Raw genomic sequence first — 115343 nt, forward strand, 5'->3', positions numbered from 1 at the left:
GGCTTGCGGCGGCGCGGGGGGCACCGCGGGGGCCGGCGGAGGCGCAGGCGCGGCTTGCGGCGCAGGCGGAGGCGCAGGCGCGGCTTGCGGCGCAGGCGGAGGCGCAGGCGCGGCTTGCGGCGCAGGCGCGGGCGCAGCGGCAAGCAAGGGCGCGATGTCCGCGGCCGCCTTGAAAAGCTCGAGCGAGCGCATGTCCTTGTCGGCGTCCGAGGCCTGCTCCGCGGCGCGCTTCAGCCAGCGCAGCGCTTCGGCTCGCTCCCCGCGGCCCCACAGCGCGGAGGCCGTCGACAGCGCCCAGTGGACATCCTCGTCGTCGTCGTCTTTCGGGGGCGGGATCGGGCTATCAACCATGGTCGTCGCGCTCGTTTGCCTCGCAGTTTGCCCAATACCACGACTCTCCTCGCGCCGTCTCCCGCCGCGCACGGGCCCGCCCCGGCGCGCGCCGCGGCCCTGCCGGAAACCGCTCGAATTTTCCTCACGGGCACGCCTCACCGTGCGCGCAATTGCCTTCCCATGCGATTCCGCTGCTTCCTCTTGAGCCGCGAGCGGCGATCGTGACACCCTCCCCTGCGCGGTAGCATTCGCTCCCCTTGTCCCTCGCGGTCCCGCTGCCGAGGACGACGCATCCCAGAGGATCCTCGTTGTTGCTTCATAACCGAGATCTCAAGCCCGGCGTCACGCTAGGACGCTACGAGATCCTCATGCCCGTGGCGCAGGGCGGGATGGCCGCCGTGTGGGCCGCTCGCATGGTCGGCTCGCGCGGCTTCCAGAAGATCGTCGCCATCAAGACGATGCTGCCGGGCCTCTCGGAAGATCCCGAGTTCGAGGCGATGTTCCTCGACGAGGCGCGGCTCGCAGCGCGCATCCGGCACCCGCACGTCGCCGAGATCCTCGACCTCGGCGACGAGAACGGCGTGCTCTACATCGTGATGGAGTGGATCAACGGAGAGTCGCTCTTCGTGATCAACCGCAACGCCAAGGACCAAGGCGGCTTCCCCCTGCCCTTGCTGCTGCGCATGCTCTCGAGCGCCTGCGCAGGCCTGCACGCCGCGCACGAGATGCGCGACGACGACGGCCGCCCGCTCGGCCTCGTGCACCGCGACGTGAACCCCGCGAACGTCATGGTCTCGTACGACGGGATCGTGAAGATCGTCGACTTCGGCGTCGCGAAGGCCACGGCGAGCGTCACCATCACGCGCGTGCCCGGCATGCTGAAGGGCAAAGCGCACTACATGTCGCCCGAGCAGGTCCGCGGCGAGCGGCTCGATCGACGCTCCGACATCTTCTCGCTCGGTATCCTCATGTACGTGATGATCACCGGGCGGCACCCGTTCAAGGCGAGCACGGACAAGCAGACGATGGACAACATCGTCGGCACCGAGCCCGTGCCGCTCCACGAGCTCGTGCCCTCGGTGCGCCAGGATCTCGAAGCCGTGGTGATGCGCGCGCTCGCGAAACGCGTCGACGATCGCTGGCCCGACTGCGCCGAGATGCAACGCGCGCTCGATCAGATCACGAACGCCATCGGCGCCGCCGTGACCGACGGCGACGTGGCTTCGTTCGTGCGTCAATTGATGGGTGAGCGCTCGTCGCAACGCCGCGCCGAGATCTCCGCCGCGATCCAGGCCGCAGACGCCCGCGGATCCGAAGCCGCGGAGGCGCCCGTGTCGCGGCGGACCGAAGGGCCTATGTCGCGAAGGCGCGGCGGCACGCCGTCGTCGCGCGGCGCTTCGCTCGAAGGCATCATCCCGATCTCGCTCGAAGTTGGCGAGTCCGCGCCGCCTCCACCACCGGCGATCGTCGTCCCGAGCGTGCCCCCTCCCCCGCCGTCCGCAGCGCCGGCGCTCGTCACGACGAAGCGCAAGCGGTCGGTCTGGCCATGGCTCGGCCTCACACTCGTCGCAGCGCTCGGCGGCGCAGGCGCGGCCCTTCACCTCGGCCATTTGCCCTGGGCCGAGCCGCTCGTCCCGCCGGCGCTGCGCTGGCTCTTGCCTCCGCCGAAAGCCGAAGCCACGCCCGCACCACCTCCGCCGCCCGCGAGCGTCGCGCCCGCGCCAAGCGCCGCGCCTCCCGCGACCGCAGTCCCTTCCGCTTCCGCGAGCGCGCCAAGCGACGAAGCGCTGGCCCTCGATGCAGGCGCGCCGAGTGACGCAGGCTCCGACGCAGGCGACGCAGGCGACGCGGGCACAGACGCAAGCGACGCCGGCTCCGACGCCCTCGACGGCGGCTTGCCCGACGGCGGCGGCTACAGGTTTCTCCCGCCGAACCCCGGCGGCGGCTGGAAGCGCATCGACGGTCTCTGGTACCCGCCCCCATGGTGGCGGCCGCCGTCACGCCTGCCCGGCGGATCCACGACGGCCGCGCCGACGGGCGCCGCGCCCAAGGTCGATCCGAGCGATCCGTACGGCGAGTAGGTAGCGTCGCGCCGGGGTTTCACCCCGGACCCGACCAGGGGCTCTTCGCCCCTGGACCCGAACCAGGGCGCAGCCCTGGACCAAGGGTGCATCGACCGCGATGCGGTCGATGCAAAGCCGTATCAGTAGAGGCCCGTTTGCTCGGGCAAGCAGACGCCCATCGCGCAGAGCAGAAGGTCGATGTCCGCGCCCGCGCAGCTCACCTGACGCGCGCAGTAGTCATCGTATGCACACAAACGATGGCAGGACTGATCCGATCCGAGCGCGCGCACGTTCATGAGGCAAGCCCAGCCCGCCGTGAGCCACAAGCCCTCGGCCTTGTCGAAGAGGCAAACCTCCTTGCGCTCCTCCGGATCGAAGACCTCGGCCGTGCAAGCGTCGCGCTCGATCTTCTCGCGCGACTTCCCCATCGTGTTGAGCATGTACGTGAAGTCGCAAGCGCCCGCCGAGGTCGAATCGCGCGCGACGCGGTAGCGCAGCGTGGGGATGTCGAGCGAGCGTTGACGCACGCCCCGCAACATCGCGACGAACTGGTTGTTGCCGCCGTCTTCCTTCGGCCCCTCGCGCAGCGCCGCGAGGATCTGCTCGTTCTGCTGCTCGACGCCGGGATCCTCTTTGTCGGAGTAGCCGAGCCGGATGTACTTCTCGGGCGTCTTCGTCGTGCACGGCTTGGCGTGCTCCCAGAGCTTCTCGCTCACGACGGGCGGGCGCTTCGTCCCCTCACGCTTGCACACGCCGATCGCGCCCGCGGGCACGGCGCCCGAAGCGCGATCCGTCGGTTGACCCGGCGGCTCCTGGATGAACTCCGTCGACGTGCAGCTCACCGCTCCCACAGTCACCACGAGCCCCGTCACGGCGAGGGCGGCGATCCGATGCAACGCGCTCTTCGTACCCACGAACGCACGGTATCACCGCGGAGGGCCCGGACAGAAATCCTCGGTGACGAAAGGCGCCTGACCGAAGGCCAAGTGGCCGGATCTTTTGGATATTTGGGCCGAGAACGGGAAGCCGTGGGGGCTCAGGCGCCCATCGCGGTCTGCTCGATCAGGTGATCGACGATCGCCTGCACACTTTGCGTCTTCTGGAAGACGGCGAGCTGTTTGTCGGCGCTCGTGCCTTCCCTGAGGATGCCGCGGACGCGGTCGAGCTCGGCCTGGGACTTGAAGATCACCGCCGCCTCCTCGACGAAATCGAGCAACTCGCCGATGAGCACGCGCACGGGCACCTGCTCCTGCTTGCCGAAATCGATGAGCTGACCGTCGATGCCGTAGCGCAGCGCGCGCCACTTGTTCTCCTCGATGAGCTCGCGCGCGTACTCGCGGAAGCCCATGTTCTTCCGGTAGAGCAGGTAGAGCTTGCCCATGAGCGCCTGGATGAGCGCCGTCAGCGCGACGGTGTCGTCGATGCGCGTGGTCATGTCGCAGATGCGCACCTCGACCGTGTCGAAGAACGGATGGGCGCGGACGTCCCACCAGATCTTCTTCGCGTTGTCGATACAGCCCGTCTTCACGAGCAGATCCACGTACGACTGGAACTGCGCGTACGAGTCGAAGTGGCCCGGGATGCCCGTGCGCGGGAAGCGCTTGAAGATCTCGCTGCGAATGCTCTTCAGGCCCGACGAGCGGCCGAGCCAGAACGGCGAGCTCGTCGAGAGCGCGAGGATGTGCGGCAGGAAGTAACGGACCTGGTTCGCGAGCGCCATCGCGACCTCCTTGTCCTTGATGCCGACGTGCACGTGGAGGCCGAAGATCAGGTTCGCGCGCGCGACGTCCTGCAGGTCCTCGACGATCACCTTATAGCGCTCGCCGTCGGTGATCTCCTGCTTCTTCCAGTCGCTGAAGGGGTGCGTGCCGGCCGCGACGATCCGAAGGCCGTGCTTGCCCGCGAGCGCGCTGAGCTCGCCGCGCAGCTCGCAGATCTCCTGGCGCGCTTGTCGGATGTCGCGGCAGATGCCCGTGCCCGTCTCGACGACCGACTGATGCATCTCGGGCCGCACGCGCTCGCGCAGGATCGAGTGCTTCCCGCCCTCGAGGAGCTGACTCACGTAGGAGCGGAGCTCGCGCGTGTCGGGGTGGACGATCTGGAACTCTTCCTCGATACCGAGCGTGAATTGACCGTCGAGCAGACCCTGGACCGTGGTGCTCATGAATCTCCCTCGATGATGAACGTGGGGACCGTTCCCGCCCCCGCATGAACGTTGCACATGTTCGTCGCGGATAACCTGCCCAGCATACCGCCGAGCTCGCCGCGGAACAGGATCGGATCGAGCTCGATGTGACGCCGAGAGAAGTAGAGCTCGCCCGCCGCCCCGACCTCCGGGAACATCGACGTCGGTAACGAAACGCGGAGCTGCAAAACGGACGGATCGACGAGCGCGAGCTTCAGCGCTCGCTCCCAGACGCTGCTCTCGACGTTCGCGCCGATCACCACGCCGCGACCGCCGACCTCGTCGTTCGGCTTGAGCACGAGGCGCGCGCGGTTGTCGCGCGCCCACGGAACGAGGTCGATCTCCGCGCCGTCCGGCCCTTCGGTCTTCATCTCCTCGACGCGCCTCGTCCACGGGATGAACTGGCGCACGGCGGCGCTCTCGTCCTTCGTGTAGAGCGCCGTCACGCGTGGATCGAAGAGCAAGGCGAAGAGGACCTTCTTGTCGAGCAGCTTCGCGCGGAAGCTGTTCACGACGCACACGACACGCGCCTTGTACGCCTCGATGAGCGGGCGCACCTCGTCCTCGCGGCCGAGCAGCTCGCTCGTGAGCACGCGGCGGTAGACGAGATCGATCTCCTCGCCCTTCGCCGAGAGCTTGCCGTCGCGGTAGTCGAGCTCGCGCGGATCGACGAAACGCGCCGGGATGCCGTGCAGCCGGAAGCGCTCGCAGATCATGTCGAACTCGGTCCGCGTCGCGACCTCCTGCCAGTCGACGACAGCGACCTTGGGGACGTGCGTCCCGCCGAACTCGTGCCACGCGTCGAGGATCGAGCCGACGAGGCTGTTGCCCGCGTAGACCGGCGTGACCGGCGAGACGCGGGCGAACTCGCGCATCGGCTGGAAGGCCTCGAAGAGCTCGGTGAGCCTGTCGGCGTAGCTCGGGCCGAAGGCACCCTCGGCGTTGAGCTCGACGAACGAGAGCTCGGGTCCCGCGAGGATCGCGTCGAGGCGCGTGACGACGCCGACGGACTCGAAGGCCGGGTTGTAGGAGAAGAGCCGCCGCTCGCCGTCCGTCAGGCCCATGAGCTCGAGGAGCGCCGGGTCTGCGAGGACGAGGTCCTTCGCCTTGATGACGGCGCTGCGGAAGTGCCGGAGCGCTCCGAGGAGCAGGTTGTACTGGGCGCGGAGGACGAAGTTCGGGCGAAGGAACGTGCAGAGAGGTCGACCGGCGAAGACGGCGCCTCGCGCCACCATGCGCTCGAGAAGGGCGAGGTGATCCTCGCCCCCTCGATCCACGTAAGCCGTGAGCGCGTCGTGGTAGCGGTCGACGGCTGCGTCGAGCGCGGCGGTGAAGGGGTGCTTCGACGGCCGCTCGCGGGTGGTCACGTGCCTCTATCCCACCGGATGGGTTCGACCTCGGCGGCCATCTTGCTCCAGGCGTAGCGGTCGCGGATCGTGCGTCCCTCCTTCGCGGCTTTGACGCAGAACTCGACCATCCAGTCGGTGACCGTATCGAAGAAGCGCTCGCCGAGGTGCTCGATGTGCATGTCGGGCGCGGGGTTCGTGAAGTCGATGGCGTACGGGACGCCGTCCTTGATGGCGAACTCGACCGAGTTCATGTCGTAGCCGAGCGCGTGGTTCAGGCGCAGCGCGTCGTTGACGATCCGGTCGTGCAGGTCCTGCGGGAGCCAGCGCTCCTGGTCGCGGAAGATGTAACGACCGCGCAGGCCCGTCGGGCCGATCTGCTTCGGGTCGTACTGGATCGTGAGGACGCGCTCGCGACCGATGCAGATGCAGCGCGCGTAGTCGTCGAAGTCGATGAACTCCTGCAGCGTCATCACGTTGAGGTTCGAGGCGTCGTAGGCGCGCAGCAGATCCATCGGGGTGCGCACGACCGTCACGTCCTTCCAGCCGCCGCCGTCGGCGGGCTTCAGGATCGCGGGGAACCCCACGTATTCGACGATCGCGTCCCAGTTGAGCGGGAACTCGAGGTTGCGCAGCGACCGGTTCTTGTCGATCGCGGGGATGTAGTCCTTCTGCGGGAGCATCACCGTGCGCGGCGTGGCGACGCCGAGGCGCGAGGCGAGCGAGTAGCCGAAGAACTTGTCGTCGGCGCTCCACCAGAAGGGGTCGTTGATGACGTACGCGCCGCCGAGGGCCGCGGCCTTGAGGTAGAAGCGGTAGTGCTTGACCTCCTGGCTGATGCGGTCGACGAGGACGCGGTACGGGGAGACGAAGCGCTCCGGCGTCCCTCCGATCTTCGCGAACTCCGCCTGGATGCCCGGGACTCGGTTGCAGCGCTCGATGAACGCCTGGGGGAAGGACTGCTCCCAGCCCGCGAGAATGCCGATCCGCTCCGTCATGCGACTCTCCGTTCCTCCTCGGGCCGCCCGTCGCGGCCAGGGCGCGCGCATTGATCGTGCGCCCGCGCCTCGACTCTAGCCCGATTGTCCGGCCAGGCGGAAGTTTGGCGTGGCGTGATCCGCCCCAGAAAAAAACCTCTTGACGGAAAAGGTCCCCCGAGTAGACTCCGCGGCCTCTCCGTCGGGGCGGGTAGCTCAGCGGTAGAGCGTTGGCCTTACAAGCCGATGGTCGCAGGTTCGAACCCTGTCCCGCCCACCCGGCTCCCCATCGAAGTTGATGAGAGTCGGAGGCGGAAAAAAAAAAGAAAACAGGGGCTTGCAAACGGAGAACAAGGCTGGTAAACACCGGCCCCGTCAGCGAGAACGAAACAGCGACGACGCAGTTCGCCACATTGGGGTGGTAGTTAAGTCGGTTATAACGCCGGCCTGTCACGCCGGAGGCCGCGGGTTCGAGTCCCGTCCACCCCGCTCGATCGTATGCAGTACGAAACAGCCGATCCCGAAAGGGTTCGGCTGTTTTGCTTTTGTCCGCCCGCTCGGCGCTCGGTGGTCTTGCCCAGGCCCCTCGTAGAAACCGCGCATCGCGCGGTTTCTGCGCCTTCGGTCCAGGCCGTGCCTGGTCCGGGGTGCAGGGGGCGGACAGCCCCCTGCTGGGGTCCGGGGCAAAGCCCCGCGCGCATCCCATCCCTCAGGATTCCGAGACGGCGCCTGCCTTCGAGACGTTGAACGAGAACGACTTCGCGCCGCTCGTCAACGTGACCTTGATCGTGTCCTCGTCGACGCGCGCGAAGCTCATCGCGATCGAGCGCTCCTTGGGATCTGCGAGCCTGTACGTCCCTGCCTGCGGCACGGGATCGACCCAGCGGAACTCGACGCCTTCGATCGAGAGGTCCCACGTCCCGCCTTGCCCTGTCCATGCGCGCGAGCCGTCGACCTGAAAGCCCTCGGCGAGCCCGCCTTCGAGTGCGCGTTGCGTGCGGTCGCCCGTGCCCTTGCCGGTCTTGCCGTCGGACAGGCGCGTCCAGTCGAGCTCGTGCACGACGTGGCGCGTCTCGTCGGCTGCGCTCCACGTGACCTCGGCTGTGCCGCTCACCTCGACGCGACCGTTCGAAAGCTTTGTCCACGTATGATTCACGACGACGTCGCTCATGTCGTTCTTCGTCACCGTGATCTCGTGCGTGCCGCTGTACGTGTTGCCCTTGTAGGTGCAGCTCCCGGGGTTCTTGCCGTACTCGACTTTGAGCGTCGCGCCCGTGAGCGTGACGGCGGCGCACGGGAGCTGCGACGTGACGAAGTCGCGGATCTCCTGTGCCGCGGTCTCTGCGGCCTGGCCGATGGTGAAGTCGGTGGTGATCTCGATGCTGCCCGAGGTGACGTTCTCGGCGTCGCCCGAGATGCTGGCCTCTTGCACGGCTTGCAGCGCCTCGGCCGTCGTCATCTCTTCTTGCTTGCGACAGGACGTGGTGGCGAGCGTGGCGGGGATCAACAGGGCGATGGCAAAAGCGCGCGTGTGCATGCGAGTCCCTCCTCGATGGGATGTCTGGGTGCTTTGGACACGCGACCTCCTGCGCGGGTAAAAAACGGGCGAGCGTCCGACGGCGGCGGCGAGAGATCGGATTCGCTTGACATGGCCCGGCCAAACCCTAGAGAGCTGTCTTCGACGCATGAAGATCGTGAGCTGGAACGTGAACGGGCTGCGGTCGGTCCTGGGGAAAGGCTTCTGCACGTGGCTCGCGAACGAGCGGGCCGACATCGTGGGCATCCAGGAGGTGCGCGCGCAGGAGGCGCAGCTCGGGCCGTGCCTCGAGTCGATCGGCGGCGCGTGGCTGCGCGCGTTCTCGGCGGCCGAGCGGCCGGGCTACAGCGGCGTGGGGCTGCTGTCGCGTTTGCCCGCGGATCGGATCTCGACGTCGCTGAAGGACGAGGCGTTCGACGCCGAAGGGCGCGTGCAGATCGCGCGTTACGGGCGGCTCACGCTGGCGAACGTGTACTTCCCGAACGGCAGCGGGCCGAACCGCGACAACAGCCGCATCCCGTTCAAGCTCGCGTTCTACCGCCGCCTCTTCGATGTGCTGGAGGCGCGGCGGCGTCGCGGCGAGCCGATCCTCGTGATGGGTGATTTCAACACGGCACACCGGGAGATCGATCTCGCGCGGCCCAAGGAGAACGTGAAGACGAGCGGCTTCACGCCCGAGGAGCGCGAGGAGCTCGACCGCTGGATCCGCGCCGGCTACGTGGACACGTTCCGCGTCTTCGAGCCGGGTCCCGGGCACTACTCGTGGTGGAGCCAGAGGTTCGGCGTGCGCGCGAAGAACGTGGGGTGGCGCATCGACTACGTGCTCGCATCGGAAGGCGCGGCGAAGCACCTCAAGGGCGCGTTCCTTTCGCCGCACGTGACGGGCAGTGATCACTGCCCCGTGGGCGTCGAGGTGGACGACGCGATCGTGAGTTAGCAGCCTGTGGAATTATCGTCGCGAGCGCCCCGAAGCTAGGGCGACGGAGCGAGGAATCCTGAAGGATTTCGAGCGATGTCGACCGACGATTCGGGGCGCGCAGCAGATAAGTCCACAGGCTGTTAGCCGCGCGCAGCGAGCGAGAACCAGCACGCCGCCGCGAAGAGGGGCAAGGCCGCGCGCGGCGGCGTGCGCGTGCGGCGCGTGGCGTCCTCGACCCAAGGCGCGATCGAGGCCATCGGCGCAGGGACACGTGGCAAAAGCTCCGGGCCTTCGGAGAGCCAATCTTCGAGGTCGCGTTCGTCCGCGAGCGTCGTGAGCACACCGTCCGCGAGGACGCCGCTCGCGTCCACGCGCACACGCGCGAGCGTGAGAGAGGCATCGAGCGGGCTCTCGACGGAGAGCACGGCCGTGCGCGCGCCGTCCTCGCCCGGATCGGAGGCGAACGCGAGGGCGCGCAGGCCCTCGACGTTCGTGCGTCCCGACGAACGAAAGACACGGGCGAGGACGTCGGCCCAGCGGGAACGCGGCGCCTTGCTCGGCGCCTCGTGCCAGAGCGACTCGCAGAGCCACACGGCCGAAGCTCCGCCCTCCTCGACGATGCGATCGACGGCGACGTCGCCGATGCCGAGGTCGTCGCGACGAACGAGGTCCTCGTACAGGAACGCCGCGGGGACGCGGGCGCGCTTGCGCAGGCGATCGATCTGCTCGAAGCGCGCGAGGCGAGACTCGAGCGGCTGGCGGACGATCTTCTCCGTGATCTCGGGCAAACGCGCGGGCGTGGCCGCGAGGCCCGCGATCACCACGAGGAGCTGCGCGTCGTTCATCGCGAGGAGCTCGGCCTGGGTGACCTGTCGCGCGAGCTCCTGCGCGCGCGCCGGATCGACCGAGCGCACGAGCGCGAGCGCGACGGCGCGCCCCTCGATCGGCGCCCGCACGTCGAGCAGCACGCTCGTGAGCGCGGGCAGGTCCGACGTCGTGAGGCCGAGGAACGAGAAGGCCCGCACGTAGAGCGGGACTTCGCGCGGGAGCGCGCCCTGCGCGGCGAGGCGCGCGACGAGGTCCCTGCGGAGCTCGTCCTTCGTGATCTCCGCGAGCCGCTCGTAGAGCTCCTCGTCGGAGCGAGGTCGCTGTCGGAACAGGCGCTCCGTGTCGTTCATGCCGCGCTCCCCTCCCCCAGGAAATGACGAGCGGCCGAACGAGCGGCCCACGTCACGATTCGAGAATCTTCTGCAACGTAGCTTCGAGCTGGCGTGGATCGAAGCGCTTCGGCAGGACGGCTTGCACGCCGATGACGCGCGCCTCCGCTTCGAGCTCCGGCGTGATGTCGGAGGCGAGCAGGATGAACGGGACGTCGGCGAGGCGCGGGTTCTCGCGCATCGAAAGGCAGAGCTCGAGCCCCGACATGCCCTGCAACGTCCGCTGACAGACGACCGCGTCGGGGACGGCGCCCCGCATCGCGGAGCGCGCCTCGTCGCCCGTGGATGCCTCGATGACGTTGTACCGCTGGCCGAGGCTCGCGCGCACGAGCGCGCGCAGCGTGCGCGACTCGTCGACGACGATCACACGCGGTTTCGCCGGACGAACCGTGGCGCGATCGCGGGCCTCGTGGCGATGGATCGGGAAGAGGCGCGTGATCGTCTCCATGAGCAGCTCGCTCGGCGGCGGCGAGGTGTGGAGGCGGAGCTTGCCGATCGCGTCGACGATCTCGAGCCCGCGTGAAGGCCGGTTGTCCGGGTCGCGATCGAGCAGTCGATGGACGATCTCGTCGAACTCGGGCGGGACCGCGCGGTTCTGGCTCGACGCGGGAGGCAAGTCCTCGGTCGTGACGCGCTGGATGGTGTGCGCCTCGGTCTCGCCGGTGAACGCGCTCCGACCCGTGAGCATCTCGAAGAGGACCACGCCGAACGAGAAGAGATCCGAGCGCGCATCGAGGCGGCCGCGCAGGATGGTCTCGGGCGCCATGTACGCGAATTTGCCCTTGAGCGTGCCGGCGCCGCCCTGCGTGGGCGAGAGGCGCTCGCGAGCGCGCGCGATACCGAAGTCCGCGAGCTTCACGACGCCCTCACGCGAGAGGAGGATGTTCGACGGGCTCACGTCGCGATGGACGATGAGCAAGGGTCGACCGTCCTCGCCGAGCTTGTGGTGCGCGTAGTCGAGGCCGCGCGCGGTCTCGACCGCGATGTGCGCGACCTCGGGGATGCTGAGGCGTTCGCCGCGCTTGCGAAGCTCGTAGAGCGCGGCGCCGAGGCTCGGGCCGTCGACGTACTCGAGCACGAGGTAGTACTGGCCGCCCTCCTCCGCGAACTCGACGACCTGCACGATGTTGCCGTGATGAAGGCGCGACGTGATGCGCGCTTCGTCGCGGAACATCGCGATGAACTCATTGTTCGAGGCGTACTGCGGAAGCACCCGCTTGACGACGACCTCTTTCATGAAGCCGTCGGTCCCCGTGAGGCGGCCGAGGAGCACCTCGGCCATGCCGCCATAGGCGAGCCTGCGGATGATTTGATACTTCCCCAGCCGCTCCGGGAGCTCCGGCTCCTGCATCGGAGGAACCATATCAGCTCCTTTGCTCCTTCAATGACGCGAGCGCGCCGGGGCACGGACGCGCTCGACGATTTCGGGGCCGAGTTCGTCGAGGGACAGAACGGCATCCGCGTAACCGCGGGAAATCGCTGCTCCTGGCATGCCGCTCACCACGCAGGAATCCGGCGACTGGACGAGCACACTTCCGCCGGCTGCTTTGATTGCGCGTAGTCCCTCGACGCCATCGTTGCCCATCCCCGTGAGCATCACACCGAGAGCGCCGTCGCCGAAATGCCGCGCGAGCGACTCGAAGAGCGGCGTGCCCGAAGGCCGATGATTGCCGACGGGCGGGCCCTCGATGACGCCGATGGTGAGCGGCGACTGCGCGACGAGGTGCTTGCCCTCGGGGGCCAGCGCGATGACGCCGGCACGCAAGGGCATGCCGTGCGTCGCGAGGCGAACGGGGAGCTGCGTGACCTCGGCGAGCCACTCGGCGAGCGCCTCGTCGAAGCCCGCGAGGACGTGTTGCACGATCAGGACCGGGACGGACGAGGTGGCAGCCGCGAGTCCCGGCAACATCGCGGCGATGGCCGCGGGGCCGCCGGTCGAGGCGCAGATCCCGACGACGGTGGCGCGGTTCTGCGCGCGGAGGCTACCGCCGCGGCGTGATCGCACCGATCGTGGTCCATCGGCCCAGCGACGAACCACGGGGATCTCGGCGAGCATCTTGATCTTGTCGCGCAAGGCGACGGCCTGCGGGCCCATCGGATCACCCCAGCTCGGCCGCGCGATCACGTCGAGCGCGCCGGCCTCGGTCGCGGCGAAGATCTGCGCGGCGGGTCGGCTCCCCTGCTGATCGGAGACGATCACGACACGCGTCGGCGCGAGGGCCATGATGCGACGGGTGGCAGCGACGCCGTCGAGGCCCGGCATCATCGCGTCGAGCAGGATGATCTGCGGATTTTCGCGCACGGCGAGATCAACGGCGCCCTGACCGTCGCGCGCCATGCCGACGACGTCGATCTCGGGATCGGCCTTGAGGACACGCGCGAGCAGCGTGCGGCCGACCTCGGTGTCGTCCGCGATGACCACGCGGATCACGGGGCGAACCCTGCGGCTCGAAGGGACGACCGGCGCGCTCGGGATGGTGAGCGCGAGGACCGTGGAGACACGCGCGGCGAGCTGCGAGCCATCGACGGGCTTCGGGAAGAAGGCGTCGACGTACCCCGTCGCGAGCAGATCCCGCTCGCGGAGCTCCTTGTTCGCGCTGATGAGGATGATCTTCGGCGCGAGCGTGCCTCCCCTCTCCTTCACGCGACGCGCGAGCTCGAGCCCGTTCATGTTGGGCATCGCGTAGTCGGTGATGACGAGGTCGAAGGGCTGGCTCGACGTGCCGATGCGCGCGAGCGCGTCTTCACCATTGCTCGCGACCTCGAGATCGAGCGCGAGTCCGGCGAGGTGGGCGCGCACGATGTCGCGCATCACGACCGAGTCGTCGACGATGAGAACGCGTGCCATCAAGCCCTCCCCACGAGCTCGTTCACGGTCTTCACGAACACCTCGTGATCGAACTCGCTCTTGACGATGTAGGCGTCTGCGCCGACCGCGAGGCCCGCGCGACGATCGTCGTCGGACCCGAGCGACGTGACCAGAACGACCGGGAGCCTCCGGAGACGCTCGTTTTGCCGGATCTGCGCGCAAAGCTCGAGTCCGGACATTTCGGGCATCGAGACGTCGCTCACGACGATGTCGAACGTCTCGAGCTCCAGCGCCGAGAGCGCCTCGTTGCCGTCGGCGACCGCGACGACGTCGAAGCCGGCGACCTCGAGCACCGATCGCTCCAGCGCGCGGGTGGTGAATGAATCGTCGACCAAAAGGAGCCTCGGCTTGGGGCGGTTTTCGACCCTCGGCAAAAGCGCCCGGAAGCGGTCGGCATCGCGTCCGGAGGCCGAGCGGAGGAGATCGATGGGATTTAACATCAACACGACGCGGCCGTCCCCCAGGATGGTCGCTCCTGCGATGTTGCGTACACGAACCAGCGGCGGTTCGAGGTTTTTCGCCAGGACCGTCTGATCACTGACGATCTCCCGGACCGCGAGCGCACACCGGGTCTCGCCGATGCCGATGACCAGCACCGGGATGCGCTCGGGCGGCGGCGGCAGCTCGACCGGAAGGCCGAGGAGCGTGGCCAGCGGCACGAGCGCGATCGGACGGCCCTCGACGACGATCGCGTGCGTGCGCTCGACCTCCAGCACGTCCGAGGCGCTGATGCGCAGGATGCGCTGGATCGAGGAGATCGGCATCGCGAACTGCTCCTCGCCGACACGCAGGAGGAGCGAGTGGACGACGTAGATCGTGAGCGGCAGGACGATGACGAAGGACGTCCCGACGCCTTGCCGGGACTCGACCGTGACGGTGCCGTGGAGCCGCTCGATGTTGGTGCGGACCGCGTCGAGGCCGACGCCGCGGCCCGAGAGCTCGCCGACCTCGGAGCGCGTCGTGAGGCCCGGCGCGAAGAGCAGTTCGAGGACGCGGTGCTCGGGCATCTCCCCCGCTTCGAGCGCACTCGCGAGGCCCGACGCGACGGCCGCGCGTCGCACGCCGCCGATGTCCACGCCGGGCCCGTCGTCGCTCACCGTGATGGTGACGACGTCGCCGCGATGCTCGGCGCGGATGCGGATCGTGCCGCGCGAGGGTTTGCCCGCGGCGGCGCGAACGCTCGGGTGCTCGCAGCCGTGATCGATCGCGTTGCGGAGGAGGTGGTAGAGCGGATCGCGCAGCTCTTCGAGGACCTTCTTGTCGAGCTCGAGCTCGGCGCCCGTGATGACGAGGTCGACCATCTTGCCGGCCTCGCGCGCCATGTTACGCACCGCGCGCGGGAGCGGTTCGAGCACGCTCGCGAGCGGGAAGGTCTGGATGCGGCGGATGTCCTCCTGGAGCTGGCCCGAGAGGATCGTCGACTGGAGCGCGTCGGCCTCGAAGGCGCGGACGATCTCGCGGAGCCTGCGCACGAGGAGCCGCTCGTGCTCGAGGTCCTCGTTCTGGACCTCGACGAGCCGCTCGGACCAGCCTTCGAGCTTCGCCGGGGCCTCGTCGCGCACCATCGCGCGGATCGCGGTCTGCGCCTTGAGTCGCTCTTCTTCCGCGGAGAGGACGGCGCGGAGCTCGGCGAGGCGCTGATCGGTGCGCACGCGCGCGGCGAGGAGCTCGCCGACCTGCGCCATGAGCGCCGAGAGTTTTTTCATGGAGACGCGTAACGTCTCTTCGGTGCTCGATCGAAGCGGCGCCGCCGCGGGGTTCGGGATCTTCGGGAGCTGCCCCGTCGGGTTCGGGCCGCGATCGCTGCCTTGTGCGACCGAGCGGGCCGCGGCCACCGCAGCGCCGGCCGAGGTGCCGGGCGAGCCCGCAGACGTGCCGGGCGAGTTGGCCCCGCCCGAGGTTCCGGGCGTGACGACGGGCGCCGGCGGAGGCGTGACGCCGCCCGGGATCGCGATGTCCGCGCGCGAGACGTATCCCGTCGGTGATCCATACGGGCCGATCGCGGGCGGGCTGAACGCGGCCGGCGGAGGACCAAAGCCCGCGGGGATCGGCACGGCGTCGTAATGCGAGGACACGAGGGGCCCGCTCGCGTGCGGGTTCGGCGGCGGCTCGCTGTGCTTCGTCTTCGGCTCGGCGTACCCCGCGCTCGCGTTGGGCGGCGCCGCAGCAGCTTCGGCGGCGGCGATCCGGTGCTGCCGCAGGATCGACTGAGGGCTTCTGGATCGCGTCGCGACCGTGATCCCATCGACAGGCCGCACGACGGGCGGAGGCGGCGGCGCCGGCAAAGGCAGGCCCGGCGAGGGTTTCGACGCGAGGAGCACGGCTTCGAGCCCCTCGATCGCCTCCACGATGACCGGATCCGGATCGGGGTTCGGATCCACGCGCAGGGCGTGATGCACGGTCGACAGGCCCGCGTTCAGCGTGTCGAAGACCTCGGGCGTGCGCTCGTAGTCCATCGCGCGGAGCGAGGCGAGGACCGACTCGATCGCATGCGCGAGGCGCGCCGTGTGCGTGAACCCGAGCGAGCTCGCGGCGCCCTTCATGTTGTGCGCCTGCCGGAACGCCTCGTCGATGAGCTGCTCGCGCGCGCTGCCCTCGGCGCCCCGCTCCACGAGGAGAAGCGCTGTCCCGATACGCTCGACCTGCTCGACGGCCTCGTTGCGAAGGGTCTCGCAGAGGGCCTCGAACGCCGCGTCGTCGAGGGCCATCAGCCGCGCTCCTCGACGCGCAACGAGCGGTCGGACAGGAGCGATCCGAGATCGAGGACGACGGTGCGATCCTCGAGCACGCCCAGCGTGTGACGCTGGACCAGCGGGGGAAACGTGGGCATGGCCTTGGCGATCGTGCGGCGGTTGACCTCGATGATATTGTGGAGCGCGTCCGCCGCCACCGCGCAGACGACCTCCGCGTTCGACGCCATGACGAGGTGCTCGGCAGACGTCTCGGAGCGCGCATCGGGCGTGAAGAGCAGCGGCAGATCGACGACGGCGACGATGCGGCCGCGGCGCGCGGCGACGCCGAGGAAATAATCGGGCACGCCGGGGACACGCGTGATCCGGCTCATCGGGCCGACCTCGTCGACGGATTCGAGCTGCACGGCGTAACGCCGGCCGCTCCGCTCGAAGACGATGCAGCTGATGGAGTCGGGTGCGCGCTCGAGGCGTGTCGGCTCGCGCGCGATGCGGCGCGTACGTTCGGCGAGGATGCGCGGATGGACCTCGCGCTCGCCGCTCTTGCCCTCGCGCAGCTTCTCCTCGAGCTCGGCGAGCGAGGTGCGCAGCTTCTCGTAGACGCTCTCTTCCCGGGCGCTCATTGGATCTCGGTGTCTCGAAACAGCCGGAGCAGCCGGCCCACGGTCATGCCGTCCCATCCCTCGATCGGCGCGTCGACGCCCTTGCCGCGCGCGACCGTGAGGGCGCGCAAGCGTGCGGCGTGGCGTTCGACGAGATCGGGGCGGCCGAGGCGGAGGCCCGCCACGGCCGCGCCCGCGTGCGCGAGCATCATCGACGGATCGAGGTACACGCAGCGGCGGAAGGCGTCGAGCGCTGCTTCGAAGCCGCCGAGCTCGACCAAGAGGAGCCCCTCCAGCAAATGCGCCCGCGGCTCCTCGGGCTCCTCTTCAAGGAGCGCTTCGAGCTCTTCGAGCGCAGCTTCGAGGTTGCCCGCGTCTGCGTGTGCGAAGGCGCTCGCGAGCGAGGGCGCCGCGTCCGCGGCAGGAAGCTCGGGCGCAGGCTCGGGCGATACGGGCGGCGGCGCCACGGCGGCGACCGGAGGCGCAGCCTCGCCCTCCATGCGGAGCGCGGGCAAGGGTGCAGGCGGAATCGAGAGGCGCGCGTACCTGCGCCCGCGCGGCGATGAAGGCGGCACGCTCACGGGCCCGAAACGCTCGTGCACCACGACCTCGCCGACGTGCACCGATCGACAGCCGGGCACGTCCCCTGCGTGGTCCACGGGGCCGAACATCAAGATGCCGCCCGGCGCGAGCGCGGCCGCGAGCGAAGCGATCACCTCGGGCCGCGCTTCCGGCTCCAGGTAGTAGAGGACGTTCTGGCAGAGGATGAGATCGAAGCCCTTCGGAAAGACGTTCACGAGCGGGCCTTCGGTGAGCCCGAAGCGGCGGAAACGCACGAGGCGGCGCACGTCCTCGGAGAGGTGCCAGAAGTCGCCCTCGGTGCGGAAATACATGCGGCGCACGACCTCGGGCACGTCGCGCAGCGACCACGCCGAGTACCGCGCGGATTCGGCCTTCTGCAAGGAGCGCGGGTTCAGGTCGATGCCCGTGACCTCGACGCGGAAGGCGTCGTTCATCGCGGCCTCCCGGAGCACGATCGCGAGCGAGTAGGCCTCCTCGCCCGTGGAGCAGCCGGCCGAGAGCGCCGTGACGACGCGCTCCTTGCGTCGCTTGTGGATGAGCGAAGGAGCGATCTCGCTCCGCAGCGCTTCGAACTGCGGCGGGCCACGGAAGAAGTGGGTCTCGCCGACCGTGATCTCCGCGATGAACGACTCGAGCTCGGCCGCGTCGTGCGAGAGGATCACGTGCTCGAGGTACGCGCCCACGGGGGCGCCGCGCTCCTTGGCGCGACGCTCGGCCACGCGCTCGATGATCTCCAGGTTGCGCGGGCGCATCTGCAGCCGCGTCCGCGTGCGGAGCAGCTCGCCGAGGCGCCGCACGACACCCGGATCCGGGGCGCGCAAGGCCTCAGCTCGCCCCATGGTAGGCGTCCTCCGGACCGAGCACGAGCACGAGATCGTCCTCGATACGCACGACGCCCGGCGAACGTACGCCGGCGATCTCCCCCGGCTTCTCGATCGCGTCTGCCTGCACGGTCACCACGTCCCGGACCTCGTCGACCGCGAGCCCGAGGAGTTTTCCGTTCGCGGCCCGGACGATCACGAGGTGCTGGTAAAACGGCAGCGGTTTGACCTGCGAGAGCCGCCCGCGCAGATCGATCACGGGCACCACGCGGCCGCGGAGGTTGATCACGCCGAGCACCTCGGCCGGCGCGTCGGGCACGTGATCGAGCTGCACACGCGGGATGATCTCGACCACGTGCTCGCACGGGATCGCGCACGGGCGTCCGCCCATCCGCGTGAGGACGAGGTTCGTCACCCCGCCGTTCAAGCTCAAGCCTCCGTGCCGTGGTCGTGGGTCCGGATCGGCTCCGTCAACCGGGCCAGCCGATCGAGCGCGATCTCCGCCTGCTCCACGCTGATCTTCGTCTCCTGCGTGGCCATGTTGATCTGCTTCATGCCCTGGGCGATCTGCTCGAGCCCGAGGCTCTGCTGCCGCATCGCGCCCGTGATCTGCCGGGCCGCGCGCGTCGTCTGGTTGATGACGTAGACGAGCTGCCCGAGGCGCTCGCCGATGCGGCGCACCTTGGAGCTGCCCTCCGTCGCGGCCTTCGAGCCCTCCTCGGTGACCATCGCGGCGCTGTGGCTCGCCTTCTGGATCTCGCCGAGGATCGAGCGCACCTGCTGCGTCGCTTGCTTCGACTGCTCGGCGAGCGTGCGGATCTCGAGCGCGACGACCGCGAAGCCGCGCCCGTGCTCGCCGGCCTTCGCCGCTTCGATCGAGGCGTTCAGGGCGAGCAGCTTGCTCTGCTCGGCGATCTCGTTGACGCTGCTGATGATCTCGCCGATCTGCTGCGTGCGCTCGGTCAGGTCGAGGATCTTGGCCGCGATGAGCTCGACCTGCTGGCGAAGGCGGTCGATGCCCTCGATGGCGGCGACGACGTCGCGCTGACCGTCCTGGGAGATCTGCTCCGATTGCTCGGCGATCTGGATGATCCCTTCGGCCTTCTCGACGTTCTGGATCCCGACCTCGTTGAGCTCCTCGATGGTCGTGGTGATGTCGTTGACCATCCCGGCTTGCTGGCTGCCGCTCGCGGCCTGCTGGCGCGTGCTCGCGAGCAGCTCCGCCAGCGTGCCTGCGACCTGCTGGCCGAGCGTGCGCATGCGCGCCGCGGCGATGACTCCGCGACCGGCCTTCCGGTTCGACTCGACGAGCGTGGAGAGCGCCGCGTGGAGGCGGGCCGCGCGCGGCTCGTCCGCGGGCGGGGACGCGAGCTCGCGCCCGTCGTCGCCGCGCGCGATGGCCTCGACGTCGTTGACGATGCGATCGAGGTAGACGTCGATCTTGCGCCGCGTGACCGCGCGGCGGGCCGCGGGATCGCGCTCTTTTTGCTCGTTCGAATCCGTCTTGTCAGCCACTTGCTCTCCGCTTCTCAGCTTCGGATCGGTCGGACCGTTTTTCAACCCGGATCGTGTGCATCAGTCGGGCAAGATCGCGACGACCGAGGTCGAGTTGTGCCAGCCGGACTGTTGCCCGGGCGTGAGCGCGATTTCCCCGTACGTCTCCCAGCCGATCAGCGGTACGTCCTGACCCACGACCGAGCGGAACGCGCCGACCTGACGCTTGTACTGGTCGCCGAGGAAGATCCGGCGGCAAATGCAGTCGAAGACCATCACCGCGCCCGGACGGCCCCCCGCGAGGTTCGCGAGCGCGCTGCGCGCCGCGTGCTCCGCCGCCGAGACGAGCTTCTCCTCGCTGCCGCTCATGATCGTGACGCTCGCGCCCACCGGCACCTCGGAGGCCATGACGATCGCGCCTTCCTCGGTCGCCTTGAGCGGCGCCCGGATCTTGTATTCGCCGCTCGACGTCAGCATGCCGAGCTCGTGCGTGATCATGAACGCGTCGCGGTTCGCCTCCGTGATCGGCTCGCCGATCCCCGCCGCGAAACGCTCGTAGGCGAGCAGCGCGGGGCGGCCGTCGATCTCGTGGATCACGTTGTCCATGGCGCGTGTCACGATCATGCTCGGACACGCGGGCGAGAGGCCGTGCCGCACGCCGATGCCGATCGGCGTCCGCGAGAACGCGTACACCACGACGAGCGCGTCCGTGTAGTGCCGATCGTCGAGGAATACGTCGGTCCGGGCGAACTTCGCGTCATCCGCCGCGGCGCCGCCGACGACCTGCGCGAGCATGCCTGCGCTCGCGTGCACCGACTCCACGATGTCCTCGCCTTGCCCGGCGAGGCCGTCGCTCAGCACGATACACGTCGCGTGCCCGAAGCCGGCCGTGCGCGCGGCGCGGTGCTCGGCGGCGAACGATCGGAGCGCCTCGGTCGTCGCGGCCTGGCGCATGCTCTTGAGGCCGCGGCCGAAGCCCACGCGGAAGCGGATCGCGTCGCTCTTGATCGCCATCACGGCCACCGAGCCGTGTCCGACGTGGGCGTGCGTGAACTCGCCCGCGGTCGAACACCCGACGAGCGGAACGGGGCCGGTGATCTTGCGGATCGCGGGCAGGAGCTTGCCGTAGTCGTGGTTCGTCGACGCGAAGACGAAGACGATGTCTGCTTCCCCGCCGCCGAGCGTGCGCAGCGCTTCCTGCGCGGCCGCCGTCCCTGCGTCGGTCGAGGACGATTCGTTCGAGAAACCGACACCGGCCTTCGTCGTCATGCGCGCCTCCCGTCGATGCGACGAGAGCCACGGTGCCCGACCTCGGCCCCCTCCGTCAACCGCCCCCCGGGCGGCCTCGGACTGCGAGCCGCGCCGCGCGAGGACCTCCCTTTCGGTCCTTCGCGGGCCTCGATGTACCCTGCGACACCACATCGCTCGCGAGCCTGGATCCACGCTTTCTGTGCGAACCGTGAGCCCGTTTTTTTTTGCGCACCAAAAACTCGCATCGATTGCGATCCAGGGGCACTCTTCGGTAGCATGCTTTGACGTGGGGATGCGTACTGGAGCACGCACGCCCAGGTTCCGATCCGGCTCTCCAGCGAGGTGAATGTCGACCATGGAGGGGTCCAGCGTCACGAAGGGGCCCGAGGCCAATACCCTCGGCAAATACAGGCTCATCGCCGAGCTCGGCCATGGCGGCATGGCCGAGGTCTATCTGGCCGTCGTGCAGGGCCCTGCAGGGTTCAACAAGCTCTGCGTGATCAAGCAGATCCGCCCGCAGCTCGCGACGGATCCCGAGTTCCTCGGCATGTTCCTCGATGAAGCGCGGCTCGCGGCGCGCCTCTCGCACCCGAACGTCGTGCAGACGAACGAGGTCGGTCAGGAGGGCGATCGGTACTTCATCGCGATGGAGTACCTCGAAGGGCAGCCGCTGAACCGCATCCTGCATCGGATCGGCCGGGACGGCGGGCTCACGCTCGCGATGCACCTGCGCATCATCGTCGACATGCTCTCGGGCCTGCACCACGCGCACGAGCTCACGGATTTCGATGGCACGCCGCTCAACGTCGTGCATCGCGACGTCACGCCGCACAACGTGTTCGTCACGTACGAAGGTCAGGTCAAGGTCGTCGACTTCGGCATCGCGAAGGCGATGAACTCGTCGGCCGAGACGCGCCTCGGCGTGGTGAAGGGCAAAGTCGCGTACATGGCGCCCGAGCAGGCGCGCGGAGAGCGCGTGGATCGGCGCGCGGACATCTTCTCCGCGGGCGTGATGCTCTGGGAGGCCGCGACGGGCCGGCGCCTCTGGAAGGGCATCCCGGATCTCACGGTCCTGCATCGCCTGATCAACGGCGACATCCCCTCGCCTCGCTCGGTGGATCCCGACGTGCCCGAGGGCCTCGAAAAGATCGTGATGAAGGCGCTCGCGCTCCGCCGCGAGGATCGCTACGCGACCTCGACGGATCTCGCGACCGCGCTCGAGGAGCTTCTGGATCAGATGGGCGACAAGACCTCGCTGCGCGAGGTCGGCAGGCTCGTCGCGAAGCACTTCGAGGAGAACCGCTCGAAGATCAAGCAGATCGTCGAGGCCCAGCTCAAGGCCGCGAAGTCGATGGCGACGACGGAGTTCCAGTCGATCAACCTCCCGCACCTCGACGGCACCTCGGCGTCGGGACCGATGTCCGTCGATCGGACGGGCGCGCGCGAGGCGATGTCGAGCCAGGATCTCTCGTCGCCCGGCACGCGCCGGACGAACGGCGTCTCCTCGCCGACCTCGCTCACGGCCTCGACGGCCGCCGCGACGAGCACGGGCTCGCAGGCTGCCGCGGCCCCGAAGCGTGGGCTGCTCGGCGCGGTCGCGCTCATCGCGGTCGCCGCGATCGGCGCGGGCGTCTGGTTCATGACGCAAAAGCCGCCGCCCTCGCCGACGACGCAGGCGACGGCCGCGCCGGTCGCGGCCGACATCGAGGTGACGATCACGGTCACGCCGCCGAACGCGAAGATCTTCCTCGATGGCAAGGAGCTCGCGACGAACCCCTACGTCGGCAAGTTTCCCCGCGAGGACAAGACGCATATCATCAAGGCCGAGGCTTCGGGTTTCACCACGCGCAGCCGCGACGTGACGTTCGACAAGGACCGCACGATCGAGATGGTCCTCGAGCAGCAAGCCGCGACGCCGATGGCGACGCCGCAACCCACGGACACCTCGAAGGAAAAGACCAAGGTCATCTTCGTCCCGCAGCCGACCACGACCGCCGAGGATCCGATGAAGACCGGCGGCACCAAGAAGACGAACCGCACCGTCGACCCGAACAACCCGTATCAGTGATGAAGACATCCCGACGTATCGCCCTCGCGGTCGCCCTCTCGCTCCCCGTCATCCCCCTCGTCGTCTCGGCCCAGCAGCCCGCGGGCCCGGCCGCGGCGCAGCAGGCAGAACCTTCGAAAGAAGCCAAGGAAGAAGCGTCGCGGCGCTTCAAGCGTGGCATCGAGCTGTTCGGCGAAGGCGACTATCGCGCCGCGCTCATCGAGTTCCGCCGCGCGTACGAGCTCGCCCCGAATTACAACGTCCTCTACAACATCGGGAACGTCTACTTCCAGCTCCAGGACTACGCGAACGCGCTCGTCTCGTTCGAGAAATACCTGGCCGAGGGCGGCGCGAGCATCGACCCGAAGCGCCGTGCCGACGTGGACAAGGACATCGAGAAGCTGCGCACCCGCGTGGCGCGCGTTGAGATCATGACGAGCGTCCCGGACGCCGACGTGACGATCGACGACGTGCCCGTCGGCAAGTCGCCCTTCGCGAAGCCGCTGCTCGTGAATCCGGGTCGCCATCGGATCGTGGCGACGAAAGAGGGCCGGACGAGCGCTTCGAAGACCATCGAGGTGGCGAGCTTCGACTCGGAGAAGGTGACGCTCGATCTCGCCGAGATCGCGCCGAAGCCGGCCGAGACGGGGACCGTGCCCACGGCGCTGCCCACGGCCTCGGCGACGCCGACGTCGTCCGCGACGAGCACCGGCCCCGTGCTCCCGCCTCCCCCGCCGCCGAAGTCGGTCCCGTGGGCCGGCTGGGGCGTGACGGGCGCGCTCGCGATCGGCGCGATCGCCACGGGCGCGCTCGCGCTCTCGAAGAACGGCGAGCTCGCGGATCTGCGCAAGCCCGACTCGGGCGCGACAAAGGACCAGCTCGACGACGCTTCGAGCTCCACGGCGACGCTCGCGCTCGTCAGCGACATTTTTACGGGCGCCGCCGTCGTGGCGGGCGCCGTGACGCTCTACTTCACGGTGCGTGATCCCGGGCCTGCAAAAGAGCAACCCAAGACGGGCTTGATCAAGCGCGTCGACGTCGGTGTTTCGCCGACGGGCTTCACGCTGAAGGGCAGCTTCTAGCCCCCTTCCCCGCCCCTCGCCGAAGGCCGCGGCGCCGAGAGCACCGCGGCCTTTTTCATGTCCGCACATTGCAAGCTCATTCGAAACGAAAACGCCGCCCCGGAGGACGGCGTTTCGCTCCGTTCAGCGCGCCGCTTTACTTGCAGGCGTCGGTGAACGTGCCCTTGAGCGTCTGCGATTCCGCTTCGTAGTACAGGCCGGAGAGCTGCTCCTTGGTCTTGCCGGTTCCATCGTCGGACAGGCAGAACACCTGGACGTTCGCTTCGGGATCATTCGTCTCGGGGTCGAAGTCGAGCGGGCCGAAGGCGCCGTTGTAATCGATGGACTTGTATTCGCCCGACATGAGCTTCTTCATCGTATCGCTAAGCTTGCCCGGGCCGGAGTTGATCTCGGCGTCGGCAGGATCCGCGTTCGACATCCTCGTCATCCCCGCGGCGAGTTTCCGGCCCGTGATGACGCCGTCAGAGATCGTCGACGCGCTGTAGAACAGCAGGTAGGCGGCGTCGTACGCGCTCGCGGCGCCGAGGATCGAGGGGTCGCCGTTCTCGGTCCCGAACGTCGTCCCGTACAGGTTCACGAAGAGCTGAAAGTTCTGGTCGGTGTTCTGCGGACCGGGCACGACGCCCGTGGTGCGCTTACGCCAGTCGGCCTTTGCCACGGCATCCGCCCCGACGTCGATGGCACCCGCGAGCGCGCCGGTGTTGTAGTTCGAGTCGGAGAAGACGTACCGCGGCTTGTACCCGAGCGCGCTGTTCCAACCGATCTCGATGGGGCCATACAGCGCCGACACCGCTTCGCCCGTCCCGATGAGCAGGACGATGTGCGAGCCGTGGTTCTTCACCGCTTCGATCGTCTCGGGGTACTTGGTCGTGCCTTCGGGATCGCCGTAGTCGACGAGGAGGAAGTTCGCGCCGTTCTCGACCACGGTCTTCTCGTTGAAGGTCAGCGTCGTCTCGAGAGCGGATCGGAGGCCCTTGCCGTAGACGTCGCCCTTGTGGACGAGCGCGAGCTTGATCTGCTCGTCTGACGTGAGCCCGAGCTCCTCGCGGACCCGCTTCTCGAGCTGCGGCACGTACTGCAAGATCGCGTTCGCCTGGAAGAGGTCCGAAGGGACCGTGCGCCATACGAGCCCGGCCGTCGCGCCGGCCGGCTTGTCGGGGAAGTCCGTCAACGCGATGCCCGTGGCGGACGCGCTGATGAGCAGTGCGCCCCCCAGGACCGTCGTATCGGCCGTCGGGATCGCGACGCTGCTGAACGCGCCGCCGATGATGGCCTGGACGCCGAGGTCGTCGATGAGGTGCTTGGCCGCCTTGACGCTCACGCTGCCCTCGCCCGCGTCGGTGCAGCCGATCATCACGACGGGGCGCACGCCGGCTCCCCCGGGCAGCGGCAGTCCGCCCACGTTACTCTTGAGGTCCCGGATCGCGAGCCGGACGCTGTTCTCCATCGACACGCCGATCGTGCCGTCGAAGCCCGTCGCCGTGGTCGGGTGGATCGAGCCGATCAGGAAGACGTTGTCGGCCGTCGGATCTCCCTCGACGACCTGGCACTCGGGCGAGAGCAGCGGCCTGCAGACGCCGGACGTTTCGCCGGGCGACTTGCGGCAGAACTGCTGCTCGCCGGCCGCGCTGCAATCGCTCGTCTTCGCGCAGAGAACGTCGCCGCCGCCGACGCAGACGCCTTCCTCGCACTTCATGCCGTTCGGGCAGTCGGTGTTCACGTCGCACTGCTTCGTGCTCGTATCGACGACGACGGAGCAGGAGGGCGTGGCCGCGACGATACCGAACGCGAGCGCGAGCGCGCCGACGAGGCCCCACCGATACGAATTTCGCTTCTGCGTGTCACTGCTTCCGCCAGACGAAACATCCATGATCTTTGCCTCGATCCCGCAAAATTCTTGGGCGCGATGATACCTGCGCGTCGACGACGCGGGGTACGAAATACGCGGCCCGCGAGCCTCCAAACTGTTTTTCCTGGCCGGGTTGCTCAGGTCTTCGCGGAGAGCGCGCGCTCCACCATCGCCGCGCGTTGCTCGAGGAGAGCGAACGGCGCCGCGGGCAGGCCCACCTCCGCAGCAGCCACGAGCGCCGCCGCGAAGGCCACGATCGCAGCTTCGATCACGCGCCCGAGCGGCCGATCGACACGCTCGGCCGGCCTCTCCAGCGCGGCCACCGCGCCCATGAGCGCGGCGCGCACGGAGGCCGCGGCCGCAGGCGGCGCCGCGACGCCGGCGTGCTGCGCGATCTCGTGCACCAAGGGGTCCGTGAGCCTGGAAACGAAGCGCTCTTCGACGTAGGCCTCGAGCCCCGGATCGGTGCGCTTTCGCTCGTCCGTGAGATCGCCGAGAGGGCGCAGGTCCGCCGTGAGCACGCGTCGCGCGTACTCGAGAGACTTTTCGATCGAGGCCGCGATCGTGCGCCTCTCGTGGCGAAGCTTGGCCGCGGACGCGAGGAGCGCCTCGTTCGTCGCGCGCGCCTCCTGGATCTTCGCGCGATCCTCCGCGGCGCGCGCGGCCGCAACGGATGCGAGCTCCCGCGCGATGCGCAGCGCCCTGCGGCGAAGGGCGCGCTCGCGCAGCTCCGCCGAGCGATCGACGATCCGCTCGGCGAAGAGCGCCTCGACGCCCGCCCATCCCGAAGCTTCGAGCGCGGCCGCGTCGCCGAGCTTGCCCTTCAAGGAGAGCCGCGCCGAGAACGCGAGCGGCGGCGCGTAGGAGCCGATCCCCGTCTCTTCGAGGCTCTTCTGTACGTGCACGAGGACCCGCGCGAGGTCGTCGGGCGCGAGGCGATCGGCCTTGTTGACGAGGATCTGCACGGGCACGCCGAGGTCCTTGATCTCGGAGAGCACGCGCCGCTCGCTCTCCTTCATCGGGCCACTCGCGTCGAGGAGCCACACGGCGACGTGCGCCTCGTCGAAGGCCTGTCGCGCCGCGGCGATGTGATCGGGATCGGGCGCGTTGAAGCCCGGCGTGTCGAGGATCTCCACGCGCTTGAGCCGCTCGATCGGCGCGTAGATGAAGACCCGCTCGACCCGCTCGCCGCTCGCGGCGAGGCTCTTCAAGGCGGCCTTCAAGCCGGCGTGCGGCACGACGCGATCGGGCGCGCCGCGCACCACGATCCGCGCGAAGGGATCCGGCGCCCACGCGACCCAGTGCAGCGTCGCGGTCGTCGGCAAGACGCCCGTCGGCGCGACGTCCTCGCCGAGGAGCGCGTTCAGGAAGGTGCTCTTGCCGGCGTTGAACTCGCCGACCACGGCGACGCGCAGCGGACGCTCGCGCTCGACGGCGATCGCCTCGATGCTCGTGACGACGTCGAGCCGCTCGAGGGCGCGCGCAGAGCGGCCGAGCTCGTCGAGCAAGTCGGGCCAGGAGGCGATGCCCTCGTCGGGGACCCAGCTCCGGATGATGCCGCTCGCGATCTCGGCGGCCCACGCCGCGGCCTCGCCGGAGACGCGTTCGAGTTTGCCGAGCGCCGCGCGATGGCGTCCCTCGGCCGCGAGCACGGCGCCCTCGCGCAGCGTGCGCAAGTCCTCCGGCAGGCGGCCCGGATCCCGCGCGGCGAGCGTATGCAGGGCGTCGAGATCCCGCGTCTCGGTGGCGAGCCGGAGCAGCGCTGCGGCGGCGCCCGCGTGCCCGGCGGAGAGGCCTCGCGAAAGCGCCGCGCGCGCGTCGGCCCGGCGGCCCTCGGCGAACGCGAACGCCGCGGCCCACGCAGGCTCTTCGATGAGGCCGGCTGCCGTCACGACGCGCCGCGCTCGATCGACGAGCACGACATCGCGGCAGCCCGCGATGAGCGCGGAGAGCAGCTCCGCGGAGCCCGGCGCGTCGAGGATGCAGGCGCGCAGTCCGAGGTCGAGCGCGGTCGACCACTGCCCTTCCGCGAACGCGAGCCGCGCGAGGACGAGCGCGCCGCGGCCGTCGATGCGCTCGGGATCGATGACCGGCGCATACCGCGCCGCCGCGGCCACGTCGCCGAGCGCGAGCGCGCACTCGGCGCGTCGCAACCCAACCTCGCGATCAGGCGCTGCAGGCAGCTCGGTCCCGGTCGTCACGGCGACCGCGAGCGACGTGCCGATGCGATCGAGCCAGCGACCGGCCCGCGCCGGATCACCGGCCCAGAGGTCACGATCGCACAGGTCGAGGAGCGCGAGCCGCGCGGCTTCACGCTCTTCGGGTGCGTCGGCGGCGCGCTCGAGCGCCTCGGAGGCGCGCACGTCGCCCATGCGTGCACGTGCCTGACCGAGCCTGAGCCACACGTCGGCGCGCCAGGGAACGAACGTGGCGAGCTCCGCGAGCGCCTCGGCGGCCTCGTGATCGAGGCCTGCGTCCTCGGCTGCGTCTGCCCAGAGCGCGAGCCCGAGCGGTGATTCGGGCACGCTCGCGAGGATGGTCCGCGCGAGGTCGCGCGCTTCGAGCGGTCGGCCCCGCGCGAGCGCGAGCTCTGCGGCGCGGCGCTCGTTTTCGAGGCCCCGCGCCAGGATTTCGACCCGTCCGAAGAAGTTCGACAGGCTTTCGACGAGCCGCGCCATGGCTGCATCAAAGGCCGGCCGCGGCTTCGGATCAAGGGGCTTCGCCCGTGACGTCCCTCGTCGCGTCCGCCCGTCGCCGCAGCACCACGTACGGCAAGCCGGGCACGCGGCTCTCCGCGGTCACCACGAAGCTCGAGGCCATGTCCGGAAAACGCGCGATCCGCGCCTCGACGCCGCGATCGAAGATCGAAGCCGTCCACGGCGTCTCGACGCGCGCGCCCGGCGCGAGCAGGAGGACGAGCGTGTCCACGCCGCGCGCATCGAGCATCGCCGGCGCGATTCGCTTCGTCGTGTGCCCGCCGGGCAACGCTGCAATCGCGGGATCCGTGAGCCCCGCGAGATCCACGATGTTCGCCTCGGTCGCCGCGCCGACCCAGCCGGCGTCGAGGGAAGCCACGACGCGGGCGCCTTCGAGCGCGGGACCGAGCTCACGTACGAGCGCGGTCCGATCGGCCCCGACACGCGCGGCCACGGGGCCGATCTTAATCATGACGAAGAGCTCGCCCGCGAGCGCGAGCGCGACACGCGCCGCCGTCATGCGCGCGTCCGCGACGGAGGCGAGGTGCGCCGCGGCGAGGATCACCGCGGGGAGCACGGGGACGACGAGGCGCGAGAGCGGCATCCAGTCGCCGCCTGCGACGGCGACCGCGGCGAAGTGCACGGCGACGGCGAGCACGAGCCCGCGCACGAACGGCGTGGTTCGGAGGAGCGCGCGCGGCGCGACGAGCGCGAGCGGACCCGTGAGCAAGAAGCACGCGAGCGCGTACTTCGCGCCGAGCCAGGGATCCGAGGGCTTGGCGAGCACCGCGAGCGGCGTCGGACGACCGAACACGGCGAGGCGAATCGCGACGACGAGGAAAAACGGCGCCGCTGCGAGGGCTGCACGGAAAACGTCCACGCGTCCGAGGCGCATTCGTTCCCCCGGCGGCGGCGTGATCGCGACGACGAGCACGAACGGCAGGAGCTCCGGCCGAAGCGCGGCCGCGAGCCCGAGCGGAAACACGGCTGACCAGCCGCGTCCGAGCGCGACGAGGCACACCGCGATCGACACGAGCGCGGTCGCGAGGCCCGTTTCGAGCCCTGCGACGCTCCAGGCCGCGAGCGGCGCCGATGCGGGCAACATCACGAGCGCGGACCAGCGCGCGCGAGACGAAGAGGCACGATCGATCGTCACCGCGAGCAGCGCCGCCGCCGCTGTCCATGCGAGCAGCCCGAGGAGTTTTGCGGCCACGAGCGCGTCGAGCGGTCCACGCGCCGCGAACGGCGTGAGCAGGTAAGGAAACCCGAGCGGCGTCACCGCGTCGGTGATCGGCCCGTGCGCGTTCCATCGGTAGCCGAGGCCACGCGCGACGTGGGTCGCGTAACGCGCGGGGATGAGCGCGTCGTCGACCGTGAAGCCGTACAAGACGTGCGCCGGCAGGAGCGCGAGCGCCGCGCCGAGCGCGGCGATTCCAAGGGCGCGCGGCCAAGAAACCGGCACGGACGGGCTCCTAGCGATACTCCATCGGTTTGTCCACTCCGCGACGATCGATGCACAAAACTTAGGAAGCGACGGAAGCCTCTCTAGCATTCGGCCACGGATGACCGGCCTCACTCTCGTTGCCCGACGCCCCGAGATCCAGCCTGCCTCGACCTCCTCGGTCGACAGCCCGGCGCTGCGCGCGCTTTTCGACCTCGTGCTCGATCGCGCCCCAGACGCCACCGTCCTTCCCGAGCGAGACGCGACCTCGCTCGTGATCGACCTCGCTTACTCCGTCGCAGAGCTCTGCGCTTCTCGCAGACGCCGCGCCGCCGTGCGCGTGAGCCTCGGCGGCGAGCCCTGGGAGCTCGGCCTCGAACGCGCCGGGCGAGACGTTCTCGTCTCGCTCGCGCAGACGAGCTCGAAGCCCGAGGTGGCGATCCACGAGCGACGTGTCGACGGCGACGCGTTCTCCACGCGGATCCTCGGCGCCCTCGACGCGCTCGCGGGCCGCTCGGAGCAAAGCGCCATCGCCTCGCTCGCCGCCCTCGACGGCGAAGGTCCGCGATCGCAGCTCTACGGCGAGGCCGCGCGCATCGCCGCGGCGCGCGAGCACCTCGCCGCGAGCACGCCCTTCGGCCCGGGGGAAGGCCTCACCGAGCCTGCCGTGGTGGCGGTCGAGCCCACGGGTGACGTGCCGATCACGATCGCGGCCGACATCCTCATGCGCACGCCCGCGCCCTCGGCCGCAGCCGAGACGGCCGTGCAGCGCGCCGATCTCTTCGCGCTCCTCTTCCGCGGCAAGCTGCGCGTCATCGTGGGCGAGCATGCGCGCGAGCTGCCCGACGTGTTCGTGTTCCTCTTCGCCGAGCAGCTCGTCGAGATCACGCTCGAGGCGCTCTCCGCGTGGGCGCTCGGACGGCCCTACTACCGGCGCCTCACCATCGGCGGCGCCGTCTGCGCGGTGCGCATCCAGGGCGAGGGTCACGCCTCGCTCACGATCGGCATGCCGCGCCGCGGCGCCGACGAGCGTGGGCACGTGTGGACCTTCCCGGCCGTCGACGTGGGCGCGCTCGTGCAAAGCGTCGTCGCCTTCGGCCGCGCCCTCGCGCGGAGCGTCGTTCGGCGTGACCGCGCGCAGGCGCAGAACCTCCGCCTCTCCGCGTTCCGCACGAAGGTGCGCGAGCTCGGCGAGCGCATGCGCGACCTCACGCGCGACGACTCCAAGATCAACGACGCGCCCGAGGGTTACCGCGCCTTCGCCGCGTCGCTCGTGAGGCCCCCGCAGCCGCCCGAGGACGAGACCCTCGCGTCGAGCCGCCTTCGCTACACGCCACGCTGGTTCGCCGCGATCCCTTCGATCGACCTGCGCGCCACCTTCCTCTGCGGCGACGCGCTCGTCGTCGGCGCCACGCGCGAGCTGTCGTGCATCGATCGTCGCACCGGCGAGCTCGCGTGGACGCGTCCCGTGCCTCGCGCCGCGAGCGTGATGACGCCGCTCGGCCTCGCGCGCATGGAAGCCGAAGGCGCGCTCCACCTGCACGACCTGCAGACGGGCGACGTCCTCTGGACCACGAGCCTCACGCCGCGCGCGGGCGCGAGCACGTCGGGCGTCGTCGTGAGCACGCCGGGTCTTCCGCGCATGCTCGTCGTCAGCGAAGGCGCGCGCCACCTCGCCGCGATCGATCTGCACGGCGGCGAGGTGCGGTGGCGCTACGCGTCGCGGAGGAGCGGCATGTTCCGGCTGCGGCGCGCGGGCAAGCTCCTCGTCGTGGCCTCGGGCGAGTCCGCGCTCGTCGCGCTCGACGTGCTCACGGGTGAGGTCGTCTGGCGGTTCTGCGATCGCCGCCGCTTCGCCTCGCACGTCACCGTCGATAACGACGCGCTCTTCGCCGTCAGCGGCGACGGCGCGTTCGTGGATCGTGGCAGCGCGGGCCTGCACCACATCGATCCCTGGTCCGGCGCCGCGCGCTGGAGCATCGATCTTCCCGCCGACACGCGCCCGCTCGGCGCGCCGCTGCTCGCGCCGGACACCGTCGTCATCCAGACGCACGGCCGCCGCGGCACGGGCCTCGTCGGCTTCGATCGCGCCACGGGCGCCCCGCGCTTCGACATCGTCGCTTGCGCCTCGGCGGCCTCGAGCCTCGTCGTCGACGGCACCGTCATCCTCAACAGCGAGGGTGGCGAGCTCGTCGCCATCGACGCGAAGGACGGCACGACGCGTTATCGTCACGTCTTCGGCGGCGCCGAGGGCGACCGGCCGCGAAGGCTCGAACCGATGCTCCGCTCGGGCGCGCTCTTCGTCCCGCAGAGCGAGCTCTTCGTCGTTCGCCCGCGCGACGGAAAGCTCCTCGGCCGCGTCCCGGCCGACCTCGTGCCGGATCTCTTCCGCGTGGACGAGCGTTGCGACGTCTACGTCGTCGAGGAGAGCGGCCACATCGCCGCGTTCTCCACCGGCCCGCGTCTCCGGCTCGTCTAGTCCCGAGGGGGGAAGATCGCTTCGCGATCTTCTTCCCCTCCCCTCACCGCTTCTTCTTCTTTTTCGCCGCCGTCTTCGGGGGCGGCATCGACACCACGCGCAGCACCACGTCGGCGACGCCCATCCGCACGATGCCGAGCGCCTCCGCCGCGCGCCGCGACAGATCGATGATCCGCCCTCGCACGTGGGGCCCTCGATCGTTGATGCGCACCTCGACCGAACGCCCCTCGCGCTCGACCCGCACGATCGCGCCGAACGGCAACGTCTTGTGCGCGGCCGTGAGCTCCGTCGGCTCGTACGGCTCGCCGCTCGCGGTCGGCCGCCCCTTCAGCTTGTCCGCGTAAAAACTCGCCTTGCCGCGCTCTTCACGGCCCGCCCCGGCTGCGCTCGCGGACGCCGCATCCGGCGTCACCGCCCCTCGCCCCGCTGTTTCCGCGCCGCCGCCGCACCCCGTGGACAGACCGAGGAGCGTTGCGAGCGCGAGCCCTGGAAAGAGACGTCGAACCAGCATGATCGGGAGGCGCGCGGAAAGCGCGGCCTTCCGTTCCGTCTATCCCGACATGCTGGGGGCTCCAAGCAAATCCTACGTGGGAGCCGTCGCCGGCGGATGCTCGCGCTCGGCCGGGGCCGACGCTGCGTCCTCCTCGGCCGTCGCGGCCATGACGCTCGGCGTCGGGAGCTGCTTCGAGCCGGCCTTCGACCGCACGAACCGAGCGAGCTCGACGAAGGGCACGCGCGTCGGGCAGATCTCTTCTTTCTGCGCGAGCACCTCCATCGGCACGTGCGCGAGCGAGCGCGCCGCGGCGTCGTAGTCCGGCATGCTCCGCGACGACGAGAGCACGATCGTCATGAGCCCCGGATACTCCCCGCCCGAGGCTGCGATGCGATCCGCCTCGCCCACGTCGCAACGCCCGCACGCGATGCACCGCGAAAAACTCGCGACACGCTCGCGCTCTGCGGGGTCGAGCGCCGGCAGGCCGTCGGCGTCGTAATTCTCGTGGAACAGCGGGAGACCCGTCTTCCGCCCGAACAGCCTCCCGACGAGGACTTTGAGCAGCGACCAGGCAAGCACCACGAGAGCGAGCGCGCGACCGGAGAGCACGTTCTCCCTATAGCAACGTGCGCGCCCCGGGGCAGGCGTGGTTTCGAGGGCGACACGAACGAGCTGCCCGAGCCTTTGGATCTCGAGCATCGCCCGAGACGTGGTAAGACCCGGGCAGGAGATGCGCTTCTCACGCGACCGCTTCGCCACGTGCGCCCCGACCCGCGTTGCCGCGCGGCCCCACGTTTTCGCGCTCCTCGTCGCCCTCGGCGCCTCGGCCTGCGGTGGCACGGGTGACGGCGGCACGGGGGATCCGCCCAGCAAGCCTGCCGCCGATCCCTGTGGTGGAGGCGACCGACTCTCCGACGTCGTATCGGAGCCGACCTGGGTCGATCCCGACCAGGCGATGAGCAAATCGTGCAGCTACCCACCCGATCGGGCGGTCAAGCTCTCGGGCCTGCGCATCGTCGCCATCGATCGTTTCGACGAGACCGGCAACGGTGCGTCGGGCAACTACTACGTGCAAGACGGCTGCGCCGATCCGGTCGGCCCCTACTCGGGCATGACGGTCTACGCGCCCTCGTTCAGCCCGCCGGATCTGCGCCTCGCCGAAGGCGACGTCGTCGACGTGCTCGGCAACCTCATGGAGTTCCCCGGCCCCACGAGCGGCCCGTTCCCGCAGTGCCGCACGTTGCCGGAGATCGGCGGCACCATGACGTTCCGCTTCGAGCTCGGCCCGGACCTGCCTGCGAGGACGATCCCGACCACCGACCTCAAGACGTACGAAGGCGCGCGCCAGTGGCTCGGCACGCTCGTCCGGATCGAGAACGTCGAGATCGCGGACAAGGCGTACGAGAGCAGCGGCCGCTACTCCGCGCCGATCGACGTCGGCGGCGGCATCAGCCAGGTCGACGTGCCGAGCATCTCGAACGAGCTCTTCGACCTGAAGAACGATGGCCCGCTCCTCGCCGAGGGCGTGAAGTTCAAGGCCGTCACCGGCGTCGTCACCTACTTCTACGGCTTCAAGATCGCGCCTCGCTCCGCGGCCGATTTCGAGCTCTGATCCTTCGAGCTCGCGCCTCGCACCGGCCATGAAGACGACGCCCGAGACCCCGCCCGAGACCACCCCGCGGCGGCCTCCGTCGCGAACGTTCGTGTGCGCTGCCGCGCTCGCCGCGCCCCTCGTGCTCACCTCTTGCAGCGGCGCGAATCACCCCCCCACGCGTGGTGGTCCTTCGGTGCTCGCCACGCCCGGGGGCGCGCCGATCGCCGGGATCGAGGTCCACGCGCTCGACGAACGCCCGCGCCTCACGCTCGTCAACCGCGACGGTGATCCCGCGCCCGCCATCGCCGTCGCGTTCGCCACGGATCCGGGCCCGGCCACGGCCGCGGCGCTCTCTGCGCTCGTCGAAGCGCGCCTCGCGACCGCGGGGTTCGAGACGCGCGTGCACGCCGATCGCACCGGCTTTCGCGTCGAGTGGCTCGTCGACAACACCACGCGCATCGCGCCCTTCTTCGCCGCGCTCGTTCGCTCGATGCGAGATCCCGTCGTCGCGAACGGCCCCGAGACGCCGCTCGTCACGCGCCGCCTTTTGGCCTTGCGAAAGACGCCGCTCGATGCGCCCGAGCTCGCGCCGATCGCGGCATGCACCGGGCGCCTCGGTCTCTCGCCGAGCGAACCCGCGCCCGATCCCGCCGCGCCCACGTTCGCCGGCGAGCTCGAAGGACAACGCCGCGAAGGCCTCCACGCGGGCCGCGCCTCCATCGCCGCCGTCGGCCCCGCGTCGTTCGGCGCGCTCGTCGCGAAGGCGCTCGAAGCAAGCGAAGGCTGGCCCGTCGGCGAACCCGCCGCCGATCCCTTCCCGACTGCGGACACCGTCGCGAGTTACGTCGCGCCGCCGCAAAGCGCGCCGCGCGGACAGGTCACGCTCGCCGTTCGGCTCGGGGATGCTCTCGGCGCGGTCGCCACTGCGGAGCGACTTGCGGCTCCGGGCTCGCCGCTCCATGCGCGGCTCGGAAGCTTGCCCGAAGCTTTCCACGCCGTGGAGGTCGTCGGCGTCGCGCGCGCCCGCGGCGGCTGCGTGAGCGTCACCATCGAGCCCGAGACGCGCATCGATGCGGCTTCGCTCGAGCGTGCTGCCGCGCGCGCGGCTGCCATCACGCGTCACGAGATCCGCCTCGAAAGCGCGGCTCCTGCGAACGCCGCTGTCGCGATGCGCCAGATCCTCTCCGCGGCCGACCCGCGCGACGCTGCATCCCGCGCTGCCTGGTGGGATCTCACGACGCCTGTTCCCAACGCGCCTCCACGCCTCGCCGTCGCGCTCGCTTTACCGCCGCGCGCCACACCCGCGCCTGGTTCGTCTGGACGCACCTTCGCGGCCGAGCTCGACAGCGCTTGGACCAAAACGAACGAGCCCGCCGTCGAGCGTCGTGCTTCCGTCGAGCGTGGCCAGGGTGAGCTTTGGGCCCTCGTCGCGAGCCCTTGTGGCGTCGTCGACGAAGGCGCGACCGACGCGGGCGCGACGGCCCTTGCGATGCTCGCGGCTGCGGCTTCGCGTGATCCGAACGCAGGTGTCGCCCTCGAACCGTGGGTCGGACCGGATGGCGTCGGCCTCGTCGCGCATGCCGCGCCGCGTGACGAACACGAGACACCCGTCGAGCTTGCGCGACGTGTCGGCGATGCGGCGGCGCGTGCTTTGTCGCCGGTCGCGCTCACGCCGATCGCGCTCACCGAAGCGCGCACCTCGGCGCTCGCGCACATCGAGCGCACGACCGGGCGCGGCGGCGTCGCCTTCGAGACGCTCGCGTCTGCGCTCGTGCCCGAACATCCCTCGTGGCTCGATCCGCTCGGCGTCTACACGCGTGTCTCCGGCGCGGGCCTCGAAGGCACGCGCCTTCGCTTGCGCACGCTGCTCGAAGGACCGCTCCGGCTCGCGGTGCTCGCGAATGCGGATGCCGCGCAAGCTGCGGAGGTCGCGCAGGCGGTCGATCGATGGCTCGTTCCGCGCTCACAGGCGCGCAGTTGTCCGACCCCGACGCGCGGCGCGCCTCGCACGGGTCCGCTCACGGCGCGCCTCGCGCGTGATGCTGGCCTCGCACAGGCGCTCGTCGCGGCGCCCATGCCGGCCGTCTCTGCGTCTGGACACGACCTCGCGCTCTTCGTGGCGCTCGCGCTCGGCGGTGAAGGGGGCCTGCTCGAGGCTGCGCTCCCGCCTTCGAACGGCGTCCGCGCGACGGCGCGCATCGTCGGCACCCATCAGGCTGCCGCGCTCGTCATCGACGTCCGCGCGCCTTCGGATCTGCTCGCATCGGCGGTGAACGACGTCCGCGCGCTCCTTGGCCGGCTCTCGCGCTCGGGCCTTGGTGCGCCGGAGTTCAGCCGAGCTGCGGCGCTTGCGTCGCGACGTGACACCGAGTCACGCGCCGACCCGCGCCGCCGCCTCATTCAACTCTGGTCTGGCCGTCCCCAAACGCCCCGCGAAACGCCCACGCCGCAGGCGCTCGCCGCGTTCCTCGCGACGTCCCTTGCCGAAAACGCGCTCCTCGTCGTCGAGGCGCACCCGGATCCCTGACCTGGTGCATCGACCGCACCGCGGTCGATGCACCAACGGTCCAGCGCTTGCGCTGGTCCCGGGTCCAGGGGCGGACAGCCCCTGGTCGGGCCCGGGGTGAAACCCCGGCGCTACGCCACCGAGCAACTCTCAGAACAGATCGTCCGACTCCTCGAGGAGCTGCGGCTCCTCCGAGTCTGACTTCGCCTCGGCGTCGGCGTCGACGTCGGCGTCATCGTCATCGAAATCGTCGTCGTCGTCCTCGTCGCGCTCTTCCTCGTCGATGTCCTCGTCGTCGCTTTGCGCGAGCACCGGCAGACGGCGCTTACCGACGGGGCCCTCGTCGACGTAGTCGCGCAGCGCCGACATGTCGCGCAGCGCTTGCAGCTTCGCGAGTGCCTTGACCTCGACCTGGCGGATGCGCTCGCGCGTCAGGTTCATGATTGCGCCCACGTCTTCCAGCGTCGTGCCGCCACGATCGGCCACGTCGAGTGCGCAGCTCTCGCTCATTTCCCAGGCTTCGAGGTCCGGGAAGTTCAGCTTGATCGCGCCCGTCCTCGCCGACACGTCGAGGAACAGGTGGTGCTTGCACGACACGTACGGGCACGGCCGCGGACCGTCTGCGCACTCGGCGCGCGTGCGCGGCTTCCAGTAGTCGACCTCGGGATAGAGCATCCGCCCGATCTCGAGCTCGCGCTTGGTCATGCGCTTGACGCTGATCGTGCGTGCGCGGACCTCGCGCTTGCGACGCGATCGCCTTTGCTCGCGCGTGATCGCGGTTGCGGACGTCGCGGGGGCTGCCTTTCGGGCGAGCGCGCCCTCGACGAGGTTCTCGTCGCCGGTCTCCCTCGTCTGCGCCTCGTTCATGCCGTCCGTGTCTCCCTCGAGCTCACTGAAACCGCCGAGCTCGCCATCACCCATCGTTGCCATGCGCTGCCTCCCGCTGGTCCTTCCGTACTGCGCGCGCACGTCCCCCTGCCCGTTCGGAGACCGGTCCGGACGAGTGCAGGGGTCCTGCTCCCTGTGATTACGTTTTCGTCTTCATCGATGGAGGACGGTCCAGCCGTCCTTCATCGACTTGAAATCAGCCCCGAGGCGTCAACCGCGACGCCGCGGAAAAATCTTCTTTTTCGGTCCTCAGGAGCCTGTCGCCGCTGCTCTCCGCGAGAGCCGGGCCTGGGCCATCAAGCGCTCTTCGATTGCCGAGAGCTTGGCCACGAGGTCCTTGGCGAGCCTCTCCGCCATGGAGAGCTCCTGATGTATGGCTCGGTCGCTCGTGTCGCTTCGTCGCTCTTTGGCTGCGTCACGAAGCGCATCGAACACCTTACCGATCGTCCGCTCGAGCTCCTCGATGTCACCCCTCACGAAGAGGAACTCCCGCTGGATCTCCTCGATCGTGTAGTCCTGCGCCATCATCTCTTTGATGCGCTGGATCTGCCTGACCACCGTCGCTGGGTAGAGCCCTTGTGAGCCCTGGTGCTTGCCTTTCTTGCCTACCCGGACGCTCCGGGGGAGGAGGCCGAGCTGTACGTATTTTCGAAGCGTGGCCTCACTGAATTTGATCCCGTGGGCGGCGAAGATGTCGAGGATCTCGGCCGACGTGATGCCTTGTTCGTGTTCGCGTTCGAGACGATCGAGCGCGTCGTCCGAGATCCGCTGCAAGGTTCCCCTCCGCCCCGGTTGGGGCAGCTCCCTAACGACGCTCGTGAATGTATTCCACTCAGTAGAATACAGTCAATCTAACGGATCATGATTATTTCCGGGAGCGCGAAGACCCGGTCCATCCCGCATTTTTCGAAACGGGCTAGGACATTTCTGGTCCGCCCTGGGATCGTTTTTTCTTGACGGTTTTGTGCATCTGAGGATCCCCCCCTGCGCCGTCAATTGGTGCATCTCCCTACACAGCCTGCCCCTTTCCGCACGACTGATAGGCTTGCTCCTTCCCATGGCCGACAAGAACCCCGACCCCCCCGCGCGGGTTTTGCGGGACGTGAACGCCCGCGGCGTCCGCATGCGTGTCCTCGAAGCGGGCGCGGGGCCCGCGCTCTTGCTCGTGCACGGCTTCCTCGTGAGCCACCGCTCTTTCGACGACATCATCGACGCGCTCGCGCCGCGCTTTCACGTCATCGCGCCCGATCTGCCTGGGTTCGGCGAGAGCGAGAAGCCGAGCCCGACGCGATATCCGTACGGCATCGAGGCCTTCGCCGAGTCGATGGCCGATCTCATCGCGGCCTTCGGCGTCGGCCGCGCGTCCGTCATCGGCCACGCGATGGGCGCGGCCGTCGCGCTCACGCTCGCGGCCGAGCATCCCGAGCTCGTGACGCGGCTCGTCGTGGAAGACGCGCTCTGTTACCCGTTCCCGATGAGCTTCCGCGGCCGCTTGCCGTTCCTGCCCGTGATCGGCGGCGCGATCTTCAAGCAGCTCTACGGCCGCAGGGCGTTCCGCTCCTACTTCCGCGAAGAGTTCTTCCGCCCCGGTGTGGCGCTGCCGCACGAGCGCATCGATCAGCACTACGACTTCTTCAACGGCCCCTCCGCGCGCGAAAGCGCGTACGCAGTGCTGCGCTCCATCGTCGACACGCGCCCGGTCGTCGCGCGCATCACGCGCATCACGACGCCCACGCTCGTCGTGTGGGGCCGCGACGATCGCATCTTCCCGGCGGCCTCCGCGCAACGCCTCGCGCGCGAGCTGCCGCAGTCGAAGCTCGCGATCCTCGACGCCGCGCACGCCCCGCACGAGGAGCGCCCGCGCGAGTTCGCCGACCTCGCCGCGCAATTCTTGGAGGGCAAACGGTGAACCTCCGCGAGGCCGCGCGGACCTTCACCAAGAACCCCGCGCAACGTACGGGGTTTTTCCTCGTGCTCGGCCTCGTCGGTTTTTCCCTCCTCGGTCCCCTCCTCATCCCGCACGATCCCAACACGAGTGACTTCTCCCTCGTGCGTGACGCGCTCGGCGCGCCGCCCGGCCCCTCGCGGGCGCACCTCTTCGGCACCGACGCGCTCTACCGCGACGTGCTGGCGCGCCTCGCGCACGGCGGGAGGCTCTCGCTCGGCATCGCGACCCTCGCCACGCTGATCGCCACGCTCGTCGGCACGACCGTCGGCGTGACGGCGGGGTATGCCGCAGACACGCGCGCTGCGGCGATCGACGTCACGCTCATGCGGATCGTCGACGTCCTGCTCGCGCTCCCGTTCCTGCTCACGGTCACGGCGATCGGCGCGTTCGTCGGTCGATCCGACACGCTCACCGTGCTCTGCGTGCTCGGCGTCTCCGGCTGGGGCGGGTTCGCGCGCGTGCTCCGCGCGAAGACGATGCAGATCCGCGCGCTCTCGTTCGTCACGGCCGCGCGCGCGCTCGGCGCGGGGCATGTGCGTATCGTCTTACGCCACGTCCTTCCGAACGCCGCGAGCTCCATCGCCGTGCTCGCCACCACGAGCGTCGGACAGATGATGCTCGCCGAGGCCGTGCTCGGCTACCTCTCGCTCGGCGTGCCTCCACCCGAGGCCACCTGGGGCCGCATGCTGCACGAGGCCGAGCCTTTCGTCGGCACGCGCCTCGGCCTCGTCGCTGCGCCCGCGATCGCCATCCTCCTCTCCGTGCTCGCCTTCGGCCGCGTCGGCGAGGGACTACGCGATGCGTTAGAAGCCCCCTCCGGACAAACCCCTCCGAAGGCGCGCCTGCAAGCCGATCTCCTCCTCGTCGCGGCCGCGCTCCTCCTCGTCGCCGTCCTCCGCCCCGCGCCCGTCGCGCCGCCGATCGCCGCGCATCCGCCCGAGCGCTCGCCCATGCGCGGCGGCACGCTTCGCGTCGCCACCATCGTCAACGTACGCACGCTCGATCCCGCGCTCGCGTACGACGAGGCCGCGACAGCGCTCTCCGACCTCGTCTTCGCGCGCCTCGTGACCTTCGCCGAAGACGGCCGCATCGTCCCCGAGCTCGCGCGCGACCTCCAGGTCGCGGCCGACGGCCGCACGTACACGTTTTTCCTTCGTGACGGCGTCGTCTTCCACGACGGCGCGCTTCTCCGCGCCGCCGACGTCGTGCGCTCCCTCGAACGCACGCTCCATCCGCGCACGCCCTGCCCGGCCGCGAGCCACTACGCGTCCATCCTCGGCTTCTCCGCCTTTCATGCGGGGAAAACGCCGCACCTCGAAGGCGTGCGCGCCACGGGCGACCTCACCGTGGAGATCACGCTCGAGCGCCCCGACCCGACGTTCCTCCCGCTCCTCACGCTCGCGTTCGCCGCGCCCGTGTGCCCGTCGTCCGGCACGACCGTCGATCCCGCTCGTCCGCCGACGCCTTGCGGCGCCGGTCCCTTTCGCGTCGCGTCGTGGGAGCCCGAAGGGCCGATCCGACTCGCGCGGCACGCGGCCTACTTCGAACCCGGCAAACCGTACCTCGACGCGATCGAGTGGCACCTGAGCGAGCGCTCCACGTCGCAGCGCTACAAGTTCGAACGCGGCGCGCTCGACTACACGCGTGACCTCGGCAGCCAGGACGCCGCCCTCTACCGCGCGAGCCCCGCGTGGTCCGGGCAGCACGCGTTCTCGCCTTCCCGCGCGACGAACGCGATCTTCATGAACACCGAGCTCCCACCTTTCGACGTGCGCGCCGTCCGTCGCGCGGTGGCGCTCGCGATCGATCCGAGCGTGCTCGAGAAGGTCCGCAGCGAAGCGCGCGAGACCTCGCGCGTGCTGCCCGAAGGCATCCCGGGGGCCGAAGGCATCCCGCCCATGCGCCGCCACGATCTCGCCGCAGCGCTCGAAGAGATGCGACGCGCCGGCTACGCCTTCGATCCGGCGACGGGCCGCGGCGGCTACCCGCACCCCATCGACTACCTCGCGCCCGCCGACACCTTCGAGCAACAGGCCGCCGAGATCTTCGCGCAGCAGCTCGCGCGAATCGGCCTACGCATCCGACTGCGGCTCACGAGTTACGCGACATACCTCGCGGAGGCCTCGCGCAGACGCACGACGCCCATGGGCTGGGCCGGCTGGAAGGCCGACTTCCCCGATCCCAGTAACTTCTTCGAGCCCACGCTCTCGTCGCGCGCGATCAGCGACGAGCACTCGCAGAACTACGCCTTCTTCGCGCACGAGGAGCTCGACCGCATCCTCGACGCCGCGTCGAGCGAGCGTGATCCCGAAGCGCGACGCCGCCTCTTCGTGCGCGCCGAGGAGATCGTGCGCGACGAGGCTCCGTGGGCGCCGACGTACGCGCCGCGTGTCTTCGAGCTCTGGCAGCCCTACGTCCGCGGCTACGTGCCGCACCCCATCGTCCCGCAGCGCTTCCGCGACACCTGGATCGACACGATCGCGCTCGCCGAAGCGCACACGCAATCGAAGCTCGGCCCCGCGTCGCTCTTGCTCCCCTTCGGTTCACGACGAGGTTCGCCGTGGCGATGAGCCTCGCGCGGATGGCGCGCCGCGTCGGCTGGGCGCTCGTGGTCGTCTACGGCGTGACGATGGTGTCGTTCGTCCTGGTCCACGTGCTCCCGGGCGATCCGGTGCGCATGCTCGTCGGCCCGCAAGCCTCGGCCGCCGACGTCGCGCGCGCGCGCGAGCTCTACGGACACGGCGGCTCGCTCCGCGTGCAGTACGTGCGCTTCATGCGAAGGCTCGTGCACACCGGTACGGGCTCCACCACCGAAGCACGCAAGGAACCCGAGCACCGGAGCTGCGCGGCGATCGGGCCCGTGCACATCGACCTCGGGCACAGCTTTCATTACCGAAGGCCCGTCGTGGATCTCGTGGCCACGAAACTCCCGCGATCCCTCGAGCTCGCGCTCGCCGCGCTCCTCGTGCAGCTCACGCTCGGCCTCGGCCTCGGCATCAGCACGGCCGCGCGCCGCGGCAGCCGATGGGACGAGCTCGGCGCGGGCCTCTCGCTCCTCGGCATCAGCGCGCCCACGTTCCTCACCGGGCTCGCGCTCCAGTACGTGCTCGCGCATCGCCTGGGCCTGCTCCCCTACGACGGGCCCGGAAAAACCCCCGGCGAGCATCTTCTTTCGCTCGTGCTGCCGGCGCTCACGCTCGGCATCTACGGGAGCGCGCTCTATGCGCGCCTCGTCCGCGCCGAGCTCGGCACCGCGCTCGCCGAGGACCACGTGCGCACGGCACTCGCGAAGGGCGCGTCTCGCGCGCGAGCTCTCGTCGTGCATGGCCTGCGCACGACGCTCGTCCCGATCACCACGCTCGCCGCGCTCGATCTCGGCGCGCTCGTGGGCGGCGCCGTCGTGACCGAGCGGCTCTTCCGATGGCCCGGCATGGGGCAGATGGCCGTCGAGTCGCTCCTGAATCGCGACGGGCCCGTCATCGTCGCGACGGTGCTCGTGGCCTCGACGGCCGTCGTGCTCTCGACCTTGCTCGTCGATCTGCTCGCGCCGCTCCTCGATCCGCGGATCGACCGCGCGCCGAAGAACGGCGCGTGATCACATCCCGGCGAGCGCGCGGCACTCGGCGCCGCGCGCCGACTCGGGGCCGGCGATCTCGGCACACTTGCGGAACGCGGACGCGCCGCCGCCCGCCGCGCCGAGCAGGTACCAGGCCTCGGCGCTGCCCGGCGATTGCTGCGTGTACTGCTTCGCGAGCTGCCGCGCCTTGCCCATGTTGCCGGACTCCATCGCCTTCTGGATCCGCACCGGCAGCGGGCCCGAGTCATCGGCGGGCGTGGGCGCGGGCGCAGGCTCCGATGCAGGCGCATCGCCGCCCGACGATTTGCCCGTCGACGCCGGCTGCGAGGTCGGCGCGGACGACGGGACCGCCGTGGGCTCGGCCGTCGGCGTGGTCGTGGGCTCTGCCGTCGGCGTGGTCGTCGGCGTCGGCGCGGGCGCGGGCGCTTGCGTCGTGGCCGCGGGCGCGACCACGTTCGGCGTGGTCGTCGGCGTCGGCGCGGGCGCCGGTGCCGTCGGCAGTGCCGGCGTGTTCGTGCCCTTCGTCTCGGTTCGTCCCGACAACTGCTGCTTGACGATGCCGATGAGCACGAGCGCGGCGAGCACGGCGAGCACCCCGCCGACGATCTTCATCATCCGCGCCTGACGCGCGCGTTGCTCGGGCGACGGGCCGATCGGGAGCACATCACTCGACGGAGGCGGCTCGCTCATGCGCGCCATCTCCGCGCTGGCCGCATCCTCCAGCGGCTCGTCCGACCCTTCCGCGTACGCCTCCTCGGCAGGAGGCGCCGCGCCCTCGTCGCTCGTGTTCTCCTCGGTCGGAGCCGCTTCCGCCGCGTCCGTCGACTCCTCTGCGGCCGCTGCTTCCTCCGCGGCAGGCGCCTCTTCCTGCGTCGCCTCCGCAGCCTCGGCCGGCGCCTCTTCCTCCGCCGCCTCTGCCTGCGCCGGCGCCTCGGCCGCCTCCTCCGTCGCCTCCGCTGCCTGCGGCGCGGCCTCGGGCTCCGGCAGCCGCACGGCCTCACGCTCGGTGGGTTGTGTCGTCTCCGCGGCCTTGAGCGGCTCGGGCGGCGCCTCTTCCGGCGTGGCTTCCGCGGCTGCATCCGCCGCGGGCTCCGGCGCCGACACGGGCGGCGGCGCTGCGCCCGGCGCTCGGCCCGACGCCGTCGTCGGCGGCGCGGTCTCTTCGCCCTCGTCCGCGGCGAGCCGACCCGGCGCGGCGAGCGCACCCTTGCCACCTGCGCGACGCGTGTGCGGCGGCCGCTCCTCCTCGACCACGCGCGTGGACGCGACCGCGACCGTGCTCGCGCCCGGCGTCCCTTGCCGGATCGTCTCCGGCCCGCGTGGTGGATTCAGCCGACTCTCCGGCGCGGGCGAGATCCCGATCGATCGAATCGGGCTCGTCACGCCGCCCCACGCGCGCCCGCGCGAGCTCACCGGCGCTGTCGCCGACAGCATCATCGACGACGCGGCCGGCACGACCGGATCCTCGAAGAGCAAATCCCCCGGCATCGGCGCGATCGGCTCGGCGGGGATGACCGCGCGTTGCGACGACGTCGCGCCGAGCAGCGAACGCGCCATCGCGGTCTGCGGCGCGCCCTCGTCGTGCGCGCCCTCGCCCACCACCGCGTCCTCCGGCGGCGCCGGCGGTACCGAGGGTTCCATGCGCGGAACGAGCAAACCCTCGAAATAAAGCTTCGAGATCGTCGACAACGTCGAGAGATCCTCGAACGGCGACGCGTCGACGACGGCCATCAGATCTCGACGACCGTCGAACAACCGAAGGATCCCGTTCAGCTCGTCGGGGATCTCGTTCAACCGATCGACGAGCTCCTCGGCGTTCACCTCGAACACCGTCGTCAGCGGCGGCAGCGCTTCGAGCAGCCGCCCCCACTCGTCGACGCGCCGCATGCCTTCCATCAAGAGGCCCTGCGTCGAGGTGCCGATCACGTCGACATTGTCGACCTTGCAGAACTCGACCTCGAACGAACCCTCGTTCCAGAGGAGCGCGCGATACACCGCCTCCTCTCCCATGAGCCGCCCGAGCGTCGCGTCGACGACCTTGCCTTCGCGAAAGTAGATGTGCGCGTCGTGCCGCTCGTAGCGGATGTGCACGATGCCGCTCTTGCGGCTGACCTCGAAGGTCTGCAGCAAGTCGACCACGCCCATGTCCGACACGAGGCCGCTGAAGCGCGTGCGACCGCCGGTCTGGTTCTGCTGCTTCGTGGCGATGCCTTCACGCGTGCGCCGCGCGATGAGCAGATTTACGCGCGCGACGAGCTCGCGGACGAAGATCGGCTTCGTCAGGTAGTCTTCGACGCCGAGCTCGAGGCCTCGGATCTTGTCCTCGATCGACTTCTGGCTCGTGAGAAAGACGACCGGGATCGAGGCCCAATCGCGGTTCTCCTTGAGCCGCCGCACGAGCGCGTAGCCGTCCATGTTCGGCAGGCGCGTGTCGGTGAGGATCAGGTCCGGCGGCGAGAGCTCGATCTTCGAGAGGGCATCCGCTCCGTCTTGCGCCGTCGTGACGCTGAAACCGGCCTTTTTGAGGCTTACTTCGAGCACCCGCAGGCTGCGGGCGTCAGCGTCGACCAGGAGGAGCTGTTGTTTTGCCACGAGGGTTTTCCGCCCAGGAAGGATGGCGAGGGCGCGCGTCGGGTGTCAAGTCGGGCCATCCCGGCAGCACGGGCCCGTCATTCGCAAGTGTTCGAGAACGCCGGCGCTCCCCGCTAGCCCCACGGATCCACGACGTCTCCACCACCGCCCGACTTCTTCTTCGTCGTCGTGGTCGGCGGCGCCGTCGGCGTGGTCGCAGGCGCGGTCGCGGTGGGCGGCGAGCCCGTGCTCTTCAACGTGCCGCCGGTCGTCGTGCCAAACGGACGCACCACGGCCGTCTGCGCGCCCGTCGGCGTCGGCGGGACCTGCGCGGTCGGCGTCGGCGGCGTCGGCTCCTCGGTCGTGACCGCGGGCGGCGTCGTCGCCGTGGGCGTCGGCGCAGGCGTCGCGACCGCGGCCGGCGTGGTCGGCGTCGCGGGAACCGTCGCCGTCGGCGTGGCCTGCGTCGTGGGGGCCGTCGCCGTCGCCTGCGTCGTCGGCGTCGGCGGCGGCTGGATCGCGAGATACGCGACCACGCCGAGCGCGATCACCGTGGCCGCGGCGAGCACCACGACGAGCGGACCACGCGCGGCCGACGCGGCAGGCGCCTCGCGTTTTTCCGCGCGCGGCGGGCCGATCGCCTGGCCTTCCTCGCCGAACATGAGATCGCCGCTCTGCGGGATGAGGCCCATCGCCTCTTCGAGCGCCGCCGCGAGCTCCGCCATCGTGGCGAACCGCTCGGCCGGGTTTTTCGCGAGGCAACGGTTGATGATCTCGCCGAGCGGCCCGATCTGCGAGGGATCGGGGACACGTTGCTCGACGGGAACGGCCGCGCCGTGGATGTGCTGATCGAGCACGCCCTTGAAGCTGTCGGCCTCGAAGGGCACGCGGCCGGTCAGGCACTCGTACATGATCACGCCGAGCGCGTAGATGTCGGTGCGGTGATCCACCGGCTGCCCCATCGCTTGCTCGGGGCTCATGTAGTGCGGCGTGCCGAAGATGATGCCCTGGCGCGTGACGCGGCTCGTACCCGCGATCTTCGCCAGGCCGAAATCGAGCAGTTTTACGAACTCGCGATCGCCGCTGCGAACGAGGAAGACGTTGTCGGGCTTGAGATCGCGGTGGATGACGCCCGCCTCGTGCGCCGACGCGAGGCCGAGCGCGCACTGGAGCCCGATCGCCGCCGTGCGATCCGCCGGCAGGATCCGCTCGCTGCGCAGCACGCTCGCGAGGGAGCTTCCCGTGAGCAGCTCCATCACGAAGTACGGGACCTTCGAGCTGAGCGGCGCGCTCTTGTCCGGCACGACCTCGCCGAAGTCGCTCACGGCGACGATGTTCGGATGCCCGATCGCCGCGGCCGCCTTTGCTTCCTGGATGAACCTCGTGACGATCTGCGCGTCGCGCGCGATGTCGGCGCGCAGCACCTTGAGCGCGAACCTACGCCCGAGCGTCGTGTGCCGGACCTCGTACACCGAGCCCGTCCCGCCCTCGCCGAGCACCGACACGACCTCGTAACGGCTGTCGATGATCTGGCCGATGAGCGGATCGGCGTTCGGGTTCCAGTCCGGCGCGTCGATGAGCGCGTCGCCGTCGTACGGGCAGAAGCGCACCTCGCCGGAGAAGCACTTGTCGCAAGCGGGGCAGCGCCGGGCGCGCGCTCGCTTTTGCTTCCCATCGGCCACCGGCGATGCATCCACGGCGGCTCCGTTCGGCTCGCGAGGAGGGGCGGGCGAAGGCGCCTGTGCGTCGTTCCCTATACGGATGGTTCGCGCCACTGAACAACTCTAACCGAGGAACCGGCAGGCCGCGTCCTCAAAATGGTGTCCCGCGCGGGGACAAACCGAAGGCCCCCGCCGCCCTGCCCACGAGCCATCACGGTATCAACGCGCCCGAGGGTCGGGCAACCTTCTCGAAACGTACGAAGCACGAGCGCCCGCGGATCCCGCGAGGCGCCCGTGCCCTCTCGTCGAGGCCGATCGACCGCTCAGATCTCTTCGAGGATCTTCGCCTTGCGCGCGTTGAAGTCCTCGTCGCTGATGAGGCCCTGCTGCTTCAGCGCAGCGAGCTTCTGGAGCCTCGCCTCCACGCTCTGCCCTCCACCCGGCGCCTGCTGCGGCTGCGGGGGCTGCTGCTGGGCGTATTGCGGCTGCTGGAAGTGCGGCTGCATCATGTTCTGCGCCATGCCCATGCCGATCGCGGCCTGCGCGCCGAGCTGCGCGACGCCCGTGTTCCCGCCGCCCTTGGCCATGCCCTCGCCGGCGCCCATCATCGCCTGCCCCGCCGCGTAGTTGTTCCACGCCGGCGAGCCCGCGAGGTGCTGCACGTACCGCGCGTCCTGCTGGAACTTCTGATCGAGCTGGAACTGCTGCGCCCGCGCCGTGTCCGCCGCGATCCCGACGCCGCGACGCGCCTCGGCCCGCGCCTTGTTCGCCTCCGTGAGGCGCTTCTGATCGTCAGCCGCGAAGTTGATGTTGAAGTTGCCGATCTGCAGGATCTTGACCCCGATCTCGTCGAGGTTCGGCGCGCTCTGCTGGATGCGCCCGGCGATCTCCATGCTCATGCCGCCGAGGTTCAGCAGGCTCTTGCCCTGCTGCGCACACATCTGGCCGATGACCGTCTTCACGCTCATGAAGAACAGGCCCTTGATCCAGTTCAGGATCACGTCGTTGTCCTGCGCGCCGGCCGCCTGGCCGTGGTAGCCGATGACGAACCGCACCGGGTCCGTCACGACGAGCGAGAACTCGCCGAAGATGCGCGGCGTGACGAACTCGTAGAGGATCGGATCCTCCATCGACTCGAGCGGGCCGCCGAACGGGACGCTCCGGATCGGCTGCATCTTCACGAAGTAGATCTCCGCGATGAAGACGTCGCCGCCCGTGAAGCTGTTGATGAGGTTGTTCAGGAACGGGATGTTCTGCGTCTGCAGCGTGTGACGCCCCGGCGGCAGGTAACCCATGTACTTGCCGTCCTTGAAGAAGAGCGCGCACTCATCGCTGTCGACGGTGAGCTGCGACCAGAACGGGATGTTCTGATCCGGGTGCTTGTAGACGATGAGGTTTTTGAACCTATCGGGGCGCGCAATCATCATCTCGCGCACGCCACCCTTGACGAAATCCATGATCCCCATGTCGAGCTCCCTGCTCTCCGCCCGCGAGCCGGCGGGACGGACGCCTTGCCACGTCACGCGAAACCCGCTTTCGGCAGGCCCGCTTCCCATGGCTCGAACTTTTCGCCGCGACGGACCGCGACGTCGGTGAGAATAGTGCCGAGCACGGTCTCCAGCAATGGCAAGCCGGCCGGAAGAGCACAGGTCCACCATGATTGCCCCGATCGACATCGGCTCCCTGCCAGGCCCCGCCCAGAAGCTCCTCGACCCGAACGCGCCGCCGAAGCTGCAAGAGCTCGCCGCGCGTGGCGTCGCGCCGGGCCTGAAGCCGGCCGACACGCTCGCCGTCGTCGTGAGCCTCGCGAAGAGCGAGCGCGCCGAGGTCGCCGCGACGGCCCGCACGACGCTCGCCGCCCTGCCCCCGCCGCTCGTCGCCGGCGCGCTCGCAAGCGACCTCCACCCGGCCGTGATCGATGCGCTCGCGAGGGCCTCGGCGGACAAGCTGGACGTCCTCGAGAAGCTCGTCACGATGCCCCGCGTCGATCTGGAGACGATCGAGCACCTCGCGCGGACGGGGACCGAGACCGTGACCGAGCTCGTGGCCACGAACGAGGCGCGCCTGCTCGCACACCCCCGGCTCATCGAGCTGCTCTACATGAACCGGGCGACGCGCATGTCCACGGCCGATCGCATCGTCGACCTCGCGCGCAGAAACGGCCTCGAGCTCTCCGGGATCCCCGCCTTCCGCGAGGCCGCGGCCGCGCTCGAAGGCGAGCTCATCCCCGAGGCCTCGGACGAGCCCACGCCCGACGACGTCCTCTTCGCCGAGACCGCCGCGCTCGCCGACACGCTCGCGTCGCCCGCCCCCGAAGACACCCACGAGGCGAGCGACGAGGGCACCGAGGCCGTAAAGCCGAAGTTCAAGCCGCTCTACAAGCTCATCGCGGACATGAGCATCAGCCAGAAAGTGCGCCGCGCGCAGCTCGGCTCGAAGGAAGAGCGGCTTTTGCTCGTGCGCGACCGCAATCGCCTCGTGGCGAGCGCCGTCGCCCGGAGCCCCATGCTCCAGGAGGACGACGTCAACCTCATCACGAAGAACCGGAACGTCTCCGAAGAGGTGCTGCGGATCCTCGGATCGAATGCCGAGTGGCTGAAGAGTTACACGATCAAGCGCAACCTCGTGGAGAACCCGAAGACGCCCCTCACCATGTCGACGCGCCTGATCCCGCTGCTCCGCGACGCGGACGTCCGTCAGCTCGCCAAGAGCAAGAACGTGACGGCGGCCATTCAAGAGGCCGCGCGCAGGCATCTCGACCGGAAGAAGCAGTGAGCTGATACGGTGTTCGAACGATGAGCGACCTCGTCCGCTTCGGCGTGGCCATGGACCGCGCGCTGCTCACCGAGTTCGATCGGCGCATCGCGGCGCTCGGCTACGAGAACCGCTCCGAAGCCATCCGCGATCTCGTCCGCGCCGATCTCACGCGCGCCGCCTGGGACCGCGGCGCCCTCGTCGTCGCCACGCTCTCCGTCGTCTACAAGCCCCACGTGCGCGCCGAGGTCCTGCGCCTCTCCGAGCCCGAGCCCGGCAGCGCCGATCTCGTCGTCGCGAGCCAGCACGTGCGGATCGATCGCGATCGCTACCTCGACACGATGGTGCTGCGCGGTCACGCAGAGAGCCTCTCCACGCTCGCCGGCAAGATCGCCGGGACGAAAGGCGTGCTCTCCTGCGAGCTCCGCGTCGCCGCCTCCATGGCCGACGAAACGCGCCCGAGCGAGGCCCAAGCTTCCCCTTCCAGAGACAGAGACCGAGACCAGGAGCAGGGATGACGATCCCCCACGATCCGAAGCGTATCCTCGTCGTCGGCGCCACCGGCAGGCTCGGCGTCGCCATCGCCAAGGCCCTCGTGCAGCGCGGCGATCACGTCGCGATCACGGCCCGCAGCCAGGAGCGCCTCGACGCCCTCGCAGGCGAGCTCACGCGCGAGCCCGGCAGCCGACCCACCACCGTCTGCGCCGATCTGCGCGATGCCGACGCGCCCGAGCGCATCGCGAGCCGCGTGCTCGAAGGCGGCCGGCTCGACGGCGTCATCCTCGCCTGCGGCCCCTTCCCGCACACGCCGCTCGAAAAGCTCTCGCGCGGGGACCTCGAAAACACGCTCGCCGTGCACGCGGTCGCGCCGCTCTTGCTCGTGAACGCGCTCTCCGAGGAGCTCACGCGCACCGAGGGCGCGGTCGTCGCGCTCGTCGACGCGGGCGTCACGCGGCCCTTCCCGAACCACGTCGCGTACCTGACCGCGAAGGGCGCGCTGCAAACGGGCCTGCGCGCGCTCGCCGTCGAGCTCGCGCCGCAGGTGCGCGTCAACCTGCTCGCGATCGGCATCGTCGCCGACCCCGAGGCCGACGCCGATCCGACACGCCTGCATCGGCTCGCCGCCCGCTCTCCCCTCGGCCGCTTCGGTACGCCCGCGGAGGTCGTGCACGGCGCGTTGTCGCTGTTCGACGCGACCTGGGCGACGGGCGAGATCTGGGGGATCGGGCGGTAAGCCTTTACTGCGCGGCGCTCTCGTCCGGGAGCTTGCCGGACGCGTCCTTCTTGGGCGGCTCGACGATGAACGTGACGAGCCGCTCCTTCGCCTCGAAATCCTGCCGGTAGATCGTGGCCGAGTGCTTGTACTTGAAGGGGCCGATGCGCACGCGGTACCAGAGGCCGCGGCCCTTCACCATCGCGGGCTCGACGTAGGCGCGGTGGCCACGTCGACGCAGCGCGGCGGCGAACTTGTCGGCCTCTTGCTGCGTCTTGAACGAGCTCACCTGGAGCTGGTACTGCCCCGGCCCGCCGGCCTCCGCGGCCTCGGCGCCGTCTTCCCGCGCCACGTGCTTCGCCATCTGCGTGAGCGTGTCGCGACCCGAGGCCGAGTCCGGCGGCGCTTGCAGGATGTGCTGCGCCGGCAGCGGCGACGGCGGAAGCCTGTCCGCGACCGTCTCCGGCGGCGGCATCGGGAGCGGCTCCGCGGCCGTGGGCTCGGGAGACGGCTTTCCGGCTTGCGGCGAACGCACGGCTTCGAGCGCCGTCGTGTTCTTCGTGTCGGAGAGCATGCCCGGGAAGGTGATCTCGTGGCCGGCGAGATCCGGCTTCTTGTCCACCTTCACACCCGCGGGGTGCGCCTTCGCCACGAGATCGCCGAGCGGATCGACGTTCGTCGGCTTCTCCTTCACGGGCGCGCGGAGCAGCGCGACGGCCGCGAACATGATGCACGCGCCGCCGAGCGAGGCGAGCACGAGCGCTGAGGCGCGCGACGGGCGCGAAGCAGGATCGGCCTCCTGGATGTCCTCCAGGTTCTTGATGGCCCCGCCGTCCCCGATGTCCGAACGTACGGTCATGACGCTTCGGCCTCCTCTTCAGTCTCCGCCGCGGCGGCCTCGCCTTCGAGCTTGTGCATGCGCTCGAGCGCGGTGATGCCCGCGAGCTTGAGCCCCGCGGCGTACACCGTGCGGATCGACTCGATCCAGAGCAGCCGCGCCTCGCTCTTTTGCCGATCCCACTTCTCTTGCCAGCCCGCCTCCGCCATCTGCGCGTCGAGCGGCAGGATCGTGTCGCCGTCCTTCTTGAGCCGCGTGAAGTAGCTCTGGAAGTCCTGCGAGAGCTCCTGCAGGTAGAACAGGATCCGGTGCGGCTCGCGCAGCGCCGCGGCCTCCGAGACGACCGCCGGGAAGCGCCCGAGCCGACCGAGGATCGCGAGCTCGTCCGGGTGCTCGAGGCGCGCCGCGAGCGCGGACGCGTGCCGCGGTACTTGGAGCCCAAACTTCTCCTGGGCGCGGCGCAGGATCGAGCAGAGGCGCGCGTAGCCGTACTGCAGGTAGAAGACGGGGTTATCCATCGAGGCCTTCTTGGCGAGCTCGATGTCGAGATCGATCGTCGTGTCGCTCCGCCGCGCGAGGTAGAAGTAGCGGAGCGCGTCGGCGCCGGCGCCCTTCCTCCGCGCGGCCTCGTCGATCTCGTCGACGACCTCTTCGATCGTGACGAGGTTGCCGAGCCGCTTGCCCATCTTGTAGGGCTTGCCGTCGCGCAGCAGGTTCACGAGCTGGTAGAGCACCACCTCGAAGCGCTCCTTCGGCAGGCCGAGCGCCGCGAGCGCGCCGCGCACACGCGCCGTGTAGCCGTGGTGATCGGCGCCGAGCACGTTCACGAGCCGGTCGTAGCCGCGGTTGATCTTGTCCGCGTGGTACGCGATGTCGCTCGCGAAGTACGTGTAGTACCCGTCGCGCTTCTTCACGACGCGATCCTTGTCGTCGCCCTCGTCGGTGCTCTTGAAGAAGAGCGCCCCTTCGCGCTCTTCGAGGTAGCCGCGCGCATTGAGCTCCGCGAGCGCCGCGCCCACGCGGCCCCACCGGTGCAGGCTCTCCTCGGAGTACCAGCCGTCGAACTGGATGCGCAGCGACGCGAGCGTCTTCTTGATGCCCGGCAGCGCCTTCGAGCCCGGCACGCCGTCGAGCATGCGCGTCACGCACACGCGCGCGAGCTCGTCGACCTTGTCGTCGGCGATGAGCTCGGGGTTCGTCTTTTGCAGCCAGGCGACGAGATCCTCGAGGTAGTCGTTCTTGCCGTAGCCGCCCTCGGGCGGCTCGCGGCCGAGCGCCACGGCGAGCACGCTCGCCGCGAGCAGCCGGATCTGGTTGCCGAAGTCGTTGATGTAGTACTCGCGCGTGACGCGGTGCCCCACGGACTCCAGGAGCGTCGCCACCGCGTCGCCGAGGATCGCACCGCGGCCGTGCGAGATGAGCAGCGGTCCCGTCGGGTTTGCGCTGACGAACTCGACGAGCACGCGCTCGCCGAGCCCCGCGGGCCCTCGCCCGAAGGCCGGCCCCGCGGCGAGCACGTCGCCGAGCACGCGCTGGTAGATCGCCGGCGCGAGGCGCAAGTTCAGAAAGCCCGGCCCGGCGATCTCCACCGCGCGGATGTCGGGCTCTTTGCCGAGACGCTCGGCGAGCAGCGTCGCGATCTCCCGAGGCGGCTTCTTGGCCGCCTTCTGGATCGCGAGGGCCGCGTTCGTCGCCAGATCGCCGTGCTCGGGGCGCTTCGGGCGCTCCACGGAGAACGTTGCCGACGTAACTTCCGACGGCAGGACCCCACTCCCCGCCAGATCGGTGAGTGCACCCACCACCAGATTCCGAACTTGCTCTTCGACGCCCATCGTACGGGCGGATTAGTACCCCGAGGCCGCTCGGACCACCAACTTTCTGTCAGCACATAGTCTTACATCTGCGTACATCAGGACGCCACGAAGGCCCGATTTGCCGCTTTTTCGAGTTGCAGGGCCTTCCAGCGGGTCTCTTCGAGCTCGCGGGCGGGGTCGGAGTCGGCGACGATGCCGCCGCCGGTGAAGTATTCGCCCTCACGGCCCTGGAGCACGACGGTGCGGATGGCCATGGCGAGGAGGACGCTGCCGTCGTGGGCGACGAGGCCGAAGCCGCCGGTGTAGAGGCCACGGCGGGCGCTCTCGAGGCGGGCGATGACCTCCATGGCGCGGATTTTCGGCGCGCCGGTGACGCTGCCGCTCGGGACCATAGCGGAGAGCACGTCGTGCCGGGTCGCGCCGGGCCGGGTCCAGGCGCCGAGCAGGGCCTCGCGGTGGTGGATGGTTCTGTGCGTCACCACACCGGGTCCGTGGAGGACCTGGACCGATCCCACGGCCGCGACACGACCGAGATCGTTACGTTCCACATCCACGATCATCGTGAGCTCGGCGTTTTCCTTGGGATCTTGGTCGAGCTCCTCGACGAGCGCGGCGTCCTCGCGGGCGTCTTTTCCGCGCGGTCGCGTGCCCTTGATGGGACACGTGAACAATCGGCCGAAAGGCACCGAGTTCAGGACCGATCGCTGTCGCGAATCCCCCCCCCGATCAGGCCGATTTCGCCCCTCTCTCAGGTTCGACGCGAAGGATCGCACTTCATCGGCTGGAAACTCCATGCCTTCGGGGAAATGCCTCGTTTGGGCTTCGAGGAGGAGCTCCGGTGAGGTGGACACGACGGCCAGATCACGACCGAGATGCAGGCACGCGGCGAACGGGGACGGCGCGGCGGCGCTCAAGCGGCGGTGCAAATCGAGCGGTTCGCCACGCACGAGCGACACGAGGAGCCGTCGCGCCAAGTTGACCTGGTAAAGCTCCCCCCGGTCAATCAGCTCCTTGGCGGCGAGGATCCGCTCGAGGTGAAGCCGCGTCGGCTCCGCATCCGCGACCTCGACGGCGAACGGTCCCCGCCCCGCAGGCGCAGGCGTCGTGAGCAGGCGCCGCGCGAGCGCCTCGACGCGGTCGTGCGTGACGCCCACCGCAAACACGCGCCCCTCGGCATGATCCACCACGACGACCGCCGGGTACCGGAGCCAGAGCGGCCGTTCGAGCATCGCCCGCGGCCGTCGATCCCCCTCCCGCGGGGTCCATCCGGGGCGTTCGAGGTGCCGGTGCCCCTCGTACGGAAGGACGCCGATCCAGCGGGGCACGGAGCGGAACGTGCCTGTCGCGCCGCCGAACGGAAAGTCGGGGTCGTCGGCGAGCGGATCGAGGGCGCTCGACTGGCGGTCGGGATCACACGCGACGTAGGAGAATCGCGCGTAGGGGCCGGGGGTGCGGTCGGCAGCGTGGAGCAGGGCGAGGCGATCCGCGCCGGTAGCGCGGAGGCGATCGGCGAGGGCGACCGGATCGGGCGCGAGGGGGAGCTGTCGACCGACGAGCACGGCGAGGTCCCTGCTAGCACGGGGGGCGCGCGGCGCGGCGGCGAGATGAAAAGCAGCCGGGCTCGGGCTACGCTCGCGCCGCGTGAGCGCTCGAATGGACCAGCGCGCTGGGTGGCTCGTGGTAGCGGCGCTCCTCGGGAGCGGATGCACCGAGGAGCCGATCGAGCGGACGTTGCAGATCGTGACGGGTCACGAGGCGGACACGTTCTCGGCCGCGCCCGCCGTGACGAAGATCCGCATCGAGGCGAAGACCGCGACCGGATCGACGTTCGCCGCGGAGACGACGCCCGGCGGGACGTTCGATCTCGGCGAGGTGCCCGACGACGAGCCGCTCGGGGTCGAGGTGACGGGGACCACGGCCGAAGGGGTGACGGTCGTGCGAGGTCGGTCGCTCACGGGGGTCGTGCCCGGCGCGTTCGTGCGTGACGTGCCGGTGTTCGTGCAACGCGTGGGCAAGTGGGCGCGTCCGCCGGGGGAGCTCGTGCGGGCGCACGTGGACGCGCCGGCCGCGGTGCTCGGCGAGCAGTTCCTGGTGACGACGGGCGGGAGCGCGGCGGCGAGCGCGGAGGGCGCGGACGACGTGCGGCTCGGGGATTCGTACGATCTGCTCGGCTGGGGGCCGGCCGTGATGGACGCGTTTGCGCTCACGGCGCGGACGATCGTGGGACGGCCGAGCGGGATGATGCTCGTCGGAGAGACGAGCGCGAGCGCGGTGGACGGGAGCGGACGGTACGCCGTGGCATGGCCGGAGAGCGCGGGATCGTTCGCCGACGTGGCCGGGGGTCTCGTGGTGGAGTCGCCGTCCGGCACGAGTTACGTGGTGGGGGCGACGCGGGCGGGGACGGCAACGGACGAGGTGCTCGCGGTGAGCTCGGAGGGGGCGCTGTCGGTGCTGCGTCTGTCGGCGGCGCGGAAGGGCGCGGCGGCGGCGTGGGCGCCGGGCGTCGGTCTCGTGGTGGTCGGGGGGAGCGCGAGCGCGACGGGGTTCGAGGTGCTGCCGGAAGGCGGGACGGCGTTCGTGCAAAAGGACATGCCGGCGGACGCGACGGAGGGCGCGGCGGCGGTGGTGGCGGGCGACGGGAAGATGGCGCTCGTCGGCGGGCTCGATGCGGCCGGCGCGCCGGCGAAGGTGCGGAGGTGGAGCCCGAGCTGCACGTCGGGATGCGCGGCGGAGGAGGTCTCGGGCGCGACGCTCCCCGTGGGGCTCACGCGGTCGCAGGCATTTTCGCTCGGCGGATCACGGGTGATCGTGGTCGGGCACGAGGCCTCGACGGAAAAACGCGTGCGGGTGTTCGTGATCGATCTGAGCGTGCCGACCGTGGAAGAGCGGCCGCTCCGGGAGCCACGATCCGGCGCGACGGTGGTGGCCGCGCCGAACGGGACGCTTTCGATCCTGGGCGGGACGCTCGAAGACGGCGCACCCGCGCTGCACGTGGAGACGTTTTTCCCGGATTGATGGCCGCGTCAGACGCGGACGATCGTGCCGCTTCCGAGCACGATCGCGCGCGCGAGCGGCGCCTCGAACGTCGCGCCGGGCCAGGCCACGACGTCGCGCACCTCGCCGCGCCCTCGCACGGTGACGCCGTCGCCGAGGACGCTCGTCGCCACGGAGACCGCGGGCTCGACGTGCACGTCGCGGCCCACGAAGGAGCCATGCGCGGCGATCCAGCGCAGGTTCTCTTCGAGGTAGGTGGTCGCCGTCCCGAGATCGGAAAACCCCCCATCGATCGCGAACGACGCGACGCGCGCGCCTTCTCGCATCGCCGGCAAGTACACGTCGCCCACGAGGCACCCCTCCGCAGGAAGCCGCGCGCGCGCCCGCTCGCCGACGATCTGCACGCCCACGAAATCCGCGCCGCGCACCTCTTCCCCGAAGCGTTCGCCGCGCAGCCGCACGACCGATCCATCCGCGCCGATCCCGGCCGTCCCCTCCCCGACACGCGCCTCCGTCGGATGCCGCCACGCCACGGCGAGCGTCGCCAGCGCGCCCGCCCCCGCGGCCTTCACATGCGCCGCTCCAAGCGCCGCGACATCCACCTCGGCGAGGATGTCCCCGTTCCACACGAGCACGTCCCCCGGCCCGAGCGCAGCCGCAGCGCCAGCCACGCCGCCCGCAGTGCCGAGGATCTTCGGCTCGTGCACGATCGACGCATCGAGCGGCAGCGCGCCGAGGATCCGCGCGTCGAAGCGATCCGCGAGGTGATGCGTGTTCAACACGGCGCGACGCACGCCGCCCCGCGCGAGCCGCTCGGCGATGTGCGCGAGCAGCGGGCGATCGCCGACCCACACGAGGGGCTTCGGGAGCTCGTCGGTGATCGGCCGCAAACGCGTACCGAGGCCGGCGCAAAGGATCATCGCGATCGTCATGGTCGAACGGCTCGATCAGCGCCCCGGACGGGAAACCGTTCCCTCGAGCAGCGCTTCGGCGCGTAGCTTTGCGGAAAGCTCGACGCATGGCCAAGAGCCGTGCTACCGGACCGCCGTGCGCGTGCGCCGAAAACCCCGCCACCTCCTCGCCGCCGTCCTCGGCGTGCTCGCCGGCAGCGTCGCCAGCGCATGCGGCACGGACGCCGTGGGAATCGACGCCTGCCGGGAAATCGAGACGGCGCGGTGCGAGGCGCTGCCAGCATGCGGCGGCACCGAAGCCGAAGCGACGTACTGCATCGACCTCTACCGCGATCAATGCCTGCACGGCATCCAGAGCGGCGTCGAGCCCGGCGCCGACGCGACGGCCCGCTGCGTCGAAGCCGTCCGCGCCGTGGCCGCCTGCGCGCGCGCCGGCGCCGCGAGCATGGCCGACTGCCCCGCCGAGCCGCTCGTCGCCGCCGCAGACCCCGCCGCGATCACCCCGTGCGTGGTGATCACGCGCAGGCCCGAGCAACTCGCCGACTGCGCATTCGTCGCGTCCACCGCAGACGCAGGCGCGACGCCGCCCGCCACCGACGCGAGCGACGGGGGCGACGCCACGACCGAGTGAGTCAGGGATTCGGCGGCGGCGGGCAGCCGAACATCTGGAACGAAGCGATCGGATCGGTCTCGGGCGGGCAACCCATCGTGTCGGGGTTCGGATCCTTCGGCATGCCGAGCAGCGCAGGATCAGCATCGAAGCCAGCCGCGAACGAGACGGCGTTGCAGGGCTTGTTCGGCTCGGGCGGGCCAGTCTGCACGTCGAGGCCGCGGCAGAACGCATCCTGCGTCGCGCCCCAGAAAATGTTGTCGGTGCAAAAAGGCTTCCCCGTATCGTCGCGGAAGCTCTGCACCATGCGGAAGAGCTCGAGCTGCGGAATACGCCCGGCGATGAGCCCATCACGCAGGACCCAGCGCCCGAAGTCATCCTTCAGGATCTTCGCGGTGATCGTGCCGGAAGACAGGTTGATGTGCAGCCGCGTGTTGCCCCCAGCGACCGCGATCCCACCCGTGGGCGCCGAGATGACGAGCGTGCCGTCCGTCACGTACGCATCGTTGTCGAAATACTTCGGCAGCCCATTCTCGAGCGTGCTCGTCGAGATCGGCCAGGCATCGTTGCCATCCCACGCCGGCTGCGCCTGGGTCCCTTCACTCCCGTACCAAGCAACGCGCACCTTGGAGTCGTTGGGCTGGCCGTTGTAGTTGCTGACGTGGAAGACGATGCCCCAGTTGCCGAGCTCAGCGAACAAGCTGTAGCGCTCCGACAAGTCCTGCACCTGCAGCGCAAGCTCGACGAGGTTGAAGAGCGCAGGCATCTGGTTGTCCCGCCCCATGGCCTTGTCACAGCTCAGCTTCTCCGGCTGTCCCGCAGGCGGGATGCACGAGCGCTCCTCCCCCTGGCAGCTACAAAACCGGTCGAGATCGAGCCCAAGATCACCGCCGTCCTTGTCCGTCTTCAGCCGGAGGACACGCAGCGCAACGACGAACTCCTCTTCCGGCTCCGCATCATTCGGCGGCGTCGCCGCCGGAGGTCCCGGCACCGAAGCATGTCCGCAGACCTCCACAGGCCCAGACGGAGGCGTGTACTTCTCGAAGCCTTCGAGGGCACAACTCGACGCCAGCACGACGGTCGGCGCAAACACGAACAAGCAAGCCAGCCAGGCGCGCACGATGACAGCCTAACGCAAGCCCCCGCCCACGAGAAGCGGCCGCCGCAAAGCCCGAACTTTACAGCTTCAAGGCCTTCTTGAAGCGCTTCGCATCCGCAAACATGTCGACGTTCGTGAACACGTACGTCGCATCCTTGTGATGCCTGCCGCCACGAGCAATGTCCGCAAGCTTCTCGATCGCCGGATCCTCGTAACGCGACTTGTGCCCCGCAGGGCCATGCAGGCGGTAATACCCCGTCGGCAACTTCGAGAGGCCCGAGACGAGCGGATCACGCGCCGCAAGCGCCCCGACCTCCTGCGTGAGCTCATCACACTCGTCAGGATCCCAGCCAGGCGCAGGCTCATAGACGACACGGTCGAAGCGCGAGCGCACAGCATGGAGGAACTCGCGCAGCATGCCCTTGTTCGTCTTGCTAGGCGCAAACTCAGGCGGTGCCACGAAGACCGCCGTCTTCGCCTCGAGCTCCTCCGCAACACCCTCGAGTCCCTTCAGCGCCGTCTCGATGACCTTGCCATCCCGGAACCCCTCCTGCCCCACCTCACGCGGCCCAAGCAGCGCAAACCGAAACCCCTCCGGTGCCTCACGCCGCCACCGCCGGATGGTGCCAGGGCCAGGCATGGACATGTGGGTCTCCTGGACCTCCACGAACATGAATTCGCGGAAGTACCGCGTCGCTGGGACGGGAAAGCCGGCGCAGCCGACGGTAATCATCGCCCCCCACGGTAGCGTACGCGTCGCTGTTTGTCATTGCTGGAGAAAGGCCCCGCTCAGAGGAGGGGGCACACGGGTCCGGAGCAGTAGGCAAACCCCCCAGCAGCGTAGCGCCGGGGTTTCACCCCGGACCCCAGCGGGGGCTGTCCGCCCCCTGCACCCCGGACCAGGCACGGCCTGGACCGAGGGCTGAGAAATCGCGCGATGCGCGATTTCTCAGACGGGCCGGTGGCAAGACCACGAAGCCTCGCCAAATGAAACCGCGGCCTGCGCCGCTGTCGTCTCGACACGTCGGCGCTGCCGTATCGACAGGCAAGGTCGTTGCCGGTCTTGCCAACGGGCCCGTTGGATGAACTGCGCGATGCGCAGTTCATCCACCCCCGGTCCAGGCCGTGCCTGGTCCGGGTCCAGGGGTGGACAACCCCTGGTCGGGTCCGGGGTGAAACCCCGGCGCGACGCCGCCGTGCCTCACTCCAGCGCTCGACGCACGAGCAGCGCGCCGAGGCGCTTGCCTGCGCGGCGGAGGGCCTCCTCGCGGGTTGCGTGGAACCTCGTGGGATCGTCTTCCCGCGCGGCGAACTCGCGGACGGTGAGGTCGGGGCCGGGTCGCTCGGGAGGTGCGTCCTTTGTGCGGCGTATGAAGGCGCGGCCGCGGAGGGTGAGTGTCACGGAGCGCGCGAGGGGTGGGCCGTCTCGGGTTGCGAGACCTGGTGCGGCGCCGCCTTCCTCGATGCGCATGAGCTCGATGACGAGGGCTGGGCATCGGGCGTCGGTGCGTGGATCGCAGGAGGCGAGGAGGCCTGTGGCGGCGAGTTCGGCGCGTGCGCCGGCGACGACGCCCTCCTCGGCGACGGCGGATGTGACCACGCCGGGTGCGGGTACGACGGCGAGGGGCTCTGCGGACTCTGCTTCGGCGCCTACGACTCGGTAGCCACAGCCTGATGCCCCGAGAAGTGCTGCCAGTGCCGCCACGAGTTTCTTCATGGCTGCTTCTCGATCTTGCGCTTGAGCCGCGTACGCCGCTTCTCGGCGGCTGCTTCTGCCTCGCCTGTCCCGCGTTCGACGAGGGCGAGTGCTGCGGTGAATGATTTTACGTGGTGCTCGTAGAGTTTTGCGAGCTCGAGACGTACGGAAGGGTCGTCGACTTCTTCGGCGAGCACTTCGTAGTCGAGCAGCGCGCGCGCCTTGTCTCCGCGTGCTTTCGCGATGTCGCCGCGGGTCCGCCTCGCGAGTGCGCCTCCGCCTCGCTCGACGGCTGCTTCTGCTGTTTCGGCTGCGCGATCGAGCTCGCCTGCGCGACGTAGCGTCTTTGCTACGCCGGCGAGATCTGCGCCTGGCAGCCCTCCGTGCATCGGCTCGCCATAGAGGCCTACGAGGGCCACCATCGACAGCACGTCGTGCTCGTTGTGCGTGACCACGCCGGAGAGCGCGCCTTCGTCGGATGTGCGCAGATAGTGCATGTAACATGCGACCACGTCGGCGCCTCCGACGTCGCCTACGCGCTCGCGCCCTAGCACTTCGCTCTCGATGGCGGCGAGCGTGCGGCTCTTGAGGCGATGGCCGTGGATGCGGCGCGCGACGTGCACGAGGTCGAGGTGGGGCAGCTCCCGCGGCGGCGGCATGCGGTTCATCACGCAGCGCGCGCGGAGCAGCGGCATGTCGAACGCTTTGCCGTTGTACGTGACGATCATCGTGGCTTCGTCGAGCCTGCGCGCGAGGAGCTCCAGCATCGGGCCTTCCTCGCCGAGGCGCCGGAGCAGCGCTTGCTCCAGGATGAACGCGCCCTGGGCCTCGTCGTAAAACGACATTCCGAGGAGAAACGCGACGGTACCGGTACCGCCCTGCAGGCCTGTGGTCTCGGTGTCGATGAAGAGCGCGCGCCGCGCGTCGCAGGTTGCGAGTGCGGGATCGAGGGCGAGGAGCGAGAGCAACCCGGGCTCGGCGTCACGTGCGGCCACGAGTGGCGCTCGGCCGACACGCGCGGCGGGGGGCGTGCGGTCACGACGCACGTAGAGCGGGCCGCGTGTGGTGTGCTCGACGAAAAAGGGAAGCTCGGTGCGCGTGGGATCGGGGCGCGGCGCGGTGGGCGCGGCCTTGCCGATGATGCGGGCGATCCGGTCGCGGAGCTCGTCGAGCGACGGTTTTGACTTCAGCGCGGCCGCGGCGTTCTCGGGGACGGGAACGGGCTCCGGGGCGGGAGTGGGAGTGGGAGCGGCGGCGGGCGCGGGTGCGGGAACGGCCGCGGCCGCAGGTGCGGCGCCGGGCATCGGCGGCAAGCGGGCGAGCTTGGATGCAAACGAGGCCATGCGCTCCCGGGCCCAGGCTGCCACGACGAACACTGAACATCAAGACAGGCACCACAAGGGCGGGGTCTCGTTCCACAAGGGCGGGGTCGCGTTCCACAAGGGCGGGGTCGCGTTCCGCAAGGGCGGGGTCTCGTTCCACAAGGGCGGGGTCTCGTTCCACAAGGGCGGGGTCGCGTCCCGCAAGGGCGGGGTCCCGTTCCACAAGGGCGGGGTCTCGTTCCGCAAGGGCGGGGTCTCGTTCCGCAAGGGCGGAGTCTCGTTCCGCAAGGGCGGGGTCTCGTTCCACAAGGGCGGGGTCTCGTCCCGCAAGGGCGGGGTCGCGTTCCGCAAGGGCGGGGTCCCGTTCCACAAGGGCGGGGTCTCGTTCCGCAAGTGCGGGGCGGCTTTCCGCAAGGGCGGGCCCCTTCCTGCAGGGCACGCGTGACGAGCCCCCACTTCGCAGCCATCCTTCGCGCCGAAGTCCCTCATGTCCGGCGTCGTCTCCATCACCACCACCAAACGCCGCCGTTACCTCTGGTGCGCATGGTGGACGGGCGAGCCCACGCGCACGCCCTTCCGCAAGCCCGACGCCTTCTCCGGCGGCGCCAAGTCCCTCGAAGAAGCACGCAAGCAAGCCGAGCGCGCCGCAAGCCAGCCCCTCCGCGAAATCGAAGCCGTCTGGGCCCGCGCCTGGATCCGCGTACAAGCAGGCCAGCCCCCCTGGGTCGAAAAAAAAGAACGCACCCGCCAAGAAGAACCCCCGCCCCAAGATTCACGACAGAAACGTCGCAGATTCATCCCCTCCATCGCCGAACCCAACGTCTGCCCCTTCGAAGTCCTCGGCCTGCCAAAAACCGCCTCCCCCGACGACATCCGCCGCGCCTTCCGTCGCCTCGCTCTCGAAACACACCCCGATCAAGGCGGCAACGCAGCCGCCTTCATCCGCGTCACCTGGGCCCGCGACGAAGCCACACTCCGCGCGAAACGCGCGTAGAAGCGTCTCGCCGGGGCGTCGCCCCGGACCCCACCAGGGGCTGTCCGCCCCTGGACCCGGACCAGCGCAAGCGCTGGACCCGGGGTCGATGAACTGCGCAATGCGCAGTTCATCGAACGCGCCAGGTCAAGACCAGCGACGTCCCCGCCAAGCAAGACAGCCGCGCCGACGGTTCATGTTGAAACCGACCTCCAACGTCTTGCCACCGGCCTGCTGGAAAAACTGCGCACCGCGCAGTTTTTCCACCTGAGGTCCAGGGCTTGCCCTGGTTCGGGTCGAGGGGCGAACAGCCCCCGCGGGGCCCGGGGCAGCGCCCCGGCGAAGCGGCCCCCGGAGACGAGGGCGCGCCTAGCTCTCCGCCGCCTTCGCGCGGATCGCCGCGAGCACCTCGTCGGCGCGACGGATCGTCTCCTCCATCGTGCCGCTCGTGTCGATCACGTGGTCGGCCACCTTCACCTTCTCTGCGACGGGCATCTGGGCGCGGATTCGCGCGAGTGCGGATTTCTCGTCGATCCCGTCGCGTGCCATCGTCCGCGCGACTTGCACGGCTTCGGGCGCGGTCACCACGACGAGTGGGCGAAATGCGTCCTGCATGCCGTTCTCCACGAGCAGCGTTGCCTCGTAACAGGCGAGTGGCTCGCCGCGTTGCGCGAGCTCCTGCGCGAGCATCATCGTCCGTGCGCCGATGCGCGGGTGCAGGATTCGGTTCAGCGCGCGACGCTTCTCCTCGTCGCCGAATACGATCGTGCCGAGCTTGGCTCGGTCGAGCGTGCCGTCGCCTCGGAGCACGCCCTCGCCGAACAGTTTTACGATCTCCATGAGACCGCTCGTCCCCGGCGCGACGGCCTGACGCGCTACCACGTCTGCGTCGATCACCTGCACGCCTTGCTCGCGGAAGCGTGCTGCGACTGTGCTCTTGCCGCACGCGATTCCACCCGTCAGGCCGAAAAAAACGAATGCCATTTCATCCTCGCGAGAGTGCCGCCTGGATCGCTTCTCGCGCCTCTTCTCCCGGCATGGGTCGACCAAAGAGCAGCGGCCCCAGCATGTCCGAGCTTGCCTCGAGCCGTGCGATGGCTCGCGCGAGCATCTCGTCGTGATCGAATGCGAGGGGGCCTGCCTCCTCGCCGTCGGCCGTGAGCATCACGCGACCACGCTCGTCCAGGCGGATCGAGAAGAACTTCGCTGCGCGCGCGTCGTCGCCTCCCTTTGCTTCGGCGCGCCGGTCGGCAGGGAGGATTGCGACGTGTGCGATGCTCACGACCCACCCGCGCGGATCACGACCTGGGCGCGAGAATGCGCCGAGCTCGACCATCGGCAGATCTTGAATGCCCGTCTCCTCCACGAGCTCGCGCGCTGCGCTCTCGCGCACCGTCTCCGAGGGCTCGCAGAACCCGCCGGGGATGGCCCATCGACCTGCGAACGGCTCCTTGCCGCGCTGGATGAGCAGCACCGAGATGCGACCTGCGTCGTCGAGGGAGAACGTCACGACGTCCGCGGTCAAGCTCGGCTTCGGATACTCCTTGTCGCTCACGTGCACACCTCCCCCGACTTCGCGAATTTCACGCCCGCGCTTTTCATCTCTTCGAATGCACGCGCGACGCCCGCCTCCGTGATGCCTGCGATCGCATCCGTGACGAGCGTCGTCGTGTACCCGCGCTGCGCGAGACCGAGTGCGGCGGCGCGCACGCAGTAATCCGTGGCCACGCCGAACACGACGAACGAGAGCGGCTCGCCGAACTGAGCGGCGAGCGCCTTCACGAACGGATCGGCGAGCGGATTCACGAAGAGGCTGTAGACCTCCTTCTCGAAGTACACGCCCTGCGTCTCGCCGCGGATGACCTCGTCGACGATGGGCGCGAGCGGCGCGGATGCGACGTTCGGCACGAACCGGAAGCGCGGAGGCAGCGTGCCGACGACCTTCAACCAACCCGGCGTGCCCTTCACGCAATGGTCCGGGAAATTGGGCCTCTCCCCGTTCGGACCCGCGCGGCCGGCGGAGGCGAACTCCCACGCGTCCCAGGCGTGCGAGTCGACCGAGCCGAGGATCGGGATGCGATGCGCGACCGCGTATGCGACGAGCCGCCGTATCACATCGGTCGGCGCTCCCTTCACGTACAGCGAGCCGCTCGGCACGCAGAAATCGTTCTGCACATCCACGTCGACGAAGATCGTTCGCATGATCCTTCCTCCCTACGTCGCCGCGCCGACGACCCGCGCGCGTACGTCCTCCACGAGCTCGAGCAGCCGCGTGGAAGGCACGGCGCGGAACGGCTCGTCCGTGCGCTCCGTGGGCGGCGGCGCCTCGTCGAGCACGTGGAGCGCCTCCGGCAAACGCGCTAGCTCCCGCGCGACTCGCGCTCGCACTGCATCGAGCCCCTCGGCAGGCTCGGTGCGCGCTCCGTTCTTCATGCGCGGCACGAGCAGCACCTCGGGCTCTCCTTCACCGAGCCCGCGTGGATCCTCGTCGGCCAGCGCGATCACGTCGCGCGCGAGCATGCCCGCGCCGTCGACGAAGCGGTAGACCTGGTGCGGCCCGGGGAACGTGGCCTTGCCCTCGGAGAACTTGCAGATCGGGACGACCTTCCCGTCCTGCTCGATCTCCACGAGCTTGTAGACGCCGCCGAGCGCGGGCGAGTCGATGCTCGCCACGAGATCCGTTCCCACGCCGTACAGATCGATCGGCGCGCCTGCGCGGCGTAGCGCTTCGATTTTGTATTCGTTGAGATCCCCCGACGCGACGATCTTCGCCGACGTGCACCCGGCCGCGTCGAGGATCGGACGCACCGCGCGCGAGAGCGCGAGCAGATCTCCCGAGTCGAGCCGCACGCCCTTGAGCTTGTCCTTGGCGATGCGCGCCGCGCGCTCCGCGCCGCGGAGCGTGTCGTACGTGTCGATGAGCAGGATCGACGCGTTCGGGAACGTGGCGACGTAGTTCTCGAACGCCTCCTCCTCCGTGGCGTGCGCCATGGTCCAGATGTGCGCGGCCGTGCCCATCACGGGGATGCCGAAGCGCTTGCCCGCCTCCACGTTCGACGTGCCCACGAACCCCGCCGCATACGAGGCACGCGCCGCGTCCACGGCCGCCTCCGGGTGCGTGCGCCGCGTGCCGAACTCGATCACGCCCGCGTTGCCCGCCGCGCGCACCACGCGTGCCGCCTTCGACGCGATCATCGTCGCGTGGTTCACCGCCGAGAGCAGGAACGTCTCGACGATCTGCGCCTCGATGATCGGCGCCGAGATCCGGATCAGCGGCTCGTTCGCGAACACCACCGTGCCTTCGCGCACGGCCGCGACGTCGCCCCGGAACCGGAAGCGCCGCAGGTACTCGACGAACGGCTCCGTCATCGCGTCGCGCAGCGCCGGGAGATCCCGCAGGTAGCGGATCTCGTCCTCGGTGAAGGAGAGGTTCTCGAGGTAGCCGACGAGCCGCTCGATCCCCATCGCGAGGAGGTACCGACGCCTGCGCGGCAAGCGGCGCACGAACATCTCGCACGTCGCGCGCCTGTCTTGCATGCCGCGGTGGAAGTACCCAGCGGCCATCGTGAGCTGGTAGAGGTCGGTGCGCAGTGCGTCCACGAGATCGGTGTTACGAGCACCGCCTCGCAAGGTCAATGCGCGTCGGGGATCGGTGTCTTCGGCGCCTTGGCCGCACGTCTGGAGAGGCTCCACTTGAGCGCGGGCGGCGTGACCATCGTGGTGACGATGACCATCGCCACGACGGCCGAGAACACGGCGCCATCGACCACGGGCTTGCCGCCCACGGTGAGCGACTGGCCGATGCTCGCGAAGATGAGCCCGACCTCGCCGCGTGGGACCATGCCGATCCCGATGGTCAATCGATCGACCCCCTTGCCCACCCCGAGCGAGCACACCTGCTTGCCGAGGATCGCCGCGACCGTGAGCGCCGCCGCGAGCAGCGGCACGCCCGGCTGCGCGAAGGCGCCGAGGTCCGTGCGCATGCCCATGAGCACGAAGAAGATCGGCACGAGGAACGAGGAGATCGGCTGGATGAGGTGCTCGAGGGTCGACTCTCCGCGCGTGGTAAAATCGCGGAAGTGCATGTCCTCGAGCACGAGGCCCGCGGCGAACGCGCCCACGATCGGGGCGAGGCCGATGAGGCCCGCGATCCACGCAAAGAGGAAGCAGAACGCGAGCCCGAGCGCGAGCAAGACGCCGCGGGCGCGCAGGCGCGAGGCGATCGGGAAGAGGCGCCGGGAGACCTTGGCGCCGACCACGAGCGAGCCGACGAGGAACACGAGCGCCTTGCCGAAGACGATCCCGATCTCGCCGTAGCTCATCGATCCGCCGCGATCGGCCGCGCCGATGATGCCCGTGACGACCGCGAGGATCACGAGCCCGAGCACGTCGTCGATGACGGCCGCGCCGAGGATGATGCGCGCCTCCGGGCTCTGCGACTCCTTCAAGTCCTGGAGCACGCGCGCGGTGATGCCGACGCTCGTCGCGGTGAGCGTGGCGCCGAGGAAGGCGTGCACGTACGGGCTCGCGCCGGGCAGGATCCACGCGCCGAAGAGCCAGCCGAGCGCGAACGGCGCCACGACGCCGAGCATGGCCACGACGAAGCTCGTGAGGCCGACCTTGAGCATCTGCGCGACCGTCGATTCGAGCCCGACCTCGAAGAGGAGCACGAGCACGCCGAGCCGCGAGAGCATGTCGATGTTCGGGTCCGTCTTGATCGGCTCGAACCCCGAGAACCCGAGCGCGCCGAGGTTGCCGAGCAAGACACCGAAGACGAGCTCGCCGAGCACGGCCGGCTGGCCGATACGGACCGCGAGATCCCCGCCGAGCTTGGCCGCGGCGAGGATCACCGCGAGGTAGAGCACGACGGCGCCGATCGGATCGGCATGCGCGCTCCCCTCCGAGCCGAAGGCGATCGAAGGCAGGAGCGCGCCGAACAGGAGGATGAGGAGGGGGAGTCTTCTTAAAGGATGTCGGTCCACGGTGGGGAGGACGCGAACGCCGCGTGGATAAGGCCCACGTGGGAGTAGGCCTGGGGGAAATTACCCCACATCCGCAGGTTGCGGGTCTCGTAATCCTCCGAGAGCAAGCCGACCGGCGAGAGCGCGGATCGCGCGCGGTCGAGCACCTCGCGCGCCTCGGCCTTGCGGCCCACGGCCGCGAGCGCCTCGCAGAGCCAGAACGTGCAGATGATGAACGCGACGCTCGTCTCGCCGAACTCGTCGCCGCGATACCGCATGAGCCAGCCGCCCTGCGAGAGACGCTCGCGGATCGCGTCGATCGTGCCGTGCAGGCGTGGATCGTTCGGCGGCAAGAAGCGCAAGGGCGCCATCTGGAGGAGCGCCGCGTCGAGCTCCTCGCCGCCGTAGCTCGACACGAACGAGTTCAGATCCGGGCGCCACGCCTTCTCCACGATCTCGGCGCGGATGCGCTCGGCCGCGGCGCGGTAGTGGTTCGCCCGCGCGGGCCGGTGGCGCTCGGCGACGCGCGCCATGCGATCGGCTGCGCAAAAACACATGAGGCTCGAGAACGTCTGCGGGCGCGCGTCCGAGCGGAACTCCCAGATCCCCGCGTCCGGCGTGCCGGCCACCTCGATCGCCTTCTGCGCGAGCCGCTCCAGGAGATCGAGCCCGTGCGTCGATCGTTCGGCCACGAAACGATCGTCGAGGAAGACGGGCGCGAGCGCGAGGACCATCTCCCCGAACACGTCGTGCTGGAGCTGCGTCGCCGCCGCGTTGCCGACGCGCACCGGACCGTGCCCCTCGTAGCCGGGCCACGCGTCGAGGATCGACTCTTCGAGATCGGGCGTGCCGTCGACGCGATACAGCGGGCCGAGCGAGAGTGAAGGCGCGGCGGAGGCGGCGATGTTGAAGAGGTACTGGATGAACTGCTCGCGCTCCTCGAAGTGCCCGAGGAGCCGGAACGCCGCGAGCGCGTAGTACGCGTCGCGCAGCCAGCAGTAACGGTAGTCCCAGTTGCGCCCGCTCCCCGGCGCCTCGGGGATGCTCGTCGTCATGGCCGCGACGATCGCGCCCGTGTCCTCGAAACAGTGCAGCTTGAGCGCGAGGGCCGAGCGGATGACCTCCTGCTGGAAGAGCGGCGGGATGTCGCAGTGCATCACCCAGCGCTCCCAGTAGCGCCGCGTCTGCCCGAAGAAGTTCTCGCAGACCGTGGGCAACGACTCTTCGAGCGGCGGCCCCCACGCGAGCACGAGGTGCTTCTTGCCCGTGAGCGCGAACGGGACGTCGGTCACGTACGAGAGCGGGATGTCCGTCGTGAGGCGGAGCGGGGCGGCGAAGCCCTCGTACCTTATGTGGTTCGAACCGACGAGCCGGCCGGGGGTGCCCTTGCTCCAGCCGAGCCGCGGCTCGCAGCGCACGCGCACGCGCGGCATGCCCTCGAGCGGCTCGAGGATCCGCACGATCATCGTCGGCCGGAAGAACCGATCGTTCTGAAAGTATCGCGGGGCGAAGTCGAGCACCCGGAAGACGCCGGAGGACGACCGGAAGGTCGTCTCCAGAATGTTGGTGTTCGGAAGGTATCGCTGCACCCCCGGCTCACCACCCGCCGGGCCCACGGTGAAGACCCCCCCGCCCTGCTCGTCGAGCAGCGAGGAGAAGACCGGCTCGGCGTCGAAGCGCGGCAGGCAACACCACACGATCGACCCCGTGCGGTCTATCAGCGCGGAATATTGGCAATTTCCGATGACGGCAAGATCCTCGAGTCGCACGGGGCAAGGATGGCTCGCCTGTCGTTGCCCCTCAAAAGGAAAACCGTCGGAGCAAAAAACGATCGTCCCCAGGGAACCTCGACGCGTTTCGTTCCGACGGGTCGTCTGACGCCGCCGCGCGATCTCGGCGCGGTGCACCCTCGACGATCTCGATCGACAGGGCGAGGTGGGCTAGCGTGGCTCGCTCGGCGGAAAGGGAATCGGCTCGGTCATGAGCGCTGCACCCAGCGAAAAGAGCGAAAAGAAGAAGCAGAAGGCGGACAAGGCCGAGAAGCTCGGCGAGGTCCTGGATTTCATGCGCCTCCTCTGGGCCGTGGATCACGCCCTGCAGTCGATGTCGAAGCGCATGGAGGCGTCGCTCGGCGTCACGGGCCCGCAACGCCTCGTGATCCGGATCGTGGGGCGCTTCCCGGGGATCTCGGCGGGCGAGCTCGCGAGCGTGCTGCACATCCATCCGAGCACGCTCACGGGGATCTTGAAGCGCCTCGAAGCGCGCAGCATCATCGGTCGCAAGCCCGATCCGGACGACGCGCGGCGCGCGCTCTTCGAGTTGACGGCGCGCGGGCGGGAGCTCGACGGGCTGAAGATCGGCACCGTCGAGGCCACCGTGCGGCGCTCGCTTTCGAAGCTCCCGCCGCGGAAAGTCTCGTCGGCCCGCGACGTGCTCGGCTCGCTCGCGGTCGCCCTCCTCAACGAGAAAGAGTAGGCCCCATGCGAGAGCTCCGCGTCGCGATCGTCCTCTCCGTGCTCCTCGCCGCGTGCGGCGGGGACGACGTCGACCTCACGCCCTTGCCCGACGACGGGAGGTTCCGCCCGCCGGCGAGCGGCGAACGCACGACCGAGGCCGATGCGTGTAACACGCTCGTCGACACCCACGGCGATCGGATGCTCTCCCTCGGATGCGCGGGCACGTCGCGCACGTGCCCGGGCTTCTTGCGCGCGGAGTTCGGCGCCGAGTGCCTGCAGTACGACAAGGGCAGCGTCGACGGTTGTCTCGAGTTCTACGCGTCGCAAACGACCTGCCAGGACCTCGTCGCGGCGCTCGAGGGCTGCGTGATCACGGCCTACGAGGGCACGACGCCGGCCGGCTGCCCCTGACGCGTCACCGTTTCCCTTCCACGAACGATCGCATCGCGCGCACGCCCTTGCTCGCGCCCTGGAGGTTCTCCGTGTTGAGCAAGCTCGCGGGCAGCGGCACGCGCGGCAAGAGGAAGACCTCGAGCTCGAGCTCGGTGCGCGCTTCGTCGATCGCGCGCAGGCGCCACACCGCGTGGAAGTCCTTCACGTTGCCCTCCAGCATCGAGACGTCGTAGGTCTCGACGCCCCCCGCCGCGGCCACGGATTTGCGAACGGCCATCCGCGCCCAGAAGCGCACCGCGCCGTGCAGCGCCGTGACCTCCATGTAGATCTCGCGATCGCCGCTCTTCGTACGGCCGAGGATCTTCGAGCTGCTGTAATGCGGCATGAACCGCGCGTACTCGCCGAACGCGAGCACCCGCGCGCGCACGGCGTCGATCGGCGCCGCGACGATCACCTTCGCGCGCCCTCGCACGAGATCGGATCCCGGAATCGGGACCGCCACCGCCGTCGGGTTCGCCGCCGCGGACGCCGCTCCCCGCGCAGGCTCCGCGCGCGCCTCCCCACCCCCGAGGACCCCCACGAGCCCAAGCGCCCCGAGCCACCGGAAGCGCCCCCCGCCGCGCACTCGATGCTGCATGCGATCGATTGTGGCCCAACAAACACATCCGCGCACATCCGTGGTGTGTGAACGGACGGATCCGTTGCCAGCATGCGGCGTGGCCTCGAATCCGTAACACCGCATACTTGAACGAACCATGGCCGGAGGTCCGAGCGAGGGGTGCGGGGGTTGAAACGCGCACGCGCCTCGCGGCGCCCCGGACGGCCGGCGCTGGATCAGGGGGGAAAAATGGTCCGGATGTCCTTGATGTTTGTGTTGGGGCTCGGAGCGGCGCTCGGGGCCCTTGGTTGCGGGAGCGACGAGGCGCCGGAGCCGTCGGGGGCGAGGCCGCCCGAGCCGCCGGCGACGACCGACGCAGGTCCGGGCGGCGAAAAAGCGGCGTGCGCGCCGCTCGGCGAGACGGTGGTGGTGAGCCAGGAGGACGGCACGACGCCGTCGATCCTGTGGGCAAACGGGAGCTACCTCGTCGCGTGGCAGACGCGCACGGGCGGGACGGAGGAAGTGCGGGTCGTGCGGATCGGCACGGACGGCAGTGTGTCGCCCGCGCACGTCGTGGCGACGCTCGCAGGCTCGCACGCGCTCCCCTCGCTGCAGGCGACGAGCAGCGGGCCGATGGTGACGTGGGAGGATACGGGTCCGTCCGGGCTCGTGATCCAGGCGCACGCGCTCGGCCCGGACGGTACGCCGACCGGGCAGCCCATCCAGCTCGGCACGAGCGACGCGACGGAAGCGCGTCCCGCGACGGCGCCGATGTCCGGCGGGCTCGCGGTGGCGTGGATGGAGACGCCGGGCGCGCGGCTCGGGCTCGTGAGCGGCGGGGGCATGAGCTCGACGACGGCGCTGCCCGGCGCGCGTTTCCCGGCGCTCGCGAGCCGAGGTAACGAGCTCGCCGTGGCGTGGAGTACGGGCGCCGATCTCTCGGTCGCACGGACGACGGGGATGCCCGGCGGATCGGTGACGGGGACGGTGGTGCGGACGGGCGCCGGCGAGGCGCGGCTGCCGAGCGTGGCGATCGACGCGAGCGGGGCTTCCCTCGTCGCGTGGGAAGACACGCGCGAAGGCGACGAGCGGCTCTACCTCGCGCGTGTCTCCGCGAGCGGCGCGAAGCAAGGCGAGGTGCGCGTCGAGGACGCGGAGGGCAGCGCGAACTGGCCCATCGTGACCGTCATGGGCGAGCGCACGGCCGTCACCTACTACCAGTTCCAGGGCGGCCCGCCCTCGATCTTCCTCTCGGTCTTCGGCCCGAACCTCGCGCGTGACGGCGCCACGCTTCGTGTCTCGGGCAAAAACGCGCGGTACCCGGCGGTCGCGTTCACGGGCAGCGAGCTCGGCGTGACGTGGGCCGAAAAAGACGCCGGCATCCGGATGCGCCGCGTCGCCTGCGACTGAGCGGCCCGGCGAGGTGCGCGAGCGAACGAGCGAGCAAACCATGCAGCGCGCCCGCCGGAAAACCGCGCAGCGGGGGCGGGCGCGCCTCGTGCACCAGCGGCCGTCGTGACCATGGTCATCACGCTCGTGGCGCTTCTTCTGTGCACGATGGTGGTCGCTGCTTACGCGACCCGTGTGGCCCGCTCTGGACGGGCGTCACACCCGCGGCTCGGGCCCTCGCCCGGCAGCGCGCTCCTGCCCGGCTGGCTCGTCGAGGCCTTTTACTGGGCGATGCACGCGCCGGGACGAGCGCTCATCGCGCTGCACGTCTCGCCGGACGCCTGCACGTACGCCTCGCTTCTGTTCTGCTGCGCCAGCCTGCCGCTCGCGGCGACGGGCCGCTTCGCCGAGGCCGCGGCCGTGATCATCGTGGGCTCGGTGCTCGACGCCCTGGACGGCATGGTGGCGCGCGCGCGTGGCGTCGCGTCGCCGTCGGGCGCGGTGCTCGACTCGTTCGTCGATCGCATCGCGGACGCGGCGCCCTTCATCGGGCTCGCGATCTACTACCGGCACAACGTCGTCTCGCTCGTGATCCCGCTCGCGGCGCTGGTCGCCTCGTCGCTCGTGAGTTACGCGCGGGCGAAGGCCGATCAGCACAAGCTCGTGCTCCCGAACGGCCTCATGCGCAGGCACGAGCGCGTCGTGTACCTCTCGGCGTCGCTGCTCCTCGGGCCGCTCGTTCCGCACACGAACCTGCTCGGCGGCATGCCTCGGCCGCTCACGCTCCTCGGCGTGGGCCTCGTGGCGATCGTGGGCACGGTCGCGTCGATCATGCTCGTCGCGCGGACACGCGCGGCGCTGCGGGATCCGCAGGTCGCGGCATCGAAACCCGCGCGCAAGTCGTTCACGCGGAAAAGGGAACGCGCGCGTGGGCCGCTCCCCGCCGAACACTGAGGTGAGCCATGGTGGCGCGAGCGCGCGCCCTCTGGGGGCGCTGGTTCTTCCTGCCGGCGCTCCCGTGGATCGGATACGCGGCGCTCGTCGCGGCCGTCGATAGGCCGCGCTGGGACCTCCTCTTCGTCGCGGCCCTCGCCACGACCGTGGCGTACGGCGGCGCGCGCGCGCGGCGCTTCTACGTCGGCGCGATCCCGGCCCTCACGCTCTTCGTTCTGTACGACGCGCTCCGGTACCTGTGGCCCTTCAGCGTCTCAGCCTCGCGTGTCCTCGGCTGCGAGCTGCGCGACGTGGAGCTCGCGTTCTTCGGCGTGAGCGTGCACGGCGCGATCGTCACGCCGAACGAGTGGCTCGCGGGCCTCGCGCATCCCGCGCTCGATCTGCTCTGCGCCGTGCCTTACGGCTCGTACCTCGGCATCATGGCGGCGCAGTACACGTACCTCTGCGTGAAGAAGCCCGACGAGGCGCGCACGTTCACGAGGCTCGCGCTCGGCACGCACGTCCTCGGCTTCGCGACGTACCTGCTCTTGCCCGCGGCGCCGCCCTGGTACGTCGCGACGCACGGATGCGCGATCGATCTCGCCGCGCGCGGCTCACCGGCCGCGCTCACGCGTGTCGACGAATGGCTCGGGCTCGGCTACTTCGCGTCGCTCTACGGGCACGGCGCCGTGGTCTTCGGCGCGCTCCCCTCGCTCCACGTCACGTATCCGCTTTATGCACTGATCGCGACGTACCGCACCGCGAGCGCGCCCTCGCGCGCCTTGCAGATCGCCTACGCGCTCGTGATGCCGTTCGCCGCGATCTACCTCGGCCACCACTACGTGATCGACGTGGCGCTCGGGCTCGCCTACGTGGGGATCGTCTACGGACTCTTCTTCGTGGCGGGCGAGCTCTCGTCTCGTCAGCGGGCCTTCGACTGGCCCGTCGCCGACTTGTCCGGCTCCCAGAGCACCTCGCCCGTGCCGAGGTGGAGCGCGACGAAGCGGCTCCACACGAAAAGCGCGTCGCTCAGGCGGTTCAGGTAGGTCACGGCGAGCGGATCGACCTCCGTTTGTCGGGCGAGCGACACACAGAGCCGCTCGGCACGCCGGCACACCGTCCGGCAAACGTGGAGGTCGGTGTTCGCGCGTGAGCCGCCCGGCAGCACGAACGACCGCAGCACGGGCAGCTCCTCCTGGCAGCGATCCATCTCCTCTTCGAGCCGCTCGACGTCGGCGGCCGTGACCCGGGGCTGGCGCGGGTGCACGTCCTCGGGCAGCGTCGCGAGCAGCGAGCCCAGGTTGAAGAGCTCGTGCTGGACCCGGCAGAGCGAATCGGCGAGAGCCCCGAGCGGCGCCGCGCTCTCGGGGCGCGTCGTCGCGACGGCGAGCCCCTCCAGGATCGACTGCCGGGCCGCGCCGACGAACGCGTTCAGCTCGTCGACCGTCCCGTAGGCCTCGATCCGCGCGTCGTCCTTGGGGACCCGCTGGCCGCCGACGAGGCCCGTGTCGCCGGAGTCGCCTTTTTTCGTGTAGACCCGGTTGATGGTGACCCGCGGCTTGTTGAACGTGCGGGCGCCTTCGGTCGGGCCCTGCTCCCCCTGCTTCGACTCGTCCGCCATGGTCCGGCCGTCCTAGGACGCCGGGGGGGCTCGGTCAAGCCGAGAGGTCTGGGCGCTCGCGCGAGTTGACGATCGAGGTTGTGGGATGGGAGAGTCCCGCGCCATGCGAACGAGCCTCCGTCACCTCCCGAGCACCTCGCAGCGCGCCGCGACGATCCTCGCGCGCTTCGCGGCCGCGGCCTGCCTCGCCGCGACCTTCGTCGCGTGCGGCCCGCCGCCGGCGCCCGCGAAGCCGCCGGAGAGCGCGGAAGAGCAGGCCGAGAAATCGAAGATCGAAAACGCCAAGAAGCTCATGGAGAAGGCCGACGAGGCCTACAACGCCAAGGACTTCGACGAGGCGCGCAAGCTCCTCGGTCAGGCGAAGGATCTCAACGTCGAGTCGCTGAGCTACCAGATCAACGAGCAGCTCGAGAAGGTCGACAAGCGCCACGCCAAGCTCTGGGCGAACGAGGTCGAGCCGTCGCTGAAGGACGGCGACTGCAAGGGTGCGTTCAGCGAGCTCGCGGGCCCGATGCGGGATCTCGAGAGCGAGGTCTTCGTCCGTGAGCTGCGTCGTCTGATCGGCGCGCAGGCCCTCGCGTGCGTGCAGGGGCGGATCGACGAGGCCACGACGGGGGGCAAGTACGCCGCGGCGCGCGCGCTCGTCGGCGCGGAGGACACGAAGACGGTGCTCGGCGGCGCCGCGCAGAAGAAGCTCGTGAGCGAGGTCGACACCACGATCTTCGAGGCGAAGAAGGCCGAGCTCGAAGAGCCGCTCAAGGGCAAGCGCTGGTCGGACGCGCTCGCGAAGATCGACGAGGCCCAGAAGAACGGCGACATCGGCGACGAAGGCGCCAAGGGCCTGCTCGGCGTGGTGCGCGCGGCGATCACGCCCGAGATCGCGGGCATGGCGGCGCGGGCCGTGGGGCAAGGCCGCGAGGCGCCGAAGGCGCTCGAAGACGTCGACAAGCTCATCAAGCTCGCGCGCTGGGAGATCGTCGGCCCGGACATGGCGCCCGTCGCCAAGGACAAGGCGGCGCCCGAGGTCGTGGCGAAGAAGCGCCAGGCCCTCGCGGTCTGGGTCGAGGCGCAACGCGTCAAGATGAAGCCCGGCAAGAAGGCCGAGAAGCGCTGGGCACATGGCAAGGTCGCGGTCCTGCCCGCGGCGAAGAGCGACGCCCCCTCGAAGCGCGACCTCGCGGCCGCGACCGAGGTGTGGATCCTCGGACAAACCAAGGACCTCGCGCTCATCACGGACGTCGATCCGGCGGGCGCCTCGCTCGACGTGCAGCTCGAGCGCGCCGTCGGCTGGGCGCCGATCGCGCGGCTCGCCCCGAAGAACACGACCGACTGGATCCCGCCGGACGATCAGCTCGCCGGCACGCGCGTCTGGGCGCCGCTCCGCCAGGGCGAAGCGAACCTCGAGCTCGGCATCGTCTCGGCCGTGAAGGGACAGGACGTCACGGTCAAGCGCCTCGCGGACGACAAGGAGATCCAGGTCAAGCGCGGCACGCTGCGCCTCGGCCGCCTCCTGCCGGGCGCGAAGCTCGTCGCGTTCTGCCAGGCGAAGACGCAGATCGTCACGCTCGAAGAGGTCCTGCCCGACCAGCGCACGGTGAAGCTCGTGTGCGAGGGCGGCCTCCGCAAGGACGAGGTCCTGCCCGGCCTGCGTGCGCGCCCCGAGGACCTGCCCGCGCCCAAGTGAGCAAAGACCCGCCACGTGCGCGGGGCGGCCGTCCGGGCCACCCTTGACGGCATTCCGCGTCCGAACGACGAACACGTCTCCGCCCACCGAGGAGCCGCATGCCGACGACCTACACCGATCTGATCGCCGAGATCCGCAAGAACATCTCGACCGTGTCTCTGGAGGAGATCAAGCGCCGCCTCGAAGCCAACGAGCCGATGGTGCTCGTCGACGTGCGCGAGAAAGAGGAAAACCGCGCGGGCTACATCCCGGGCGCGATCAGCGTCCCGCGAGGCTTTCTCGAGATGCAGATCGAGCAGAAGGTCCCCGACAAGAACGCGCCCGTGGTCCTCTACTGCGCGGGCGGCACGCGCTCGGCCCTCGCCGCGAAGACGCTGATCGATCTCGGCTACACGCGCGTCGAGAGCGCGAACCCCGGCTTCGTGCGCTGGAAGGATCTCGGGTATCCGATGGAGACCCCGCCCCAGCTCTCGGACGCGCAGCGCGATCGCTACTCGCGCCACCTGCTCCTCCCCGAGGTCGGTGAAGCGGGGCAAGCCAAGCTGCTCGCCTCGAAGATCCTGCTGCTCGGCGCGGGTGGCCTCGGCAGCCCCGCCGCGCTCTACCTCGCCGCGGCCGGCGTCGGCACGATCGGCCTCGTCGACGCGGACGTCGTCGACGCCTCGAACCTCCAGCGCCAGATCATGCACGCCACCTCGCGCGTCGGCATGCCCAAGGTCGACAGCGGCGAGCAGACGATCCGCGATCTCAACCCCGACGTGAAGGTCGTGAAGTTCGAGGAGCGGCTCACGAGCCACAACGTCGAGCGCATCTTCCGCGACTTCGACATCATCGTGGACGGCTGCGACAACTTCCCCACGCGTTACCTCGTGAACGACGCCTCCGTGTGGATGAAGAAGCCGGTCGTGCACGGCTCGATCTTCCGCTTCGAGGGTCAGGTCACGACCTTCCACCCCGCGGCCGGCGGCCCTTGTTATCGTTGCCTCTACCCCGAGCCGCCGCCGCCGCACCTCGCGCCGAGCTGCCAGGAGGCCGGCGTCCTCGGCATCCTCCCGGGCGTCGTCGGCACGATCCAGGCGACCGAGGCGATCAAGCTCGTGCTCGGCCAGGGCAACCCCCTCGTCGGCCGCCTGCTCACCTACGACTCGCTGCGCATGAAGTTCGGCGAGCTCAAGCTGCGCAAGGACAAGACCTGCCCCGTCTGCGGCCCCGCCCCGACGATCACGACCTACATCGACTACGAATTCTTCTGCAACATCGGCTGATCGCGATCACGCGTACGAGGCGACGACGTCCTTCGACGGGCGCTCGATCGCCTCGATGCGGCTCGTGACGAGCTGCCGGCTCGCGTCGGCGGACGTCGCGAACCAGATCGCGTCTCCCACGCCGGGTTTGTCGATGCGCGGGATCACCGCGCCGTTCGGGAACAGCCGCACGCCCCCTTCGAGCTTGAGCGAGACCGCGATGTGCGCGGGGACGAACTTCCCCGTCCGCCTGTCCCGCACCGCGACGCAGACCCCGTCGCGCATGTGGTACTCCGTGTTTCGCGTGACGTAGACGCAGTGCCTTCGACGCTCGACGCCAGGGGTTCCCATCTCGGTTTCGCTCCTCGCACGCGACCCTCGCCGATCACGCGCGCGAGGGCCAAGTTCGTGCGGCCCTGCGCACGAAACCGCCAATGCACGGAACGCCCCACGCGCGCAAGTTCCCACGCGATCGTGGCCGGTTTTTCGATCTCGGCGCGCGTGATCTCTACGATCCGCCCTCGATGGCAAAGAGCCCTCCTCCCCCGCGTCCCGGCCTCGTCAAGGCAGGCCCGGGGCCTCTCGTCCGGCGCAGACAGCTCGAGCTCGTCGCCGCGGAAGACGGCCTCGTCCGTGCCATGGTCGAAGGCGCGGACATCGTGAGCGAGGGCATGCCCCGCGCCGAAGGAGACGGCGTCGTCTACTACGGCTCGACGAGCGTGCTTTTGCTCCCGCGCAGTCGTGGTGGCACGCTGCCCGATCCCGACCTCGCATCCATGGCCGCGCTCCTCGCGTGTGATCCGCACCTCAAGCTCCGCGCGCTCCGCATCGCGCGAAGGGAGGCGTGTACACGCGTGCAGGGGGAGCTCGGCCCCGTGCGCGCCGAGATCGAAGTGCGCACATCGTCCGCGGGTGTCGCCGTGGTGGTCGACGTCGTCGCCGTCGTACATGCCTCCGCCGCGAGCGGCGCGTCGCGCTAAGCTCGCTCTTCGCTCCTCGCGACCTCTCTAGCGTTATGAACAACAAAGAACGCCGCGACCCCGAGCAGAACAAGGTCATCCACGTGATCTTCGGGCCGGGCGGTGGACGTGTCGCCGAGCCTCCGAAGCGCCTGCCCGATCCTCACGAGGCGCGTTTGCCCGCGGAGCTGCCCGTACCGCAGACGCGCGAGCCCGTGAGCGACATGTTCACCGGCGCCGAGGTTTGTCGCCTCCTCGGCATCTCCGCCGGCCGCCTGCGATCCCTCGATCGTGCGGGTATCGTCTCGCCGAGCGGCCGTCGCAAGGGCCGCCGCGCGTACACGTTCTCGGACGTGATCGCGCTCCGCGCCGCGCGAGATCTCCTCGCGCGCAAGGTGCGCCTCCGCGACGTCGCGCGCGCGGTCGAGAACATCCGCGGCGCGCTGCCCAAGGTCACGCGTCCGCTCGCCGAGCTGCGCATCGTCTCCGATGGACAACGCGTCGTCGTGAAGAGCACGGCGGGCACGTTCGAGCCGCTCACCGGGCAGATGGTGCTCGACTTCGACGTGAAGTCGCTGCGTGACGACGTCGTGCGTGTCCTCCGCCCGATGGTCGGTCGTGATCGCGCGAAGACCGCGTACGACATCTACGTGCGCGCCAGCCAGCTCGACGAGAACCCGCAGACGATGGCCGAGGCCGAGGAGCTCTACCGTCGCGCGCTCGAGATCGATCCGTGGCTCGCGATCGCGTACACGAACCTCGGCAACATCTGCTTCCGTCGCGGCGACGAAGTGCAGGCCGAGTCGCTCTACAGGCGCGCGCTCGAGATCGATCGCAAGCAACCCGAGGCGCAGTACAACCTCGGCTACGTCATGCTCGAACGCGGGCACGCCGCCCAGGCCGTCGAGTTTTTCCGCGGCGCGATCGACAGCGATCCGCGCTTCGCCGACGCGTACTTCAACCTCGCGATGGCGTACGAGCAGGTCGGCGAGAGCGCGAAGGCGCGGCCGTGCTGGCGCAAGTACCTCGAGATCGAACCCACGGGCACGTGGGCCGAAATCGCCCGCCGCCATCTTTAGTGCCAAGGGGGACGCGTCGCTGCTCGTCGCGCGTCGTGTTCCTACTGCTCGCGAATCTTCGGCGGGTGATCGAGCTTCACCGTCTGGTGATCACCCGGCGAAACGTTGACGGTCATCGTCCGATCGCCCTCGGCCGGATCGAGGAACGTCACGTCGTGGCTGCCCATCTTCACGCGGTAGTTCGTGAGCGGCGTCTTGCCGATCGGCTTGCCGTCGAGCAGCACGTCTTGCGGGGGATCCGAGAGGATGTCGAGCGTCCCCGAGTCCTCCACGACCTCCTCGCCCTGCTCCGGCTCCTCGGTCTTCGGGGCCGTTTGGCTCGCCGCCGTCTCGGGACCGGCCCCGCTCCCGGAGGCCCCCCCGCAGCCGAGCGTGCTTCCCCCGGCGAACACGAAGATCATGGAAATCGCAAGGATTGTGCGGGTCGCCTTCCGCGACTTGCTCGTCATGACGCCCGATCCTAGCAGCAGCCGCGCAGCCCCGGCCGAGGGATCCTGTTCGTCTCGTCTGGATCCGTTTGCCCGTCCTTCCCCATTTTGCGGCATACTCCGTCGCCATGATCGAGAACACGACGGGCGAGCCGCGCATGGCAAATGGATTCGGACCCGGTGGTGGCGGCTTGCCGCCTCCGGCACCTCCCCCGGGGGCACCGCCTTCCGGAGGTGACAACTTTGGCGGCGGTGGCCCGCCCGGCGGCTTCGGCGGTGGACCGCCCGGCGGCTACGGTCCTCCTCCCGGCGCGCCCCCCGGCGGCTTCGGTGGTCCTCCCGGCGGCGGACCTCCCGGCAGCGGCGGCTTCGGCGGTCCCCCCGGCGCGCCCCCCGGCGGCGGCGGCTTCGGCGGCCCTCCCGGCGGCGGTCCTCCCGGCGGCGGCTACGGTCCTCCTCCCGGCGGCGGTTATGGCCCTCCTCCCGGCGGCGGCGCCTTCGGGCCCCCGATGGGCGGACCTCCCATGGGCGCTCCGATGGGCCCCCCGATCCTCCCGCAGCAGAAGAAGGGCCCGAACATGGGCCTCATCATCGGCCTCGGCTGCGGCGGTCTCCTCCTGGTCACGATCATCGGCGTCGTCGGCTTCTTCTGGTACGCGGCCAAGAAGACGTCCGAGGCGATCGCAGCGATCCCGCTCGACTCGGCGAACCCGGACGGCCCGAAGCTCGGCGATCTCGGCGACCTCACCAAGCCCGCGAAGCCCGGTGATCTCAAGGCCGAGCTGAAGGATCTCCGCCACTACAAGGCCGAGTACGGCAGCACGATCCACTTCGTCGGCGAGATCCACAACACGGGCAAGGACCCGCTCGGCTTCCCGAACATCAAGGTGACGTTCTACGACGACGCGAACACCGCGATCGACAGCGGCACCTGCTCGAGCCTCATCCGCGAGCTCGCGCCGGGCGAGAAGGTCCCCTGCACGTTCTCGCTCTACAAGACGACGAAGTGGGCCTCGTACAAGACCGAGTCGAACCCGATGAAGCCGTTCTTCACGGGCAAGGCCGCGAAGCTCAAGATCTCGGACACGAAGTTCACGGCCAAGAAGGGCTTCAACCCCCACCAGGTCGAAGGCAAGATCACGAACGAGAGCGCGTTCAAGGCGAAGAGCGTGTGGGCGCTCGTCTCGCTCTACGACAAGGAAGGCAAGATCTGCGGCGCCGATCAGGCCCTCGTCGCCGGCAACGATCTCGACTCGAACTCGGGCGGCATCTTCACGGCGAAGATCTACAACGTCGCCGCTCCGCCCGACACCTTCCGCGTCCTCGCCGTCGGCTACAGCGAGTGATCCGATGAGCGACGTCGGCTCCGCGCGCCGCGCGAAGGAACAACTCAAGAACGACATCGGCGCAGAGCCCTTCTGCGCCGGCGTCGGCGTCGAGCGCGAAGACGGCATCGGGTTCGTCGTGCGCGTGAGCGTTCGCCCCGGAACGCTCGCCGAAGCAAAAGCCCGCGTGCCCGCTCGTATCGGCGACGTCGTCGTCAAGATCGTCGAGGCCGACTAGCGCCTCGGACGTCCGCGGCTCCGCGCGGACGTTCGTCTCGTCCCTCCTCCCCTCGCAAAACCGCCATTTTTCGCACGCACGGTTCGCGGCCGAATCGGCGGCCGATGCGCACCAAAGCGTGTAAGCTTCACGCTTCGTGAACGCGCTGAACCTCTCGCGGAGGCTCGCTTCCCGCATCGTCGAGGGTCTCAAAGGCCGAGGCCGGATCCTCGTCGTCAAGGGCGGAACGGCCGCGCTCGTCCGCGCCGTGGACGACGCGATGTCCGGCTACGTCGAGCCGCTCGCCGAGCGCGCGCTGCGCACCGACGCAACCGCCGAAGATCCAGCCACGCGCGAAGCGCTCTCCCGGCTCACAGGCCGCGTCGCGCAGGCGCTGCTCGCCTCCGAGCACCTCGAAGACGTCTTCGCCGATCGCAGCGTCGTGGAGCGCGAAGTGCTCGACGCAGCCCGCCTCGCACTACGCGAGGCGAGCGCCTCACAAGACGAAGCGGTCGTGCGCGTCGAGCTCGATCTGCTCGGATACGTCGCCGCCACCGCAGGCAAACGCGCACGGCCGCAATCACTCGTGATCGCACTCGAGCGCGCCGGGCTCGTCGCAGGCGCGCGGCTCGAGAGCTACGACCCAGCCCAGCGCGAAGCCGTCTTCGTGCCCGAGCCGCCGGCAAACCCAGACCTGCACCTCGAGCTGGAAGAAGCAGTCGCAGACGAGCTCTGCGCGCTCGTCGAGCAAGGCGCAGTGGAGCTGCCGACGCTCGAACGCAGGGCGCCGCTGACGCGCGAGGTGAGCCCCTCGGAGCGAGCACGGCTCTCGCGTCTCATCGATCGCGCAGCCACGCGCACCCTTCGCCGCACGGGCAACGCAGCGCAGTGGGAAATCCCGGACGGCCGCAGCGTGCGTGTGATCTACACGCCGCTCTCGGAGCAAGACGCGCGCGACGTCGACACGCACGTCGCAGCCTTCGCAGCCGAGGTGGACGTCTTGTTCGCCGACGCCGGCGCGCCACTCGTCACGACGCCAGTATCCCCCGCAGCCGAGCCTGCGCAGCCGCGCGCAAAGCCGGCGCCAACGCCCCCAGCCCCCGAGCCGCCGCATCACGCGAACGGCAACGGCACGGCAGTCCCCGTCGAGGAGCCAGCCGAGGAGGCCGCGCCCTCGGAGCCAGCCCCAAAGCCCGCGCGCGCACGCGCCACGAAGCGCTCACCCCGCGCAAGCTCACGCACGCCAGCAGCCACGCGCGCAGCAGCAGCGCGGACCACGACGAAGAAGCGCGCGCCAGCAAAGCGCTCGACCAAGCCCGGCACGACGGAAGAGGGCACGCGCAAAAAGGCGACGAAGGCCACGACGAAAAAACGCGCGCTGCCAGCGACAACGACGAAGACACGGGCAACCACGAAGACGCGAGCGACGAAGAAGCGCTGAGGGTGTTTCGCGCGGCGTCGCGCCGGGGTTTCACCCCGGACCCCGACCAGGGGTTGTCCACCCCTGGACCCGGACCAGCGCAAGCGCTGGACTCGGGGTCGATGAACTGCGCGATGCGCAGTTCATCGAACGGGCCAGGTCAAGACCGGCGACGACGCTGCCAGCCGAGACCGCGGCGCTGACGGTTCGGCTTGAAGCCGACCTCCATGGTCTTGCCACCGGCCTGCTGGAAAAACTGCGCGCAGCGCAGTTTTTCCACCTGAGGTCCAGGGCTTGCCCTGGTTCGGGTCGAGGGGCGAACAGCCCCCGCGGGGCCCGGGGCAGCGCCCCGGCGAAGCGCCCCCAGATGCCACCCATCAGCGGCCGGCCTGGCGCGTCTTGCGGCCGCGGGGTCGTGTCCCAACGCTCCGCCTTGGAGGGGGGGCTCGTCCTATGGTCGAGGCGAAGGGTCGTGGATCGGTGCGAGCGAGGCTCGGCGGGCTTGCGCTCCTTGCCGGTGTCCTCCTCGCGCTCGGCGCTGTTCTCAATGCGTTCCAGGTCGTCGCGGAGGCGAAGCACGCTGGGGGGATCTCGCAGTATCTCGGGGGGGAGCGCTGGCAGACGCACCCGCGCTTCGTGGTGTGGGTGTTTTCCTTCCCTCTCGCGGGTGCGCTCGTGCTGATGGGCGCGGCGTTGCGCCGTACCCGGCTCCCTGTTGCGCTCGCGATCGGCCTGCCTTTTGCGTTTTATGGCCTCACGGTGGCCGTGGGCCTTGCCTTGACCTTTCCCGGCGTCGTTCCGGGCTTTTTTGGCGCGGGGGGCGTGATCAATGCGGTCTGCATCCTGGCCACCCTCTATCTTTGCGCGGCGAGCATTCGGCGCGAAAGGCCGTGGCCGGGGCTCCTGCGGGGCGTGGGATACCTTTCTCTGGCGGCGGCGGCCTGGTTCACGTGTGGCGTGTTCAGCACGCCGGGCGCCGTCGTCTTGGTGCAGCTCGGGCCTGATCCGGCCGTCGTGACCGACCTGGCCCACAAGCTCATGCTCCTGTGGGTCCTCGGCTGGACCTCGACGGCGCTCGGCTTTGCCCTCGAGCGGAGGGCATGAACGACGACCGGGGGGTATTGGGGGTGGGAATGAGATTGTGGCGGGAGGAGCGCGTGAGAGCTTCGCTCGTCTTCAGCCCTGGGACGGCGTTTTCGCCTCGCCTGCGTCGGCCTTGTTCATCTTCGACCGCGTCTTGACGCCTTTCATTGCCACGGCGGATCGGTACTTCCGCGTCCGCTCGTACTTTGCGAGCAAGCCCTTGTCGCCGGTCGTCCTTGCGCGCCGCTCGATGGCGTCTGCGAATGCGTTCACCTGGCGCTGCCTTTTATCGTCCTCGAGTGCGCGCGTCTCTTCCATCATCTCGACCAGCTTTTTCAGGGCGGGCAATTGCGCGTCGATCATCGCGATGCGCTGGTTCGACTCCTGGAAGGCTTCGTAATCGGATTTCGTGATTCCGGCCTTGTCCCCGAGGGCGGCTTGGTTCGAGACGATTTCGCCGATGACCTCCGAGAACCCTTCCTGCTCGGAGCACATGCCTCGCCGGCCGCCCGGCGGCAGGTCGACGAGGAATGGGGCGAACGCGGTGCAGTCGTGGACGAGGACGTCGAGCGCGACGGGCGAGAACGAATTCGGCATGGTGATCTCTCCTCCCCGAACGGGGGGAATGGGTGCGTGGCGCCTCCACGCGCAATGGGCGCGAGGAGGGTGTCGATGATGTGCATGGCGGATTTGTACGCAAGAGGCGGAATCCTGCTCGCTTCGGACCCAGGGTTGTCGGTGGCTGGCCTTCGTCGGGTGCACGTTCGAGGAGGGTGGGTTCCCGCAGGGCTGTCATCCGATGCCGCGGGCGGGGGCCATCGATGCCGCCCGCGGCCTCCCCCCTCCTGCCCGCGGCTTCCCGGAGGCCGCGCGCAGGGTCCATCGATGCCGCCCGCGGGGTCGATCGATGCCGCCCACGGCTTCCTCCATCCCGCCCACGGCTCGCCCGAGGCCGCCCGCGACTTCTGCGAGGCCGCGCGCAGGGTCGAGCCATGCCGCCCGCGGCTCCCCCGAGGCCGCCCGCAGCGACCCGGAGGCCGCCTGCGCCTTCCAGGAAGCCGCGCGCAGGTCGAGCCATGCTGCCCGCAGCTTCCCCGAGGCCGTTCACGCCTTCCCGGAGGCCGCGCGCAGGGTCGAGCCATGCCGCCCGCGGCTCCCACGGGGCCGCCCGCGGCTTCCCCGAAGCCGCCCGCGCCACTGGAGACGGTGGACGAGCCGGCACCCGCGCCGGGTACTTGCTTTCGGCTGCACCGCGCTTTCCGAAAAGCTGCGAGATCATTTACATTCGAACCATCCACATGAACTTGAAACCAAACGCGCTTCCTTTCCTCGCCGTCGCCGCCGCCCTCGCCCTCGCCGTCCCCTTCGCCGCTTGTTCGTCCGAGAATGACGGCGCCGCGAGCGGCGGCGCCTCGTCCTCGTCGTCTGCATCGTCTTCGTCCGGAGACGGCGGCGGTGGCAGCGGCGGTAGCGGCGGTAGCGGTGGCAGCGGCGGCAGCGGCGGCGGCGGCCCAATGCATAACGACCTGTTCGCGTGTGGCGTGACGACCGATTGCCCGCAGATGAGCATTCACATCTACCCGGAGCCGGAGGCGGCCCTCATTTGCGCCGCGAAGCTCATCGTTTCGAACGCGCCGGGCGCGCTCAGCGCCATCGAGGTGCCTGGTCCCAACTTCTTCGAGACCGAGCGGATCATCATCCTGCAGGGCAACGGCAAGGCCCTTGTGCAATCGCGCCATCGGGAGTGCGAAATCGGGAGCTGCCCCAATCCCGTTCCGTGGGAGCCTTCCTCGGCGCATCAAATCTGCGACGTCGTCCTCGGCGGCGACGTCGCGGCAGGCTGCGCGGCCATGGACGACATGGCGTGCCGATGGTCGCCGTGGGGCCCCGGGAAGCTCGAGAACTGCATGGATGTCGACGACTGGAGCTGCGACGACGTCGCGGCGGTCCTCTGATACCCCGCCCCCGAAATCGAAATCGGCGGCTCCGCGCCGAAAGTCAAGCTGCAGGCAAATTCGCCTCCGCATTCCGCCTCCGCTGCCGGATGACGGCGGTGGTGCAATGCGGAGGCGGCCTCGGCGGCCGATTCTCGACCTGCCGCGCGCCGCGGTTGACCCGTTCCTCGTCGATGGGTATTGAAACCGCCATGCGCAGCCTCGCCTTCCATACCATCTCGCTCCTCCTCTACACCTCGATTGCCGGATGCGGCGACTCGAACACGAATCCCCCCTCGTCGACGGATGGAAGCGGAGCGAATGGGGGCGCGGGCGGCAGCGGCGGATCCATGGGCGAAGGCGGCGCGGGCGGCGCAGGTGGCGAAGGCGGCGCGAGCAGCGTGTGGGGGACCTTCGAAAGACCCTTCGCGGCGGACTCGCTCTGGAACAGCCACCCCAAAAACCCCGTCCTGGGAGACTACCAGATCCCGCCGACGAACAATCCGGCCTTTTATCCCTCGGTGGCCGGAGGCGCTTACTCGACGACCATCTTCCGCGCGTCGGAGAGCGACCCGCCGATGCAGGTGCATGGCAAAGGCGGCGCCGCGAACCCGAGCTGCCCCGACGTCGGTGGCTCGTGCGCCGTCGTCATCCCCCACTGGCCCGCCTCGGTCGAAGGCGCGTCGGGCAGTGATGGGCACGCCGACATCGTCGACGAGAAGGCGGGCATCATTCATTCGTTCTGGCAGCTCAAAAAAGACGCCGCGGGCGCCTGGACCGCGGCGATGTATTCATGGTCCCCCCTCGCCGGCTCGGGCTGGGGCGACCCCGCGCATTACTCCCAGGGGGCGCGCGCTTCCGGCGTGTGCACCGCCGCCGGCCTCATCCGCGTGAGCGAAGCCGAAGACGGGGAAGAGTTGTTCCACCACGCGCTCGCCCTGTCGCTCGACGGCACCGCGATGAAAGCCGGTTTCGTCTTTCCGGCCACCCTGGAGGACGGCGACAGCGCCAGCGCCTACAAGGGGCAGATCCCCATGGGCTCGCTTTTGATGCTGCCGCCGGACTACGACACGTCGAAGGTCACGTCACCCGGTCTCTTGAAGGTGATCAAGACGCTCCAGGTCTACGGGGCCCGTGTCGTCGACAGGAACACCGATACGCCCTTCGTCATCTACGTGGAGAACGGCAGCAAATTCACGGTCTCGACGAAGCCGCCCGGCGAATGGGACACCGTGGTGGCGAATCAGTTGTTCGACATCGCCCACGCGCTGCGCGTGATGACGAGCTCCGACGGCTTCATCGACGGCGACGGCAAGGAGTTCGTGCCGAACACGAACCTCAATCGCATGTCGATGCGCGGCCCCTGGAACGGGAGCGGTGGCGCCTTCGACTCCTGGCAGCAAGCATTCGTGTTTCCGAGCACGGACACGGTGATCAAGCAGGAGCAGACGAACGCCACGTGGGACTATCGGGTGAGCTGGGCCCCGTGGACGGCCGGGAAGAACTATCGGCTCACCGTGGTCGCGACAGGCGGGGCAAAGCTCAACATGCAGTTCAAGGACGGCATGTACAAAACAATCCTCGAAACCGGCACCCTGGGTGACGGCGAAAGCAAGAGCTTCCTCATGCCCACGGACAACGGGTATCCGATCCTCATCGCGACGAGCGGCGTCGGTCAGGCATCCTCGGTGCGGGGCATTCTCGTCGCCGAGTAAGGCGTCGCAGAGCTTCGCTCGCTCATCTCCTCGCCGCATTCCAAGACCTCCCGGGTGCGCCCGGAAGATGCACATGCTCGCGAGCATCTTCCACCGCTCCACCACCAGCCCCAAGCACACGAAGAACGATTGCGCGGCTGCGTGTCCTGCGCGAGCTTCGTGCGATCCGTTGCCCGACGGACCACGAAGCCAAAGGGGGAATCGTGAGCACTCTCTGGAAATACCTGAACCACGCCGCGTTCTACGGCTACGCGTGGTTCCTCGTGCTGATCGGCGGCGGCCTGGGCTTGTTCGTTCCCACCTGGGGGCCGCTGAAATTCGAGGTATACGCGGATGTCATCTTCCGGCTCCCTCTGGATCCACAAACGATGGCGAGCACGCTCAATCAGTATCGTTTCATGAAAAGCACCGAATTCGGCTTCGGCCTGTTCGCGCTGCTGTTCCACGACGAGATCTACACGCAGCGCAAATTCAATCGTTTCTTTCTCGGCATCGTATTTCTCGGCGCCACCATGCGCGCCTTGTCCATGTTGGCGGACGGCATGCCGCGGACGGCGTATCTCCTGCTCTTCGGGCTGGAAACCATGGTCGGGCTGATCGTCCTCCATCATTCGCGCAAGACCCTGCAAGCCTGACCCCCGTCTCTCGCAGCCCGCACGACGGCCGGACCCGCTCGGTACGAGCATTGGACGGAGACCAGGCATGGCGCTAGGACACCCCCATGTCCGAGCGCGAACGCATGCTGGCCGGTGAACTCTATCGACCCGACGACCCAGAACTCGTGGCCGCCCGCACCCGCGCACGCCGCCTCAGCCGAGCCTACGACGAGATCCCAGAAGACGAGCCCACCCGGAGGCGCAAGATCCTCGACGCACTCTTCGGCACACTCGGGAGCAAAGCATTCCTCGAACCCCCATTCCGATGTGATTACGGCGCAAACATCCACGCCGGCGACAGCCTCTACATGAACTTCGGCTGCGTCCTGCTCGACTGCAACCGAATCGACATCGGCCACCGCGCACTGCTCGGCCCAAACGTGCACATCTACACCGCAACGCACCCACTCGACGCAGCCCTCCGAGCATCCGGGCGCGAACTCGCGAAGCCAGTACGCATCGGCAACGACGTATGGATCGGAGGCGGCGCAATCGTGCTGCCAGGGGTGACCATCGGCGACGGAGCCGTGATCGGCGCAGGAAGCGTAGTCACGAAGGACGTCGCAGCAGGCTGGGTCGTAGCAGGAAACCCAGCCCGGCCCATCAAGCGAGCCGACGGGAACGACACGCGGTGATGGGAGCCGTTGCGCTGGGGCTTTGCCCCAGGCCCCAGCAGGGGCTGTCCGCCCCTGCACCCGGACCAGCGCAAGCGCTGGACTCGGGGTCGATGAACTGCGCGATGCGCAGTTCATCGAACGGGCCAGGGTCAAGACCGGCGACGACCCTGCCAGCCAAGACAGCGGAGCTGACGGTTCAGCGTGCAACGCACCCTCATGGTCTTGCCACCGGCCTGCTGGAAAAACTGCGCGGAGCGCAGTTTTTCCACCTGAGGTCCAGCGCTTGCGCTGGTCCGGGTCGAGGGGCGGATAGCCCCCGCGGGGCCCGGGGCAGCGCCCCGGCGAAGCGCCCCCGGATGAGCCCTTGTGCATCGCCTCACCTTCGGTCTATGCTGGGTCCATTGCTCAGGGGGGGGCACTTGCATGTATGGCCATGCGATCGCGGTCTCGGATGCCGAGAGGCAGAATCATCTTTTGCTCGAACCGACGCGTGATGAGCTGGAGCGGCGCGTCGCTGAGCTGGAGGACAAGCTCCATGCTGCTGAGCATGGGCAGCGTCTCGAGGCGGAGCGCTTTCGGTTGACGGTTGATGGCGCTCCTATCGGGATGGCGCTCGTCGGGCTTGATGGCACCTTCGTCCGCGCCAATCATGCGCTCGGCGAGCTGCTCGGTTATACGCCGGCGGAGCTCTTGAAGGTGCGCTTCCAGGACATCACGCATCCGCAGGATCTGCAAAGCGACCTCGACCTCGTTGGCCGCGTGCTCCGGGGTGAGATCGCGCGCTACGACTTGCGCAAGCGATATTTCCGTAGAGATGGCGCTGTCATCCATGCTGAGTTGCACGTCTCCATGGTGCGGGATGGGCGTGGCGAGCCGCTTCATTTCATCTCGCAGATCCTCGACGTCACCGAGAAGCTGCGCGTCGAGGAGACGCTGCGTGCGAGGCTGGCTGAACTCTCCACGCCCCTCATTCCCATCCGCGACGACGTCGTGGTCATGCCGCTCATTGGCGCGATCGATACCGAGCGTGCGGAGCGGGTGCTCACGACCCTGCTCGCGGGCGTGAGCAGGACGGGCGCGCGCGTCGCGATTGTCGACATCACGGGTGTGGTCGCGGTGAATGAGCAGGTGGCGAGTGCCCTGCTCCGTGCTGCGCAAGCGGTGCGGCTTCTCGGCACGCGCATGATCTTGAGCGGTATTGGACCCGAGGTGGCGCGCACGTTGATCTCCCTCGGCGCCGACCTGTCTGGCATCGTCACCTGCGCGAATTTGCAAACGGCCGTCGCGCACGCCGTGAAACTCACGCGCGACAGTAGCTGACCGCTGCTGTCCGGCAACCAGGGCGCGCGCTCCTCCGCTGTCACCAGCTCGCTGACCCGTACAACTTCGCCAGCAAGGTCGTGCGCCAACCGTTGCGCGTGCCCATCGCGCGCAAGACGTCCTGGATGCCGGCGAGCCCGGTCATGTAACCCACGGGGGTCGCTCCGGGCAGACTCCCCGCGCGCACGGGAGCGCCGGCCCTCACCTCGTGCTCGATCCAGGCTCGCATGGCTTCGACCGATTTGCCCTGGGTCCTGTCCGCCGCGATGCTGAAATCCAGGAGCTCTCCCAGCATGCCGTGGCACAGGCTCGCATTGTCACGGCGCAGGTCTTCGGGTCCGCACCGGGCCGCGATCTCGTCGACGAGCTTTGCAAGACGACCATGCCCGTGGCCGAGGACGGCAACCGCACCGAGAACCCCCGAAATGCCATGACACCAGCCCGTCGGCAGGAGGTTCGACCCGTGACGACCCGCGTGCGCCTGCAAGAAGCTCGCGTCGTGGAGGATCGCGGCCGAGAGATCCTCGGCGAGGGTCTGCATCTTCCCGGCGACGGCGCTCGCGCCCAGCGTTGTCGCCACGCGATGACCAACGAGGAGATCACCGGCCACCCCGTGGGCCACGCCGACGAACTTTCTCCCGCGCAGCATTGCGTCGAGATCGTCGCAGGAAAGGCTCTCGACGATCTTGCCGAGGACACGTGAGGCCGACCTCGGGAGTGGAATCTGCATCTCTTTCAACGTCACGAGCGCGAGCCCCACGCCCATCAGGCCGTCGATGAGATCGCCCATCTCGAGCCCATCGGCGGAGCCACACACCGCGTCCGCGAGCGCCGCGGCCAGCTCTTTCAGCGCCTTGTTGTCCTGCGCGGCGCAGACCAGCGCGACCCCGATCGGGCCGCTGAACAACCCCCTGCCGCTCCCCATCAAATAGGGGCCCGTCTCCCCCGCGGCGAGCGCGCGAAGGGATACCCGCGCGAGCTTGCGCAGCCCGCCCCACGCGCGGTTTCGCCGATCGACGGGGCCTTGCGCCAGGGCGTACATGAGGCCGGAGCTGCCCTCGTAGAGATCGGCGCCCGCGCCGTCCACGAGCCATGCGCCGTCCGGACGCTCTTGCACCGCGTGCGCCCGCGGGACGCCGTCGTTCTCCTCGATTCCCCCCAGAATGCCCGAGATCCACGCCACGGCGTCGCCCGGCGCGAGAGCTTCTCCACGCTCTTCCGCGAAGGCTCTGTCGCCCGTCAGGAACATCGCGGCGATGCTGTCGCGAAGCAGGAGCACGTTCCTCGGGATCGCCGCCTCTTCGAGCCCCGTGACACACGCATCGAGGCGGCTCGCCGGCGCGATGACGGCCACGACGGGCGTCCCGAACGCGTCCTCCAGGTGAGAGCCCTCGAAGCGCTGATAAAACGCTGGGAACAGGCCGAGCCGCAACGCGTGCACCTCGGCGTTCAGCACCCGGCGCGGGAAATGAGGCGTGTTCTTCTGGAGTTTTCCGTGCAGATACGCGGCGGAGGTCGCGCCGCCGGACCAGGCATAGTCGAGCAATTTGCCGTACGAGCTCGTCACGCGCAGCACGACCCGGATCCGGCTGCCGTGAAGGCCGGCCGCAATCCTGTCTCGCACCCGCGCGCGGTCGGCCCAGAGCCTTCGAGCCGCCCGCTCGTATTCCGCCTCGACCGACCGGAGCCACGCGGCCGAAACACGGACCGGCGCGGGGACGGGCGATTCCTCGACGACCAGCACGGGGAGCTCGTCGGGACCTTCTTTCCACACCGTTTTGCGAAAGTCCGGCGCGACGATCCCGGCGCCGCGGAGCATCCCCGCGAGCACGCGCCGCTGCTGGCTCCCGAACGGGAGCAACATGCTCTCGTCGATGGATGGGTTTCGCGTGGAGTGACACGCGAAACGCTCATCGAACCGCGGCGTCATCATGACCTCGCAGTCGATGGGGACGAGCTTTCCGGCCACCCGCAGCAGATTGTCCTTGTGCAGATCGGAGATCCCGAGGAGCTGGCAGAGCGCGAGCAGCGCGCCCAGCGATCGAGGGTCCGGCGGCGCGAATCCGTCTTCGTCGTGGAGGAATCGAATGAAGTGCGTGTCCACGTCGACGTCGACGAGCATGTCCGTCGCCGTGACCGGAAAATCGGGGACGAGCTCGCTCATGCTTTCGAGGACGACGCGGTCGCAAGCCGAGCTGCGATGCTTGAGGACCCAGCACGCACCGTCGTCGAACGTGATCTTGACGTGCTGGGCGTGCCAGGAATGGCCGTCGTCCTCCAGGAATTCGAGCAGACGGACGTCCGCCGGCGTCTTTCGAAGCACCGGCAGGGCGGCGACGCAGGAGCGGACGCTCGCGCCCATACGAACCATTCCCCCGACCAGGCTCGCCGCCGCGACCGGATGGACAGCGAGCATCGGCGCGAGCAGCCGCTTCTCGAGGACCTGTTCGAGGAAGCGGCGGCGCCTCGCCTGCGCGGATTCCCCCGCGAGCAAGCCGCGCCCCTCTGCGAGGCGCAAGCGATGGAGCAGGATTCGATCGCAGGTCAATCGAAAGAGCCGGAGCAGCGAGGTTCGAACGGATGCGAGGGATCCGGGCGTCTGGAGATCGGGCGGGAGCGTGGCACGGGCGAAGGCGGCCGCATGCACCTCGTACATGGGGTCGAACGGGCCACGCGAGGAGCCGTCGTGGAGCACGCGGGAGCCTTCGATCCGGGCGAAGAACCCATCCAGGAGGGCGCGGAGATTTCCGCTGGTCCGAGCCGCTAGAAATTCGGTGGGGGTCAGCATGATCGAGGGCCTTCGGGTCGAGGTTCGGCGCTCGGCGAGCGCCCGTTCGACCGGCGATCGCCGGCCCGGCCGAGGTGCGGCGCACCCCAGCCGGGCGGCTTCATTTCACGCGTAATCGAGCGTCAGCGGCTAGCCGCCGATGCAGCACGCGAAGTGCGTGAGCGCCGTGCAGACCTGATTACAGGTCCCGGTGAAGACCGAGGTGGCCGCCATGTTTCCGTTCTCCTCGAGGACGGGCTCCGCCACCTCGATCTCCGATTGAGCCATCAGGTTGGCGAGTTCTTCATCGATGTTCATCATGGTCGTATTCTCCTTGTGAAGCGCTCCATCACCCCCGCGCCTTGCATTGCGATGGCCTTGCAAGCGCGTCGGAGCGGTCTGGAACGTCGATGTCGTCGAGCAAGGGGCGGACCAATACGCCCGAGCGCGCCTCGACGCGCACCGCCGCCGCTCTCGGGCGGTTTTCAGCACGCGCCAAGCGAAGGCGACCCGCGCGACCCGTCACGGGCGCGTGACACCTGTCACGGCGCCGTTACGGGGCCCGTTGCGTCGGCATGACAATCTCGCCGAGAGGACGGTCTACCGCCCTTTGCGCCGATAAATCCAGATGACCGGTGTCCCGTGGAGCCCCGCCACGTGCGCGGGCTGCACCGTCCCGTAGGCCACCCAGGCCTGGTATTCCTGCCCCTGCATGTGCTGCTCGTGGTGATACAGGGCGAAATCGGCCTCGTGCACCGCGCCGACCCCGCGGATGTCCTTCCGCAATCGGCCGTCTTTCTGCAACATGTCCCACGACGGCCAGGCCGTATCGTGGATGTACACCGCCCCGCCCCTCGGCACCTCGCGGTTCAGGTAGTCCACGACCGCGCCCGTCGTGTAGCCCCAGAACGTCCGATTGAGCCCGAGCGTCGCCGCGCCCTTCGCCCCGCCCACGAGCGGCACGTAATTCGAGAGCCCCCACGGATGCGACCCCGCCGTCTCCGCGACGGGCGCCGCCAGGAGCACCGGGAAGAGCGCCATCGCCGCCGCCGGCCCGCGCGCGAACTTGCGGACGTTCGTCGCTTTCAGCTTCCGAAGCTCCACGCGGAGCACGGAGACGAGCCAGGACACCCCTGCCCCGGCGAAAAGCGCGATGAACGGATACGCCTGCATCCAGTGCTTCGTGCCGCCGAAGATGGGCGTCTTCGGCAAGACCCAGGCGCCGTACGAAATGCCGATCGCCATCAGCCAGAGCAGATCCGTCTCGCCGCCCTCGCGCCGCGTGATCTTGCCGGCCCGCGCTCGAAGAAACGCCTGGATCCGCGTCCGCGCCCGCACCCCGAGCCCCAGGGCGAAGAGCGCGAGCGTCACCGTCGGCACCGTGGCCGCCGTCATCAGCGGCGCATACAGGCGCGGCATGGGCGGCGTCCAGTACGTCCGCCCGAGGAACTCCATGTTGTAATACTCGTGATTCAGGTGGAACGACGCATACGCCGAGAGCCGCGCGAACGTGTCCCGCCAGATCCACGGCCAGAGCGCATACATCACGAGCGGCCCGAGCACGGCCATCGCGCCGAGCGCGGCGAGCGCCCTCCGCGCCGTCTCCTTCATGTTGCCGCCCGTCAGCCGGTCGCGCACGAGGCAAAGCGCGACGAACGTCACGGCGAGGATCGGCAAGAACCACGCATTGTGCTTGGTATCGAGCGCGAGCCCGAACGTGAGCCCCGCCGCGATCGGCCAGCGGGATCCGCCCTCCCGCATCGCCTTCCAGAAGCAATACGTGGCGAGCAGGAACATGGTCACGACCGGCACGTCGAAGCAGGCGAGGTGCGCGTGGTAAAAGAAGTTCGGCATGCAGAAGAGCGCGATCGCCGCGAAGATCCCCGCGCTCCGCCCGCGCGCCTCCGCGCCCCAGCGATAGACGAGCGCGACGCCCGCGCCCGCGAGGAAGATCCCCGGGAAACGATAACTCGTCCCCTCCATCGCGAAGAGGTGCCATTTCTTCTGCAAGAACAGGTTCGAGAGCGCGAACAGCGATTTGATGAGCCCCGGATGCTCGCTGTTCACCCGCCAAGCGCCGTCGATCGCCTTCGGCTCGAACGCGGCCCGCGGGTTCGCGAGGAGGAGCTCGAACCACCGGCGATAACTATCCGCCGCGTGAAAGTAAAACCCCTCGTCCCGCGCATACCCGAGGTCCCCCACGGTCGCGACGAGCACCACCATCGCGAGGCCCGCGAGCAGCGCCGCGGCGAGGTCGTCCTTCCAGGTCAATTTCACCCCGCTCATCGCGTATCCGCCTCGAAGCAGAAGTGCCGGTGCGCGTGGTTCTTGCTCGACACGAAAAACTCCACCGTCGCGCTCTTCTTGCCCGCGTGGGTGCCGAGCGGCATCTCGAACGCCGCCCATCCATCGCCGTCGTGGTGCTCCCAGCGCCCGATCTCCTCGCCGTCGACGCGCACGGCGAGCGCGACCGGCGCCCCTTTCCGCTCCCGCTCGATGATCCAGTACATCCCGCCATGCCCACGGATCACGCTCCCGAGCGGCACGCCCTCGAAACGTGTCACGACCTCGCCGCGCGCCGGCGGGTGCGAGAAGAGGCAGCGGCGCGGGCGAAACGCCTCGTCGGCGGCGATGACGGTCGGGCCGACGCTGAAAAACGGGCCGCCGGGGCATTCGAAGCGCGCCGCGGGGAACGTGGGGTGGCCGCCGAGGCCGCCGGCGATGACACGCGCGTTCGGATTCCACGGGCATGAGACCTCGGGGTTCGTCGTGCGCACGCTCGCCTGCGCGGGGCCGAGGCCGTCGACGAAATCGAAGACGACCGCGGCGGGGCTCGGGTTTTCGAGCCGCCGGATCACGAAGGGCCCGACCTCGCGCCGGCCGATCTCGCGAAACCCGGAAAGCTCGGGCGAGCTCTCCCCGAACGCCGAGATCAGGAGCGCCGTGCGATAACGAGACACGTCCGGCCGCGCCACGTCGCGCAGCGGAAAGACCTCGTCCCCGAGCGCTTGCCGCGCCAGCGGCTCGCCCCAGGACGGCGCGACGACCACGAGCTCGCCTTGTTTTCGTTCCTCGGCCATGGGCCCCGCGAGGGCCGCCCAGTCCGCGAAATCGGGCTTCCGCCGCGAGGACACGAAAAACCCGGCGAGCTCGGCGATCCCGAGGGCCACGAAGGCTCCGAGCGCCAGGGGGCCGGGGCGTAGGGCGCCGAAGGCGACCCGGAGCCCCGAGCGTGGACCACGCGGCCACTTCATCCTTGCACCTTCCCCTCGTCCTCGCGTTTTTCCGCGCGCACGAGCGCGATCGCGCCCACGAGCGCCGCGATCCCCGCGAAGAGCCCCGGGACGAACCCCGGCGGCCGATACCACAAGGAGAGCGTCGTCACGCCCGCGGGCAATCGCACGGCGACGCGGCTCTCCACGTTCTCCACCTTGCCCGCCGAAGCCCGCCAACCTTCGTCGTAGTTCATGTTGTACACGACGAGTGTCCCCGCCTCCGCGCCGGCGAGCTCGATCGTCGCGGCATTCGGGCTCCAGTGGGCGATCCTCGCCGACCCCGCCCCCTCCGCGACGAAGACCTCGCCCTTGTGGCGCGGGTCGTCGGAGGCGAGCGCGCCTTTCCGCTCGAACGGCGGCGCGCCGTAACAATCGAGCACGCCCGTGTTGCCCAGCATCGCGAGGTACATCGGCCCCGCCCAGTCGCGTTGCTTGTACTGGAAAGGCGGGTTTTTCTCGAAATGGAAGGGCCGGTCCGCGGGGATGTGGTCGGGCGGCACCATCCACATCGACTGCGCCATCGGCCTCTGCGCGCCCTTCGCGACATCGATCCCGATGAACAACACGACCACCGCGAGCGCCGCGTCGAACCAGGGCCGCCGCCGGCCCGCCCGCTCCACGAGGCGCCCGATCCCGCTCGCCGCCACGATCGAGAGGACCAGCACCGCGGGATAAAGGAACCGCGAGGGCACGTGCTGCGATCGGAACACCGGCACGTGCTCGTGGAGCAACGTCCACGGCGCGTTCGGGTGAAACGCCCCGAGCCCGAGCAGGCCGAAGAGCGCGCCCACCACCTTGAGCGCCGCCTCGCGCTTGCCCTGCACGAGCAAGAGCCCGAGCGCGAGGATCAGCACGCCGGGCAGCCCGATGTACATCCCCCACTCGTGCCACCCGTACGCCGGCACGCGCACGGGCCGCGAATGGAAGCCCTGATCCGGCGCCGTGAGCATCGTGAAGAGCGCGCCCATGTCGATCGCCTCGGTCGACGGCACGAGCCGCGGCGCCTTGCGGAAGACATCGAGCATCGGCAAGAGCTTCGGCGCGGCGAGCGAGACGCCGAAGAGGCCCGAAACGCCGAGCACGACGAGCGGCCGCGCGCTCTTCTCCAGCGCGCCGAGGACCAGCGCATAAAGCCCCAGCGCGAGCACCGTGTGCGGGAGCGGATAGATGCCGCCCGTGTAGACGAGCGCGGCGAACGTGGCCCCGAGCAGGACGACGTCGAGGGCGCGGTGCGGCTTCTCTCGCGCGCGCTCGAAGAAAAACAGCGCCCACGGGAGGAACGCGTAGGCGAGGTGCCAGGTGTGGCCGGAGGCCGTTTGCAGCGCCCAGCGGCCGTTCACCGCCCAGAGCGCGGCCACGAGCGCCCGCGCCCCGTGGCTCTTCGTGAACCGCGATCCGGCCGCATACGCCCCCGCCGCGCCGACGAGCGCCATGCCCACGACCTCGATCCGGATCGCGAGGTTCATCGGCAAAAACAGGTACGCGAGGAGCCACGGCGACACGACGACCGTCCCCGCCTCGACGTACCCCCACGCCGGAAATCCTCCGCACGCGTACGGATTCCAGAAGGGCATCTCGTGGTGATCGAGCAGGCTCTTCTTGACGAGGTAGCGGTGCGAGGTCTGCACGTCCCAGTCGTGGAAGCCAAACGTGTTCGTCTTGACGAGCCACGGGAGGAGCACCACCACGACGGCCGCGAGCATCGAAAGGCCCGCGAGGAGCGCGGCGGCGGCGCGGGGCGGATCACGACGCGCGGCGGCGAGCCAACGGCGCGGGAGGGAGAGAGCGGCCTTGTCCACGAGCGGCGCGGACGTTAGCACGTTGCCACGCCGGGCTGCCTCGGCTAAGCCGCCGTCCGTGCTGGGGATCGACAAGGCCCTCTTCGCGCTGCACCGGCGCGCCGTGACGCTGCCGCGGGCGCGGCGCATCACGGACGCGCTCGCCGAGATCGCAGGCCCCGCAGCGTCGCTGCTCGACGTGGGCGCCGGCGACGGGGCCATCGCCGCGGCCGTCGCCGAGCGCGTGGGCGCGACCCGCGTCGCGGGCGTGGACGTGCTCGTTCGTCCTCGCACGGTCATCGAGGTCGTGCCCTACGACGGCCGACGCCTGCCCTTCCCCGACGGCGCGTTCGAGATCGTCACGATCTCCGACGTCCTGCACCATTGCGAAGCGCCCGCCGAGGTGCTCGCCGAGTGCCTGCGCGTGGCCTCCCGCGCCGTGCTCGTGAAGGATCATTTCCGCTTCGGCCCAGTCTCGCAGGCGTTGCTCCTGGCGATGGACGTCGTGGGCAACGCGGAGGCGGGCGTGCTCGTGCGGGGGACGTACTTCTCGCCGGCCGAGTGGATCGACATGGTGCACGAGGCGCGCGGCCGCATCACCGAGCTCCGCTGGCCGCTGCGCATTCACGACGCGCCGATGCGGCTCGTGACACGCGATGAGCTCCAGTTCGCGGCACGGATCGAGCACGTCCCAGAGGTGGAGAACACATGAAGACGCTCGTCGTCGGGGGTGCCGGGTTCATCGGCAGCCATCTCGTGGACCGGCTCGTGAAGCGCGGGCCCGTGACCGTGTACGACAACCTCTCCGTCGGGAAACGTGCCTTCCTGAAGGAGCACGAGGGCACCGGGCGCGTCACGCTCGTCGAGGCGGACGCGCTCGACCTCGAGCGGCTCACGGCGGCCGCCGCCGGCCATGACGTCGTCTTCCATCTCTCGGCGAACCCCGAGGCGCGCTGGGGCCTCGAGCGGACGCGGCTCGACCTCGAGCAGGGCACGATCGTCACGTACAACGTCCTCGAAGCGATGCGCCGCGCCGGCGTCCCCCGGCTCGTCTTCTCCTCGTCGGGCACGGTCTACGGAGACACGCCGGAGACGTGCAAAGAAGACCACATCGGCCACCTGCCGATCTCGCTCTACGGAGCGAGCAAGCTCGCGGGCGAGGCGCTCATCAGCGCGTTCGTCGAGTGCTTCGGCCTGCACGCGACCATCTTCCGCTTCGGCAACGTCGTCGGACCCCGCGGCACGCACGGCGCGGCGCTCGATTTCCTGAAAAAACTACGCGACCGGAAGACCGAGCTCGAAGTGCTCGGCGACGGCCGGCAATCCAAGCCTTACCTCCACGTCTCGGACTGCGCGGACGGCATGCTCTTCGGGCTCGATCACGCGAGCGAGCGGCTCGGCCTCTACAACCTCGCCCCGCCCGACCAGACCTCCGTCGCCCGCATCGCCGAGCTCTGCGTCAAGGCCTCCCCCTACCCCGACGCCACGATCCGCTTCACCGGCGGTGATCGCGGCTGGCCCGGCGACGTGCCCCGATCCTCGATGAGCCCCGACAAGCTCGCCGCCAAAGGCTTTCGGGTGCGCCACTCCAGCGACGATGCCGTCCGCATGGCGATCGAGGCGCTCGCGCGCGAGGTCTTCGGCTAGGCGGAGCTCGCGAAAAAAAAGGGGGACGTCCCCTTCGGAGGACGCGCCTTTCGACGCGAGATCCGGCGCGCGGGGACGCCCCCTCGGGCGCGGGTCCGGAGGACCTTCTGCTCGGCTTGCCGTCAATGCACGCGCGATGCCGCGTGCCACGTGTGCAGCGAGCGGCCGAGCGACGCAAAGGCGGGCGCACGCTCGGCCGTGATCCGTCGCGCCCGTCGCCTCCCCCCGGCCCGCCCCGCAACCCCCAAAAAGCCCAAGCCCTTGATTGATTTCTGGTATGGTCGAATTCTTCCGGAGGAGCATCCAGACCATGGGGCAGACGAACGATACGATCGAGTCCTTGCGCGCCGAGCTCGCGGCGGCAGAGGAGCGGGCGCGGCTCGCAGAGGAGCGCGCCGCGGTGCTCGAGGACCTCATCGCGCTCGTGCCCGGGGTGGTGCTGGAGTTCGAACAACAGCCTTCCGGTGTATTTCGACCCACGTTCATCGGCGGAGTCGGGCTGCAGACGCTACTCGGGTATTCGGTCGAGGACTGCATGAGCTCGCCCGAGTTCTTCACGTCGATCATTCACCCCGACGATCGGGCCGAGGCGAACGCCGAGGCGATGCGGTTTCTCGAGGACGGTGAGTCGCACCTGTCGCCGCATCGAATGCTGCGCAAGGGCGGCGGCCATACCTGGGTCGATACGCACTTCCTGTACGAGCCGGCCGAGGAGGGGCGCCCGGCCAAGCTGCACAGCGTGGTCTTCGACGTGAGCCGGCGCGCCTGCGCCGAGCAAAACGCGCAAGAGGCCCTGCTCAAGGAGCGCGCGCTCCGGCAGCGGCTCGACGGGTTCGTCGCGAACGTACCCGGCGTCGTGTGGGAGAGTCATTTCGTCCCTGATCCCAGCGGGCACCGGACGAACTACGTGAGCGACGCGGTGCTGCCGATCACGGGGTACACGGCCGAGGAGTGGGCACGTCCGGATTTCTGGCGCGTGCTCGTCCACCCCGAGGATCACGCGCACGCCAAGGCCGACGCAGAGCGCGCCGCGGCGGAGGGGAGCGGTTCGTCCTCCTACCGTTGGATCACCAAGGATGGCCAGACGCTCTGGGTGAATTGCCGGATGACGGCGATCCTGGACGAGTCGGGGGCGACAATCGGCCTGCGCGGCGTGACGATGGACATCACGGACCTGAAGCGCGCCGAGACGGAGCGCGCCGAGGCCCTGCTCCGCGAGCGGGTACTAGAGGCGCAGGAGGACAGCCTGCTCGCGCTCTCGACGCCGCTCGTGCCAATCGACGACGAGATCCTCGCCATGACGCTCGTGGGCGGGCTCGACGAGCGGCGGGCGGATCGGGTGCTCACGACGCTGCTCGAAGGCGTGACGCAGACGGGGGCGCGCGCGGTGATCCTCGACGTGACGGGCGTTCCAGCAGTCGAGGCGCAGACAGCCGACCTCGTCGTGAAGGCCGCGAAGGCGGTGTCGCTGCTCGGCGCGGAGGTCGTGCTGACAGGGATCCGGCCAGAGGTGGCGCGGACCTTGGTCGAGCTCGGAGCCGAGCTCGGATCGATCGTGACGAAGGGGACGCTCAAAGCCGGGATCGCGCACGCGATGCGAGCCCGCCGCAATGGTGTGTCGGGGAAAACGAGGCGCTGAGGGGGGCCGCCGCGCCGGGGCGCTGCCCCGGGCCCCGCGGGGGCTGTTCGCCCCTCGACCCGAACCAGGGCAAGCCCTGGACCTTTTGGGGAAGAACTGCGCGGTGCGCAGTTCTTCCCGCAGGCCGGTGGCAAGACCATGAAGGTCGTCGCACGCAGCGACACGTTGCGGGTTGAAACGCCAGCGCCGCTGCCTTGGTTGGCAGGGTCGTCGCCGGTCTTGACCAGGCCTGTTCGATGAACTGCGCATCGCGCAGTTCATCGACCCCGGGTCCAGCGCTTGCGCTGGTCCGGGTGCAGGGGCGGACAGCCCCTGCTGGGGCCTGGGGCAACGCCCCAGCGACGCGGTCACCAGCCGGCGCGGCGGATCGCCTTGTACGACGACGAGGCCGTGCGCAGGCCGTAAACGCAGCCGGCGGAGCAGCCTTTGCACTCGTAGGCGTACATCGAGCCCCAGCCGTCGCCCTTCTCGAAGAGGATGATGTGGCCGGCGCCGCCCGAGTTGTAGACCAGGGCGTCGGCGGGCTTCACGTTCGAGCGCGAGACCGTCGACCAGTTCGATGAGTCCTTAACGAAGTGGATCGTGCCGTACGGGTGCGAGTCTACCGTGATGTCGTCGTTCGACGAGGGGACCTTCCATGCCTTGGCGACGAAGCCCGAACAGTCTGCGCCGTACGAGCCGCTGTGCGAGCAGCTCGGGCAGCTCCCGGAGCAGGAGCCCTTCGTCGATGAGGTCGGCCCTTCCGACTTCCAGCGGCCGTGACCCCACCAATAGGAGAAGCCCTTCACCGACTTGCCGCGGTTGATGGCGCCTTGCTGCGCGGGGGTCAGGTCGCTCGTGCCGCCGCCGCCCGCGGAGACTGTCGTGTAATACTTGCCGGAGCTCCAGCCGACCGTGCCGTCGTGCTTGATCTTGTAAAACCCGTTCTTCGGGTCCGCGGCCTCGACTGTGACCTTTGCGCCCGTGGGCACGACGTGCAGGACCGAATAGGTCGTCCCGGGGCCGGTGCGGAGGTTGACGTCCGTCGTCGATTTGAGGGTCGTGCCGACGGCGATCGTGCCGGCCACGCCTTCGCTGGTCGAGCCGAGATCCTCGTTGGCGCCGATGAGCTCCTCGGACGAGTCGTCTCCGGAGCATGCGGGGAGCATGCCCATTCCGAGGGCGATGGCGGCGGCTGCAATCGACAGCGACATGCGGCGAGCGTTGGTCTTCATTGGGCTTTGGCTCCTGGACGTGGAAAGGCCATTGTACAAGCCCCGTGCCAGACGCGTCCATGGCCTCGCAGCGGGGTTTTCCTCGTCCAATCTCACAACTACGAGAGAAAACTTCGACGTTGATGGAACCACGCGGGGTGACGTAAGCCGACTTGGCGTCCTGCGCGGTGGCCCTCGAATTCCCGGGTTGGATCCATCTTTCCCCACCGGGTGGATCTTTTTTGATCCAGCCTGCTTGGTGTTTGGCGCGGGCTTTTCCTTGCGTGTGCGGCTCTGGTAGAACGGGCCCATGCGCAAGAACCGGGTGGTGGCGCTCGTGGCCGTCGTCGCCGCAGTCGCCGCGGGTGTGGTGGTGGCGCGCGGGTGCTCCGGCGACGGGACGTCGAAGGAGGCGCGACCGGCGACCTCGAACGGCGAGAAGCCGGCGTCGGGGCGCTCGCCGGAGGATACGCCGCGGGCCATGGGCTCGGCGGTGGCCATCGTGGTGGACGCGTCGGCGCCGCAACCCGAGAAGGGGCCGGAGGTCGTGTTCTCGGCGACGTGGGGCGGGACGCGAATGAACGAGCTCGGCCGTTCGCGCCCGCAGGAAGCGAACCCCGAGGCGCCGATGAGCCTGGCGATGGACGCCAAAGGCAACATGTTCGTGCTCGATCAGGTCAATGGCCGGGTCGTGCGTGTCGGGCCGGACGGCAAGCCCGAGTCCGTGATCCCGTTGAAGGAGCAAGAAGCGGCGCAGGACATGGCCGTGACCGACGACGGCAAGGTCGCGGTGCTGGATCGATTCAACAGCAAATCGGTCGTGATGTACGACGAAAAGGGCGACGTGCTCGGCGAGGTGCCGCTCGAGGGCGAAGGGCTCGAAGAGCTCGGGTTCGTCACCGGGGTGTTCGTCGACGGCAAGGACGTGTACGTCGAAAAGGAACACGGGCCGCTGCTCAGGATCGGGACGACGGACGGGCAGCCGGCGGATCGCACGGAGGTGCCGGGACGGCCGACGCGTGACGGGCTGAGCTACATCAAAGCCGGGATCATCGAGCCCGAGGCCGGGCGGATGTACATTTCATCGGTGGATCGGGCGACGATGCAACACCGGTTCACGCGCGAGCTCCGGCAAGGCAGCGAGATCCGCGGGATCTTGTTGCTCGACACGGACAAGACCGGGACCATTTATCTGGCCACGTTGCTCGTGCAGAATGGTGAGGAGTCGGTGGTGCTTTCGTGCCACGAGCCGCTCAAGGGCATCCCGACGGGGACGGCGGTCCTGCCGGTGAATACGATGCCCGAGGAGACGTTCCGTGACATGGCGGTGCTCGACGAGGGCGGCGTCGTGTATTCGGTGCGGACCGAGCAGGGCGTGAGCTACCAGAAATACGATTGCCAATGAGCGAGCTGCTTGCCCGTCCCGAGCCTCGCGTGGTCGTGATCGACGAGCTGCGCCACGTGGAGCTCGAGCCGGGCCCCGGGGTGGGGCCATGGATCCAGGCCGCCGTGAATACGGTGGTCCTCGCAGGCGTGAGCGCAGGGATTTACGCCGTCGGCAAAGGCGGTCCCTGGTACGTGTTCGGCCTGCCGCTCGTGGGAGCCATTCGAGGCATCGTCATCGCCAAAAATCTGAGCCCGCTCGGGCACCGCGTGGCCATGCGGATCGAGCCGTGGGGATTCGTGCTCGATCCCGAGGGCAAACAGAAGGTCCTCTCGTGGCCGCGGATCTCGCAGATCCGGCACCGCACGATCGGGATGAGCGAGGGCTCCGTGGAGATGTTTTTCGTGGAGGTCAAAGGCCGGACGTATCGCGCGGTTTGTCCCGCGTCGGCGGCGATCACGGTGCTGCCCGTGGCGCTCCCCGGGTACGTCGCGGCGGCGAAGAGGCCGGTGGCGCTCGATCTCGAGGGCGCGGTGTCGATCGAAGGAACGCGGGCTACGTACGCGGAGCTCTTCGGCCGGGCGCGGCGCATGCTGGAGTCGCCGGAGGGAGCGGCGCAGCTCGGAATGCCGGCGGCGGGGTATCGAGGGGTGGCATCACGGACGCCGGGGCACGAGACGGCATCGATCCTGCGCGGCGCGCTCGCGGGGCATCGGCGCGCCGTGGACGAGGGGCCGCTCGCCGCGATGCTCGCGGCCATGCTGGGGACGCGGGAGCTGCTTTCGGAGGTGCTCACGCTTTGCATGAGCCCGAGCCCGTTCGTCGCGGCCATCGGCAAGGCCGCGGCGCTCCGGCTCGGCGCGGCCCCGATGCAGCCGGGCGCGGTCGAGGAAGTCTTGCCGTTTCTGCCGGAGGACGAGGTGCGGGCGATCGAGCGATTCGCGCAAGGCGAGGACGGGAGCTGACGCGCAGAGGGGCAGGCGCGTCACGCGCGCCGGACGCGCCTCCGCGAGGCAAAGAGGATCCCGAGCGCGAGCATGGAGAGCGCGGATGCGCTTCCCGTCTGCGGGGATGTCCGGCATCCACAGCCACCCTCCTCGGAGGTTTGGCCGCCGCCTGCGCCGCCGGCACCGCCGATACCACCAGCGCCACCTGCGCCGCCGGCACCACCGGCGCCGCCTGCGCCGCCGATACCACCAGCGCCACCTGCGCCGCCGGCACCACCGGCGCCGCCTGCACCACCAGCGCCGCCGGCACCACCAGCGCCGCCCATACCACCGGCACCACCCGTGCCGCCCATGCCACCGGCGCCGCCCATGCCGCCCATCCCGGTCATGCACGCGCCGGCTTCACACACGCCGTCCGCGCAGGGCGTTCCATCCACCAGAAAACCGTCCGCGGGACACGCCACGGTTTGCCCGTCGCACGCCTCGGCCACGTCGCACACGCCTGCGGACGCACGACACTCGACACCGGCCGACAGCGGCGCGCACGTCCCGTCCACCGCCGCTCCCGCCGCGACGCTGCACGCCTGGCAATCGCCGGTCGCGCCTCCGCCGCACGCCGTGTCGCAGCAGACGCCGTCCACGCAGAAGCCGCTCGCGCATTCCGCGGAGGCCGCGCACGGATCCCCCAGGCTCGACGCAAGGACGAACGCGAAGGCGGCGCCGGCCTTCGAGCCCTTGTCCGCGTCCGTGGGCGCCCCGACGAGCGCCGTATTTCCCGAAAGCGCGAGCGACGAACCAAGCTGGTCCCCTGCCCCGCCCTGCACGACGAGCTTCGCCTCCTCGGTCCACGCCCCGCCGCTCCGCACGAACACGTACGCCGAGCCGGCCTCCGCGCCCTGGTCGCTATCCAGGTACGCCCCCACGAGCGCCGTCTCCCCTTCGATCGCGACGGCCGCGCCGAACTGGTCCCCCGCTGCCCCGTCCTGGGGCAATAACTTCGCCTGCTGCGCCCACGTTTGCCCATTCCGCGCGAACACGTACGCCGCGCCGGACTCCGTGCCCTTGTCGTCGTCCCCATACACGCCGACGAGCGCCGTGTCCCCGGACAGCGCGACCGAATCGCCGAACGCGTCGTTCGCCGCCCCGTCGTTCGCCAAAAGCTTCGCCTGCTCGGTCCAGACGCCGCCGCTCCGCGTGAACACGTAGGCCGAGCCGGAGAACGATCCCTTGTCGTCGTCCCCGAGCGCGCCCACGAGCGCCGTGTCCCCCGACAGCGCGACCGAATCGCCGAAATAGTCCTGCAGGGCCCCGTCGCTCGCCAGGAGCTTCGCCTGCTGGGTCCAGACGCCCCCATTCTGCACGAACACGTACGCCGCGCCGCTGCTTTCGCCCTTGTCGTCCTCCCCATACGCCCCGATGAACGCCGTGTCCCCCGACAGCGCGACCGAATCGCCGAAACAATCACCCGTCGTCCCGTCGCTCGCCACGAGCTTCGCTTGCTGGGTCCAGACGCCCCCATTCCGCACGAACACGTACGCGGCGCCTGCGCCCTTGCCGAGGGCACCCACGAGCGCCATGTCCCCCGACAGCGCGACCGCACTGCCGAATTGATCGATCGACGTGCCGTCGTTCGCCACGAGCTTCGCCTGCTCGGTCCAGACGCCGGCGCTCCGCACGAATACGTAGGCCGCGCTGCCATACCCCCCCACGAGCGCCGTGTCCCCGGAGAGCGCGACCGCCAGACCCACGCGGTGGTTCGCAGCCCCGTCGCTCGCCAGGAGTTTTGCTTGCCGGGTGGCGACGAGCGAATCGATCCCCACCGGAAGATCCGCCTCCTCTGCCGTCCACGCCGGGGCGATGAAAGGCGCGGGCGCGGTTTCACCGCCGCACCCCGCGATCATCAAGCCAAGAGAAAGGACGAGGGCGTGGCGCGGCCACGGCCCGACCTGCAATCGTTCGCCGTTCATTGCAACGGTATACCTTGTTTGCTGGTTTTCGTCCCGGTTCGACGTGAGGGTCGGTCAGACCTTCTTCCCGTCCGGGCTCCTGTAGGCGCGCAGCATCCGGAGCGAGAGCTCGACGTGCACGTCCGCGAGCGCGTCGAGCGAGAGCGCCCCCGACGGCTCGTACCAGTACGGAATCCGCACGCCGATCGCCGAGAGCGCCGCGGCCGTCGCCGCTTTGTCCGGCAGGGAAAATCGTCCCATGGCCACCCCGCGCTCGAGGACCCCGTGGAGGAGCGCCATCGATTGCGCGCGAATCGCGAGCGCCGGTGCCGCGAGCTCGGCCGTCAGGGCGTAAATCTCTTCGTTGACCACGACCGCCAGGTGCGGATAGGTCGCGTGCACGAGGGCGTGAGCCCGGACGAGCGCGCAGATCTGCTCGATCGGATCGTCGCACACACCGATGAGCGCCGCCCGCAAGGCGGACGCGTGCACCTCGTGGCCCACGCGGACGAGCTCCGCGAGGACGTGATCCTTCGAAGGAAAATGCGCATAGAGCGCGCTCGGCTGCAGATCCAGCGCCTTCGCCAGGTCGCGGACCGAGGTGCCGTGAAAGCCCTCGTTCGCGAAGAACTGCAAGGCGACCTCCAGGATGCGCCGCCGCGTCCCATCAGGCACGGAGGACGGCGGGAGGATCGCCTTTGCAGCCCGCAAACGAGAGGCCCTGAGGGAGCTCATGGCCCGATTGTCGGAACGAACGTTCGTTTCTGTCAACGGGATCGGCATCAGGGATGCGCGTCGAACCAGGCGACGACCTCTTCGGGGCCGGCCGCGAGCCAATCGTGCCCCACGCCCGGCGCGGTGACGACGCGTGTCTCCTTGCCCTCGGTGACGAGGCGCGCGTTGTACTTCTCCATCGTGCTGATCGGGACGACGAGATCGGCCTCTCCGTGGAGGAAAAGCGTCGGCGGGTGATCCGCCGGCAGCGCGTCGGGCAGGATGCAAACGGGGCCGCTGCACGTCGCGTAGGACCCGGAGTGAATCGCGAGCGCGCGGAACTTACCCTGATAGCTGACGGCCATCCGGCTCGTCATGTAGCCGCCGCTCGAGATCCCCGTCGCGTACAGGCGCGACGCGTCGAGCGGGCCGAACGAGCCCGCGGCGATCGAATCGAAGATCGAGAGCATGAAGTCGTGATCCGGCGCGGTCGACCAGGCGATCGAATACGGGGGGACGTTCGTGTCCCAGAACGTCGTGCCCTCCGCGTGCGCCTCCGGAGCGAGCACGGCGTACCCTGCGTCGAGCAGCCCCTTGATCGTGAGCGCCAGGTGATAGACCCCGTGCGGTCCATCCACGGCGCCCTTGAACATCATCGAAGGACCGTAAAACGACCCCTGGAACAGGAGCACCACGGGAAAACCCTTCGCGGGCGGCGTCCCGAGCGGCACCTGCCAGGCGACGTCCCGCAGGATCCCCGACTGCGCCGGGATGCTCTGCGTCTCGTAAGGACACGCGACCTCTTGCGGCGAGACCGTACAGCGCGATTCGGCGCTGCCGCCGCCCGCGCCCCCGGTCCCGGAGCCGCCGGCGCCGCTTCCCCCGACGCCTCCGCCGGAGCCGCCTTCACCCGCGGAACCGCCGCCTCCCCCGACGCCTCCGCCTCCGCTTCCGCCGACGCCGCTCGTGGAGCTCGTGGCCTCGGGACCTTCGCCGGGCGGCTCGATGTTGATGTTGCATCCGCTCGCGAGGACGACGACCGGCACCAGGACACGGAAAACTTCACGTACCATGACAAACCTCCCCGCGTTCGGCCGGCGCCGTCGCCTGCTCGTTCAAGAAATCGAGCAAGAGCCGGTTGAACGCTTCCGGTTGATCGATCGGCGTGCAATGCCGCGAGTCCGCGACGACGGCGACGCGGGCGCGCGGAATCCGGGCGGCGTAGGCCTGCTTCGCCGCGACCGGGGTGTAGTCCTGATCCCCCGTGACGACGAGGACCGGGCACCGGATCGTGCCGATCCGCTCGGCCACGCTCCAGCCGAGGATCGCCTTGGTGGCGGCGCGATACGCGGCCTCGTCGTTTTGCCCGAGGCGCGCGGCGAGCTTCTGGCGCAGTGCCTCCTGATCGGCGCGCGGGAAATTCATCGCGGCGATCTTCCGGGCAAACCCTCGCACGCCGAGCACGCGTAATGCGACGAGGCGCTGCAGGACCGCGAGGTGCTCGCGCAGGGTGCGCGGCACGAAGGCCGGGGCGCTGTTCACCACGACGAGCGATCGGACGAGCGAGGGCGCGTCGACGGCGAGCTGAAAGCCGATCATGCCGCCCATCGAGAAGCCGACGACGTGCGCCGGGCCGAGCGCGAGCTCACGCAGGAGGTGCGCGACGTCGGAGGCGAACGTGGCGATTCGATACGGGCCCGGCGGCTTGCCCGAGCGACCGTGGCCACGCAGGTCGACGGTCACGACCGTGTATCGCTCCGCGAGCGTTGGGACCTGCATCTCCCAGTCGAGCAGGCTCGAACCGAGGCCGTGCAAGAGAAGCACGACCTCCCCTCGTCCCTTTACTTCGTAATAGATCTCACACCCATCGACGTAGATGTGCGGCATCGTTCGCCTCGAACGCGGTCCGGGTTACTGAACGATCGTTCGTTCAGATCCTGAGTACCAGAGTTACGGCGTGGAAGTCAACAGGCGTTGCAACCGGGCGCACCTCGGGCTCCCGGCCCGGGGTATGCTCGCGCCATGCGATTCCTTTCCTTGATCGGGTTTCTCGGGCTCCTCGCGGCGTGCGGGGGGAATGAGGCTTCGGGCGCCGGCGGCTCTGCGGGATCGGGCGGCGCAGGCGGCGCAGGCGGTGCGGGCGGCGGCGGCTCGGGCGCGATCACCTACGAATTCGAGACGATCGGCACCCGCAGCGCGAAGATCGACACGACGACCTACGAGGCCACGCTCGTCGCCGCGCATCGATCCGACGGCGGGACGTCGTATCTGATGGTGATCCCCGCGGCGAAGACGCCGGCCCCGGTCATCGTCGACATGGCGCCGTACACGGGGATCGATTGGACGGGCGAGGAGGTCGACACCCGCCACGCGACCGAAAACGCCGGGCCCTTCAGCTTCTATCCGGACACGGACGCGCCGCTCGATCCACCGTCGACGGAGAATTGCGCGTATGGCTTCGTGCCCGCGGAGACGCAGATCCAGGGCGAGGCCTTTCACCTGTTGAATGGCCACTCCGTGATCGTCGCGTTCGGCCGATTTTATGCGGGCGGTGACCTCACGGACGACGCCGCCGACGCCGCCGCGCCGTTCCATTACATCGCGGCGCACGCAGCCGACTTCGACGCCGAGCGCATCGGCGTGCACGGGAACTCCTGGGGCGGGTTCATGGCGCTCGCAGGCATCGGCAGGCGCCCCGCAGGGCAGTCGATCCGCGCCGTGACCGCGGCCAATCCCCCGACCGATTTCGTCGACTTCTACGATTACTGGAAAACCACGCTCCCCGCGGTGTATCCGTACAAGAACGAGCTCGGCTTCTTCGAGGGATATCGGCGGCGCATCGAGGTGGCCACGGGCGGCCCGCCAGCAGAAAACGAGGCGGCATTCGAACCATGGCGGCGCGACGCGCTCTGCGCGGGTCTCGACGGGGACGTGATGATTCCGCAGGACGACTGGGACACGCTCGTGCCGGTCGAACAAACGGAGTCGTTTTTGGCCACATGCAGCGACAAGGCGCGCGGGCTCTTCTGGCGTCGCAGGACGCCCGTGGATTACGCGACGATTCACCTGGCCCACGGCGCGCTGGAGCAGGAGCCCGGCTTCCCGTCGTCACGGACGCTCGGTTTTTTGCACCTGCACCGCGCCCTCGCGAACGAATCCGACGTGGTGCTCGCCTACTACGAGGACGCCGCGCTGCGCGTCTTCTTCCAGACGGTCCACGACGCGCAGGTCGACGGCAAGGACATCACGTACGCCACGCCCGCGCTCGCGGACCTGCTCGATCCACGCGTCACCGCCTACGACATGGGGACGATGCAGGTGAAAGCCGGGCCGGAGCTCGCGAGCACGATCGTGAGCGATCTCTGGGGAACGCCGGTCACGCCGGCGGACCTCGCCAAGGGCTTCCCGGCGCCCTGAACGGCGGGAGCGCCCGAGAAACGCGTATCCTTCCGGTCGCGGGGCCGAACGACGCCCCCCTTTTTCCGAAAGGATACGCGTGATGAAAGTACCGACCTTGCTTCTCGCCTGCGCGGCCCTCGCCGTCGGCTGCACCCCCGAAGAGGCCCCGCCGCCCGTTGGGAACGCCTTCAGCATCCGCGCGGGCGGCATGAGCTGCGACCGCGGCATCGAGGTCGCCACGAGCGGAAGCGGCGACGTCGCGCTCGTCGGGACGTTCGAGGGCACGGTCGATTTCGGCGGCGGTCCGCTCGTCTCCGCCGGCAGCACCGACATCGCGTTCGCCACGTGGGACGCCGAGGGCAAACCCGGCGCGAGCGTGCGCTTCGGATCGGCCGCGCAGGAAGGCGTTCCGCGGCTCGTCGCCGTCGGCGAGGACGCGTGGGTGATCGCGGTGAACACGCAATCCGAGATCGATCTCGGCGGCGGCCCGCTCACGCCCCCCGGCGCCGCGGGCGCGGCGATCGGCAAGCTCGACGCGGACGGGAAGCACGTCTACAGCACCATGCTCGGCGCGACCGTGTCCGCGATGGCCGCCGGCGGAGGCGACACGCTGGTCGTCACGGGCAGCTACAGCGGCATGCTCGTCCTCGGCGACACGACGCTCACGAGCGTGGGCGCGACGGACGTGTTCGTCGCGAAGCTCGACGGGAAAGGCGCGGTCGTCTGGGCCCGATCGTTCGGCAGCGCGGGCCTCGAATCCGGCATGGATGTGGCCGTGGACGGGAGCGGCAACGTCCTCCTCGGCGGCGGCATGCTCGCGCCGGTCGATTTCGGCGGCGGGCCGACCACGATCACGGGCGGCGTCGACGCCGTGCTCGTGAAGCTCGACGCGGACGGTAGCCACGTCTTCACGAAGACCTTCGGCGACGTCGCGGACCAGGTCATCCAGGCCGTGGCCGCCGACGCGCAGGGCAACATCCTCTTCGGCGGGCTCTTCGAGGGCCGGCTCGATTTCGGCAGCGGCGAGCTCGCCAGCCAGGGCCGCGATCTCTTCCTCGGCAAACTCGATCCGAGCGGCGCCGAGCTCTGGACGCGCACGTTCCGGCTCACCTCGGCGGAGTGGGACGACTCGGCCCCCCGGATCGCGGCCGATCCCAAGGGCGGGCTCGTCATGACGGGGACGTTCACCGAGGCCGTGAACCTCGGCGGCTCGGCGCTCGAAGCCGCCGGACAGACCGACGTCTACCTCGCGCGCTACGACGCCGCGGGCAAACACGTCCAGAGCCGCGCGATCGGCGACGCGAGCTACCAGATCGCGGGCGGCGTCGCCGTGGACCGGACCGGCGCCGCGGCCATCACGGGATCGTTTTACGGGACGATCGATTTCGGCCAGGGGCCGCTCGAAACCGCGGGGGATTGCGACATCTATCTCGCGAGGTTCCCCGCGCCCTAGAGCGCCGAATCGTTCGGCGCTCTGCGAGATCGCGAAGCGAGCTCGCCTCGGGGGGTGAATCGGCCGGGCTTTGCCCGGACGAGAGGGGGACGCGAGGCGTCCCCCTCGGGACGAAACAGGGCTGGAACATCGAGCGGTTGTCAAACCGATCGATGTTCTAGAACGATAACTGGACCACCCCTGCCCCGCCGCCCGGCCCGGGCGCGATTGCGAACCGCACGTCCCCGGCCGGCGCCGGCGTCGTGCGCCAGAGCGTCCCCGCCGCGAACAGCCCCGCTCCCGCGAGGCTCATCCCCACGATCGCCGCCGCGTTCGTCACGGGCGCCCCGACCGCCTCCGGCTCGCCCGCCGTCCCGCTCGTCTCGAGCCACGTCGAGAGCCCCGCGATCGAGGCCATGGTCAAGCCGCCGAGGCCCACCACGAGCGCCCCGAGCGAAAGAAAGCGTCGATCCTCGAAGGTCATCGGCCGCGGCAAGGGCTCGGGGTGCAGCACGATGAGCTGCCGCGTGACCTCGTCCACGAGCAGAGGCACCTCCACGTCGACCAGGGTCCCCGCCTCGCCCACCACGATCTCGCGCCGGAAGGGCCGCTTTCCCGACGCGGTCGCTTCGAGCACGTGGGGGCCCGTGGTCACGACGATCCCCGCGTTCCACAGGGCCCGATCGATCACGCGTTCATCCCAGGTGATGACGAGATCCGGATCACGAAAAACCTCTTCCGGCACGATCAGGTTCACCACCGCGACCCGTGGGCCCAGCGCGGCGAGGCGCGCCCGCGCGACCTCGGCGCGCTCCTCGGCGTGACGCTGCCGCGCCTGGGCGGCCACGTCCTGGTAGAGCATGAACGCCTCGCCGAGCCGCTCGGTGCGCTCGTAACATTCGGCCAGGCGGAACATCGTCCCCATCGCCGGATCGAGCCGCCGGCTCTCCTCCAGCATCGGACAGGCCCGCGCGTATCTGCCCTCGTCCATGAGCTCGAGCGCGCGGCGGAACAAGGTCTCCGCTCGCTCCTCGGCGAGCGGCTCGCGCGCCCCCTCGGACGCCGCGGGCCGCGCGCTCGACGACACGATGGAGACGACGGAGACCAGGAGGATCGAGCTCTTCCGAAGAGAAGGTTTCATTTTCGTGAACGACCAAAAGGATCGGCCGCTCGCCGGAGCGGCTCTTTCTTGCGGGCCCGCGTGTCGTCGCTCCGGGGCGCTTCCGCTGCGTCCGCGCATCCGTCGAG

Annotated in this window: 96 protein-coding genes, 2 tRNA genes and 2 pseudogenes (1 of these 100 running past the window's edge); 44 read left to right on the forward strand and 56 right to left on the reverse strand. The window is 69.5% G+C overall.

Features of this window, described 5'->3' with window-relative positions; translation table 11 throughout:
* Positions 1-351 (reverse strand): annotated as a pseudogene (locus QHF84_RS19190) (hypothetical protein); the annotation flags it as partial.
* Between the two features lie 293 nt (positions 352-644).
* On the opposite strand from QHF84_RS19190, the gene QHF84_RS19195 reads away from it, so the two are divergent.
* Positions 645-2414, forward strand: coding sequence for a serine/threonine-protein kinase (locus tag QHF84_RS19195; protein WP_281314781.1), 1770 nt, complete (start codon positions 645-647; stop codon positions 2412-2414).
* A gap of 122 nt (positions 2415-2536) precedes the next feature.
* Here the strand turns inward: QHF84_RS19195 and QHF84_RS19200 are convergent, their stop codons facing one another.
* The 4 genes from QHF84_RS19200 to QHF84_RS19215 form a co-directional block, all read right to left on the reverse strand.
* Positions 2537-3310, reverse strand: a complete 774-nt coding sequence (locus QHF84_RS19200; RefSeq protein WP_281314782.1) for a hypothetical protein — start codon at positions 3308-3310, stop codon at positions 2537-2539.
* 122 nt (positions 3311-3432) lie between these two features.
* On the reverse strand, positions 3433-4560 hold the full coding sequence (locus QHF84_RS19205) for a carboxylate-amine ligase (RefSeq protein WP_281314783.1): 1128 nt from the start codon (positions 4558-4560) through the stop codon (positions 3433-3435).
* Positions 4557-5948: a hypothetical protein gene (locus tag QHF84_RS19210; protein WP_281314784.1), complete on the reverse strand. Its 1392-nt coding sequence runs from the start codon at positions 5946-5948 to the stop codon at positions 4557-4559. The genes QHF84_RS19205 and QHF84_RS19210 overlap by 4 nt, the downstream gene beginning before the upstream one ends.
* Positions 5945-6925 carry a hypothetical protein gene (locus QHF84_RS19215; protein ID WP_281314785.1) on the reverse strand — a complete coding sequence of 327 codons (981 nt, stop codon included), beginning with the start codon at positions 6923-6925 and terminating at the stop codon, positions 5945-5947. Before QHF84_RS19215 ends, QHF84_RS19210 begins: the two co-directional genes overlap by 4 nt.
* 184 nt (positions 6926-7109) lie before the next feature.
* On the opposite strand from QHF84_RS19215, the gene QHF84_RS19220 reads away from it, so the two are divergent.
* Both QHF84_RS19220 and QHF84_RS19225 read left to right on the forward strand, forming a co-directional pair.
* Positions 7110-7181: transfer RNA gene (locus tag QHF84_RS19220), tRNA-Val, on the forward strand.
* Positions 7182-7319: 138 nt separating this feature from the next.
* A tRNA-Asp gene (locus tag QHF84_RS19225) sits at positions 7320-7393 on the forward strand.
* Positions 7394-7613: 220 nt separating this feature from the next.
* Here QHF84_RS19225 and QHF84_RS19230 read toward each other — a convergent pair.
* Entirely contained in the window at positions 7614-8441 is an 828-nt protein-coding gene (locus QHF84_RS19230; protein WP_281314786.1) for a hypothetical protein, read from the reverse strand.
* Positions 8442-8589: 148 nt separating this feature from the next.
* Here QHF84_RS19230 and QHF84_RS19235 point away from each other — a divergent pair, with 148 nt between their 5' ends.
* On the forward strand, positions 8590-9378 hold the full coding sequence (locus QHF84_RS19235; protein WP_281314787.1) for an exodeoxyribonuclease III: 789 nt from the start codon (positions 8590-8592) through the stop codon (positions 9376-9378).
* A 122-nt stretch (positions 9379-9500) separates the two neighbouring features.
* Here the strand turns inward: QHF84_RS19235 and QHF84_RS19240 are convergent, their stop codons facing one another.
* Genes QHF84_RS19240 through QHF84_RS19280 form a run of 9 tightly spaced genes read right to left on the reverse strand, consistent with a single transcriptional unit; the run spans position 9501 to position 20904 of the window.
* Positions 9501-10538: a hypothetical protein gene (locus QHF84_RS19240; protein ID WP_281314788.1), complete on the reverse strand. Its 1038-nt coding sequence runs from the start codon at positions 10536-10538 to the stop codon at positions 9501-9503.
* A 52-nt stretch (positions 10539-10590) separates the two neighbouring features.
* Positions 10591-11940 (reverse strand): serine/threonine-protein kinase, encoded by a 1350-nt coding sequence (locus tag QHF84_RS19245; RefSeq protein ID WP_281314789.1) that lies wholly within the window; start codon positions 11938-11940, stop codon positions 10591-10593.
* An 18-nt stretch (positions 11941-11958) separates the two neighbouring features.
* Entirely contained in the window at positions 11959-13425 is a 1467-nt protein-coding gene (locus tag QHF84_RS19250; RefSeq protein ID WP_281314790.1) for a chemotaxis protein CheB, read from the reverse strand.
* Complete coding sequence (locus tag QHF84_RS19255; protein WP_281314791.1) at positions 13425-16154, reverse strand: response regulator; 2730 nt, start codon at positions 16152-16154, stop codon at positions 13425-13427. The genes QHF84_RS19250 and QHF84_RS19255 overlap by 1 nt, the downstream gene beginning before the upstream one ends.
* Positions 16154-16759: a CheW domain-containing protein gene (locus QHF84_RS19260; RefSeq protein ID WP_281314792.1), complete on the reverse strand. Its 606-nt coding sequence runs from the start codon at positions 16757-16759 to the stop codon at positions 16154-16156. The genes QHF84_RS19255 and QHF84_RS19260 overlap by 1 nt, the downstream gene beginning before the upstream one ends.
* A complete protein-coding gene (locus QHF84_RS19265; protein WP_281314793.1) occupies positions 16756-18159 on the reverse strand; it encodes a CheR family methyltransferase in 1404 nt (467 codons plus the stop codon). The genes QHF84_RS19260 and QHF84_RS19265 overlap by 4 nt, the downstream gene beginning before the upstream one ends.
* Positions 18146-18568, reverse strand: a complete 423-nt coding sequence (locus QHF84_RS19270) for a chemotaxis protein CheW (RefSeq protein WP_281314794.1) — start codon at positions 18566-18568, stop codon at positions 18146-18148. The genes QHF84_RS19265 and QHF84_RS19270 overlap by 14 nt, the downstream gene beginning before the upstream one ends.
* Before the next feature lie 2 nt (positions 18569-18570).
* Positions 18571-19656: a methyl-accepting chemotaxis protein gene (locus QHF84_RS19275; RefSeq protein WP_281314795.1), complete on the reverse strand. Its 1086-nt coding sequence runs from the start codon at positions 19654-19656 to the stop codon at positions 18571-18573.
* Positions 19657-19716: 60 nt separating this feature from the next.
* The gene (locus QHF84_RS19280; RefSeq protein WP_281314796.1) at positions 19717-20904 is read right to left on the reverse strand and encodes an FIST N-terminal domain-containing protein; all 1188 of its coding nucleotides are present in this window, start codon (positions 20902-20904) and stop codon (positions 19717-19719) included.
* Between the two features lie 337 nt (positions 20905-21241).
* On the opposite strand from QHF84_RS19280, the gene QHF84_RS19285 reads away from it, so the two are divergent.
* Positions 21242-22954 (forward strand): serine/threonine-protein kinase, encoded by a 1713-nt coding sequence (locus QHF84_RS19285; protein WP_281314797.1) that lies wholly within the window; start codon positions 21242-21244, stop codon positions 22952-22954.
* Positions 22954-24015: a PEGA domain-containing protein gene (locus tag QHF84_RS19290; protein ID WP_281314798.1), complete on the forward strand. Its 1062-nt coding sequence runs from the start codon at positions 22954-22956 to the stop codon at positions 24013-24015. Before QHF84_RS19285 ends, QHF84_RS19290 begins: the two co-directional genes overlap by 1 nt.
* 136 nt (positions 24016-24151) lie before the next feature.
* Here the strand turns inward: QHF84_RS19290 and QHF84_RS19295 are convergent, their stop codons facing one another.
* The 3 genes from QHF84_RS19295 to QHF84_RS19305 form a co-directional block, all read right to left on the reverse strand.
* Positions 24152-25885 carry an ABC transporter substrate-binding protein gene (locus QHF84_RS19295; protein WP_281314799.1) on the reverse strand — a complete coding sequence of 578 codons (1734 nt, stop codon included), beginning with the start codon at positions 25883-25885 and terminating at the stop codon, positions 24152-24154.
* Positions 25886-26001: 116 nt separating this feature from the next.
* Positions 26002-28542, reverse strand: a complete 2541-nt coding sequence (locus tag QHF84_RS19300; protein ID WP_281314800.1) for a dynamin family protein — start codon at positions 28540-28542, stop codon at positions 26002-26004.
* 31 nt (positions 28543-28573) lie between these two features.
* Positions 28574-30022: a hypothetical protein gene (locus QHF84_RS19305; protein ID WP_281314801.1), complete on the reverse strand. Its 1449-nt coding sequence runs from the start codon at positions 30020-30022 to the stop codon at positions 28574-28576.
* A 100-nt stretch (positions 30023-30122) separates the two neighbouring features.
* On the opposite strand from QHF84_RS19305, the gene QHF84_RS19310 reads away from it, so the two are divergent.
* Complete coding sequence (locus QHF84_RS19310; protein ID WP_281314802.1) at positions 30123-32480, forward strand: PQQ-binding-like beta-propeller repeat protein; 2358 nt, start codon at positions 30123-30125, stop codon at positions 32478-32480.
* 43 nt (positions 32481-32523) lie between these two features.
* Here the strand turns inward: QHF84_RS19310 and QHF84_RS19315 are convergent, their stop codons facing one another.
* Entirely contained in the window at positions 32524-32991 is a 468-nt protein-coding gene (locus QHF84_RS19315) for a septal ring lytic transglycosylase RlpA family protein (RefSeq protein WP_281314803.1), read from the reverse strand.
* 72 nt (positions 32992-33063) lie between these two features.
* Positions 33064-33582, reverse strand: coding sequence for a hypothetical protein (locus tag QHF84_RS19320; protein WP_281314804.1), 519 nt, complete (start codon positions 33580-33582; stop codon positions 33064-33066).
* A gap of 121 nt (positions 33583-33703) precedes the next feature.
* Here QHF84_RS19320 and QHF84_RS19325 point away from each other — a divergent pair, with 121 nt between their 5' ends.
* A complete protein-coding gene (locus QHF84_RS19325) occupies positions 33704-34585 on the forward strand; it encodes a hypothetical protein (RefSeq protein ID WP_281314805.1) in 882 nt (293 codons plus the stop codon).
* A gap of 28 nt (positions 34586-34613) precedes the next feature.
* The gene (locus QHF84_RS19330) at positions 34614-37094 is read left to right on the forward strand and encodes a hypothetical protein (protein WP_281314806.1); all 2481 of its coding nucleotides are present in this window, start codon (positions 34614-34616) and stop codon (positions 37092-37094) included.
* 129 nt (positions 37095-37223) lie between these two features.
* On the opposite strand, the gene QHF84_RS19335 is transcribed toward QHF84_RS19330, so the two are convergent.
* Together QHF84_RS19335 and QHF84_RS19340 are read right to left on the reverse strand one after the other, a co-directional pair.
* Positions 37224-38003, reverse strand: coding sequence for a sigma factor-like helix-turn-helix DNA-binding protein (locus QHF84_RS19335; RefSeq protein WP_281314807.1), 780 nt, complete (start codon positions 38001-38003; stop codon positions 37224-37226).
* A 207-nt stretch (positions 38004-38210) separates the two neighbouring features.
* Positions 38211-38735 (reverse strand): MerR family transcriptional regulator, encoded by a 525-nt coding sequence (locus QHF84_RS19340; RefSeq protein ID WP_281314808.1) that lies wholly within the window; start codon positions 38733-38735, stop codon positions 38211-38213.
* A 283-nt stretch (positions 38736-39018) separates the two neighbouring features.
* Between QHF84_RS19340 and QHF84_RS19345 the strand changes: the two genes are divergently transcribed.
* The 3 genes from QHF84_RS19345 to QHF84_RS19355 are packed head-to-tail and all read left to right on the forward strand — an operon-like array spanning position 39019 to position 43504.
* A complete protein-coding gene (locus QHF84_RS19345) occupies positions 39019-39870 on the forward strand; it encodes an alpha/beta hydrolase (RefSeq protein ID WP_281314809.1) in 852 nt (283 codons plus the stop codon).
* Positions 39867-42479 carry an ABC transporter substrate-binding protein gene (locus QHF84_RS19350; RefSeq protein ID WP_281314810.1) on the forward strand — a complete coding sequence of 871 codons (2613 nt, stop codon included), beginning with the start codon at positions 39867-39869 and terminating at the stop codon, positions 42477-42479. Before QHF84_RS19345 ends, QHF84_RS19350 begins: the two co-directional genes overlap by 4 nt.
* On the forward strand, positions 42476-43504 hold the full coding sequence (locus tag QHF84_RS19355) for an ABC transporter permease (RefSeq protein WP_281315014.1): 1029 nt from the start codon (positions 42476-42478) through the stop codon (positions 43502-43504). Before QHF84_RS19350 ends, QHF84_RS19355 begins: the two co-directional genes overlap by 4 nt.
* On the opposite strand, the gene QHF84_RS19360 is transcribed toward QHF84_RS19355, so the two are convergent.
* The 3 genes from QHF84_RS19360 to QHF84_RS19370 form a co-directional block, all read right to left on the reverse strand.
* A complete protein-coding gene (locus QHF84_RS19360) occupies positions 43505-46078 on the reverse strand; it encodes a response regulator (RefSeq protein ID WP_281314811.1) in 2574 nt (857 codons plus the stop codon).
* Positions 46079-46191: 113 nt separating this feature from the next.
* Positions 46192-47754, reverse strand: a complete 1563-nt coding sequence (locus QHF84_RS19365) for a serine/threonine-protein kinase (RefSeq protein ID WP_281314812.1) — start codon at positions 47752-47754, stop codon at positions 46192-46194.
* Positions 47755-48041: 287 nt separating this feature from the next.
* On the reverse strand, positions 48042-49274 hold the full coding sequence (locus QHF84_RS19370; protein WP_281314813.1) for an SPFH domain-containing protein: 1233 nt from the start codon (positions 49272-49274) through the stop codon (positions 48042-48044).
* Between the two features lie 100 nt (positions 49275-49374).
* On the opposite strand from QHF84_RS19370, the gene QHF84_RS19375 reads away from it, so the two are divergent.
* Genes QHF84_RS19375 through QHF84_RS19385 form a run of 3 tightly spaced genes read left to right on the forward strand, consistent with a single transcriptional unit; the run spans position 49375 to position 51706 of the window.
* The gene (locus QHF84_RS19375; RefSeq protein WP_281314814.1) at positions 49375-50493 is read left to right on the forward strand and encodes a hypothetical protein; all 1119 of its coding nucleotides are present in this window, start codon (positions 49375-49377) and stop codon (positions 50491-50493) included.
* Positions 50494-50513: 20 nt separating this feature from the next.
* On the forward strand, positions 50514-50990 hold the full coding sequence (gene nikR, locus QHF84_RS19380; RefSeq protein WP_281314815.1) for a nickel-responsive transcriptional regulator NikR: 477 nt from the start codon (positions 50514-50516) through the stop codon (positions 50988-50990).
* Positions 50987-51706, forward strand: coding sequence for an SDR family oxidoreductase (locus tag QHF84_RS19385; RefSeq protein WP_281314816.1), 720 nt, complete (start codon positions 50987-50989; stop codon positions 51704-51706). The genes nikR and QHF84_RS19385 overlap by 4 nt, the downstream gene beginning before the upstream one ends.
* Positions 51707-51710: 4 nt before the next feature.
* Here QHF84_RS19385 and QHF84_RS19390 read toward each other — a convergent pair whose 3' ends face one another.
* The 3 genes from QHF84_RS19390 to QHF84_RS19400 form a co-directional block, all read right to left on the reverse strand.
* Positions 51711-52544 (reverse strand): SPOR domain-containing protein, encoded by an 834-nt coding sequence (locus QHF84_RS19390; protein WP_281314817.1) that lies wholly within the window; start codon positions 52542-52544, stop codon positions 51711-51713.
* Complete coding sequence (argS, locus tag QHF84_RS19395) at positions 52541-54355, reverse strand: arginine--tRNA ligase (protein WP_281314818.1); 1815 nt, start codon at positions 54353-54355, stop codon at positions 52541-52543. The genes QHF84_RS19390 and argS overlap by 4 nt, the downstream gene beginning before the upstream one ends.
* Positions 54356-54432: 77 nt before the next feature.
* Complete coding sequence (locus QHF84_RS19400) at positions 54433-55896, reverse strand: anthranilate synthase component I family protein (protein WP_281314819.1); 1464 nt, start codon at positions 55894-55896, stop codon at positions 54433-54435.
* Positions 55897-55978: 82 nt separating this feature from the next.
* Here QHF84_RS19400 and QHF84_RS19405 point away from each other — a divergent pair, with 82 nt between their 5' ends.
* Positions 55979-57352: a hypothetical protein gene (locus QHF84_RS19405; RefSeq protein ID WP_281314820.1), complete on the forward strand. Its 1374-nt coding sequence runs from the start codon at positions 55979-55981 to the stop codon at positions 57350-57352.
* An 8-nt stretch (positions 57353-57360) separates the two neighbouring features.
* On the opposite strand, the gene QHF84_RS19410 is transcribed toward QHF84_RS19405, so the two are convergent.
* Positions 57361-58263: a sugar phosphate nucleotidyltransferase gene (locus QHF84_RS19410; RefSeq protein ID WP_281314821.1), complete on the reverse strand. Its 903-nt coding sequence runs from the start codon at positions 58261-58263 to the stop codon at positions 57361-57363.
* 115 nt (positions 58264-58378) lie between these two features.
* On the opposite strand from QHF84_RS19410, the gene QHF84_RS19415 reads away from it, so the two are divergent.
* Complete coding sequence (locus QHF84_RS19415) at positions 58379-58873, forward strand: hypothetical protein (RefSeq protein WP_281314822.1); 495 nt, start codon at positions 58379-58381, stop codon at positions 58871-58873.
* A gap of 1 nt (position 58874) precedes the next feature.
* On the opposite strand, the gene QHF84_RS19420 is transcribed toward QHF84_RS19415, so the two are convergent.
* The 4 genes from QHF84_RS19420 to QHF84_RS19435 all read right to left on the reverse strand — a co-directional run bounded on the left by QHF84_RS19420 (position 58875) and on the right by QHF84_RS19435 (position 62990).
* The gene (locus tag QHF84_RS19420) at positions 58875-59972 is read right to left on the reverse strand and encodes a hypothetical protein (RefSeq protein ID WP_281314823.1); all 1098 of its coding nucleotides are present in this window, start codon (positions 59970-59972) and stop codon (positions 58875-58877) included.
* 58 nt (positions 59973-60030) lie between these two features.
* Positions 60031-60684: a DUF72 domain-containing protein gene (locus QHF84_RS19425; RefSeq protein WP_136929637.1), complete on the reverse strand. Its 654-nt coding sequence runs from the start codon at positions 60682-60684 to the stop codon at positions 60031-60033.
* Positions 60685-61152: 468 nt separating this feature from the next.
* Positions 61153-61668: a hypothetical protein gene (locus QHF84_RS19430; protein WP_281314824.1), complete on the reverse strand. Its 516-nt coding sequence runs from the start codon at positions 61666-61668 to the stop codon at positions 61153-61155.
* Positions 61665-62990, reverse strand: coding sequence for a ribonuclease H-like domain-containing protein (locus QHF84_RS19435; protein WP_281314825.1), 1326 nt, complete (start codon positions 62988-62990; stop codon positions 61665-61667). The genes QHF84_RS19430 and QHF84_RS19435 overlap by 4 nt, the downstream gene beginning before the upstream one ends.
* Between QHF84_RS19435 and QHF84_RS19440 the strand changes: the two genes are divergently transcribed.
* A complete protein-coding gene (locus tag QHF84_RS19440; RefSeq protein ID WP_281314826.1) occupies positions 62989-63414 on the forward strand; it encodes a hypothetical protein in 426 nt (141 codons plus the stop codon). The genes QHF84_RS19435 and QHF84_RS19440 overlap by 2 nt on opposite strands.
* A gap of 42 nt (positions 63415-63456) precedes the next feature.
* Positions 63457-63963 (forward strand): J domain-containing protein, encoded by a 507-nt coding sequence (locus QHF84_RS19445; RefSeq protein ID WP_281314827.1) that lies wholly within the window; start codon positions 63457-63459, stop codon positions 63961-63963.
* Positions 63964-64311: 348 nt separating this feature from the next.
* Here the strand turns inward: QHF84_RS19445 and coaE are convergent, their stop codons facing one another.
* Genes coaE through QHF84_RS19475 form a run of 6 tightly spaced genes read right to left on the reverse strand, consistent with a single transcriptional unit; the run spans position 64312 to position 70672 of the window.
* The gene (gene coaE / locus QHF84_RS19450) at positions 64312-64926 is read right to left on the reverse strand and encodes a dephospho-CoA kinase (RefSeq protein WP_281314828.1); all 615 of its coding nucleotides are present in this window, start codon (positions 64924-64926) and stop codon (positions 64312-64314) included.
* 1 nt (position 64927) lies between these two features.
* Positions 64928-65497: an NUDIX hydrolase gene (locus QHF84_RS19455; RefSeq protein ID WP_281314829.1), complete on the reverse strand. Its 570-nt coding sequence runs from the start codon at positions 65495-65497 to the stop codon at positions 64928-64930.
* Positions 65494-66144 carry an isochorismatase family protein gene (locus QHF84_RS19460; RefSeq protein WP_281314830.1) on the reverse strand — a complete coding sequence of 217 codons (651 nt, stop codon included), beginning with the start codon at positions 66142-66144 and terminating at the stop codon, positions 65494-65496. The genes QHF84_RS19455 and QHF84_RS19460 overlap by 4 nt, the downstream gene beginning before the upstream one ends.
* Positions 66145-66156: 12 nt before the next feature.
* A complete protein-coding gene (locus QHF84_RS19465) occupies positions 66157-67542 on the reverse strand; it encodes a nicotinate phosphoribosyltransferase (RefSeq protein WP_281314831.1) in 1386 nt (461 codons plus the stop codon).
* 32 nt (positions 67543-67574) lie between these two features.
* Positions 67575-68924, reverse strand: a complete 1350-nt coding sequence (locus QHF84_RS19470; RefSeq protein WP_281314832.1) for a cation:proton antiporter — start codon at positions 68922-68924, stop codon at positions 67575-67577.
* On the reverse strand, positions 68906-70672 hold the full coding sequence (locus QHF84_RS19475; protein WP_281314833.1) for a glycoside hydrolase family 15 protein: 1767 nt from the start codon (positions 70670-70672) through the stop codon (positions 68906-68908). The genes QHF84_RS19470 and QHF84_RS19475 overlap by 19 nt, the downstream gene beginning before the upstream one ends.
* 211 nt (positions 70673-70883) lie before the next feature.
* Between QHF84_RS19475 and QHF84_RS19480 the strand changes: the two genes are divergently transcribed.
* Together QHF84_RS19480 and QHF84_RS19485 are read left to right on the forward strand one after the other, a co-directional pair.
* Positions 70884-71378, forward strand: coding sequence for a MarR family transcriptional regulator (locus tag QHF84_RS19480; RefSeq protein ID WP_281314834.1), 495 nt, complete (start codon positions 70884-70886; stop codon positions 71376-71378).
* 5 nt (positions 71379-71383) lie between these two features.
* Positions 71384-71770, forward strand: coding sequence for a hypothetical protein (locus tag QHF84_RS19485; RefSeq protein WP_281314835.1), 387 nt, complete (start codon positions 71384-71386; stop codon positions 71768-71770).
* A 4-nt stretch (positions 71771-71774) separates the two neighbouring features.
* Here QHF84_RS19485 and QHF84_RS19490 read toward each other — a convergent pair whose 3' ends face one another.
* Entirely contained in the window at positions 71775-72389 is a 615-nt protein-coding gene (locus tag QHF84_RS19490; protein WP_281314836.1) for an SRPBCC family protein, read from the reverse strand.
* A gap of 219 nt (positions 72390-72608) precedes the next feature.
* Between QHF84_RS19490 and QHF84_RS19495 the strand changes: the two genes are divergently transcribed.
* From QHF84_RS19495 to QHF84_RS19505, 3 genes and pseudogenes are all read left to right on the forward strand, one after another.
* Positions 72609-73760 carry a hypothetical protein gene (locus tag QHF84_RS19495; protein ID WP_281314837.1) on the forward strand — a complete coding sequence of 384 codons (1152 nt, stop codon included), beginning with the start codon at positions 72609-72611 and terminating at the stop codon, positions 73758-73760.
* A gap of 111 nt (positions 73761-73871) precedes the next feature.
* Positions 73872-74693 carry a CDP-alcohol phosphatidyltransferase family protein gene (locus tag QHF84_RS19500; RefSeq protein WP_281315015.1) on the forward strand — a complete coding sequence of 274 codons (822 nt, stop codon included), beginning with the start codon at positions 73872-73874 and terminating at the stop codon, positions 74691-74693.
* 8 nt (positions 74694-74701) lie between these two features.
* Positions 74702-75550, forward strand: a pseudogene (locus tag QHF84_RS19505) (phosphatase PAP2 family protein); the annotation flags it as partial.
* Between the two features lie 44 nt (positions 75551-75594).
* On the opposite strand, the gene QHF84_RS19510 reads toward QHF84_RS19505, so the two are convergent.
* On the reverse strand, positions 75595-76293 hold the full coding sequence (locus QHF84_RS19510) for a cob(I)yrinic acid a,c-diamide adenosyltransferase (protein WP_281314838.1): 699 nt from the start codon (positions 76291-76293) through the stop codon (positions 75595-75597).
* 103 nt (positions 76294-76396) lie between these two features.
* On the opposite strand from QHF84_RS19510, the gene QHF84_RS19515 reads away from it, so the two are divergent.
* The gene (locus tag QHF84_RS19515) at positions 76397-77977 is read left to right on the forward strand and encodes a hypothetical protein (RefSeq protein ID WP_281314839.1); all 1581 of its coding nucleotides are present in this window, start codon (positions 76397-76399) and stop codon (positions 77975-77977) included.
* 98 nt (positions 77978-78075) lie between these two features.
* Positions 78076-79242 carry a molybdopterin-synthase adenylyltransferase MoeB gene (gene moeB / locus QHF84_RS19520; RefSeq protein WP_281314840.1) on the forward strand — a complete coding sequence of 389 codons (1167 nt, stop codon included), beginning with the start codon at positions 78076-78078 and terminating at the stop codon, positions 79240-79242.
* Positions 79243-79248: 6 nt separating this feature from the next.
* Here the strand turns inward: moeB and QHF84_RS19525 are convergent, their stop codons facing one another.
* The gene (locus QHF84_RS19525; protein WP_281314841.1) at positions 79249-79572 is read right to left on the reverse strand and encodes a hypothetical protein; all 324 of its coding nucleotides are present in this window, start codon (positions 79570-79572) and stop codon (positions 79249-79251) included.
* A gap of 83 nt (positions 79573-79655) precedes the next feature.
* On the opposite strand from QHF84_RS19525, the gene QHF84_RS19530 reads away from it, so the two are divergent.
* A complete protein-coding gene (locus QHF84_RS19530; protein WP_281314842.1) occupies positions 79656-80201 on the forward strand; it encodes a hypothetical protein in 546 nt (181 codons plus the stop codon).
* Between the two features lie 35 nt (positions 80202-80236).
* Positions 80237-81259: a tetratricopeptide repeat protein gene (locus QHF84_RS19535; RefSeq protein WP_281314843.1), complete on the forward strand. Its 1023-nt coding sequence runs from the start codon at positions 80237-80239 to the stop codon at positions 81257-81259.
* 41 nt (positions 81260-81300) lie between these two features.
* On the opposite strand, the gene QHF84_RS19540 is transcribed toward QHF84_RS19535, so the two are convergent.
* The gene (locus QHF84_RS19540) at positions 81301-81708 is read right to left on the reverse strand and encodes a PEGA domain-containing protein (RefSeq protein ID WP_281314844.1); all 408 of its coding nucleotides are present in this window, start codon (positions 81706-81708) and stop codon (positions 81301-81303) included.
* Positions 81709-81815: 107 nt separating this feature from the next.
* On the opposite strand from QHF84_RS19540, the gene QHF84_RS19545 reads away from it, so the two are divergent.
* The 4 genes from QHF84_RS19545 (at position 81816) to QHF84_RS19560 (ending at position 85753) form a co-directional block, all read left to right on the forward strand.
* Positions 81816-83033 carry an FxLYD domain-containing protein gene (locus tag QHF84_RS19545; RefSeq protein WP_281314845.1) on the forward strand — a complete coding sequence of 406 codons (1218 nt, stop codon included), beginning with the start codon at positions 81816-81818 and terminating at the stop codon, positions 83031-83033.
* Between the two features lie 4 nt (positions 83034-83037).
* Positions 83038-83250, forward strand: a complete 213-nt coding sequence (locus QHF84_RS19550; protein ID WP_281314846.1) for a hypothetical protein — start codon at positions 83038-83040, stop codon at positions 83248-83250.
* Between the two features lie 136 nt (positions 83251-83386).
* Positions 83387-84670: a hypothetical protein gene (locus tag QHF84_RS19555; protein ID WP_281314847.1), complete on the forward strand. Its 1284-nt coding sequence runs from the start codon at positions 83387-83389 to the stop codon at positions 84668-84670.
* Between the two features lie 459 nt (positions 84671-85129).
* Positions 85130-85753: a hypothetical protein gene (locus tag QHF84_RS19560; RefSeq protein ID WP_281314848.1), complete on the forward strand. Its 624-nt coding sequence runs from the start codon at positions 85130-85132 to the stop codon at positions 85751-85753.
* A gap of 72 nt (positions 85754-85825) precedes the next feature.
* Here QHF84_RS19560 and QHF84_RS19565 read toward each other — a convergent pair whose 3' ends face one another.
* Complete coding sequence (locus QHF84_RS19565; RefSeq protein WP_281314849.1) at positions 85826-86329, reverse strand: hypothetical protein; 504 nt, start codon at positions 86327-86329, stop codon at positions 85826-85828.
* Positions 86330-87030: 701 nt separating this feature from the next.
* Between QHF84_RS19565 and QHF84_RS19570 the strand changes: the two genes are divergently transcribed.
* From QHF84_RS19570 to QHF84_RS19595, 5 genes are all read left to right on the forward strand, one after another.
* The gene (locus QHF84_RS19570; protein WP_281314850.1) at positions 87031-87687 is read left to right on the forward strand and encodes a hypothetical protein; all 657 of its coding nucleotides are present in this window, start codon (positions 87031-87033) and stop codon (positions 87685-87687) included.
* Positions 87688-87878: 191 nt separating this feature from the next.
* On the forward strand, positions 87879-89381 hold the full coding sequence (locus QHF84_RS19575; RefSeq protein ID WP_281314851.1) for a hypothetical protein: 1503 nt from the start codon (positions 87879-87881) through the stop codon (positions 89379-89381).
* Between the two features lie 203 nt (positions 89382-89584).
* Positions 89585-90016: a DUF4345 family protein gene (locus QHF84_RS19580; protein WP_281314852.1), complete on the forward strand. Its 432-nt coding sequence runs from the start codon at positions 89585-89587 to the stop codon at positions 90014-90016.
* 86 nt (positions 90017-90102) lie between these two features.
* Positions 90103-90672, forward strand: a complete 570-nt coding sequence (locus QHF84_RS50240; RefSeq protein WP_348652863.1) for a sugar O-acetyltransferase — start codon at positions 90103-90105, stop codon at positions 90670-90672.
* Between the two features lie 405 nt (positions 90673-91077).
* Complete coding sequence (locus QHF84_RS19595; RefSeq protein WP_281314853.1) at positions 91078-91974, forward strand: PAS domain S-box protein; 897 nt, start codon at positions 91078-91080, stop codon at positions 91972-91974.
* Positions 91975-92014: 40 nt separating this feature from the next.
* Here QHF84_RS19595 and QHF84_RS19600 read toward each other — a convergent pair whose 3' ends face one another.
* The 5 genes from QHF84_RS19600 to QHF84_RS19620 all read right to left on the reverse strand — a co-directional run bounded on the left by QHF84_RS19600 (position 92015) and on the right by QHF84_RS19620 (position 99815).
* Positions 92015-94762, reverse strand: a complete 2748-nt coding sequence (locus tag QHF84_RS19600; RefSeq protein WP_281314854.1) for a lanthionine synthetase LanC family protein — start codon at positions 94760-94762, stop codon at positions 92015-92017.
* 129 nt (positions 94763-94891) lie between these two features.
* Complete coding sequence (locus QHF84_RS19605; protein WP_281314855.1) at positions 94892-95062, reverse strand: hypothetical protein; 171 nt, start codon at positions 95060-95062, stop codon at positions 94892-94894.
* 279 nt (positions 95063-95341) lie between these two features.
* Positions 95342-97027, reverse strand: coding sequence for a glycosyltransferase family 39 protein (locus tag QHF84_RS19610; protein ID WP_281314856.1), 1686 nt, complete (start codon positions 97025-97027; stop codon positions 95342-95344).
* Positions 97024-97995 carry a hypothetical protein gene (locus QHF84_RS19615; protein WP_281314857.1) on the reverse strand — a complete coding sequence of 324 codons (972 nt, stop codon included), beginning with the start codon at positions 97993-97995 and terminating at the stop codon, positions 97024-97026. The genes QHF84_RS19610 and QHF84_RS19615 overlap by 4 nt, the downstream gene beginning before the upstream one ends.
* Positions 97992-99815: a hypothetical protein gene (locus tag QHF84_RS19620; protein ID WP_281314858.1), complete on the reverse strand. Its 1824-nt coding sequence runs from the start codon at positions 99813-99815 to the stop codon at positions 97992-97994. The genes QHF84_RS19615 and QHF84_RS19620 overlap by 4 nt, the downstream gene beginning before the upstream one ends.
* 58 nt (positions 99816-99873) lie before the next feature.
* On the opposite strand from QHF84_RS19620, the gene QHF84_RS19625 reads away from it, so the two are divergent.
* The 3 genes from QHF84_RS19625 (at position 99874) to QHF84_RS19635 (ending at position 103080) form a co-directional block, all read left to right on the forward strand.
* Positions 99874-100506 carry a methyltransferase domain-containing protein gene (locus QHF84_RS19625; RefSeq protein WP_281314859.1) on the forward strand — a complete coding sequence of 211 codons (633 nt, stop codon included), beginning with the start codon at positions 99874-99876 and terminating at the stop codon, positions 100504-100506.
* Positions 100503-101441, forward strand: coding sequence for an NAD-dependent epimerase/dehydratase family protein (locus QHF84_RS19630; RefSeq protein ID WP_281314860.1), 939 nt, complete (start codon positions 100503-100505; stop codon positions 101439-101441). Before QHF84_RS19625 ends, QHF84_RS19630 begins: the two co-directional genes overlap by 4 nt.
* Before the next feature lie 277 nt (positions 101442-101718).
* The gene (locus QHF84_RS19635) at positions 101719-103080 is read left to right on the forward strand and encodes a PAS domain-containing protein (RefSeq protein WP_281314861.1); all 1362 of its coding nucleotides are present in this window, start codon (positions 101719-101721) and stop codon (positions 103078-103080) included.
* Positions 103081-103427: 347 nt separating this feature from the next.
* Here QHF84_RS19635 and QHF84_RS19640 read toward each other — a convergent pair whose 3' ends face one another.
* Positions 103428-104294 carry an SH3 domain-containing protein gene (locus QHF84_RS19640; protein ID WP_281314862.1) on the reverse strand — a complete coding sequence of 289 codons (867 nt, stop codon included), beginning with the start codon at positions 104292-104294 and terminating at the stop codon, positions 103428-103430.
* A 289-nt stretch (positions 104295-104583) separates the two neighbouring features.
* On the opposite strand from QHF84_RS19640, the gene QHF84_RS19645 reads away from it, so the two are divergent.
* Together QHF84_RS19645 and QHF84_RS19650 are read left to right on the forward strand one after the other, a co-directional pair.
* Positions 104584-105678, forward strand: coding sequence for a hypothetical protein (locus QHF84_RS19645; protein ID WP_281314863.1), 1095 nt, complete (start codon positions 104584-104586; stop codon positions 105676-105678).
* Positions 105675-106622, forward strand: a complete 948-nt coding sequence (locus tag QHF84_RS19650) for a hypothetical protein (RefSeq protein ID WP_281314864.1) — start codon at positions 105675-105677, stop codon at positions 106620-106622. Before QHF84_RS19645 ends, QHF84_RS19650 begins: the two co-directional genes overlap by 4 nt.
* Before the next feature lie 20 nt (positions 106623-106642).
* Here QHF84_RS19650 and QHF84_RS19655 read toward each other — a convergent pair whose 3' ends face one another.
* The 4 genes from QHF84_RS19655 to QHF84_RS19670 are packed head-to-tail and all read right to left on the reverse strand — an operon-like array spanning position 106643 to position 111151.
* Entirely contained in the window at positions 106643-108571 is a 1929-nt protein-coding gene (locus QHF84_RS19655; protein WP_281314865.1) for an MYXO-CTERM sorting domain-containing protein, read from the reverse strand.
* 54 nt (positions 108572-108625) lie between these two features.
* The gene (locus QHF84_RS19660; protein ID WP_281314866.1) at positions 108626-109285 is read right to left on the reverse strand and encodes a TetR/AcrR family transcriptional regulator; all 660 of its coding nucleotides are present in this window, start codon (positions 109283-109285) and stop codon (positions 108626-108628) included.
* A gap of 47 nt (positions 109286-109332) precedes the next feature.
* On the reverse strand, positions 109333-110337 hold the full coding sequence (locus tag QHF84_RS19665; protein ID WP_281314867.1) for a prolyl oligopeptidase family serine peptidase: 1005 nt from the start codon (positions 110335-110337) through the stop codon (positions 109333-109335).
* A complete protein-coding gene (locus QHF84_RS19670) occupies positions 110327-111151 on the reverse strand; it encodes an alpha/beta hydrolase (RefSeq protein WP_281314868.1) in 825 nt (274 codons plus the stop codon). Before QHF84_RS19670 ends, QHF84_RS19665 begins: the two co-directional genes overlap by 11 nt.
* 135 nt (positions 111152-111286) lie before the next feature.
* Here QHF84_RS19670 and QHF84_RS19675 point away from each other — a divergent pair, with 135 nt between their 5' ends.
* Positions 111287-112681 (forward strand): CocE/NonD family hydrolase, encoded by a 1395-nt coding sequence (locus QHF84_RS19675; RefSeq protein ID WP_281314869.1) that lies wholly within the window; start codon positions 111287-111289, stop codon positions 112679-112681.
* A gap of 82 nt (positions 112682-112763) precedes the next feature.
* Positions 112764-114116 (forward strand): hypothetical protein, encoded by a 1353-nt coding sequence (locus tag QHF84_RS19680; protein ID WP_281314870.1) that lies wholly within the window; start codon positions 112764-112766, stop codon positions 114114-114116.
* 157 nt (positions 114117-114273) lie between these two features.
* Here QHF84_RS19680 and QHF84_RS19685 read toward each other — a convergent pair whose 3' ends face one another.
* The gene (locus QHF84_RS19685) at positions 114274-115236 is read right to left on the reverse strand and encodes a hypothetical protein (protein WP_281314871.1); all 963 of its coding nucleotides are present in this window, start codon (positions 115234-115236) and stop codon (positions 114274-114276) included.
* On the reverse strand, positions 115233-115343 hold the final stretch of the coding sequence (locus QHF84_RS19690; RefSeq protein ID WP_281314872.1) for a serine/threonine protein kinase. It continues 1362 nt past the right edge of the window; only the last 111 of its 1473 coding nucleotides appear in the window; the start codon falls outside the window, past its right edge; it ends in the stop codon at positions 115233-115235. Before QHF84_RS19690 ends, QHF84_RS19685 begins: the two co-directional genes overlap by 4 nt.

Source organism: Polyangium sp. y55x31 (genome assembly GCF_029946505.1).
Classification (GTDB): domain Bacteria; phylum Myxococcota_A; class Polyangia; order Polyangiales; family Polyangiaceae; genus Polyangium.

Excerpts from the sequence above, each read along its gene's own strand:
- argS (WP_281314818.1), bottom strand. The coding sequence starts at position 54,355 with ATGGGCGTCGAAGAGCAAGTTCGGAATCTGGTGGTGGGTGCACTCACC.
- QHF84_RS19245 (WP_281314789.1), bottom strand. The coding sequence starts at position 11,940 with ATGGTTCCTCCGATGCAGGAGCCGGAGCTCCCGGAGCGGCTGGGGAAG.
- QHF84_RS19285 (WP_281314797.1), top strand. The coding sequence starts at position 21,242 with ATGGAGGGGTCCAGCGTCACGAAGGGGCCCGAGGCCAATACCCTCGGC.
- QHF84_RS19660 (WP_281314866.1), bottom strand. The coding sequence starts at position 109,285 with ATGAGCTCCCTCAGGGCCTCTCGTTTGCGGGCTGCAAAGGCGATCCTC.
- QHF84_RS19640 (WP_281314862.1), bottom strand. The coding sequence starts at position 104,294 with ATGAAGACCAACGCTCGCCGCATGTCGCTGTCGATTGCAGCCGCCGCC.
- QHF84_RS19500 (WP_281315015.1), top strand. The coding sequence starts at position 73,872 with ATGGTCATCACGCTCGTGGCGCTTCTTCTGTGCACGATGGTGGTCGCT.
- QHF84_RS19215 (WP_281314785.1), bottom strand. The coding sequence starts at position 6,925 with ATGACGGAGCGGATCGGCATTCTCGCGGGCTGGGAGCAGTCCTTCCCC.
- QHF84_RS19510 (WP_281314838.1), bottom strand. The coding sequence starts at position 76,293 with ATGGCGGACGAGTCGAAGCAGGGGGAGCAGGGCCCGACCGAAGGCGCC.
- QHF84_RS19445 (WP_281314827.1), top strand. The coding sequence starts at position 63,457 with ATGTCCGGCGTCGTCTCCATCACCACCACCAAACGCCGCCGTTACCTC.
- QHF84_RS19675 (WP_281314869.1), top strand. The coding sequence starts at position 111,287 with ATGCGATTCCTTTCCTTGATCGGGTTTCTCGGGCTCCTCGCGGCGTGC.
- QHF84_RS19240 (WP_281314788.1), bottom strand. The coding sequence starts at position 10,538 with ATGAACGACACGGAGCGCCTGTTCCGACAGCGACCTCGCTCCGACGAG.
- QHF84_RS19480 (WP_281314834.1), top strand. The coding sequence starts at position 70,884 with ATGAGCGCTGCACCCAGCGAAAAGAGCGAAAAGAAGAAGCAGAAGGCG.
- QHF84_RS19680 (WP_281314870.1), top strand. The coding sequence starts at position 112,764 with ATGAAAGTACCGACCTTGCTTCTCGCCTGCGCGGCCCTCGCCGTCGGC.
- QHF84_RS19430 (WP_281314824.1), bottom strand. The coding sequence starts at position 61,668 with ATGAAGAAACTCGTGGCGGCACTGGCAGCACTTCTCGGGGCATCAGGC.
- QHF84_RS19290 (WP_281314798.1), top strand. The coding sequence starts at position 22,954 with ATGAAGACATCCCGACGTATCGCCCTCGCGGTCGCCCTCTCGCTCCCC.
- QHF84_RS19615 (WP_281314857.1), bottom strand. The coding sequence starts at position 97,995 with ATGAAGTGGCCGCGTGGTCCACGCTCGGGGCTCCGGGTCGCCTTCGGC.
- QHF84_RS19255 (WP_281314791.1), bottom strand. The coding sequence starts at position 16,154 with ATGGCCCTCGACGACGCGGCGTTCGAGGCCCTCTGCGAGACCCTTCGC.
- QHF84_RS19665 (WP_281314867.1), bottom strand. The coding sequence starts at position 110,337 with ATGGTACGTGAAGTTTTCCGTGTCCTGGTGCCGGTCGTCGTCCTCGCG.
- QHF84_RS19435 (WP_281314825.1), bottom strand. The coding sequence starts at position 62,990 with ATGGCCTCGTTTGCATCCAAGCTCGCCCGCTTGCCGCCGATGCCCGGC.
- QHF84_RS19385 (WP_281314816.1), top strand. The coding sequence starts at position 50,987 with ATGACGATCCCCCACGATCCGAAGCGTATCCTCGTCGTCGGCGCCACC.
- QHF84_RS19295 (WP_281314799.1), bottom strand. The coding sequence starts at position 25,885 with ATGGATGTTTCGTCTGGCGGAAGCAGTGACACGCAGAAGCGAAATTCG.
- QHF84_RS19495 (WP_281314837.1), top strand. The coding sequence starts at position 72,609 with ATGTCCTTGATGTTTGTGTTGGGGCTCGGAGCGGCGCTCGGGGCCCTT.
- QHF84_RS19530 (WP_281314842.1), top strand. The coding sequence starts at position 79,656 with ATGCACGGAACGCCCCACGCGCGCAAGTTCCCACGCGATCGTGGCCGG.
- QHF84_RS19355 (WP_281315014.1), top strand. The coding sequence starts at position 42,476 with ATGAGCCTCGCGCGGATGGCGCGCCGCGTCGGCTGGGCGCTCGTGGTC.
- QHF84_RS19490 (WP_281314836.1), bottom strand. The coding sequence starts at position 72,389 with ATGCAGCATCGAGTGCGCGGCGGGGGGCGCTTCCGGTGGCTCGGGGCG.
- QHF84_RS19685 (WP_281314871.1), bottom strand. The coding sequence starts at position 115,236 with ATGAAACCTTCTCTTCGGAAGAGCTCGATCCTCCTGGTCTCCGTCGTC.
- QHF84_RS19540 (WP_281314844.1), bottom strand. The coding sequence starts at position 81,708 with ATGACGAGCAAGTCGCGGAAGGCGACCCGCACAATCCTTGCGATTTCC.
- QHF84_RS19600 (WP_281314854.1), bottom strand. The coding sequence starts at position 94,762 with ATGCTGACCCCCACCGAATTTCTAGCGGCTCGGACCAGCGGAAATCTC.
- QHF84_RS19315 (WP_281314803.1), bottom strand. The coding sequence starts at position 32,991 with ATGCTGGTTCGACGTCTCTTTCCAGGGCTCGCGCTCGCAACGCTCCTC.
- QHF84_RS19630 (WP_281314860.1), top strand. The coding sequence starts at position 100,503 with ATGAAGACGCTCGTCGTCGGGGGTGCCGGGTTCATCGGCAGCCATCTC.
- QHF84_RS19515 (WP_281314839.1), top strand. The coding sequence starts at position 76,397 with ATGCGAACGAGCCTCCGTCACCTCCCGAGCACCTCGCAGCGCGCCGCG.
- QHF84_RS19655 (WP_281314865.1), bottom strand. The coding sequence starts at position 108,571 with ATGAACGGCGAACGATTGCAGGTCGGGCCGTGGCCGCGCCACGCCCTC.
- QHF84_RS19650 (WP_281314864.1), top strand. The coding sequence starts at position 105,675 with ATGAGCGAGCTGCTTGCCCGTCCCGAGCCTCGCGTGGTCGTGATCGAC.
- QHF84_RS19565 (WP_281314849.1), bottom strand. The coding sequence starts at position 86,329 with ATGCCGAATTCGTTCTCGCCCGTCGCGCTCGACGTCCTCGTCCACGAC.
- QHF84_RS19260 (WP_281314792.1), bottom strand. The coding sequence starts at position 16,759 with ATGAGCGCCCGGGAAGAGAGCGTCTACGAGAAGCTGCGCACCTCGCTC.
- QHF84_RS19575 (WP_281314851.1), top strand. The coding sequence starts at position 87,879 with ATGCGCAGCCTCGCCTTCCATACCATCTCGCTCCTCCTCTACACCTCG.
- QHF84_RS19570 (WP_281314850.1), top strand. The coding sequence starts at position 87,031 with ATGAACTTGAAACCAAACGCGCTTCCTTTCCTCGCCGTCGCCGCCGCC.
- QHF84_RS19645 (WP_281314863.1), top strand. The coding sequence starts at position 104,584 with ATGCGCAAGAACCGGGTGGTGGCGCTCGTGGCCGTCGTCGCCGCAGTC.
- QHF84_RS19535 (WP_281314843.1), top strand. The coding sequence starts at position 80,237 with ATGAACAACAAAGAACGCCGCGACCCCGAGCAGAACAAGGTCATCCAC.
- QHF84_RS19370 (WP_281314813.1), bottom strand. The coding sequence starts at position 49,274 with ATGGGAAGCGGGCCTGCCGAAAGCGGGTTTCGCGTGACGTGGCAAGGC.
- QHF84_RS19325 (WP_281314805.1), top strand. The coding sequence starts at position 33,704 with ATGCGCTTCTCACGCGACCGCTTCGCCACGTGCGCCCCGACCCGCGTT.
- QHF84_RS19605 (WP_281314855.1), bottom strand. The coding sequence starts at position 95,062 with ATGATGAACATCGATGAAGAACTCGCCAACCTGATGGCTCAATCGGAG.
- QHF84_RS19595 (WP_281314853.1), top strand. The coding sequence starts at position 91,078 with ATGTATGGCCATGCGATCGCGGTCTCGGATGCCGAGAGGCAGAATCAT.
- QHF84_RS19205 (WP_281314783.1), bottom strand. The coding sequence starts at position 4,560 with ATGAGCACCACGGTCCAGGGTCTGCTCGACGGTCAATTCACGCTCGGT.
- QHF84_RS19250 (WP_281314790.1), bottom strand. The coding sequence starts at position 13,425 with ATGGCACGCGTTCTCATCGTCGACGACTCGGTCGTGATGCGCGACATC.
- QHF84_RS19440 (WP_281314826.1), top strand. The coding sequence starts at position 62,989 with ATGCGCTCCCGGGCCCAGGCTGCCACGACGAACACTGAACATCAAGAC.
- QHF84_RS19485 (WP_281314835.1), top strand. The coding sequence starts at position 71,384 with ATGCGAGAGCTCCGCGTCGCGATCGTCCTCTCCGTGCTCCTCGCCGCG.
- QHF84_RS19265 (WP_281314793.1), bottom strand. The coding sequence starts at position 18,159 with ATGGGGCGAGCTGAGGCCTTGCGCGCCCCGGATCCGGGTGTCGTGCGG.
- QHF84_RS19345 (WP_281314809.1), top strand. The coding sequence starts at position 39,019 with ATGGCCGACAAGAACCCCGACCCCCCCGCGCGGGTTTTGCGGGACGTG.
- QHF84_RS19635 (WP_281314861.1), top strand. The coding sequence starts at position 101,719 with ATGGTCGAATTCTTCCGGAGGAGCATCCAGACCATGGGGCAGACGAAC.
- QHF84_RS19300 (WP_281314800.1), bottom strand. The coding sequence starts at position 28,542 with ATGGCGCGGCTCGTCGAAAGCCTGTCGAACTTCTTCGGACGGGTCGAA.
- QHF84_RS19375 (WP_281314814.1), top strand. The coding sequence starts at position 49,375 with ATGATTGCCCCGATCGACATCGGCTCCCTGCCAGGCCCCGCCCAGAAG.
- QHF84_RS19670 (WP_281314868.1), bottom strand. The coding sequence starts at position 111,151 with ATGCCGCACATCTACGTCGATGGGTGTGAGATCTATTACGAAGTAAAG.
- QHF84_RS19610 (WP_281314856.1), bottom strand. The coding sequence starts at position 97,027 with ATGAGCGGGGTGAAATTGACCTGGAAGGACGACCTCGCCGCGGCGCTG.
- QHF84_RS19425 (WP_136929637.1), bottom strand. The coding sequence starts at position 60,684 with ATGATTACCGTCGGCTGCGCCGGCTTTCCCGTCCCAGCGACGCGGTAC.
- moeB (WP_281314840.1), top strand. The coding sequence starts at position 78,076 with ATGCCGACGACCTACACCGATCTGATCGCCGAGATCCGCAAGAACATC.
- QHF84_RS19235 (WP_281314787.1), top strand. The coding sequence starts at position 8,590 with ATGAAGATCGTGAGCTGGAACGTGAACGGGCTGCGGTCGGTCCTGGGG.
- QHF84_RS19545 (WP_281314845.1), top strand. The coding sequence starts at position 81,816 with ATGATCGAGAACACGACGGGCGAGCCGCGCATGGCAAATGGATTCGGA.
- QHF84_RS50240 (WP_348652863.1), top strand. The coding sequence starts at position 90,103 with ATGTCCGAGCGCGAACGCATGCTGGCCGGTGAACTCTATCGACCCGAC.
- QHF84_RS19280 (WP_281314796.1), bottom strand. The coding sequence starts at position 20,904 with ATGACGACGAAGGCCGGTGTCGGTTTCTCGAACGAATCGTCCTCGACC.
- QHF84_RS19525 (WP_281314841.1), bottom strand. The coding sequence starts at position 79,572 with ATGGGAACCCCTGGCGTCGAGCGTCGAAGGCACTGCGTCTACGTCACG.
- QHF84_RS19550 (WP_281314846.1), top strand. The coding sequence starts at position 83,038 with ATGAGCGACGTCGGCTCCGCGCGCCGCGCGAAGGAACAACTCAAGAAC.
- QHF84_RS19335 (WP_281314807.1), bottom strand. The coding sequence starts at position 38,003 with ATGGCAACGATGGGTGATGGCGAGCTCGGCGGTTTCAGTGAGCTCGAG.
- QHF84_RS19330 (WP_281314806.1), top strand. The coding sequence starts at position 34,614 with ATGAAGACGACGCCCGAGACCCCGCCCGAGACCACCCCGCGGCGGCCT.
- nikR (WP_281314815.1), top strand. The coding sequence starts at position 50,514 with ATGAGCGACCTCGTCCGCTTCGGCGTGGCCATGGACCGCGCGCTGCTC.
- QHF84_RS19460 (WP_281314830.1), bottom strand. The coding sequence starts at position 66,144 with ATGCGAACGATCTTCGTCGACGTGGATGTGCAGAACGATTTCTGCGTG.
- QHF84_RS19410 (WP_281314821.1), bottom strand. The coding sequence starts at position 58,263 with ATGACGATCGCGATGATCCTTTGCGCCGGCCTCGGTACGCGTTTGCGG.
- coaE (WP_281314828.1), bottom strand. The coding sequence starts at position 64,926 with ATGGCATTCGTTTTTTTCGGCCTGACGGGTGGAATCGCGTGCGGCAAG.
- QHF84_RS19310 (WP_281314802.1), top strand. The coding sequence starts at position 30,123 with ATGACCGGCCTCACTCTCGTTGCCCGACGCCCCGAGATCCAGCCTGCC.
- QHF84_RS19390 (WP_281314817.1), bottom strand. The coding sequence starts at position 52,544 with ATGACCGTACGTTCGGACATCGGGGACGGCGGGGCCATCAAGAACCTG.
- QHF84_RS19230 (WP_281314786.1), bottom strand. The coding sequence starts at position 8,441 with ATGCACACGCGCGCTTTTGCCATCGCCCTGTTGATCCCCGCCACGCTC.